The following is a 115,343-nucleotide window of genomic DNA, read 5'->3' as shown; positions in this document are numbered from 1 at the left end:
TTAGATCGTGCGAGGCGACATAAGCAAATTGATCTAGTTCTTGGTTGCGCTTTTCTAAAGCAGCATTAGTAGTTGCCAACATTTTTGTTAAATAAGTCAATTCCTCAGCGCGCTGTTTTAATGCTTCTTCAGTTGCCTTGCGCTCGGTGACATCAACACAAGAGCCAATATACCCTGCAAACTCACCGTTTGGTGTAAAGCGCGGTACACCTGTATCAACTAACCAGCGGTACTCGCCATCAGCACGTTGGAGCCGATATACCATCTCAAAGCGCTGACGCGCCGCAAAGGCTTCTAAGTAAGTTTGCCAACACAGTTCTTTATCGTCGGGATGAACTCTCTGCGCCCAACCGTCACCTACTTCCATATCCATACTACGTCCTGTAAAGTCGAGCCACGGTTGATTAAACCAATTGCACTGCTTATCGGTTCCAGATACCCAAATCATGACAGGCGCATTGTCTGCCATACTACGGAAGCGAGCTTCGCTTTCTTTAAGGGCTTCCTCAAAGCGTTTGCGATCGTCGATATCTGTCGCAGTTCCCACCCAGGATATAATCTGTCCGTCATTGTCGCGTACAGGTACGGCTCTACCGATGTGCCAGCGATAGACACCATCTTGACGCCGGAAACGATATTCAATTTCGTAGAAAGTCCCCGTACTGACTGCATAGTTCCAGCGGTTAAGACACTCGGCTAAATCATCAGGATGAATAATCGCTTGCCATCCCAACCCAGCGCTTTGCTCAGGTGTCAATCCGGTATAGTCAAACCACCATTGATTGTAGTAATCCATCGTGCCATCGGGTTGTGCTGTCCAGACAATCAAAGGCATTGCATTCGCTAAGTTACGATAGCGCTTTTCACTAATTCTCAGTTCTTCTTCCGCACGCTTGCGCTCGTGAATATCAGCACAAATACCTACCCATTCGCGAATTGAACCATCTTCGGCAATGACGGGTACGCCCCGCGCCCAAAAGTAACGATAGTTGCCATCGGCACCGCGAATCCGATATTCGGTATCGTAAAGCGTTTTTTGCTGTACTGCGCGATTCCACGTCAAAGCAGTGCGATCGCGGTCTTCGGGATGTACGGCGCTTAACCAACTCCAGCCTTTGACTTCGGCGACGGTTTGACCTGTGTACGCGCGCCAAGCTGGTATATCGTCTACTCTACCTTCGGCATCGGTTGTCCACACAATTTGTGATGTCGCAATCACAAGCGAACGATAGCGCTGTTCGCTTTCTTGTAGAGCTTTTAAAGGTTCTTCGGATGGCTGTACGGTAGAATTGGCTAGTTCTTCGTGGTAGGGAGTGCAACTCACGATCCAATCTTGAATTTGACCTGCTGCAATCACTGGTGTCCCTTGTTCGCTGTACCAGTGATAGTGACCATCCGCAGCGAGTAAGCGATACTTGATTTCGTAAGGTTGCCCTTTGGCGATCGCTAAACATTGTTGCATCGTATAACGATTGCGGTCTTCTGGATGTAGTGCTTTGGTAAATCCCCATCCTTGCTCTACTGCCATCGACTGGCGATCGTCTCCATGTATAGTATCCATATGTAAAGTTTTTATTAATTTATGCAACGATATAATGCTGTCGTCATCTTTAGCTGCAATTTGAGCAGTTTGGTAACTTGACCATCAACTTTGACAACCTGATATACTTGGCACGCTGCGCAGAATGAGTCGATCGCCTTGCGTACTGTTGTTAATACTAGAAAAGTAGCTACAATTCAACATAAATGACTGAACTGCTAATACACAGACAATTATTAAGGAATGCTTTGTTTTAGCCGCTGCTAGCTGCTATTAGTTCTACTTGGTCTGTTCTCTTCTCAAATTGATACAATAATCTCCACAAGACTTAGTAGCAAACGCCAGCGCTTGCATAGAAACTAATGATGGCAATTGGAGTTTCTCCCACAAGTTCAGCTTACTCAATGATGGTGTAAGACAAGTTTACTTCTTAGCATTGTTGATGTGCTTCGACAATCGCGAAAAAAAGTAATTAATAATACATTTTTTATACTTTGGTCAGCGCAAACCTTGGACTACAGCTTGTTGAGACGGCATTTTGGGAAAACTCTACAAATTCGCCATTAAATTGCTCTAGATTAGAGAAATCTCTACTTCTGTTGATGGGTGATTTTAACTACACTAGTCCTGTCAGATTAGTAACTTCGGTTTTAAATTTAAAAATGGTAGAAGCGGTTGTTGACAATGAATAAAATTCGTGTTGCTCTAATTGAAGACCATGACCTCACCCGCGTGGGTATTCGTACAGCCCTGCAACAGCGACAGGAAATTGAAGTGATTGGAGAAGCAGCTAACGCCAGTGAAGGGCTAAAACTGTTACAAACAAGTCATCCTGATATTGCGATCATTGATATTGGTTTACCTGACAAAGATGGTATTGAACTCACGCGGCAAATTAAAGCCAGTCAAGATAGTGAAGATGATAGTCATACTAAGGTATTGATTTTAACTTTACGCGACAACAAAGAAGCTGTTCTAGCAGCTTTTGCTGCGGGTGCGGACTCCTATTGCATGAAGGATATTAGCTTTGACAACTTGCTAGAAGCGTTACGCGTGACGCATGGTGGTAACTCGTGGATTGATCCAGCGATCGCGCGGATTGTTCTACAACAAGCAAGAGAAACGCCGGAAATTGCTGAACCAGTTACGGCGGAGAGTAAGACAGTTGCGATCAATGCGGCTGATGCAGAATATGACCAAATGATCGCTGCGTACCCACTTACCGAACGCGAACTTGAAGTCTTGCAACTGATCGTCGAAGGTTGCAGTAATGCGGTGATTGCCGAGAAGTTGTATATTACAGTCGGCACAGTAAAAACACACGTGCGTAACATCCTCAATAAGCTGTGCGCTGATGACCGTACTCAAGCTGCGGTTCGGGCATTGCGTTCTGGCTTGGTAGGATAAAGATCCGCAAGAAGATAAGCAGACGAGTCACAATTATGCATTGAAGCTGTGCTGCTCCTATCTCCCTTTTCAGCATTTCTATAATTTATAACTCTCGGCGCTTGTGCTAGCGGTCAAAACGGCGATCACATGGTCGAGTTTTTCTGTTTTTACTAGCAAATACTTATAGGTAAAGTATTAAATCATACCTAAGGAGGTAAAAAAGATCTGCCTATAGGTGTATTAAAAGATGTTTTTGATTTCTGCCAACGCTTCATTAATTATTATTATAACTTTTATTAAAAAGAGTTTATAAATACAAGTTTTTATTGAAAACTTGATATTACTGGACACAGTATGGTAAGCAACATTCTACTCGACGCAGAGTAAGTGCTTACTGGCAGTTGGTTGTAAATCAAGTTATTCAAGCTGTTGTTATGACACCATCACTTTCTTTAGCACCACGATATCGCCTAGACGATGAATCGCCCTGGTTATTAGGAATTGACCCAGCACGGCACTACTGGATTACGGTCAATGGTGATGCCGATACAAGCGCGATCGCGATTCCAGGGCTAATCGTGTCATCAATGAGCGAATTCAAACAAACGATTCGTCAGTTCCGCGCGTTACAACCACAACAGCAAATGCAAATCACGCGGACTGCAAGTAGTTTTACAATTCACTGCATTAGCTCAAACTGCTACGCCGTAGAAGTTGATGGCGAAGCGATATCGGTATGGCATCTATTTGACCAAGAAAGTTTAGAAAGCTTGTTAATGACGGCACACCCCGACTGGCAATGTGCTGAACGTGACGTAGATTTAGGACGTCAAATGTTAATGCGATCACTCGCGCAATCCCTCGTCGCTTAATAGCATTTATGAATTAGGACGCTGCATTGCTAATAAATCTTGCGGCGAAGCAAGCAATTTGACAGTAGCAGCAACAATTTTGCGTTGCTGATCGAGTACGAATGTCCAAGAGACGTTAACACCGCACCAAGAAGTTTGCACTTTTCCGGCAACTTGTACCTTGATTGCATCTTCTTGCGGCTCAATGACTCCTTGAGTTGGTGAGAGAATCATGTCTTGTGCTTCTTTATGAAGGTAAGCAGCGATCGCCTCTCGTCCTATAATCAGAGATTCAAAAGGTGCCTTAAGTGTGCCATCGCCAGCAAAGAGTGTCGCAGTTGCATCAAAGTCACCTGCGTTGAGCGTTTCAAAGTAGCGCAATATCGTTGGTTCAGTAATACCCTCAATGCTAATCGAGCGTTCTGAAGAATCATTAGCTGAGGAAGTAGATTCAGGCTTCATAAGACAAGTTCTTATTTGGCAGGCAAAAGTTACAAAACAAAAAGAGCAGGGAATGATCCTGCCCTTATAAAGTCGATTGTATTAGAGAACAGTAACGGAAGGGAAAATTTTGTGGCGCTCAACCCGACTTGAGCTAGTCGGCTAAAGGATCGACGCCCATATCAACGACCGTGCTACGCAACACCGTGATTTGTTGACCAAAATCAAGCGACTTGATTGCTTCTAAGACTTCGGTAACGGCTGAAGAAGGTTGGTATCCAGGGGGCATCGGTACAACAATACCGCGATCCATTAATACAGAAAGCTCATACCAGAAAGCAAGCTTAGTATTTGTGCTCAACACTCCATAAGCACGGCTGATTGCGGTGTTTCTGTTTGCAGCTAAATCACGCATAACCTGTAATTGTTCAGCGTGAGACATTGCTTTAATTTGGCTGAGTAGCCCTTCGGCTAATTGTAAACGCGCAGCACCAGGGGCAGCGGGTGTAATCGAACGCCCCATTTCGGTGTAGGCGTACCAAAGTAACGCTAGCTGATCGTCCACACTGAGGCGCTTGAATAAAGCTATGGTTGCAGGCACGGCGTCAGCGAACTGGGTGCTAGAGTCGAAGCGGTTAGAAGAAAATATGGAAGCTGACTCGGTTGTGTATGTCATGTCTGCTCTAGAGATTCTTGACAAGGATTAGGTTGTATGCATGAATCTCTCCTCCTTGATTTCTAGTATGCAACGTTTCTTTACAGAACGCAAATAAAATTTACAAATGAAACAATTCAGCAATGTTAAACATATAAATCGAGCTTGAAATCTACTACACAAAGGCTTATCTACCGATGTCAGTCGCTTCAGAAGTGATAAAAAAAATGAATAAGTCGAGGAGTGTTAGCGTAGAAGCAAGTATCTAGTATCGAAGAGGATGAGTATCGATACAACTCAAATCAAGCAAAAAGCCTTAGAGTTGGGATTTCATCAAGTAGGAATTGCCGCTGTAGATCAAGGTGTTACAGAACCACAGTATCTGCAAGCATGGTTAGCACTCGGTTATCAAGCAGATATGGCATGGATGGCAAACCCCAAGCGACAGGATATCAAATTAGTTATGCCAGACGTGCGATCGCTCATTTGTGTTGCCATAAACTACTACACTCCCCACCAACGCCCTCAAGAAGCTAAATATGCAAAAATATCGCGCTATGGCTGGGGAAGGGATTATCATAAGGTTTTACACAAAAAATTAAAGTTGTTCAGTACTTGGTTAGAAGCACAAGCCGAAGGCATCAAAGCGCGTTACTATGCGGATACAGGTCCAGTGCAAGATAAAGTCTGGGCGCAACAAGCTGGAATCGGTTGGATCGCCAAGAATGGCAATGTGATTACCCGCAAATATGGTTCTTGGGTATTTTTAGGTGAGGTACTGACTAATTTAAGTTTAATTCCTGACCAGCCACACACCGAACACTGTGGTACGTGTACTCGTTGCCTTGATGCTTGTCCTACAGATGCAATCGCACAACCTTTTATTGTTGATGCAAATCGTTGCATTGCTTATCATACAATTGAGAATCGGAGTGAAGAACTACCCGATGCAGTAGCAGCGCAACTTCATGGTTGGGTTGCGGGTTGCGATATCTGCCAAGATGTTTGCCCCTGGAATCAGCGGTTTGCTAAAGAAACAGATGTAGTGGAATTTCAGCCCTATCCCTGGAATATTTCACCTACACTTGCAGAACTTGCTGAAATTTCTGACGCCGAGTGGGATAAGCGATTTCCAGCTTCAGCACTACGGCGAATTAAACCAGAGATGTTGCGGCGAAACGCCAAAGCAAATTTACAGGGCGCAGCGATTATGTCCACAAGCCAACAGTAAAACGCGCCCCATAATGACAGCGAAAGTGATTATTTTTGATTTTGATGGTACATTAGCCAACACGATTGATGTAATTGTTGATATTACAAATCGTTTAGCTTTAGAATTTGGCTATAAACAAACAACTCAAGGTGAACTTGACAAACTCAAAAACTTAAGTTCGCGAGAAATTGTTAAGCAATCAGGAATATCAATTTTAAAGCTGCCTTTTCTGATTAAGAAAGTTAGAGCCGAACTTAATAAAGAAATCAAGAACATCAAACCCATTAGTGAAATTAAGGATGTTTTGTACGAATTAAGTTCTAGAGGGCATCAGTTGGGAATTGTTACCTCTAATTCCAAAGAAAATATCGGAGAATTTCTTGAGAAAAATGAATGGCAACATTTGTTCGATTTTGTTTACTCAGGAACCACGCTTTTTGGTAAGAGTAAAATTATCAATAATTTAATCAAACAAAGAAAAATAAATCGCGAACAAATTATTTATGTAGGTGACGAAACACGAGATATTGAAGCTGCGAGAAAAAGTAACGTTAAGGCGATCGCTGTAACTTGGGGATTTAATTCCGCGGAAGTTTTAGCTGAGCAAAACCCAGATTTTTTAGTATCGCAGCCGCAGGAGTTGTTATCAGCGGTAATGGCACTACATACGACTGAAGAAATGATAAATTCCTATTCGTTGAGCAACGAAGTATTGCTTAACTGATACAATTAATACTCAACTAAAGAATAGTTGAGCAAATACAACTTAGAAACTAGTAATAGTTATTAGTTCTAAGTAAGTGGGTAAAAATAAACATAACTTAAGGGCAGGTATTTGGTAACTGGTCATTGGTCATTGGAAAGAGTCTCTACTAGCCATTACCCATTACCTATTACCTGACAAGTGTTACGTGTGATATTTAATTATGTCCACCTACTTAATAGAATATAGTTGACTAAGAGTTACCAGCTTTACCTAAATCAAGAGCTTTCTTGAGGAGATCGTCAGAAACTTCAGAAACTGGTTCAGCAGCCGCTGCACTTTCTTGTGCCATTTGTTTGTAATCGTCAGGATTGCCGGTTGCTGGTGCTTCAGTCTTACTTTCTTGCTGTTGCGATACTTCAAACTGTGGTGCGGTTGCTTCTTCAGCTGCTTGCGCTCCCGCTTCTGTACGATCGATATCACTCACACTCATTTGCTGTGCAGCGGCGTAATCAGCGTCAAAGTCTATATTCGGGGCTTCTTCTTTGCCTGCTGCCATATTTTCTGCGGCAAGTTGGGCTTCTTGAGTAACGGCTTCGCTAGGGTTAGGTTTTAATTCTTCGTCAGCCATAAGCGTCTCCTATGGAAATATTTTTAAGTATGCTGCGATCGTACCAGAGTGCTACTACACTTCCATAACCTCATTGAGATAGATTTTGTCTCTCTATTTCAAGAAATACGTGCGTATATAAAAAGTTAAACTCTCTCTCTTGGAGGGCGATTTGCAATCATAAACTCTGTTACTCCTGATGCTAGACCAATTTTAAATTCTGGAGATAAGCTATGACTTCTAGCCCAAACACGAATCAGCCCCAAGCATTAAGTGACGAAACACAAAAGGTAGTCCAAGCTTTTGATGGGTTAGAAACAGACGCAAAACTAGCTTGGTTTTATTTAGTTTATAAAAATATGGGTAGCTCAATTACCCCAGCTGCTCCCGCTGCAACTGATCCAGAATTAGCACCAATGCTATTAGGAGACTACTATAAGCTATCTAACGACGAGCAATTAGCGATTATGCGGCAGATTGTGAACCGCGAAGATACAGAATATTCACACGCTTACGGTGCTTTGAAAGAGAACAATCAGTTAATGGTTTGGTATGCGTGGGCGCAAGCAATGGGCGATACCGTAGTAGGTATGCCAGGTGATTATCAACCTACAGAAGCTATCAACGATCTGTTATCACAAATCGAAGCACTTGACTTTGACGATCAAATTTCCATTTTTCGGACGATCGCTAGCAACATGGGTTACACCAATATCAAACCAATTGAAACTCAAGCACAAACCGGTAAAACGTCAAGCCTCTAAACACCTTAGATTTACGAAGTTTTAATTAGTTGTGCTTTGTATAAGCCCGTATCAGCGGGCTTAGTTTATATACAACATAATTCTTAAAAGCTTCTTGTATTCTTTAATACATCCGAAGTTTATAATTCTCTATTATCAGAAAGAGCGCAAGTTGTGAGTAGAAATTATATAAAAAATAATTGGTAACGATACGACGAATGATTATGCATCAACATCTGGTAACAGTTGTTGCCTTTGAACAAACAACAGCCTCAAACTATAGTTCACCTACCTTTTCAGGTTCACAAGGTTTTTTAGTTTAAATCGCAGGAGTTTTACTAGCTTTTGCTTTCCAATTACTTTTAGGTAATTTCTTTATTGCTTTGGGAATTTCTTATCCAGAATCAGAACCAGCACCTGACGTTGAAGATTTGGATACCAAAATCGATAAGATTGGGATAGTAGTTGGGTTAAGAGCCTTAGGAACGCTCATTATTACGTTATTTGCAGCCTGTTTTTTGGCAGTTAAACTGAGTTTTATGCATGATCGCCTTCTGGGAGCAATTCTCGGTTTAATTATCTAGGCTGCCTACTTATCTTTACTCATTTGGGTAAGTTCGACTACGGTTAGTTCGGTAATTGGTACGCTGCTGAAAACAGCAACTTCGGGTTTGCAAGGCATTATTGGAACGGCAGTAGTGATTGCCGCAGAAGAGTTAAAGCCTAGTCAGTTAACACCTAAACTCGAACAATTGATTGAAACGACTCGTCAACAGCAAGCGCAACAACAAGCAGAAGCAGCATAGAAATCGGCGATCGCTGACTCGTTGGCGGTTGTAGATTAATGTCGCCTAGCGAATAAATTCGCGGCTTATGAACAAAGTCCACCTGCGTGGACTCAAGAAGGAACAAGACTGAGAAAACCTCTAACCTCCAATCGCTAAGAGGTGGCAACTCGGTTGATGTCGGCGGGAGTCAAGTGCGAATGGATAACTTCGCCGTCTTTAAACCAGACAATGCGTTGTGTTTTGCGGGCGACGTCGGGTTCGTGTGTCACCATGACGATTGTGATACCGCTGGCGTTGAGTGTACCGAAGATTTCTAACACTTCTTGCGTTGTTTTTGAGTCAAGCGCGCCTGTTGGTTCGTCAGCAAGCAGTAGTACAGGTTGATTAACAATGGCACGTGCGATCGCAACTCGTTGCTGTTGTCCGCCGGAAAGCTGATTCGGTCGGTTATTCAGTCGTTTCTCTAAGCCAACACGTCGTAACGCTTCAGCGGCGCGATCGCGTCTTTCTGCTGTCGAAATACCCGCGTATACCATCGGTAGCATGACGTTTTCTAGTGCAGTTGATTGCGGTAGCAGGTGAAATTGTTGAAAGACAAATCCAATTTTACGGTTGCGGATGTGTGCGAGTTCGGTATCGCTCAAATCGGCGACATCAACGCCATCTAAGTAATAGTGACCGTCTGTTGGGCGATCGAGACAACCGATAATGTTCATGGCAGTCGATTTTCCTGAACCGGAAGCGCCCATGATCGCGCAGTACTCGCCTTGTTCAACTGTTAAGTTAACGTCTGATAGCGCTCGAACTTCCGTTTCTCCTACACCATAGATTTTGGAGACGTTTTCTAGGCGGACTATTGTCTTTGCAGGAGTATTGCCTCGATCACGTTGGGCAATTGCTACGGTAGAGTGTGGTGAGTTGTGTTCCATGCAGGTAGTTGTCCTTAATAAAGGTCATAAAGTGACTAAGATTTCAGGAAGAGTTTACGTAGAGATAACTCTGACTCCCGACCTTTTATATCAAGATCGCCAACGTAAAATTTGGGTTTTTACTGGGTTGTTAAACGGGCGACCTTCGGCGGCAGCGCGGGTAAATTCGGCTTTCAGCTGATAGTACCAACGTGCTTGTGTGTCAGCATCGCGAATGAGGAGTAATGTCGGATCGTATTTCAAGCCTTCTTGCTGTTTAATGACGACTTGACGGTCTTGGTCGAGGAATGCTCGGACAAAAGGTTTAATTAGCGGTTTGATTGCAGTAATCCAGCGTGTTGTCCAGTAGACAAGCGTTGTGACTTCGGTTTCGGTTTCTGATAGGGGAGTGACAGCGGTGAGGTTACAGACATTATGGTGTTCGGTGCTGACATGTTCTATGCGGACGCCAGGGAGACGAAACGAAATCTCAGTTTCTGGTGCGCCACCGCCAATGAGTCGATAACCCAGTGCGACGTTAGGAATTTTGTGCCGCCGCATCGTAAAGCCATACGGTGAGGGGTCAAAGGCTTTGACTTCTTCAAACAGCGATCGCCCTGATTTCCACCACCAAGAACGATGAACAAATGATATATGTGCGGGGTCCATTAAACCAATAATTGCATGATCTAAATAACATGGAAAGTGCAATGTGACAACTAATTGATACGATTTGTCACCAAAAAAAGGCACTACGGGAACTTCCATATCTGTTGCTGGCAGTGCCTTGCGCTCGTTCGATGCCATGTAAATCCAAATGTTGCCTTGCACTTCGCGTACGGGATACTGCTTGACTTGAAAGCGCTTGAGATCGAGGGAATCGCCTTCGATTAATGCGGGAATTTCTTTACAGCGTCCAGTTTGGTCAAAACGCCAGCCATGATAGCAGCATTCGATTTCTTGTCCGTCGAATCGTCCATAGCTTAGTGGCACTGCGCGATGGGGACAGATGTTGCGGAGCGCAAACACTTTACCTTCACGGCTGCGTGCGAAAACGATTGGCTCACCAAGCAAAGTTTTTGCTACCATAGCTCCGCGTTTGAGTGAGCCTCCAGGTAAGGCGTAGTACCAAACATCGCGCAAGAAGTCGTTTTTTGCCATCAGTTGATAATACTTTACGAATTAGCTTCTTATCCAAAGTTTAGAATTGTAGAGTTAAGCACTTCTCAAAGCAACAATTGGATCGAGTTGGGCAGCGCGACGCGCAGGAACAACACCAAAAATAATGCCAATTCCACCAGAAACGCCAACCGCAAGCGCGATCGCCACGGGTGAAACGCCTGCTTGAAACGGAGTGAAAACTCCAATCAATAAAACTCCACCAACTCCTAACACTGTACCGAGTACACCACCAGCAGCAGAAAGAATCACCGCTTCAATCAAAAATTGAATTAAGATATCATCCTGCGTCGCACCGATCGCTTTACGCAATCCGATTTCTTGCGTTCTTTCGGTAACGGATACGAGCATAATATTCATGACGCCAATACCGCCGACTAACAAGGAAATTCCTGCAATCGCGGCTAGCATGAGCGTCAAAGCGCTTGTGACTGTACCTGCAATTTCTAAGACGTCTTTTTGGCTTTGAACGCTAAAATCATCCTCGCGGGTGATATTGTGTCGCAATCGTAACAAGTTGGTAATTTGAAACTGTGCTGCATCAACGCTGGCCTCGCTTTGGGCGGATACGGAAATAAACGTCAAGTTCACACCATAGGGAGAATTTTCGCCGATAATCCGGCTTGCCATTGTCGTCACAGGAATATAGGCGCTGTCGTCATAGTTTGTTCCTAAAACCGAGCCTTTTTCTTCCATCACACCGACAACTAAGAAGCTGATATTACGAATTCGCACCTGCTGACCAACAGGATCTTGATTGCCAAAGAGACGTTCGGCTAAATCGACGCCCAGCGTAACGACTTGGTTATTGCGCTTGACATCAAGGTCGGTGATAAATCTACCGCGCTGCGCATCAAAACTACGGACTACAGAAAAATCGGGGTTTGTACCGACGATCAAGCTATACGTATTACGGTTGCGGTAGGTGACAAGTTCGCGCGAGTGTAATTGTGGGGCAACTGCGCCGACTGTCGGGACTTGAGTAGCGATCGCTTCTGCGTCTTCTAGAACTAACGTTTTTGGTAAATCAACCGTCGTCCGTTGCGCGTCACGGTTGCCTGGGACGATAAATAGTACGTTGGTTCCTAACGATTCAAACTGTCCAGAAACGAAACGCTGCGCGCCTTCACCGATACCCACCATTGCAATCACTGACGCATTACCGATGATGATACCTAACATCGTCAGCGTGCTGCGTAGCTTATTCGCTAGCAACGTTTTTGATGCCATTTTAACGCTTTCAAGTATGTCCATTATTGGTAAATTGGTAATAAGTAATTGGTAATGGGTAGTAACTCATCTTCTTAGCTATAGTGCAACTACTCACCCACTCCTGATTCGTTCTGTCTTGGTCGTTGCCTTTCCGGAAGATCGACAAACACGCGATCGCCTTCGTTCAATCCAGATAAAATTTGCGTGCGGTCTTGCAAGCTAGGTCCAATTGTTACTGGACGAAAGATCGGTTGATTATTGTTTCCAGGCACAAGGACACCCGTTTCACCCTGTTCGGTTACAATTGCCACGGTAGGAACCATTAAGGCATTCGGTACTTGTTCCCCAAGAAAAGTCACATCGACATTCATTCCTGAGCGCAGTTCTTGCGTGCCAGTTTCTAAGGCAATACGCACTTGGAAAGAAGTAACGTTTTGCTCGACAACAGCTTCTGGGGCAATCAAGCGGACGCGACCTTTGAATACTTGGTCGGGATAAGCATCAGCAACAATTTCTACCGCTTGTCCTTGCTTAATTTGTCCGACGTCTACTTCGGGAACTTGTGCCAAGATTTCTAAACCACGGGCGATCGCGACAATTGATGTCGAAGTGGCTGATGCTGTACTCGAAGCTGAGGTTGTTGGTGTGACAAACGCACCTTCGGTTGCATATTTCTGCGTCACGATTCCATCGAAAGGAGCGCGGATAATTGTATCTTCTAATTGTACTTCGATTGCTTGAACTTGACTGGCCGCAGCAGCAACAGCAGCGCGACGTTGGGCTATTTCTTCAGGGCGCGAGCCACTTTGCGCTTGTCTCAAGGCTGCACGAGCTTCATTGACTGCGGCTTGGCGTTGAGTGATTTCTTCAGATCGGCTACCGCTTTGCAGTTGAGCTAAGCGTCGTTGGGCTTCTTGCAATGCTGCTTGCGCGCTGCGATCGTCTGCAATAACTTCATCAAGCCGATCTTGCGAAATTGCACCTTCTTGATATAGTGTACGATTTCGTTGCACGCGGCTACTTGTCAAACTGACTCGCGCTTGGGCAGCATCTACTTGTGCTTGGGCTTGTGCGATTTCTTCAGGACGATTTCCGGTACGCGCCTGGTTGAGTTGAGCTTCAGCTTGTGCAAGTCGTGCGCGAGCTTGCGCGATTTCCTCAGGGCGGCTTCCTGCTAAGGCTTGGTCGAGTTGAGCTTGAGATTGAGCTAAGTTAGCCCGTGCTTGTGCGAGTTGGGCTTGCAGTTCAGCATTATCCATCCGCGCAATGATTTGCCCTTGTTGAACTGTATCGCCTTGCTCGACACTCAATGCGGTTAATCGTCCAGAGGTTTTAGGGCTAAGGTTTACGCTTTGAAACGGTACGACTTTACCACTTGCCGTAATGCGTAACGTCACGTTTTGCGATTCTACAGGTACTGTCAGTTCCGCAACGTTAATTCTGGGTGTTGTTCGACTTACAACCGCATAAGTACCACCACTGACCACAACACCAGCTGCTACTAGCCCGATCAGCCAGCGACGTGGATGCTTCAGTTTGCCAATTAAGGGAATTTCCATGTAAGTGGTCATAAAAGTGGGCAGGATATGTTGCCAAGTTATCAGAAGAAAATTGCCGTTAAGTTGTTGCGCTGCGCGGAGCGCAATCGCACTGTTAACAAACTTCATCTTTCTTGATCTTAGCGACCGACTGTTAACTCTAGAAGGTTTCTCAAGTAGTGTTTCCCTACCAACCGATTGTGGTAGCTATCGAGAGTGAGAGCGGGTAGGCGGGTAGTAAAGAATAACAATCATTAAATCTCTCCCACTTTCCCACTAGCCACTATCTACTCACCGCTCGCTTTGTGTCATGAAAATCCTTGCGATCGCCAGCGTTGTGGGTAAACTTTCTTAAGATATGCAAATTGACGGTTACAGAATATGAACACACTGATACCGGTTATTTTAGCTGGGGGTAAAGGAGAGCGGTTTTGGCCTTTGAGTCGCAAACAGCGCCCCAAACAATTTTTAAGCTTGGATGGAAGCGGTAAAAGCTTATTACAAGCAACGGCTGACCGGCTTTTGCCGTTAGCAGGAAGTTGGGAGAATCTTTGGGTTGTGACTTCAACTCAACTAGGGCAGGGCGTACAAGAACAATTACCAGATTTACGCGCGCAAAACTTATTAGCCGAACCCGAAGGACGTGATACCGCCCCAGCAGTGGCGTGGAGTACGCTAGAAGTTGCCAAACGCTACGGCGAAGACGCGATTGTTGGCTTCTTTCCTGCCGATCCTTGGATTGATAACCAAGTTAGCTTTCAAAAAACACTTTGTGCGGCAACACTGGTAGCAGCGAGTGAAAATGCGATCGCCACTTTAGGCGTCAAACCAACTTATCCCGCCACAGGTTACGGCTACATCGAACAAGGAGACTTGGCAGGTTCGTTTGGTGGCTTACCTGTGTATCGCGTTAATCGCTTTACGGAAAAACCAGATCGTGAAACCGCTGAATCGTTTTTGGTGACAAATCGGTTTAGCTGGAATAGCGGTATGTTTGTATTTCGCGCTGGAGTTGTCTTAGATGAACTCCGTACTCATGCGCCAGAAATGATGCAAGTTTTGGAAACTCAGGGAGTAGCAGCTTACGCAAATTTGCCAAAAATTAGTATTGATTACGCTTTGATGGAAAAAACCCAAATCGCGTATGTCTTACCAGTCGATTTTGGTTGGGATGATTTGGGAGATTGGAACGCAATTGATCGCTTGCTTAAAAAAGATGCGACGAATGTCGAACTGGCAAATCACATCGGGTTAGATACTAAAGATACGTTGCTGTATTCTACAAGCGATGATGATGTGATTGTCACTATTGGATTAGAAGATGTTGTCGTGGTACGCGATCACAATGTGACGCTGATCGCCCGCAAAGATCGCACGCAAGAAATTAAACAAGTCCTCAAACTTTTGCAGGATAACCCTAAATTTACTGACCTATTGTGAAACTGTAAAACTCATGGCAGAGGAATTTTAGCCCTTTGATACGTTACAACTTAACTGTTGTCTGTTGCGGGTAAGATACCCATGCTGCTTTCAACATACTATAGCAATTAAAGGGATGTTTAGGACATGATGGAAGCTCAGAATCATCAGAGCTTCTAGCTTTTAGCCCTGACTCCTGCTATGTATCTCTAACCCCTGATCCCAAAAAATAGCTGTGTTTCTAACTCAAACGACATCTCGGCAAAGAGAAATTCTGGAAGTTTTCCTGCGTAATGGCTGGGACTATATGCGGCGGCTGTTAACTGGGGGAAAAACTGACGAACCCCAATTACCTACACCTGCTGTTCTACGCAACATCCTAGTCGATTTGGGACCTGTTTATGTCAAGTTTGGGCAATTGCTAAGTACTCGCCCTGATTTGCTTCCAGCAGCTTATATTGAGGAATTGTCAACGCTGCAAGATGAAGTACCACCTGTCAACTGGACAGACATTGAAGTTGTGATTCGCCAGCAACTTCCGCAGTCGCTTGAATCTACTTTTAGCACGATTGATCCGCGTCCTGTTGCCGCAGGTTCGATTGCGCAAACGCATAAAGCAATACTTATTGATGGACGCGAAGTAGCGATTAAAGTACAACGCCCAGGAATTGATGCGATCGTTGCGCAAGATATTTCGCTGATTCGGGGTGTCGCCGACTTGGTAGCAAGAACCGAGTTCGGGCAAATGTACGATATTGATTCGCTAGCTGAAGAATTTACCAAAGCATTAGAGGCGGAGTTAGACTTTATCCGAGAAGCGAGTTTTACTGACCAATTACGCCGCAATTTAACAAATAGCCGCTGGTTTGATTCTTCACAGTTAGTCGTAGCGGAAATTTACTGGGACTTGACAACAGCCAAGTTACTCGTTATGGAGTGGCTAGATGGCGTTCCAATTCTGGCCGCCGATTTTGGTAGCGAACAAAACGGTCAAGATCCTCAGGCGAAACGTGCCGCTGTCACAAGTTTATTGTTTCGCGCTTTCTTCCAGCAAGTTTACATCGATGGCTTCTTTCATGCTGACCCGCATCCAGGTAACTTATTCTACCTTCGCGATGGTCGCGTGGCGCTACTCGACTGTGGCATGGTAGGACGCTTAGACCCGCGATCGCAGCAAATTTTAACTGAAATGTTACTCGCGATTGTTGATTTAGATGCTCAAAGATGCGCCCAATTAACGCTACAACTTGCTGATTCGGCACAGCCAGTAATCTTATCACGACTGGAAAATGACTACGACCGAATGCTGCGAAAGTATTACAATCTGAGCTTATCACAGATTAATTTCAGCCAAGTATTTTATGAAGTATTGCAAGTAGCACGTAACAACAAAATTCATTTACCAAGTAATCTAGGTTTATACGCAAAAACTCTAGCAAATCTAGAAGGAGTTGCGCGATTAGTTAATCCTGAAATTAATCTTTTAGATGAAATTAAGCCACTCATTACTGATTTGTTCCGCCGTCAGTTACTTGGTGCAAATCCGCTACAATCACTCTTAAGAACTGCGCTCGATCTCAAAAGTCTTTCGCTACAATCACCCCGCCAAATCGAGTTACTTTTAGATAGAGTCACTTCAGAAACACTGCAATGGAACTTATCCGTACGTGGCTTGGATAACTTGCGTCGCACAATGGATGACGCCGCAAGCCGGCTTTCATTTAGTGTTTTGGTCGGTTCTTTAATTATCGGTGCAGCACTCATTTCTAATAATGCTCAAACAAGTGAGTTATCGTGGTTGAGTACGATTTTATTTGCTACAGCAAGTTTGTTAGGACTATGGCTAGTTTTTAGTACTATCCGTTCAGGACGTTTGCGATAATAATTCATTTCAATAAATTTATTTTTTCAGCCATATCTTTATGGCTTTTTTATTGAAAAAAATATATAGGATGCCCTTTAACTGAAGTCGGGGCTATAAAAACTAAGTGTGCCTACGCGCACTCAATTTAAAAGTTTTATCTGTGCTTGTAATCACGCAGGATTGAGATTTATAAAGCTATACGCATTTTAATCTAAAGATACCATCTTCTTAACTTTTTTGTGCGAGTTTAAAAGTCAAACAAAATACTAAATTTTTACAAAGCCAAAAGCTATGTATTCCTAACAAAGCAGACATCTCAAAATAACACGTGAAGTTTTTACTATCGCGTACATAGTTCAGTTATTGAAAACGCGATCGCCAACACCACAACTCTATAAATTTTCCGCTGCATCCAAAGTGGTTCATAAACTCTACAACACCTATGACAACACCTCAAGATATCCGCTTCGCCTCGTTCAATGCTTCTCTCAATCGCAACGAAGCAGGACAACTCATCAGCGATCTCTCCACAAAAACCAATACTCAAGCCCGAAACATTGCCGAAATTATTCAACGTACTAACCCAGATGTCATCTTAATTAACGAATTTGACTACGATCCAGACGCTAAGGCTGCACAACTTTTCCAGCAAAATTATCTTGCAGTCGGTCAAAATGGTGCGAATCCTATCGAATACCCCTACTATTACGTTGCACCCTCTAATACAGGTGTTTCCTCAGGATTTGATTTAGATAATGATGGCACAATAGGCGGACCTAATGATGCACTGGGGTTTGGTTTCTTCCCTGGTCAATATGGCATGGTACTCTACTCTAAACACCCTATTGATGAAGAAAACATTCGTACCTTTCAAAAGTTTCTTTGGAAGGATATGCCAAACGCCTTGTTACCAGACGATTGGTACTCGCCAGAAGAACTCGAAGTTTTTCGGCTTTCTTCTAAAAGTCATTGGGATATACCAATTCAAGTTAACGGCGAGACAATTCATGTCTTAGCAAGTCATCCTACTCCTCCTGTATTCGATGGCGAAGAAGACCGTAACGGAAGACGCAATCACGATGAAATTCGCTTTTGGTCGGACTACTTTACACCTGGTAAAGGAAACTATATTTACGATGACGCTGGGAAGTTTGGCGGTTTAACCGCAGGTTCACGCTTTGTTGTGATGGGCGATCAAAACGCCGATCCGTTTGATGGCGACAGCACAAATAATGCAATTTGGCAATTACTGGGTAATCCTTTAATCAACACGAGAATCACACCAAACAGTGAAGGTGGTGTCGATGCGGCTATACGTCAAGGTGGTGCAAATGACGATCATATCAGTGACCCTGCTTACGATACGGCTGATTTTGCGGATACAACACCTGGTAACTTGCGGGTAGATTACGTTTTACCTTCACAAAACTTAGAAATTACAGATGCTTCGGTATTTTGGAAAACAAGTGACGATCCGTTATTTCGTTTAGTAGGTGACTTCGATCCGAATCTTGCGAGTTTTCCAAGTTCCGATCATCGTTTGGTTGCGGCTGATGTGAGATTAATACCGGCGATCGCTATTCCTGATGTCAGTAAAAAATTTGTAGTCGATCTTGACTTTATTGGCGAAGTCACGTTCGATACAGGTTTGACGTTTCAAGAAACTGAAGTTGGCGGTTTGTCGGGAATTGTCTACGATCCTGCCAAAAACCTTTTCTATAGCATCTCAGATGATCGCAGTTCGATTAATCCTGCACGATTCTACACGCTGGAAATTGACTTAACAGATGGTAAGCTGCAACCAGGAGATATAAAGTTTCAAAACGTCATCACGTTACTTAATGAAAACGGTCAACTTTTTGCAGAAAATAGCCTCGATCCAGAAGGAATTACACTAACCCATCAAGGAACCTTATTTATTTCTTCTGAAGGTGATACAAATCAATTAATCCCGCCTTTTGTGAATCAATTTTCTATCCGAGGAAAACAGTTTCAAGCGCTACCTGTACCGTCGAAATATCTGCCAACGAGGAATCAAACAAGCGGGATAAGAAATAATCTTGCCTTTGAAAGCTTGACGATTACACCTAACAATAAATATCTATACACCGCGACTGAAAACGCATTAATTCAAGATGGTTCTACTGCCGATTTAGAAAACGGTAGTCCCTCAAGAATTTTACAATACAACTTATTCACAGGAAAACCGCAACGTGAATTCTTATACGTTACCGATCCGGTTGCAGCCGAGTCAGTACCCCCAGGCGAATTTCAAACAAATGGTTTAGTTGATCTGCTAGCAATTGATAATAATGGTACGTTGCTAGCTTTAGAGCGATCGTTTTCTACAGGAGTCGGAAATACGATCAAGCTTTATGAAGTCCAAACTCAAAACGCGCTTGATATTCGCAGTATTCCTAGTGTTGATGGCTTAGAAATTGCACCTGTACAAAAGCGGTTATTACTCGACTTTGCTGAATTGGAAACGCCATTAGATAACATTGAGGGCGTGAGTTTTGGTCCTCAATTACCTGATGGTAGGCAATCTTTAGTTGTTGTCAGCGACAATAACTTTAGTGATACTCAATTTACACAATTTTTAGCTTTTGCTGTCGATTTGGATACAACTCCTGGCGTTGTCCCCATTGTAGAAACGCCGCCAGTTGTGGATAGTGACGCACCTGTAAATTCTCCTCCTGGAGACGCTGACGATCCGGCAATCTACGTTCATCCAGTATCGGCGTTGAGTTTGGTGATTGGTAGCTTAAAAGATGGCGGTCTAGCAGTTTATGACTTGGAGGGTAAGCAATTACAGACGATTTTACCTGGCGAACCTGGTGATGTCCGCTACAATAACGTTGACTTGCTGTATGGTTTCAAGCTTGGCGATCGCTATGTTGATTTGGCGATCGCTTCTGACCGTAACAATGATACGCTAGCCATTTTCCAAATCGATCCAACCACGCGTCAGCTAAAAGATATCACCGCTGGCAATATTCCTGCGTCGATTTTTGGCATTGACGATGGTGAAAAAACCGCGTATGGACTTGCAACTTACACTGGTGTGTCAGGGAAGTCGTATGTATTTGTTAGCCAGCGCGAATCGAACCAAGTTGCGCAATTAGAGTTAATCGATAACGGTTTTGGCAAAGTTACGGCTAAAACAGTGCGGAATCTTACTTTACCGATACCCGATAGCGGTGAAGCCGATGCGCAGATTGAAGGTATGGTAGCAGACCGCGAACTTGGCTATCTTTATGTAGGTCAAGAAAAAGTTGGCATTTGGAAATTTGCGGCGGAAGTGACAGGAGGAGATAAAGCCGTATTAGTTGATGCGGTAAAACCTGAAGGAAGTCGTCTAACAGCAGATGTTGAGGGATTGACCATTTACTACGCTGGCGATGGTAAAGGTTATTTATTAGCGTCAAGTCAAGGTGATAATACGTTTGCAGTTTACTCGCGCGAAGGTAATAACGAGTATTTGGGTAACTTTGTGATTGGCGAGTTTCTAGGTATCGATGGTGTTCAAGAATCCGATGGTGCGGATGTGGTTAATGTCGCTTTAGGCGCAAACTTTCCGAAAGGAATGCTGGTTGTACAAGATGGTAACAACGACCCAGCAGTGATTGTTGAAGATGAAGGTGAGTTAGAAAACGCGAGTTCCAACTTTAAGTTTATCCCTTGGGAGAATGTCGCGAATGCTTTTGCCGATGCTCTCATCATCGATCCTAACAGCTACAACCCGCGCGAATCTTCGGTTAAGGAAATTACAGGAACACCTGCGAATGATAAATTAGTTGGAACTGACCAACGCGATTTTATCAACGGACTTGCAGGAAATGACACGATTACTGGCGCACTGAATAATGACTTACTAACGGGTGGTGGCGATCGCGATTTCTTTATTATCAATCAAGGTGACGGAATTGACACGATTACTGATTTTCAAGGTGTAGGTACTGGAAATCAACCTATTGCTACAGCAGAAGTTGATACGATTCAGTTTTTAGGAGCAGAATTAACTGCGAGAAATATGTTATTAACGCAGCAAAATGATGATTTATTGATTCATTTTGAGTCTGACGATAGTACGCAAGTGATTTTGCAAAATTTTGACCTAGAAAACCTAGAAAATCTCAAAATAGGAAATCTTCTATTTTATAGTCAAAGTGAAATTCAAGATAGCTTTGATGTTTTCGATGCTAACGCACAGCGCGATCGCATTTTTAATCCTAACAGTGTTACTTTTCTCAACGATTTAGATAATTGTGTCAAAGGTTATAATTACTCCCATGATGTTATTAATGGTCAAGGTGGTAATGATCGCATCTTTGGCTTGAGTGGCGACGATCTCCTACGCGGTGGTAGGGGTAACGATACTTTGATCGGTGGTTTAGGAGAAGATACGCTAATTGGTGACAGTGGTAGCGATGTCTTCGTTTTGAATGATGCTGGATTCGATATTATTCGTGATTTCAACCTCAATCATGGCGATCGTATTGGTTTAACTCACAACTTAACTTTCGAGCAGGTGACGATTTCCCAAGGTACTGATAGTAACGTAAACAATACTATTTTAAGCTTTTCTGGGCAAGAAATTGCGTTACTTGTAAACGTAACAGCGAGTAGTTTATCGCAGAATAACTTTATCTTTGTGTAGCAACTTGTAAATAACTTTCACGAAAATCAACTAGGCATCTCTACTTCAGAGATGCCTTTTTTTTGATAGATTTTAATAATCAAAAGTTAACCCTTATTTTTTAATAAAGATTTCATGAAGCAACGATTATCTTTCTTAAAGAAAACTTGAAGTTTAAACGAATTACTAGTAGTTGCGTTAGTGTTCTTGTTTTGGGGTTAGCATCGCTGGCAATGTAGGAAATTATAATGGCGAAATTTGCATTACTTATTGGAGTGAGCCACCATGGTACTGGCTTTAACATTTTACCTGGAGCAGTCAAAGATGTCGAGGAAATGCAACGCGTACTGCAATCTCCTGGCTTGGGGTTTGATGAAGTTGAAACTTTAAAAGATCCTGAACCGCTTGTTATGCAAGCAGCAATTGAGGCTTTATTTCGAGACAAAGCGCGTCAAAATAGTGATTTAGTATTACTTTATTTTTCAGGTTACTGTATTAAAGACTACAGTAACAAATTATTTTTTGCAACAAGTCGTACTAGTAAAAACACGCAAAGAGAACTCATTAAATCGACAGTCGTATCGGCGAGTTTCGTGCAAGACATCATGAATGATAGCCGCGCGACACAGCAGATCTTGATATTAGATTGTTGTTTTACTCAAGCTTCAGCAGCTAATGTCGCTGCTACGCAGGATAGTACTTCTGGAGATATCGCTAGTCAACTTGGCGGAAATCGCACAATTCTCTTATCGTCAGCTACTCAATCGTTTTTTCAGCAAAAAGGAAATGATATCTCTACCTACACGCGCTACCTGGTCGAAGGTCTAGAAGGTGCAGCTGATTTAGACGGCGATCGCTGGATTGCTGTTGACGAATTGCATGAATATATCAGCAGAAAAGCCGAAGCAACCGCTGCCAATATTGAGCCAGTTATCATAAATTCTCATAACAACAAAATTTTAATTGGTCCCGTAGCCGAGACGCAACCTCAACAAAGTGAACCGCTCGTATTACCAACCCGTAGGACAAGACTTTTTGCACCACTCGTCCAACATCGCAGTGTTCGTCTGCTTTTAGGAGTCAGCTTCACAACGCTCATCACTTTAGTGGGAGCGACATACATTATACAACGACAGCAGTTATTGCAATTACCGTTTGGTAATTCGCTGGTTGCTGCACCAAGAGATTACAATCAAACCGCCCAAACACGCCTCGACCACTCAAAAACAGTTTGGTCGCTGGCGACAACGCACGATGGTCAAACGCTTGTAAGTAGCAGTGGTGACACAACAATCAAAGTTTGGCATTTACCGAGTGGAAAACCAATTCGGACGCTATCAGGTCATACTGCTGCGGTTTGGTCAGTGGCGATTACTCCTGATGGGAGATCTTTAATTAGTGGCAGTGGAGATAAAACAATTAAAGTTTGGAATCTTCAGACTGGCGAACTAACCCGTACTTTGACAGGCTCGGAAGATACCGTTTGGGCAGTTGCCATCAGCCAGGATGGTAATACAATAGTCAGCGCTGATGGTAATAATACAATCAAAGTTTGGGATTTACCATCTGGAAAATTACTCAGAAGTTTTGCGGCAGATACATCGCGATTAAGAACGATCGCCCTCAGTCCTGATGGACAAACTTTGGCGAGTGGCGGTCAAGGTCAAGACATCAAGATTTGGGATATCAACACCGGTCAACTTATCCGCACGCTAGCAGCGCACAAAAGTAAAATTATCACTGTTGCGATTAGCCCTGATGGCGAAACATTAGCCAGTGGTAGTAACGACGAAACTGTTGAAATTTGGAATATCCGTACAGGTAGATTAGTACGAACTTTGCACGGACATACAGATCATGTAAACTCGGTAGCGATTAGTGCCGATGGTCAGTTTCTGGTGAGTGGTGCTGAAGATCGCGAAGTAAAACTGTGGAGTTTGCGTACTGGTAGGTTATTACACACTTTTCAAGGACACCCTGGCGATGTTTACGCTGTCGCGATTAGTCCTGACGATCAAACTGTAATTAGCGGCGATAAGGAAGGTCAAATTAAGTTTTGGCGATGAAATGCTTATCGGCGAGCAAACTACATCACGCGTTAAAATCTAGTCCTGAAACTTATGAACTCTAGGAAAAATGAGATTGCCTACATTAGGAGTCAACATCGACCATATTGCAACGATTAGACAAGCGCGACGAACTGTAGAACCCGATCCTGTAGCAGCAGCAGTCCTTGCTGAACTTGGCGGTGCTGATGGTATTACTGTACATCTACGCGAAGATCGACGCCATATTCAAGAAAGAGATGTCCGTTTGTTGCGCGAAACTGTACGCACGCACTTAAATTTAGAAATGGCAGCCACCGATCAAATGGTGGCGATCGCACTAGATATCAAACCGGATTACGTAACGCTTGTGCCCGAAAAACGCGAGGAAGTCACAACCGAAGGCGGTTTAGATATTGTCGGTCAACTCGACCGCATGAACGAGGTTGTCGATAAGTTACAATCTGCCGACATTCCTGTGAGTTTATTTATCGATGCTGACAATTCACAAATTGAAGCTTCTGTCAAGGTGAAGGCTAAATTTATCGAGTTGCATACTGGGCGCTATGCAGAAGCGCATAACGAAGCGAGTAGACAAAAGGAACTCGACATTCTGGCGCAAGGGGCAAAACAAGCGATCGCCTCTGGTTTACGTATCAATGCAGGACACGGATTGACGTATTGGAATGTCTACCCTGTGGCTTGCATTCCAGGAATGGAAGAACTCAACATTGGTCATACTATCGTTAGCCGTGCAGCTTTAGTCGGTTTAGAGCGTGCGGTACGTGAGATGAAACAAGCGATTCGTGGAGAAGTGTAAATTTCTCCTAAGATCAGAAGATAAAAAGTGAGACAATAACTACTCCCTAGTCGTTAACCTCTAGAGAGATGCAAACCTATTACTACGTATTGGCAAGTCAACGCTTTCTCGTTGAAGAAGAACCATTAGATGAAGTCCTTAGAGAACGCACGCGTAACTATCACGAACAAGCAAAAGAAATCGATTTCTGGTTAGTGACGCAGCCAGCCTTTTTAGAAGCGCCCGAAATGGCAACAATTAAAGCTCAATGTCCTCAACCAGCAGCGGCGGTGATTTCTACAAATTCGCAATTTATTACCTGGCTAAAATTACGCTTAGAGTACGTCATCACTGGCGAATTTCGAGCACCCTCAGCAACAATTCCCGATCCCTTAGCTTCGCTGGCGTCAATGTCGTCATAAGATGAAAAGCAACCGAAGTGAGGGGATTATGTACCAACGCGGAGCAATGCCACTATTCGGCTTAATTATACTTGCTGCTGTTCGTTGGATGATGAGCTTGAATGTGGCAGATGCCCAAACAACTCTGCCTAATTGCCAACCACCTAAAGCGGGTGAATATCTTGTACTCGTGCGATCGCCAACGTCTGAAGCGCAAGAAAAACTACGTCGCGCCCTACCATCTAATACGAATAGCATCGTTTGCCGCTATCTTAACGAAACAGTGACGCGCACTGGCACTTTTACACAATTAGACAATGCCAACTCACAAGCACAATCGATCCGAGCGCTAGGTTTAGCTGCGTTTGTCGTGCGTTCTCCTAAAGAAAAACCATCCGCGTCAACCGCAGCAGATCCCAAACCTTTAGGCGCAGGATATGCGGTGTTAGTTGAATATTTCAACCGCCCAGAAACCGCAGCACAAGTACAGCAATTTTTAAAAACTGACGTTGGTTTAACTTCCTACGCCCAGCGCAATTACTTACTCGCACTGCATACAACAGACCAAAACAAGGCGACTGAAACTTTAAAAAGGCTCAGCGATCGCGGCTTTTATGCTCTATTAGTAAACAGTCGTCAAGTCACCCTCATCCGCCCCAAAGCTTCACTGTAAATTACAATTACCCATTACCAATCACCAACTAATACGCTGGGCTTGCTAGCCAAGAAATGGTAACGCCAAGAACTGAACCCACAATAACTTGAAACGGTGTATGTCCAAGTAATTCTTTGAGTCGGTCTTCGTTAAATTCTTTGTTTTCGTGAAATAGTTCGTCAATCATTTGATTGAGAATACGTGCTTGTTTACCCGCAGCTTGACGGACTCCCGCCGCATCGTACATGACGATAATCGCAAAAATCGTTGCGATCGCAAACTCGGTGCTTGCCCACCCCGCAGTTTGTCCAATCCCAGTAGCTAAGGCGGTAACGAGTGCTGAATGGGCGCTCGGCATTCCCCCCGTTGTGACGAGAACGCGCATATCCAATTTACGATTTTTGATTAACTCTACTACAAGTTTTGATGCTTGAGCGATGAGACAAGCTATTACAGCAACCAGCAGTACGCTGTTGTCTAGAATGTCGCCAAAGTCCTGCATGGTGTTTTGATGTCAGTTATAAAGAAAGGCTGATAGCTTTTAGTGCGTGCGGCTAGTGATAAATTCAGCGATCGCTTGTAGCGGTAGGGCTTTTTCTCCAAAAGAATCAAGTTCCGCAATTGCCGCTTGAACCAGTTGGCGTGCTTGACGCTGCGATTCTTCCAAGCCCCAAATACTCGGATACGTTGCTTTTTGTGCTTGTAAATCTTTACCAGCAGTTTTGCCGAGTTCTTCTTGAGTCGCAGTAATATCCAGAATATCATCAACAATCTGGAATGCTAACCCAATATTTTGTGCATAACGAGTTAATCTTTGTAAGTCAGCTTCTGGCGCACCCGCTAAAATTGCCCCACAAGCAACACAAGCTTCTAACAACGCCGCAGTTTTGTGATTATGAATAAAGTTTAGCGTGTCGATTGAGACATCCGCTTTTCCTTCTGATTCTAGATCGACAACCTGACCGCCAACTAAACCCGCAGCACCCACCGCACGCCCTAAGCGACTAATCACCTGTAAAACTCGCTGTGCTGGCACATTTTTGGTCTTCGCTGCAACGTACTCAAACGCATACGCTAACAAGCCATCGCCTGCTAGAATCGCAATATCTTCGCCATAAACTTTGTGATTTGTCAACATCCCGCGTCGATAATCATCATTATCCATCGCAGGGAGGTCGTCGTGAATAAGCGACATCGTATGAATCATTTCTAAAGCACAAGCTGTCGGTATTGCCATTTCTGTCGTACCGCCAGCCAGTTCACAGGTTGCAAGACACAAAATCGGACGCAGCCGTTTACCGCCAGCTAACAACGAGTAGCGCATCGCTTCATAAATTTTCTCTGGATAAGCGATCGGAATAGCACGATCAAGCGCCGCTTCAATTTGCGATTGTCGCTGTTGTAAATAAGCTGGTAGGTCAAATGGTACTTTTTCTTGAGGCGTTTGTGGGTTATCCGTTACTACCATTCCCGAGTTCCTTCAGCTGCTGTGGTGTCCGTAACAATTTTACGGGGCTTTGGGAAGTTATGAATCACAAATTCAGTATTTGTCATATCCTCTCTTGAAATAACCAGAATATTAGTATCGTTACGCTGTTATGAGTGGTTAGTTGCTAGTCAATAACTGAATTTGATATTGTTTACTGGTGGCGCTGTAAGTAACTCGTAAAGGTATTTTGTAATAACATCGCGACTGTCATCGGACCAATCCCTCCAGGAACCGGAGTAATATATTCGGCGACATTTTGCACCGCGTCAAAGTCTACATCACCGACTAAGCGGCTAGTACCACTCGCATCCGTCACGCGAGTAATTCCGACATCGACAACAACCGCCCCAGATTTTACCATATCTGCTGTAATCAGTCCTGGACGACCGACAGCACCAACTAAAATATCAGCAGATTGTGTAATTGACCCTAAATCTGGCGATCGCGAATGCGCAATTGTTACTGTCGCATCGGCTTCGAGGAGCATCAAAGCCAAAGGCTTACCAACTAAAATACTGCGCCCCACAACAACCGCTTGTTTACCTTTAAGTGGAATTTGATATTCTTGCAACAATCGCATCACTCCGGCGGGAGTACAGCTACGCAACCCTTGTTCGCCGCGCACGAGTCTTCCTAAGTTCGTAGGATGCAATCCATCTGCATCTTTATCAGGATCAATTTGATGTAATAATGCAACTCCATCTAGATGTTCGGGTAAAGGTAACTGTACTAAAATGCCATCAACTCGCTCATCTTGATTAAGACGGTGAATAGTCTCTTCTAGTTGTGATTGCGTAACTTCTACCCCGAAATGTTGCCCAAACGAAGCAATCCCCACATTTGTGCAAGCACGTTCTTTATTGCGGACATACGCGGCGCTTGCGGGATTATCCCCTACCATTAATACTGCTAATCCTGGTGGGCGTCCAATTAAAGTTTGTTTTTGAATTTGTTCTTTGAGTTCGCTTTGCAGACGTTGCGCCAAAGCTTTACCATCGAGTAACTGTGTTTGCTTCATAACTATTTTTGGCACCTTCTTTTCGCCAGGCTACTTGATACGACCACGTTCTTGCATCAAAATCTTACTATTTAACTCTGATTTTTACGGGCAAGACAATACCTTGCCCCTAATTTTTTCTAACAATACTGGGCGATCGCCATTTCTTTGCATACGATTGAAATCTACTCTTTGTTAGTTGTGATGGTGCCAGTGACTATGCTATTTCTTCGTCAGGCGATCGCGCCACAACTCAAACCTCTCCACATTTTGCCTTCTCTCTTACTGACTGGTTTACTAGGCTGTAGCAGCGTACCATCTGCACTCAACAGCATCAATAATGTGGGTTTTGGAGTTGATATTTCCCAAATTGCTGATATCGAGCCTACACGCGATCAAGACAAAACAATTTATGTTCAGGGTAGAGTCGCGGCACTGGTTCCTCTAGTTGATTGGTTAGCTTACCAAGTCGAAGACACTAGTGGCACAATTTGGGTATTAACGAATCAACGCAATATTCAACTTGAGGATCGCGTCTTAATCGAAGGAAAGCTACGCTATCACAGTATTCCCGTTGCAGAACAAGATTTTGGTGAAGCTTATGTCGAAGAACACCGCCAAATCGAACGTATCCCTGCAAAGTGATCGATGAGCGAACAATTTAGTGTTGCGATCGCTATTCTCTATCGCCAAAATCAATTTCTCATGCAATTACGCGACGATATTCCTGGAATCCTCTATCCTGGTCATTGGGGTCTATTCGGTGGTCACATCGAATCTGGAGAATTTCCTGATGTTGCTGTTGTCCGAGAACTTCAAGAAGAAATTAGCTACACTCCACCTATAATATCTAAATTCGGCTGCTATTCTGATACAAGAGTTGTACGTCATGTTTATCACGCGCCTTTAACCGTAGAACTCGATCAACTGGTTCTTTATGAAGGGTGGGATTTGGGTTTATTAACACCTGAGCACATTTTACAAGGTGAATGCTACTCTGAAAAAGCTCAAGATACTAAACCCTTAGGTACACCTCACCAAAAAATTTTGCTGGACTTTATTAAACTTAAGCTTTATTTGTAAAAAATACGCCCATAATTACCAAAATCCCACCTACTAGAAGACTTAAAGTAATTTCTTCTTGTAATAAAACTGCTGCTAGCAAAATTGCTGATACTGGTACTAAATTAATAAAAATAGCTGCTTTTGCAGGACCTATTACTCTAACGCCTTCAGAATACCAAATAAAACCCAGCGCCGAACTTAAAAAACCTAAATACCAAATCACTAACCAAGTAACAAAATTAATTTGAAAAAATTGTTGTAAGATTCCTTCTGGTAACGCAGGAAAAAATAAGGCAATTGTGCCAATTAAACAAGCATAAGTAGTAGCAACTATAGGCGAAAGTTGTTGCATTGCTAGTTTACCAATTAGCGTATATGCAACCCAGCTAAAGACACAGCCAAATAGAAATAAATCTCCTATACTTAGATTATCATCTAAAATGTTGACTACGTTTCCTCTGCTAATTGCTAAAGCTGCTCCTGTTAAAGAAGTAATAATTCCTATTATTTTTAAAATTGTAAGTTTATCTTTAAAAAACAATGCAGAACCAAGCGCAATGAACGTTGGGTTTAAAGCGACAATCAACGCTGCGCGGCTAGCAGCAATGGTTTGTAAGCCAAGAAAAAAGAAAGCATTGTAGGTGAATACCCCTGTCATACCTAGTAAAATAACTTGTATGAGTTGCTTTCGATGAAGACGCGGTAACTGTCCTTCTTGCTTGAGCGTGAGAAAAAGTAAACAAATTGAAGAAACAGCAAAACGGCAGAATGCAGCAGAAAAAGGTTCTAAATCTTGAACAATGACTCTTCCTGCAATAAATGTACCGCCCCAAACTACTGCTGTTAATATTAATTTAAGATAAACTACCAATATTAAATCCTAATACCTATATTCTTTCTTATTTATTAATATTTATATTAATCATGATTGTTTTAAACGAAACACAAAGAGCATGTTTCCCCTAAGGTTTATCGTTAGCGCAGCGCTAGCTTAGCGAAGGCATTAGACTAGGACAAAAAGAAAAAATCTGTAAAGATATTCTCCAAAATATAAATATTATTTTAATATTCTATTGGGTGAAACTAAGATTCAGCAAAATTATTATAGTATAATTTATTAGTAAAATTTAGAGTCGCATAATTTTATAAAAAAGTGTAGTAGTAGATTAAGTTATCCGATAAAACTAACATATCTTGCCCTACGTTATGATGACTATCAGTAAAAAAAAATCATAGCTATAGATTATCTACAGTAAATTAAGTAAAGGCTACGGCGTATAACTGATTGTTGACTGCGATGAACAATTTCTCCTCTGCATCTACTTCCACAGAACTTGATGGCAAGCCGATGCTGCGTAATGCGGATTATCGGAAACTGGATATCACCAAACTTTCACCGATGTATCAGCACTTTGTGCAAGTGAAAGAGCAATATCCGAATACTATACTACTTTATCGATGCGGAGACTTTTTTGAAACCTTCTTTCTCGATGCGCTGACAGTGTCGCGAGAATTAGAACTGGTGCTGACGAGTAAAGAGGGAGGAAAGGAAATTGGGCGCGTACCTATGACAGGAGTGCCGCATCATGCATTAGAGCGGTATTGTGCGATGCTAGTTGAAAAGGGGTATGCGATCGCAATTTGCGACCAAGTTGAAGATGCAGAAATCGCCGCTGCCCAACATCGTCAAGTGCGTCGAGAAGTGACGCGGGTACTCACTCCAGGAACACTTCTAGATGACGGAATGCTGCAAGCACGACGCAATAACTTTTTAGCAGCAGTTGTCATTGCGGGTAATCACTGGGGGTTAGCGTATGCAGATATTTCTACTGGCGAATTTTTGACGACACAAGAAAGTAATTTAGAGCAACTAACGCAGGAATTGATGCGGTTGCAACCATCAGAGGTTTTAGTTCCGACGAATGCGCCAGATTTAGGCAGTTTACTACGTCCTGGAGAAACTTCCGAGCATTTACCAGCGTGTTTACCACCTGCATTTTGCTACGCCTTGCGATCGCATACGGCGTTTACGCAATCAGAAGCGCGACAACGCATAATTCAAAAATTTCGCGTGCGATCGTTGGAAGGATTAGGGTGCGAACATCTTCCGCTTGCAGTAAGGGCTGCGGGTGGGTTGTTGCAGTATCTAGAAGAAACGCAAAAAGAAAACCCGATCGCGTTACAAGCTTTACGCACATACACAATTAGCGATTACTTGATACTGGATCACCAAAGTCGGCGCAATTTAGAAATTACGCAAACAGTGCGCGATGGGACGTTTCATGGTTCGTTGCTGTGGGCATTAGATTGTACAAATACCGCAATGGGTGGACGCGCTTTGCGTCGTTGGTTTTTGCAACCACTGATTGATATCAAGGGTATTCATGCTCGACAAGACACAATTGAGGAATTAATCGAAGATAGTTCACTACGGCAAGATTTACGCAGTTGTTTGCGACAAATTTATGACTTAGAAAGACTAACAGGTCGTGCAGGTTCCGGCAGTGCAAATGCAAGAGACCTTGTTGCTCTAGCAGATTCGTTAGCTAGACTTCCCGAAATCGCGCGGATTGTGGAAACAGCAAGATCGCCTTACCTACGGGCGTTGCAAAAAGTCCCTGCTGTATTAGAAGAACTAGGTAGGAAACTCCGCAATTATCTTGTTGAGTCACCACCAATTCTCCTTTCGGAAGGTGGCTTGATTCGCCCTGGTGTTCACTCACAACTCGATGAAAGACGCACTACCGTAGAAGCGGATCAGCAGTGGATCGCGAATTTGGAAGTCGAGGAACGCTTTAAGACAGAAATTCCTACACTAAAAGTAGGTTACAACAAAACGTTTGGTTATTACATCAGTATTTCTCGCAGTAAAGCCGATCAAGTTCCTCAGCATTACATCCGCAAGCAAACTTTAACGAACGAAGAACGCTACATTACTCTTGAGTTGAAAGAACGCGAAAGTCGTATTCTCAGCGCTAGAGACGATTTAAATCGCTTAGAGTATGAAGTTTTTACTCAATTACGCAGTGAAGTTGCCGAACACGCAGAATTGATTCGCAACATATCGCGTGCGGTAGCGGCCGTAGATGTGCTATGTGGTTTAGCTGAAGTCGCAGTTCATCAAGGTTACTGCCGTCCAGAAATGGTGGAAGGGCGAGAAATTAATATTATCGATGGGCGTCACCCTGTCGTGGAAAAGTCTTTACCTGCGGGTTTTTTTGTCCCCAATTCTACGTTTTTGGGTAGTAGCGACGATCAATCCCCCGATCTCATTATTCTCACAGGACCAAACGCCAGTGGTAAAAGTTGTTATTTGCGTCAAGTAGGATTAATTCAGTTAATGGCGCAGGTGGGAAGTTTTGTTCCCGCAAGTTCCGCACGATTGGGAATTTGCGATCGCATCTTTACGCGCGTCGGTGCAGTAGACGACTTAGCAACAGGTCAATCAACGTTTATGGTTGAGATGAACGAAACTGCAAATATTCTCAATCATGCCACGCGGCGATCGCTTGTGCTGTTAGATGAAATTGGTAGAGGTACAGCAACGTTTGATGGTCTTTCGATTGCTTGGGCGGTAGCAGAATATTTAGCAACTGAAATTCAAGCGCGGACAATCTTTGCAACACACTACCACGAGTTAAACGAACTTGCTTCAATTTTGACGAACGTAGCCAACTACCAAGTCACTGTGAAGGAATTACCCGATCAAATTATCTTTTTACATCAGGTTCAGCCAGGGGGTGCGGATAAATCCTATGGTATTGAAGCCGGACGCTTAGCCGGACTGCCAGCTGTCGTAATTCAACGTGCCAAGCAAGTAATGGGACAAATTGAAAAGCACAGTAAAATTGCTGTGGGACTGCGTGAAGGAATTGCTGTAGAACGCCCTACCATAAAGGCAAACTAACTATTGACTTTTTGCTTACTATATGCATCTAATTGACCTGGGATGAGGACTTTTCCCTCTTGATCGCATATTCCAGCTTTAGCCACACCATGTACGGTAATCTTGCCGTTACCGATTGCTTTTGTGTAATGTTCGTGATGATGACCGTGAAAGACACATTTGACTCCTAGTGATACAGCTAGGTCATCAAGTTCTTTAAAACCGTAGCGATGGCACGAAGGTGCCTCATGCGTCACCAAAATATCTGCTTGCTGATGCCAAAGCGCTGCATAGTGTTGCCAAAAAATACTTGCATGGTGTTTGCGCGGAATGCCACCACGCCAACGTTCGCCTTTACCACAAATTGATAATAGGTCATTCGGACTAGAAAATCGTGGTGCAGCGGGAGGACGCCAGATTTTCGCGCGAAACACGCCGCCCAATCCAGCGATACGCACGCCAGCAATTTTGACAACGCGACCGTGTAAATTACGGTGCGCTAATCTTGATGAAAATAAATTGTCGTACCAACGGTCTTGATCCGCGTCGTGATTACCGTGGATGAACCAAATTTCGGTTTTATTTAGGATGGCAGATAATTCTTCTTCTAGCGATCGCTCTAAGTCAAAATCACCTAGCAACACGACTGCTTGCGGAGAATATGTTTTGACTGCCTGAATCACAGATCTAAAATCACCGTGCGGATCTCCACCGAATAAAATCATCAAGTTGAATAGTGCAACTCCCTATTGTAATAAGGATCGCATATTTGTAGCCGATGTTCCTTGACCAAAAGATGGATCAAAGCTTAAGCGCTAAGACGTATATTTCAGAAGTTCTTTAGGAGTTAGATTTTCTCTACCTTTCCTAATTTTGATTCTCTTACCCGTGATTCTGTAACATTTTTTAATAAAATGCCGGATTAAGCATTACACTTCATTGCAAAATGAGACAATGGTGAAGCCGCACGTGATAATTTCGGATGTGGATTAACCCGCACAGGACTAGTAAAGGAGAACACCGTGGCAATGCAATCAAAGGAGCTAAAACAGTATTCAGTGCGTGAGGATTTCAGTGAGTATGTAGCACATCTTCAGCTTCATATGACTTTACAAGCTCGGAATTTAGTTCCTAACCTCAACCCCAAGGTAATTGACAGCCGCGAACATCTACTCCATCAAACACAAGCAACGATTGAAAAGTTTATTTCTCGCCAGGCAATATCGTAAGTGTCGTGCCGCGGTTATATCATCAAGCGCAGCGAGCAATTGTGTAGATTCATTATCAAGATACTAGACCTTAACACCCCTACTAAGTGCTAAGGTCTTTTATATTTTGGTATGTTTTAGAGATATGTTGAGAAAATTTTGTCAAATATTTAAAGTTGAAAATCAATTTCCGTAAGGTCTTGCGGTGTTTAAATTCGTAAAAGCCAGAAATCCGTACTTAAGCAGAACAGCGATCACCGAGCTTTTGCCGTTAAGATAATTGCAGCGACACCTTTTAACTTCAGGCTGAACGGCGGCCCGATCTAATATGACTTCCATGCCTGCTCAAAATCAAAGCCTAGTCATAAGACCAGTTCAATACCGAGATCTGGAGGGTATTGAACGCCTAAGTGCTGAATCATTCGAGGCAGAACAATCAAGCACTGCCAAAAACGCTATGCGATCGCACTTCAGCCCATTGCGTCGTTGGTTTGGACTGCTTAAGTGTTTAAGCCTTTTTCCCAATCCGCTACAGTACCGCTTCTGTATCTATGTAGCTGAGCAATACCGCCAGGTGCAAGGTATGATCCAAGTTGCACCTTTTAACCGTACGCGTAGCACGTGGAAAGTTCAGCAAGTAGCTGTGGATGGGAAAGCCCGTACTCAAGGAATTGGTTCGCAGCTTTTGCGCTACTGTTTTGAAGCAATTGGTGAAGCTCGCACGTGGCTACTAGAAGTTAATGTCAACGACAAAGAAGCCTTGGCGCTTTATCGTCAAAATGGGTTTCAAACCTTGGCACAGATGACATACTGGGAAATCGAGCCAAGCTTATTACAAGGATTAGCTGCAAGAGAACCTGATTTACCAAACTTGCTCCCCGTTAGTAATGCAGACGCACAGTTGCTCTATCAATTAGATACCGCATCGATGCCACCTTTAGTCCGTCAAGTGTTTGACCGGGAGATTCAAGATTTTAAAACAAGTCTTCTCGGCGCACTGATTGAAGGACTAAGGCAGTGGCGGAGCAAAACTGAGGTTGTGAGCGGTTATGTATTTGAACCGCAGCGCAAAGCAGCAATTGGTTATTTTCAGTTACGGATGTGCCGCAAGAATGAAAAACCGCACGTTGCGACTTTAACAGTACACCCCGCGTATACTTGGCTGTATCCAGAGTTATTATCTCAACTAGCACGGATTGTTCAAGACTTGCCACCTCAGTCTTTACAACTCGCTTCGGCAGATTACCAACCAGAACGCGAAGAATATCTAGAGCAAATTGGAGCCAAGCGTGTAGAACATACATTAATGATGTCACGCTCTGTCTGGCACAAAATTCGTGAGTCTAAATTTGCATCTTTGGAAGGTCTACAATGGCCTGAAGTCCTCCAAGGTTTACAGCCAGCGCGGAAGCCTGTACCTGGTGGTATGTCTTGGCTACCAGACACTCCATTAAAGCTCAAAATGAATTCACAAGCACATGTTGCCAATCAGTTTAATGTGTCAGATGCACCCCACGCAACAAGTAGTCACGAAGAAGATTCGTTACAACATCAGCAAGACGACGAGGTAGACAAGTAAATGATGTCAGAAGCTAGTCATTTACATATTACTAGCAACCCTCAAACTGCGGATAGTGCGACGGAAAACATACGCAGACGACGCTTTATTTCCGCGCTAGGATTAGATATTGGTCGTAAACGAATTGGTGTCGCCGGATGCGATGGCACAGGTTTAATTGCTTCAGGACTAACAACCATCGAGCGCAAATCTTTTGATTTGGACTTGGCACAACTCAAGTCGCTTGTTCAAGAGCGTCGTGTTCAAGTACTAGTTGTTGGTTTACCTTATTCAATGGATGGCTCATTAGGTAAACAAGCACAAGAAATACAAAAATTAGCGAGTAGATATGCTGGGGCTTTGCAATTGCCGTTGGAATATAGTGACGAGCGATTGACTTCATTTCAAGCCGAACAATTACTACAAGCACAAAATATTTCGCCATCACGTAACAAAGGACTTATTGATCGCAAAGCAGCAGCTTTGATTTTGCAGCAATGGTTAGATGAACGCCGTGTGTAAGTAGGGGTTTAGCATTACCAAACTTGATACAAATCACATTTTTAAATTGATTTGGTGCTGATTAGCAAAAAGCCTGTAATATTAGGAGGTTAGTCACACCAGCGTGATATTCTGAAAGCTAACCAACACTGCCTAAAAGGGTTTATTCGTAGGTAGTTTTCTAGTATAGGTAAGTAAATTACCAACGTCCTTGTCAGATAAGTTGACGGTTCTTACATCGGCTATGTTTCCATCTGAATTTTCTGAAGATAATGAGCAATCCCATGCTAGCTCCGTCACGCTGACGGATGAAGCAGGACGCGAACTAACTTGTTATGTAGAGCGATCACTTTACGTAGACAATCAAGAGTATCTATTGCTACTTCCCGTAGACTCTGCGGTAGAAATTTTCGCTTGGCAAGGTGATGGCGAGGAAGAAGAAGCTGTTCCTGTCGAAGACGAAGAAACTATCGACAGAATTTTCGGCACAGCCGAAGCTGTCCTCGCTGAGCAGAATTTAGTTCTTAAGCACACCGCTTTTGCCTTGACTGTTGCAGGTGAATTACCACCTGTTGAGGAAACGGAACTATTTACGCTGGAAATTGAGGAAGATGGCACCGAGCTAGAACCTGAGCAATTACAGTTGTTAGCAAGTTTCTACCACGAAGATCAAGAATATGCGGTATACACTCCCCTAGACCCATTACTATTCTTTGCGAAAGCAAATGGTAGTGGAAAACCAGAGCTACTTTCTCCTGAGGAGTTTCGCAAAGTCCAACCACAGTTAGAAGAACAACTATTCGATGAAATGGAATAGTAGTAAAAAATTAAGCGTGGGCATCAACGGTATTGCATCTTCGGCTAGATCCCAGGCTATTGAAAGCTAAAGTTCAATTAGCAAGAAAAGTGGTGCAAAAAGTATTTAAGCGATCGCTCATTTTAGGTCTGCCGTTGGCGTTAGGATTAGGTATCTTGGCAGGCAGGAACTGGTGGAATTCTATAAGTTCCCCACCGCAGTTAATGGAAGCATCCGCTGTACCGGAAACTCCTGAAGCTAAAGTTGTCAAGTTTCAAATTCCTCAAGGTACAGCAACGCAGCAAATTGGGCGCGATTTAGAAGCCGCAGGGCTGATCCGCTCCGCAAGAGCATGGGACTTATGGGCGCGCTGGTTAAAGTGGCAAGATCCACAAGGTGGGTTTAAAGCAGGAACTTATGCGTTGTCATCAACGCAGTCACTCGAAGCGATCGCTAGGCAAATTTGGCAGGGCAAAGTGATCGAGTTGAGCTTTACAATTCCCGAAGGCTGGTCGATACAGCAAATGGCAACGTACTTTGAAGCGCAAGGATTCTTTCCTGCGACAGAGTTTATCGCCGCAGCGAGTACCGTTGACCGCAGTAAGTACCCTTGGCTACCTGCGGATTTACCCCACCTCGAAGGCTTTTTGTATCCAGATACCTATAAGTTAAACGGCGACCAAATTACAGCGCAAGCTGTGGTTAATCAAATGTTGCGGCGCTTTGAACAATTAGCACTACCTTTGTACGAACAACAACGCAATCAAACACAACTTGACCTTCGTGAATGGGTAACGCTTGCAAGTATTGTCGAAAAAGAAGCCGTCGTAGCAAACGAACGCCAAACAATCGCCGGAGTATTTGTACGTCGGTTAGAGGAAGGATTACCTTTAGGCGCTGATCCTACTGTGGAGTATGGCTTGGGTATTCGTCAAACTGCCGATCAGCCCTTGACGCTCGCTCAGGTTAATACACCTTCTCCTTACAATACATACATTAATCCTGGATTACCACCAACACCAATCGCTAGCCCTGGACTTGCAAGTCTTCAAGCAACACTCGACCCTGAAGATACTCCTTATCTTTACTTTGTTGCTCGGTACGATGGTACGCACGTCTTTAGTCGGACGTTATCCGAACACGAGGCAGCACAAGCCACAATTCGCAGACAACAACAGTTAAAAAGACAATAAGCTAAGTTAAAGATTACAGCACACCAGGAGTGGATCTAGCTAAAAAAGATACTTTACTTACTGTGGCTGATTATTTTATCGAGAAAGTATACTTGATTCCTCTAACGTCACTTTGAGCAGAACATGGATTGGAACGAACTATTGCAGCCAGATCTCATTCTCGAAGGTTCTATTCTCCAGCTAACACCGAATGTTCTGCGGCAGTATCAAATCAAAGGGCTAGTGTTAGACGTAGATGAAACGCTTGTACCGATCAAAGCTGCTGAAGCATCGCCAGAGTTGCAGCAGTGGGTAGCCCATACCCGAACAGTCGCGGAAATGTGGTTGGTGAGTAATAACCTCAGTGATACACGTATTGGTAGTATTGCTCGTTCCTTGAACTTACCTTACATTTGTGGCGCAGTTAAGCCTTCTCGCCGCAAATTAAGGCAGGCGCTGGCGGCAATGGAGCTACCCGTTGAACAAGTCGCGATGGTAGGCGATCGCCTGTTTACCGACGTATTGGCAGGAAATCGTTTGGGGATGTTTACGATTTTGGTAGAACCATTTGTGACTCCTGGCGAAGCGGTTCGTTCTTATCCCATCCGCAACTTTGAAGTCGTATTATCGCAGGTTATGGGAATATCACTGCCAGCAAAAAAACAAAAATTAGACAATTAGAATAGCTTAAAAAGCCGAAATCTTGAGAAAACTTGCTGGCATTATAGATCAAGAAAGCAGGAGGTAAGGGTCAAAAGGCAGAAAGAAGGCTTTTAGGTTCTAGAAAATAATTCCTTGCGCTACCCTCATGGTTTGAAGACCCTAAAATCATTGATAAACAACCTAAACGATAAATATCTTTGGCGCTCATCTGCTAAATTTGATATCTCTTAATAAAATTAACTTTCTCTGCTATCTGCCTGTTTCCTCATCACTTAATAGAGCCTTCGTTTTTACCAAGCGTGAAGCTGGCACTTTACAATTGAGATTTGGAACAATCGTGCTTCGCATCCATTTGTTTAACTCCTTTGCAGTCAATGCCTCAAACCCTTGTCGTCAAAATTGGTACCTCAAGTCTGACACAACCTGAAACTGGTCAATTAGCACTTTCTACTATTGCGATGTTGGCAGAAGTTTTAACCCAACTGCGACGCCAAGGTCACAAAGTCGTATTAGTGTCTTCTGGGGCTGTAGGAGTAGGTTGTGCGCGATTAGGTTTAGTCGAACGCCCAAAAGCGATCGCGCTTAAACAAGCCGTCGCCGCAGTCGGTCAAGGACGGTTGATGCGCGTGTATGATGATTTATTCACAACGCTACAACAACCAATCGCGCAAGTTTTGTTAACTCGTAGTGACTTGATGGAACGCAGCCGCTACCTCAATGCTTATAACACGTTTCAAGAGCTACTCGGTCTAGGCGTTATTCCGGTAGTCAACGAAAACGACACGGTTGCAGTAGAAGAATTAAAGTTTGGTGACAACGATACACTGTCTGCTTTAGTCGCAAGCTTAATTGAAGCCGATTGGTTATTTTTACTGACAGATGTAGACCGCTTATATTCTGCCGATCCGCGTTTTGTGCCTGATGCTAAACCGATAACGCTTGTTGAGAATATCGCACAGTTAACTCATTTACAAGTCGGCGATCGCGGTTCGCAATGGGGAACTGGTGGTATGGTTACGAAAGTCACTGCCGCAAGAATTGCCACAGCAGCGGGTGTTCGTACGGCAATTACTGAAGGACGCTCTCCCTACAATATTACTCGCATCTTGCAAGGCGAACCACTAGGAACGCAGTTTGAACCACAACCGCAGCCCACAAATGCAAGAAAGCGCTGGATTGCTTATGGTTTAATTCCTGCTGGCAAGCTTTACCTCGATTCTGGTGCGATTACCGCAATTAGTCAAGGTGGTAAGTCTTTATTAGCCGCAGGAATTAGCACAGTTGAGGGAGAATTTGACAGCCAGGAAGCGGTGCAGTTATGTGATCAGCATGGCAATGAAATCGCTAGAGGAATTGTCAACTATAGTAGCAACGAACTCAAGCGTATCCGTGGGCGACATTCTAAAGAAATCTCGGTAATTTTGGGCTACGAAGGTGCAGAAACTGTCATTCATCGTGATAATCTTGTTTTGATTTAGACTCTAGGATGAATGAACTGTGTTTGGTGGGCGGTGCGCAACAATTTCAAACCGCACACTTAAGCCTTTCATTGCATCATCTATATGTGATAGAAGTGCATAGATAAAAATAATGACACCTAGCATCTCGAAAAATTCTTCAATACCTGCTATCAACGCATAACCCATGTTTTGTTCGCCGTAAACTTGTGCATAGTATCCACCAATCGCTTCGATACCAATTGCACCACTTACAAAAATTACACCAGCTAACAGAATAAGTTGACGAGTCTTGCTTGGGAGATTTTTAAGAAACTTTGCAAATACCAGTAAACACACTAAAACAAATACAATACCAGGAATTATCCAAGCATAATGCAGCCAACCATTAGTATTGAGCATGGAACGTAAAGGATCAGTCATGCGCTCATGAAGACTTGTAATCTCATCTATAGCAAGACAAAGAAAAATAATCGATAGTGCAACCCAGTGACGCACTTGGCGATCGCCTCTTACGTGCTTTGCGTAAGCAACAATTGCAAGTAATATTGAACTTATGAGTAACAAACCCATTGCGTAAAGCGTTGGAATATTAAGCTCTCGATCTAAGTTAAGCTGTTCTGCAATAAAATTTCTGAAAAAGTAATTAGGTAAAAAGTGTTCAGTAAATTGCCCCACTAAGTGAGCACCTAGCAGGGCAACTGCTATATAAAATAGTAACCGAGTAGTTTTGTAAGGAGAAACAGGAATTTCTAATTTTTGACGTGGTATGTTTACCAGTTGATTGGTATTTACAGATTCCAAATGATGTTGATAATCTTTTTGAACTAGGCGCAGATTTTTTTGCGAACTACGCTCGGGTAAAACAACTTTTTCGATTAAGTAATCAAGCGTTTGATGTCTAATCCAACCCTTTTTAACTAAAATTTCCCCTAGACGTTTTTTTCCTGACCGTTGAGCCGCAAGTGCTGCTTTTAGTTGCTCAGAACTAATAAAACCAGCTTCAATTAGATATCTTCCTAGTGGCTTCTGCTGCTCGACATCTTTCTTAACCTTAGTCATTATTAGCAATTCCTCATCCTGATGCTCGCGTTGCCAATCATCATGACAACGCATTGTCTTTACTATGAATCTTTATAGTGTCATCATTGCAGACCAGGTTAAGATGAGTTTAAGGAATCTTTGACTAGCTTGAGACTAAATTAATGATTAGTTAAAGATTAATGCATTGAGTGTCTAATGTGTTAGTTTAAATCTACAAATACTATTACTTAAGCGGAAACACTTTAATAGAGGTGAGTTCTCTACTTAAAGCGATCTTGTGAGTAGCATTCTTGTTTCCAGCAGTTTTCAAGAATTTGTACTCTGTATATATATTGAAACCGTCGTGGAGCTAATATAAATTCTGCTTTACGATCAAACAAAGGTTGGTTCAAGTATTGCAACAATGGGAAATTTATGATGCTATGTTTTAAACTCATAATATTTGGATATTTATGACAATAGGCAGTTTTTGTTCAGAATAAAAACTTAGAGACAACTTACTACTACGTCAACTCTGCCATAAAACCCAATTATTTTCCCTGGTGAAGAATACTGAATATTCAAGTCATCTTGAGTCTGAATCTGTAATTTTGCGGTTGTGATGGAATAGTATTTATGGCATTAGCATTTTGGAATATTGCTGAATGAATTTGAATCTCACAAACTAACTCAACTACATCATTAAACTTGTAGTATTAGCTGAAAAAATATCTATAGCAATCCCAATTCAATTATGAGAATCTAGAAAGATCCAAACCTCGTTTGTGACTTTCTTTATGCTAGAAGTTCTTAATGATTTTCTTAGCTATTTTTTATAGCCGTTTTTTACAATTGATTAAGATTGCTATATTAACAATTATGCAGTGAAACGGTGCGCCTGAGCGAGTGATGCTTTCAAAAGTGCCCGAATCATATTAAAACCGCGCTGCAATCGCGCAGGTTGCTTATATAAACGTTCCATCAACAACACCCCCTCAATCATTGTCAGCAGTTGTTCGGCTAGTTCTTCAGGAGTGACGTGCGCTTGCAGTTGAGATTGACCGGCTTGCAGTAATTGAGCGATCGTACTTTGCCACTCGTCAAAAACTTGAACTAAATGCTCTTGAAACGAAGTATCATGTTCAACTAAATCGACAATCAAATTACCTAACAGACATCCCGCGCAGTTAGGGTCAGAAAGATGTTTTTCCTCTAAGCGATCAATCATCCAAAAGAGATTGGCAATTGGATCTCCAGATGCATTTCTTGCGGGTATCAGGATAGCAGCTTTAAGTTCGCTCCATTTAAAGTCAATAATTGCGTGCGCCAGTTCGTCTTTTGACTCAAAATAGTTGTAAAAACTACCAGAAGACACCTGGCTAGCCGCAAACAGTTCCTTTAGCCCTGTTGATTGAACGCCTTGACGATGAATCAGTTCTCCAACCGAGGACAAGATATCCTCACGAGTGCGCTTGAGATTGACCATAAATGTAAGTTGCTGCTACCCAACAGTTTTTATTTTATTTCTGTTACTTGTGTTACAGCAAATTACCTTACCACTTCTTGTAAGGTAGAAACTTACCATTCATGATTACTTTGACGCGATCGCCTTTCGGGTCTTCTTCTTTTTCCACCTCTAGCGTGAAATCAATTGCGCTCATAATGCCATCGCCAAACTTTTCATGAATGACTTCCTTAATTGGCATGCCGTAAACTTGCATGATTTCGTAGAAGCGATAGATAAGAGGATCTGTTGGTACGACAGGACCTAATCCTTTGGCAGGATAAGCAGTCAATTCAGAAACTAAATCTTGACTAAGATTCAATGCATGAAGAATTTTACTGGCTTCATCTTCTGAGGCACTTGCTTGACGATAAATGACTGTAGCAATCCATACTTCGTCACGTCCGACAGCTTTTTCGAGATCGGCAAAGCTTAATTTTTTTGCTTGCTTGGCAGCTAGCAGTTTCTTTGTAATTTCAGGAATCTCGATTGACATCACCTACTCCTTTCAATTCTTACTAAGCGTTAACTTTGATTCGTGCTTCTTCTACAGCCCGCGTTTCCCTCGATAAATGCATTTCTAATTCAGCTTTTAACTCATGATACGCTGGGTACTGGTCTAAACACTCGCGCTTACGCGGTCGGGGAAAAGGAATATCTAACACCTCAGCGATTCGAGCCGCAGGACCTCGTGTCATCATGACAATCTTGTCCGAGAGTAACAGCGCTTCTTCAATACTATGAGTGATGAGGATAACAGTTTGCCGTTGTTGTTCCCAAATCCGCGCCACTTCGTCTTGCAAAAAACCACGCGTCAGCGCATCCAAAGCCCCAAATGGTTCGTCCATCAGCAAAATTTTGGGGTTGATTGCTAGTGCACGGGCAATGCCTACTCTTTGTTTCATCCCACCTGAGAGTTCGTGAGGATGCTTACGTTCCGCGCCGTGTAGCCCTACTAAGTCGATGTAATCGCGAGCAATGTTTTTCTGTTGGGCAAGCGGCATCTGGGGATACACTGTCTCAATCGCAAAGCGAATATTCTCGATAACTGTCATCCACGGCATCAAGGCATAGTTTTGAAATACCACGCCGCGGTCAGGACCTGGTTTGTGAATTTCGACGTGGTTGAGCTTGACTGAACCGCGTGTTGGTGGGGTGAGTCCCGCAATAATATTGAGTAAAGTTGATTTACCACAACCGGATGGACCAATAATTGAGACAAAGGTATTTGCTTCGACTTCTAGGTTAATATCTGCTAGCGCTACAAAATCTGAGGAAGTACGTCGTAGTAATTTATCTTGCCAACTTTGCCGCCCTGGATAAACTTTGAAAACATGGTTCAAAGCAAGTTGGGCAGAAGCAGCGCTAATTGTATTAACAGGATCAATGTGTGAAGAAATCATAATAGTGTCAAGACTTACTGAAAGTTACCAACGACCCAGCTTACTCCTCGGTTTGTTGCACTATGTTGCTATCTTTGCTGTCCAAACGAAACCCAGGTTTGCAGCAATCCAAATATGCGGTCTAGCAGTAACCCAACGAATCCAATCACAATAATTGCGGTGAGGATACTTGTAATTTCTAGGTTGTTCCACTCGTTCCAAATAAAGTAGCCGACTCCGGTTCCACCAACTAGGATTTCTGCTGCAACAATGACTAACCAAGCAATACCAATACTGATGCGCAGTCCAGCAACAATACTAGGCGCAGCAGCAGGAAGAATAACCTTCCAAATTGCGCGCCAGCGCGAAGCCCCTAAGGTACGTGCAACATTAAGTACGGCAGGATCGACGTTACTCACGCCAAATTTAGTATTGATAAGTGTAGGCCAAAGGCTCGTAATCGCGATAACAAATAAGGCGGTGTTTTCTGAATCTTTGAGTAAACCAAGTCCTAGCGGCAGCCATGCAAGCGGTGAGACGGGTTTGAGAACTTGAATATAAGGGTCAATAGCTTTAGAAACGACGTCAGATAGTCCGATTAAGATACCTAGAGGAATTGCGATCGCCGAACCAATCAAAAAGCCTGTAACGACTCTTCTTAAACTTGAAAGTACGTGCCAGCCAATGCCTTTATCATTAGGACCATAGTCAAAAAATGGGTCAGAAACCCAGCCCCAAAAGGCTTGCAATGTTTGACTTGCCGATGGCACGAGTTGCGAGAAGATATTTAGCTGTGCTCCGAGTTCCCAAACTCCCAGAAATAACAGTAGTAAAATCAGAAATAGCACAAATGCTCGTACGTTATTATTAAGCCAGATGGGTGCGGATTTACGGCGTTGCGATAGTGTATTAGCCATAGCTCCTCAAACGTTAAATTTTTGGCTTTGTTGTTCTAAATAAGCTGCCGGATTTGCTGGGTCAAAGGTGTCAAACTTGAGGTTTTCGACTCTTGTTTCTTCAGCAGGTGGATTTTGCCCTAATTCGATCGCGAGTTCTCTTGCTAAGTCGGTCATGTAAATCTGTTCCGCAATCTGGGGATAGTCTGCTTTCTCGGCTGGCATCAAATCCCATCGCACCAACTGCGAGGAAATCCATTTGGCAAAGCTTTTCCAAGGATATGGGTCGAATCCAATGCGATCGGGTACGTTGAGAGTATTTCCTAATCCATCTTCAAAGTTGCCTGTCATGACGGCTTGCAATACAGGTTCAGGCTGATTAAGGTACCGACGTTCTGAAAGTACCTTCGCAATCTCGGTGCGATTTTCAGCGGCATTGGCGTGTGCGGCGCTATCAATAATTGCTTTATTGACTGCACGGAAGGTGTTAGGATGTGCATCGATCCACTGTTGACTAGCGGCAAAAGCACAGCAAGGATGACCATCCCATAAATCTTTTGTCAACATATGAATAAAACCAATGCCTTCAAATACCGCACGTTGACCAAAATTGTCAGGCATTAAGAAAGCGTCAATCTGTCCTGCGGACATCTGCGCTACAGAGTCGGGCGGTGGCACAATTTGAATCGCAACATCGGTATCTGGATTCAACCCTCCAGATGCTAAGTAATAACGTAATAACAGATTGTGCATTGAATAAGGAAAAGGAACAGCAATCGTCATTCCCTTAAAGTCCGCAGGACCTTGAATGCGATCGCGATGCTTCAGTGCAACTGCGATTGATTGTCCGTTAATATTCTCGATACTCGCAAGTTGAATTGGGAAAGTGGTAGAACCTAAACCTAAAGTCACTGCAATTGGCATCGGCGAAAGCATATGGTAGGCATCTAGTTCACCTGCGATCGCCGATTCTCGAACTGCTGCCCAATTCGGCATTTTCCGTAATGTGACATTTAAGCCGTGTTTTTGATAAAAGCCTAATGGTTCTGAAATGACAATGGGCGTTGCACACGCAATTGGAATAAAGCCAATTGTTAAATCGGTTTTTTCAAGGTTTCCAGGGGTGCTAGCTTCTCCTGATGATTGTGTGGTATTTGTGTTGTTTCCTCCTGCACAACTAGCCAAGGTCACAATTGCGGCTGTTGCTGCTACTTTTATTAAAAAGTCTCTTCGTCGAAATCTACTCGCCCGCAAAGTATCATCAAAAAACTCTGTTGCATGAGGTCCAAATGCTGCCGCAAACGCTTCTTCTAATCCTCCTGCTTGTCTGATTAAGTCGTTACATATTCGCTGCTGTTCTGGTTCAGCTTTAGCAAGCATCTGTAGAACTAAAGTTTTTCTCAATTCCGCATGAGTAAATTTTTCAGCTAGCTTCAGTGCCTCAGGTTTATATTGCCCCATTGCAATTAAATCGGCAACCAAATCTGCTGGATCTTGGGGCATTCCTTCAATGAATCTCCAATGATCTTCTGAGGCATGAAATCTACCACAAGAACATCTCAATTTATCTAAAGTAGAAATTTTTCCACTTTTTGCTTCCAATAAAGTTGCCATATGTCTTATATTGAATTGAGTAAATTTTTCTTTTTTATGAGTTTGAATTCATAACTTTCTTGTTATTTGAAAACAAGAAATTTCCATTTTTCTCGTACAGCCATTTTACGTAATTTTTGAAAATTACTTTTTAACGAACCACTTCAGATGCAGAAAACACAGAGAGAAGAAAAGTGAGTTTTTTCTCTTTAGAGGTGATGATTCTAGTTATGAGTATTCAATCAATAGAAATATCCTTCATATGAGATAGTATTTTTCTTAAATGCTTGAGTGCTGGAGTTACAATTGCTACAAAGTAGGCTTCACGCAGTTTTCTAGAAACAGTACTACCTTCCAAATATGCTTTGGCTCCTAGATGTAACATTGCAGATTGTGCAGCACGTAGGGCAAGTTCTGAAGCTGTAGCACGCGCTTGAACAACTGCTTTGAAGAACTTATTGTCTCGAATACGTTGATGGTTGGATATTTCTGTTGCCAATATGTATGTGTGTAAACGCAAAGTTTCTAGTTCATTCTCTAGAGCTTCTACACAGTCGTCGAGAAAGCAATTGACATGTTCTAGTCGTTTGTTGGCTTCTTTCATCAACTCGATACAACTCGCGACTAATCCTAAACCCATGCCCACTTGAGTCAGAACAAAACCTGCTTTAATTCGCTCTACATACTCGCTACAAGGTGCTGCTAATATAAGTTCATTAGGTATGAAAACATCTTTGAAAATACAAGAGTAAGTATTGCTGCCTTCGAGGGCAATAAAATGAGTATTGCAGCGTAAAGTTAACCCAGGTAAATCATCGTTGGCGATCGCCATTAAGTAGTCGTCTGAATCAGCTAGTTGAGCCGCGATCGCAAAGTAATGTCCTGAACCAATATTTGACACCCATGGTAAAGTACCATTGAGTAAACACCCGCCTGCTTGTCGCTGTGCTACTAAGGCAATTTTCTCAATTCCAGCAAAATGCTTCATGGGATTCGATAAGCCTGTGCCTGCTAAAATCTCTGCATTGGCAACTTTGGGTAAAACGTTATTTAGTAAGTATTCGTTCTCACTATTTTGTAAGTACCAAGTACAAGCAAATTGACACCATGTAATAAATCCTGTGTTCAAGCATTCTTGAGAAATTGCCTCAATCATCTGTACTGGAAACTTTAGCCCTTGATATCCAGTACCGCCAAACTGCATGGGAACAGTTTGCTTAAATCCACCAATTTCACCTAGTTTTTGGAGAAAGGTTCGAGGGTATTCGCCTTTTTCATCGATGTCTTTGACTTTAGGCTGCAATTCTAACCTAATGAGCTTTTGTAGTTCCTGCGCGATCACGTCCGTATTTGTGCGATCGCGTAATAGCGTCTGCTCAATGGAAACATCTTCAACGATATAACTATCAGAATGCATCGTGAGTTCTCTTTCGTAGTAAATACAAAAACACAGGCTCAATCTATGCACTGCTATTGCTAGATTGCTCTTGAAGATTGAGCCGAATCACTGAGATAGATAAGCAAACCGAAAGTCTAAACGAGAGAAACTTCCATGTTTACAGGTAGCCGTAGTGTATTAGCAACAGGCGACCAATAGTTAGAGTGCGCAACGAGTTCCTCTAGTTCTTCACGCGTTGCATCACCTTCTAAATCAACTTTGACGCGAATATCTGTAAATCCCAACCTCTTTTCAGACAAGTCCCCAATTCCCCATACACCTGTAATATTAATATCGCCTTCGAGTTCCAATTCGAGTTTGGAGAGGGTAATACCACGCATCACGGCATTCGCGTGGATACCAACCGAGAGACACGAACCCAAGCAGGCTAATACGGCTTCAGAGGGGTTTGGTGCTGTATCTTGCCCTAAGAGACTTGGTGGTTCATCGATAACGTGAGCAGGTAGATCGCGTACATAAGTTAGGTTACGAAACTGTCCTTCACACACTGTCTTAACTTTTAGCGACTTAACTACATCTGGATTGGCTTGAGCATTAGTTGCTAGCTTCTCCAAACCCTCCTTACTAACTGGGCGCAGTGGAGATTTAACTTGTGTCGTCATCGTCATTTCAGCCATTGCTATCTAAAATAGAACATTCTATCTAATTGGAGCAGAAGAAACTGTAGAAAACAGTAAATTGTGCTACTTAACAAAGTTTCTTTTGTGCATAAACCACGGTTAATCAAGTAGATTATTGTGTACTAGTAAAAAATTCAAATTATTTTTCTGAACTTTGCTCTTGCCGCACTACTGTTTCCCACATTTTTCAGGTATTAAACTTGTACGGGCATCTTGGTCTGGCTTGGATCTCCTGTTTCAATAGGTAATGATGGATCGCGCGACCACTCATTCCAAGAAGCAAAGTAGTTGCGTACGTCTTTGATTCCGGCTTCTTTCAATGCGATCAGTGTGTTTGATGCTCGCGATCCTTTAAAGCAGTATACGTATACTGTTGAATCTGGAGTAATACCAACTTCTTGACAAATTTCCATAATCTCATTGCTAGGACGGAACATCGGAGTTTTTGAATCAGGTTCCATCATCCGATACCATTCAATCCACACTGCACCAGGGATTCTACCTTTACGTGGACAAAAGTCTACGCCATACGGTGAAGAACTTTCTCCTCTCCATTCATCTGCATCTCTAACATCAAGCTTGATAATTGCTGGATTATTTAATGCTTGCAGCATTTCTGCTGTCGTGACCATAATTGAGGAATCGACATTGAGAGTGAAAGCTTTGTTTTCAGTTGTGGGTATTTCTGTCGTAGTTGGTAAGCCTGCTGCTAGCCATGCTTGATAGCCACCGTGTAATACGGAGATTTGAGGGCAGCCGAAGTATTTTAATAAAAAGTATCCTCGACACGATTGTCCGTAGCCAGTGTTGAGCGCATCTTCGTAGATAATGATATGTTCTGTGCCAGCGATTCCCGCTGCTCCTAAAAGTTCGGTAAACTGCGATCGCAAACTTGCTAATCCCTCCGGAGTGGAAGTTGCTAAGTAAGTAAAAATTTCACGTAGATTTACCGCTTGCGGAATGTGCGAAATAGCATACTCTTCAGGTGCGCGAGTATCTATAACAACAACAGATTGTTGCTCTAAAAGATTTGCTAGTTCTTGTGGCGAGATTAGAGGTTTGACTTCCATCATATTTATTTAGCTTGTGTGAATCAGCTTTTGCCAAGTTACTTTGTCAAAATGGCTATACAAGTAAACCCATTTCTTAGCTATGGCTTAAATAAAATTGCTCGCACCTCTAAAGAGATGAACTACCGTGTATACACATCTAGGGATTTAGGGATTGAGGAGGTGTCTGTAGACCTCCTAATTAAATTAAAGTTGCACACACTATGAAAAGAGATGATTGAAGTTCACAGCTTTGGGTTTACGTTTCAGCTTTTTCTTCAGATTTGGTAACTTTTATCCCAATACTAAGTAAAACGTTCTATACAATTAGTAAAGCAATCAAGTCTTAAATACAGTGTCTTTTACTACTAATTGCCATTAAAGCGTTAATATTAAACTTAATAAAAAAAGCCTGCTCTATAAAGAAGGCAGACTTCAAAATTGTTATTAATGGAGCTGGGCAGGATCGAACTGCCGTCCGTAATGGGTATTAGCCCTCCGATCATTCACAGGTTTAGCCTTTCTAGTCCTCAAGGCAGGAACCACTCATTATCCCGAGTGGTAGGATGCACTGGTTAAGCCTTAGCTAGCGAATAACCAGAGAAACTTCGCTAGAGCATCCGTTGGGGGTTGGTCTATAGTCCTTAACGGAGTCAAACTACAGACGCTCGAATCTTTGAGAGATTGTTATGCAGCTACTGGAGCTTGCTTACGAGCAAAAGGAACGATGTTGTTCGCAGTTACTTTTTTTTGAGTCCGGTATTAACGAGAGAAGACTCGCTCTCGACCTGTATCACAGAGCAGCGTTCGCCACCACGTCGAAACCATTACAGCCCCATGCAGTTATATTCTTATTATAATCAGCTAGATGGGAATTGACAAGTTACAACAGAGGTCGGGGTCAAAGAAGCAGTCTAGAGAGTTTTTTTTCTAACCAAGTGCTTGTGCACCGCCAACAACTTCAAGAATTTCTTGAGTAATCGCAGCTTGCCGTGCTTTGTTGTATGACAGCGTGAGATTATCAATTAATTCGCTAGCGTTGTCGCTGGCGTTGTTCATTGCAGTCATTCTGGCTGCGAGTTCACTAGCTGCTGATTCTTGCAGCGCACGCAACAGTTGGTTGTTGAGATATAAAGGCAAAAGAGCATCTAGAATTTGGACAGGATCTTGCTCAAAGAGCATATCGCGCGGGAAGCTACGAACAGTTGTGCTAACTTTTTGGCGTTCTACCTCAAATTCGCCACCACGCGTCGTTAAACGGAAAATTTCGTCATCTGCGGTTTCTAAGCCTTGAGCATCAAGCGGTAGTAATGTTTGTACGACTGGTCTCGAACTTACTAAGGAAACAAACTTAGTATAGACTAGCTCAATACGGTCTACGGTTTCCGATAAGAAAAGGGAAAGGAGTTCGTCAGCAATGCTCGAAGCCTCTGCTGCGGTGGGGATTTGTTCCAAGCCTGTGTAGGTTGCGTCGATTGGTTGGTCGCGGCGTTGAAAATATTGAATCGCTTTGCGTCCTACTAAAACGTATTTATAGTCCAAACCTTCGGCTTTAAGCTCTTTGGCACGATTTTCTGCACGGCGGATGACGTTTGTATTGTAAGAACCACACAAGCCGCGATCGCCTGAGATCACTAATAGTCCTACCGATTGAACTTCGCGTTTTTTTAATAGTGGTAAATCGACGTCTTCAAAGCGCAATCGATCTTGTAGGTTATAAAGTACTTGCGCTAAGCGGTCTGCAAACGGACGAGTTGCTATTACTTGTTCTTGAGCGCGACGTACCCGCGCCGCCGCCACGAGACGCATAGCTTCTGTAATTTTTTGAGTATTCTTGACCGACTGGATGCGATCGCGAATTGCTTTTAAGTTAGCCATAGTTTTTTCAATTCTCAGTTGTCGGTGGTAGGGGCTAGGAATTCAGTTGTCAAGCATAAGAGTTTAGCAAAAACACGCGCGATAACGCTTTGGACTTCAACTATTTCCTTACATTCAAGAATAGATTAGGAACTGACGTCTGACCTCTGATCCCTGACCCCCTACAAATTAGGCAGCTGCCAAGAATGTTTGTTTATACTCTGTTAGTGCTTCTTTAAGCAGTTTTTCTGCATCATCGGTCAATTGCTTCTCTTTCTGGACGATATCGCCAAACTGCGGTTTACTTGTTTTTATGTATTCGCGCAGACCTTTGGTGAAGCTAGTAACCTTGTCTGCTGCAATATCATCGAGATAGCCGTTGATTCCGGCATACAGTAGGGCAACTTGCTCGTACACGGCGAGTGGCGAGTATTGCGGCTGTTTCAACAGTTCGCGCAAGCGTTCACCACGAGCTAGTTGGTCTTGTGTTGCCTTATCTAAGTCAGAGGCAAATTGGGCAAAAGCTTGCAGGTCGTCAAACTGCGCAAGTTCAAGCTTCAGCTTACCTGCAACTTTCTTCATTGCTTTAGTTTGAGCAGCAGAGCCTACGCGCGATACTGAGATTCCAGGGTTAATCGCTGGACGAATACCAGAGTTAAACAAGTCAGCAGATAGGAAGATTTGTCCGTCTGTGATCGAAATAACGTTTGTTGGAATGTATGCGGATACGTCACCAGCTTGCGTTTCAATAATTGGTAGTGCAGTCATACTACCGCCGCCAAGTTCGTCACTGAGTTTCGCGGCTCTTTCAAGTAAGCGTGAGTGGAGGTAGAATACATCACCTGGATAAGCTTCCCGACCTGGTGGGCGGCGCAGTAGCAAGGACATTTGACGATAAGCTTGAGCTTGCTTGGAAAGGTCGTCGTAGATTACTAGTGTTGCCCTGCCTTTGTACATAAAGTACTCTGCCATGCTGGCACCGGCATAGGGCGCTAACCACTGTAAGGGCGCGGGGTCATTAGCATTCGCCGCAACAACGATGGTGTAATCGAGCGCACCTCTTTCTTGTAGCACGTTAACCACGTTTGCTACTGTCGAGGCTTTTTGACCGATCGCAACATAGACACAGATAACGTCGCCGCCTTTTTGGTTAAGAATTGTATCTATAGCGATCGCGGTTTTTCCGGTTTGGCGATCGCCGATGATCAGTTCGCGCTGACCGCGACCAATTGGAATCATCGCATCGATCGCGGTAATTCCTGTTTGCAATGGTTCGTAGACCGAACGACGAGCAACGATTCCAGGTGCAGGAGATTCAATCAAGCGACTTTCAGAGGTTTGAATATCTCCTTTTCCGTCAATGGGGCGACCTAAAGCATCAATAACGCGCCCAATCATCGCTTCGCCTACTGGTACTTGAGCGATTTTTCCGGTTGCGGTTACGGAACTACCTTCTTGAATTTCGCGACCTTCGCCAATCAGCACTGCACCTACGTTGTCTTCTTCGAGGTTCAGCGCTACGCCAACGGTACCGTCTTCAAATTCTAAAAGTTCTCCCGCCATAGCTTTTTCCAAGCCATAGATTCTGGCAATACCGTCTCCTACTTGCAGTACGGTACCAACGTTAGCAACTTTGACTTCTTGGTCGTATTGCTCAATTTGCTGTTGAATAATGCTGCTAATTTCGTCAGGTCTAATGCTGATCATTTTAGGTGTTAGGTGTTGAGGAATGAGAAGTTTTGAGTTGTTAGTTCAGAGTTAGGATTTAGCACGCTGTCATTACGATTTTCAAGCTACTCACACACTAATTCCTTAGGCACTACCGCTAAGACGTAGCGAAAGGCGGCGTAGTTGACCACGGATACTCGCATCAAATACTTGAGAGCCTACTTTAATGATGACACCACCAATTAAATCAGGGTCGATTTTAGTGTCTAGTTCGACTTCTCGCGCATTTGTCATAGCGATGACTTTCTCGCGGACAGCTTGTTGCTGTTCCTCTGTCAAATCTACTGCGGAAACAACTTCGGCTAAAACTGTTTGATTTAACTGACGGAGAATCGCTAAGAACTGCTTGCAAATCTCTTCTAGTAAAAGAATTCTTCTCCGGTCTACCAGTAGCATGAGGAAATTCCGTAGATACGGGTTGATTCCTTCACCAACTACACGCTGTAATACGGCTTTTTTGTCCTCAACGCTAACAAATGGATTTGCCAAGAAATCACGCAGTTGCTCAGAATTCTCTAAAATGTTGAGTAAAGCGCGTATATCCTCGCCGAATCGCTCAGTAAGATTATGATTACGGGCAACGGACATTAAAGCCTGAGCATATGGCTCGACAATTTGGGTTGCGGCACCGCCTTTCATGAAGGACCTCCCAACAGCGCGATACTGCGGTCAATTAATTTTTGCTGCGTTTCGTTGTCTACACCAGTTTGTAGCTGGGATTCGACCTTTTCCAATGCCATTGAGACTACTCGTTGACGCAGTTGCGCGATCGCCCGATCGCGTTCCGCATTTAAGTCTTGACTTGCGGTTTCCTTCATGCGTTCAATGTCAGTTGCTGCTGTTGCTAAGATTTTTTCCCTAGCGACTTTGGCGTTTTCTTGGGCATTATTGCGGATTTTTTCGGCTTCCGCTTGCGCCTGAGCCAGCTTCTGTTGTTGTTCTTCGAGTGCTGCTTTAGCATCAGTTGCACGTTTTTGCGCGCTGACAATTGCGGCTTCGATGCGTTCGCGGCGATCGCTTAATGTTTTCCCGACGACTTTTCGCCCGAAGAAAAACAACACACCAATAATAATCACAAGGTTAATTAGGTTTGTTTCTAAAATGTCGAAATTTAACCCAAAACCGTGATTCCCTTCTGCCAATTCAGCATTCACAGCGCTGGCTTCTGCCATCAACAATAAAAAAGTTTCCATTGTACCCGTCCACATCTGCGCTGCTTGAGTTCGTCTTGTGAATAATTGCCTATCCCAATCGGGGCATCAAGCTTCTACTCTAAATTTTTATCTGACCTACAACTAGCGCTGACCTACAAGCTGTTTTCCTAGCAGTTTTTCCATGATTTGCTGACTGAGAGAATCAACTTGCTGCTCTAGCGATGCTAGGGCTTCTTGTTTTTGCTGTTCGATCTCTTGAGCCGCTTGTTCTCTCTGTGCTTGTGCTTCTCGTTGTGCTGCTGCTATTTTTTCGGCGGCAACTTTCTCAGCTTCTGCTTGAGCATCGGCGATAATTTGTTGCGACTGTCGGCGTGCTGTTGCGAGTTCTTGCTCGTACTGCGCAGCTAATTGCTCAGCTTTTGACAAGCGCTCGCGCGCGTCCAATTGATTTTTACGGATATACTCATCTCGTTCATCAATTGCTTTGCTTAGTGGCTTGTAAAAAGTCGCGTTCAGAATCAAAACCAAAAATAGAAACTGGATAGCCATTAAAGGCAGGGTAGCGTCAAGATCAAATAGCCCGCCTTCTTTACCTGCTGTTTCTGCTGCGAGTAAGATTATTGAATGTGTCATAGTTTCGTACCCCTTTGATGTCATTCTAAGGGGCTATAGTTCGTTGAGCAGGAGTTATTTTTAATGATCGAAATAATGTAGAGACGCTTATTAAAAACGCCTCTACACGTTAAAAAACGATCAATTACGAGAATGGGTTGGCGAATAATAATACGAGGGCAACAACCAGACCGTAAATTGTTAGCGCTTCCATGAATGCCAAGCTCAACAGCAGCGTACCGCGAATTTTACCTTCTGCTTCTGGCTGACGGGCAATTCCTTCTACAGCCTGACCTGCTGCATTTCCTTGACCAATTCCAGGACCGATAGCAGCTAACCCTACAGCAAGAGCAGCGGCTAGAACTGAAGCAGCAGAAATTAATGGATCCATGATATTTTCCTTACCTTGACAAAACTGAATTTACAAAATTGTTTGGACTTGTTCTCAATTGCTGAGTTTGGAAATTAGGAACACCTAATTTCCGTTCCTTAGTCCTTGCATTTACGAGTGTTCCCCGTGTTCTTCACCATGTCCGTGATCTTCTATCGCTTCTCCGATGTAAGCTGCGGCAAGTGTAGCAAAGATCAACGCCTGAATCGCACTAGTAAATAAACCTAATGCCATTACTGGTAAGGGAACAAACAAGGGTACAAGTAAAACCAGCACTCCCACAACTAATTCATCCGCGAGGATGTTACCGAATAATCGGAAGCTCAGGGAAAGGGGCTTAGTAAAATCTTCGATAATTTTAAACGGCAGCATAAAAGGTACAGGCTGCACGTAGTTACCAAAGTATCCTAAGCCTTTTTTACTGAAGCCCGCATAAAAATATGCTAAGGATGTCAGCAGAGCTAGTGCCACTGTGGTATTGATGTCACTGGTGGGGGCTGCAAGTTCGCCTTCGGGTAATTGAATAAGCCGGAAAGGAACAAGCGCACCTGACCAATTTGACACAAATATGAACAAGAATAAAGTGCCCACAAAAGGCACCCACGGGCGATACTCTTTTTCCCCGATTTGATTTTTTGCCAAATCCCGAATGAATTCTAGGGCATACTCCATGAAGTTCTGTAGCCCACGGGGGATTCGGTTGATATTTCTTGTAGCGGCAAATGACACAATTACTAACAAAGCAATCACAAACCATGAGGTCAAAAAGACCTGACCGTGCACTTTGAGGTTGCCAATTTGCCAGTAGAGGTGTTTACCTACTTCTAATTCGGCGAGGTGAGCGAAGTTGACGACGTGCAAAATATTCAGCATTTTCCCTTCAACTGGATTCCCCAAGCTTTGAGAATAAGACTCTTCTAGGATTGCCCGACTTTGTGAGAGCCAGAGACAAATGTCGTCCGTAGTACGTAGATGATCAGCGAAGCTTTATAGGTGAGAAAACCTAGAAATATAGGCAAAATTTGCAGTTGATTCCACCGGCTTGCTAGTAGAATTAACCCAATTAGTAAAGCTAACCGAGTTTTACTCAGCTGCTTTTTTTCTCCCCCTAGCCGCTCTACATCTCTTGCTAACATCCTCAAGTAAACCACACCTGTACATGCCCCGATGAGATAGTTTAAGGAAATATTGAGGGAATAAAATATCCAGACAAAGACAAAGATAATCGCTGTCAATGCCATGGTCCAAAACAGTAACTCTTGAGAGAGGTGATAGAACTCTTGCATCGAGTCACTTGGTTTTGACGAAGCAAAACCAGTAGGGTTCTCTCCTTGGGAAGGTGCGGGTTCTGAGGAGTTGTTTGCCAAGTTCACGGGAAACGCAAACCATTACGGTTGATTAACTTGACTCTAATGAGCCAGTTGAAATCATAACACGTTGCGGTAACAATACTTAAAAAACAATTAAATCGGATTTAGGATAATTAGTCCAGATGTGAGGAGCAATCGCACTCTGGCTAACTCTAACTCTACTTGAGACAAAATCTCGCCTATGGTTTTTTGTTGGATGTTCGCATCACAAGCTTGGAGAAATTCAAATTCTGCCTCGGATAAGTTCACGATTTGGTAGTCGTAGTTAAACAAGCAACGACTTGCCCATCCCTCGATACACGGGTGACGTTCGGGAATTGCACCGAGTAGTGCTTCATCGCTTGACCAGTCAGCTTTAGGTACAGGGGAGCGACCGAGGAAGAATTCGTAATGTGTTGCGCCTTCGGGGTCTAATAATTCAATCAATCGATACACAGCGCGATCATTCAAATCTTGCGCGCGTTGCATCAGCGTTGGGTCTTTTCCTAAAAGTCGCTCTAGTTGCCAATAACTCGGATTCGAGAAGCCCAAAAACTCTAAACCTGAAGCATCAATCAGTTCAAAAAGCGTCTCGATGTTGTAGTCAATTTCTTGGGGATGAACGTACATATCCGCAAAGTTCGCGTCGCGCTGATTTTCTAGCGACCAGCGTTCTTTTTCGCGTTTGACGATGCGGTTATTGTCTGGTAAAGCTGCAAAAATTTTGCGCCCGATTTGGACGCCATCTTGATAATCGCCTTGTTGTTGGAGAAGTGCGATTGCTTTTTGCATCAATTGAATTTCCCAGCGCCCTAATTCTCCATAAACAAAGATGTGCATGAGACCGCCAGGGGCAAGTTTAGCGGCTAAAGCTTGAATGCCTCTAATCGGGTCTTCTAGATGGTGTAATACGCCTACGCAGTTGATTAGATCAAATTCTCCTGGTAGCTGGGCGACATCATATAAACTGAGATGATGAAATTCGACGCGCTCAGCACCAGATCGGGCGCAGCGATCACGCGCGACTGCTAATGCGCCTGCACTTAAATCAATCCCAACGACTGAAGCTTTTGGGTTGAGATGTACCAGATACTCGGTGCCTACTCCTGTGCCACATCCTGCATCCAGAATACGGATATCTTGCTTGTTAGGTTTTTGACCCGTACAAAAATTGTAAGCAGCAATCCAATTCCAGCGCCAGTTATACCCAGGAGGTGGGCTATCCAAAAGCGGTTCTGGAGGAAAGGGATACGTGTCATATAGCCGCTGCACGGCAGAACTGATGTCTCGATCCATATTTTAAAAGTAACAAAACTTATCTTTTTTCTCAGGCGCTCTGCCTATATCCACTATGATCTCCTACGTAACCTCCATAAAGTTACGTATACGAAAAAGCCATAGTCAACTCTCACACTGTCTAAACAGATGTGAGACTGATAAACAGCAAAGTTTGTTAAGTAAATAGTTGACTGTCAAAACCTTCTCTCTATACGACATACGACTGACTCTAGTTGAAAGTTGTAGAGCAAGGAGAAGTAGTCCAAGTTTCAGCTTCGTTCTTGGTGCGGCAATCAAAAACGAACATCATGAAGTTTTGTGGGAAAGTAGTACCACACTCACTTGACTTTCTTGACCAAAAATATTTTGGGTGGGAGATTCTAGTGGGAAAATAGTAAGCAACAGAAACTAGTACTCTGGTCAGATTGATCGCTGTTGTGATCTCAAGGGAGTTTTAGGAATAATAATGAGTGTTAAAGCAAGTGGTGGAAGCTCGGTTGCACGCCCGCAACTATATCAAACACTAGCCGTCGCCACAATTTCCCAAGCGGAACAACAAGACCGCTTTTTGGAACGCGGCGAACTAAACGAATTAGCAAGTTATTTTGCCTCTGGTACAAAACGATTACAAATTGCCGAGACTCTGACCCAAAATTCAGCATTAATTGTGTCTCGCGCTGCTAACCGCATCTTTGTGGGAGGTTCGCCAATGGCGTATCTCGAAAAACCACGCGAGCCAGAAATGGCGATGGCTGGTGCCAAAGAAGCGGTACAAGATGCTTCTCGATTAGGAAACATCACGTATGTAGAAAGTCGTGGTGGATTTTTAGAAGGACTGCGATCGCTCTTTAGTGCATCACCTGGAGGCGGTGGCGCAATTCCACCAGGATTTCGTCCGATTAACGTAGCGCGATATGGTCCGACCAACATGCAGAAATCACTACGCGACTTGTCGTGGTTTTTGCGCTATGTGACTTATGCGATCGTTGCTGGCGATCCGAATATTATCGCGGTTAATACACGTGGATTACGCGAGATTATTGAAAATGCGTGTTCTGGAGAAGCGACAATTGTTGCTTTGCAAGAAATGCGGCAAGCTGCAGTTTCTTACTTCCGTAGAGACGAAGAAGCAACAGACATTGTGTCGCAGTACATGGATGTCTTGATTACAGAGTTCAAAGCTCCAACACCATCAAATAAGCTACGTCAAACTGATTCGCCGGATAAGCAAGGCTTACAACTACCACAAATTTACTTCAATGCAGCAGAAAGACGGCAAAAATTTGTCATGAAGCCTGGTCTTTCTGCAACTGAGAAGCAAGAAGTTGTGAAAGCAGCTTACAGGCAAGTTTTTGAACGCGATATTACCCGTGCTTACAGCCAGTCAATTTCCTATCTAGAGTCTCAAGTTAAAAACGGCGACATCTCAATGAAAGAGTTTATTCGCCGCTTGGGTAAATCACCACTCTATCGCAAACAGTTCTACGAGCCGTTTATCAATAGCCGAGTTGTTGAATTAGCTTTTCGTCACTTCTTAGGTCGCGGTCCATCAAGTCGCGAAGAACTGCAAGAATACTTCTCGATTATTTCGCAAGGCGGCTTACCAGCGTTAGTTGATGCTTTAGTAGACTCGAAAGAATATTCGGACTACTTCGGTGAAGAAACCGTTCCATATATTCGTGGTCTCGGTCAAGAAGCGCAAGAATGTCGCAACTGGGGAGCACAGCAAGACCTCTTAAACTACAGTGCGCCGTTCCGCAAGGTACCACAGTTCATCACGCTGTTTGCTGATTACAATCAACCGTTACCCGACCAACATCCCTATGGCTCAGGTAACGATCCGTTGGAAATTCAGTTCGGTGCAATTTTTCCAAAAGAAACTCGCAACCCTAGCACGCGACCGGCTCCTTTTGGTAAGGATACTAAGCGGATCTTGATTCACCAAGGACCCGCAATCAATAACCAGAATAGCAATCCGAAAGCACGCGGTGAGTTTCCTGGAAGCCTTGGACCAAAGGTCTTTCGTCTCGATCAGTTACCAGGTGTTGGTAGCAGAAGAGCACCTACAAGTTCGAGTGTTAAATTCTCGGAAAGCTCGACACAAGCAGTCATTCGTGCTGCGTATCTTCAGGTGTTTGGTCGCGATGTCTACGAAGGACAACGGCTGAAGGTCGCAGAAATTAAACTAGAAAACGGTGAAATTAGTGTCCGCGAATTTATTCGCCAGCTAGCTAAATCGGATTTGTTCCGCAGTTTGTACTGGACTCGTTTGTATGTAACCAAAGCGATTGAGTACATTCATCGGCGTTTACTCGGTCGTCCTACTTATGGTAGACAAGAAACAAATAAATACTTTGATATTTGTTCCAAGAAAGGTTTCTATGCCCTGATTGATGCCATTCTGGACAGTCCAGAGTATAGCGAAACGTTTGGTGAAGATACAGTTCCTTACGAGCGTTATTTGACGCCTGCGGGTGTCGCGTTGCGATCGCTACGCGTGAGCAGTATCGCCGAAGATATTGTTAGTGCCAAAGTCGAAACAGAAGAAACACCGCGCTTTGTCGAATTGGGTGCAGTCACCGAAACTCGCTCGGAACCAAATATTCAATTCCGAGTTAATCAAGGTGTTTCGCGCCAACGCGAACAAACTAAGATTTTCAAACTGGGAAGCAGTACGGATAAAACTGATGTTCAAATCATTATTCGGGCTGCTTACCGTCAAATCTTTGAGCGTGATATAGAACCATACATCGCTGAGAACGAATTCACATCACTAGAAAGTCGCCTCGGTAACGCTGAGATTACGGTTAAAGAGTTTATTGAAGGGTTAGGTAATTCTAAGCTCTACATTAAGGAGTTTTATACGCCATACCCGAACACAAAAGTGATTGAGCTAGGAACGAAGCACTTCCTAGGTCGTGCGCCGAAAGACCAGGTAGAAATCCGCAAGTATAATCAAATTCTAGCTTCGCAAGGTCTTCGTGGCTTTGTGAGCGCGATGGTCAATAGCATGGAGTATCTCCAAGTGTTTGGGGAAGACACTGTGCCATACCGCCGCTTCCCAACCTTACCAGCAGCAAACTTCCCAAATACAGAGAAGCTTTACAATCAACTAACGAAACAAAACGATGACTTGGTTGTCCCCAGCTTTGAGCCAGTCAAACCAAGAATGGATGCGGCGAAGATGCCATTAACAGCGAAGGCGATCGCTGATACCGCGGCGAAAGCTCGGCAAATGGATCGCACTCGTCCGCTATTTATCGAGCTTGGTCGTTCGTTTAACGACGGTCGTGGACAATCAGTCGAAGTTGGTGTAGGAACGACGCGTCGTAAACCCGCGCGTATTTACCGTGCTACCCAAGGCGCAAGCGCTGCGGAAATAGCATTAGTCGTTGATGCAATCTACGCTCAAGTTATGGACTTGTTTAGCGGTCAAGTTCCTACAGGTCTACGGCGTTCTGATTTAGATAGTAAACTCAAAAACGGTGAAATCTCGGTACGCGAATTTGTCCGCACGTTGGCAAGTTCAGACATCTATGTACGGCGCTTTTATACACCATACCCAAATACCAAGGTAATTGAATTTTTATTTCGTCATATCTTGGGTCGGGCACCCGCGACACAGCAAGAAATTCGCCAATATAACAAGCTGTTAGCTGATGGTGGATTGAAAGCAGCCGTTGACGCGATGGTAGACAGTCCTGAGTACGCTCAATACTTTGGCGAAGATGTCGTCCCTTATCGCCGCTATCCATCTTTACCCGCAGGTAACTACCTGGGTAGCGTGAAGGCCGCAGCAGACCTTGTTAAGCAATCTTGGTCGGATTTGTCTCCTTCAGTTTTAAACCGCCTCTAAAGTCTCAGCAAAGTTCATTCTGAGTCAATAACTAGACTTACCCTCTGACCAGTCAAGACAAAATGACGGGTTGGAGGCTTTTGTCCGCAAGAAAACTGAAAAGTAATGTTAAAAACTGTTAACAGGTGACTCAGAAGATGAACTAAATGCCGCAAAATATTTGCGGAAGGTAACTGTGTCTGCAAGCTGATGTATTTCTAGTTACGTAGGTAACTGGTAGATGTCTAGACGAAAGCAGTGAACTCACTAGCACGTCAGAACGTATAAAGCAGCAGATGTTATAAAAAACACCTTGAAAAAACTGGGAACTCTCCCCAATTGGAACACAAACGTAACGGAATTCCGTGTAGTAGCATCCAAAAAGTTGAGTAAATTGCTACTAGCAGTGGGTAAGTTGTGATATCCCGCACTTACTCTTAAGATGTCAGCTAGCGGCCTCGACTTACTGCCAGCGTAAGTACGAGAAACAAAACAAATCTGGTTTCATTAGTTTTTGGAGGAATCGGTTAATGAGTATCGTCACGAAGTCGATCGTGAATGCAGATGCCGAAGCTCGCTATCTTAGCCCTGGTGAGCTAGATCGGATCAAGAGCTTTGTTACAAGTGGTGAGCGTCGTTTACGCATTGCTCAAACGCTAACAGACAACCGCGAACGTATCGTTAAGCAAGCCGGCGATCAGTTATTCCAAAAGCGCCCTGATGTCGTTTCTCCTGGTGGAAACGCTTATGGTCAGGAAATGACCGCAACTTGCTTGCGCGATATGGATTATTACCTACGCTTGATCACCTATGGTGTTGTTGCTGGTGATGTTACCCCAATTGAAGAAATTGGTGTTGTTGGAGTCCGCGAAATGTACAAATCGCTCGGTACTCCGATCGAAGCTGTTGCTGAAAGCGTTCGCGCAATGAAGAACGTTGCTACTTCTATGATGTCTTCTGAAGATGCTTCTGAAGCTGGCTCTTACTTTGACTACTTAGTAGGTGCTATGCAGTAGGGCAGAAAAACCTACTTTTAAATTAATCATTGCAACACGGTGGGAAATAAGGAATTAAAACCATGCAAGACGCAATTACAGCAGTAATTAATGCTTCAGACGTACAAGGTAAGTACCTCGACAATTCGGCAATGGAAAAGCTAAAAGGCTACTTCCAAACCGGTGAACTCCGCGTACGTGCTGCGACAACTATTAGCGCTAATGCGGCGGCAATTGTTAAAGAAGCAGTAGCAAAATCGCTGCTATACTCGGACATCACTCGCCCAGGCGGTAACATGTACACAACTCGTCGCTATGCTGCTTGCATCCGCGACCTCGACTATTACCTGCGCTACTCTACCTACGCAATGCTTGCTGGCGATCCTTCGATTCTAGATGAGCGCGTACTCAATGGTCTCAAAGAAACCTACAACTCGTTGGGTGTTCCCATTGGAGCAACAGTACAAGCTATTCAAGCAATGAAAGAAGTCACTGCTAGCTTAGTTGGTCCTGATGCTGGTAAAGAAATGGGTGTTTATTTCGACTACATCTGTTCTGGCTTAAGCTAATTGCTCGTCTACACAAGCAAGGTAGCAGCTAAAGCTTTAAGGTAACTCTCCTTAAATTGAGGTCTGGAAGTTGATCGTGAGTGCTAAGACGTTTTAATCGCTTATTCAAAGCTTCAGAGAGAGGCAATAAGTGTTAAAGGTTTGGTATTGACGCTTGACTTCCAGCCTTTGAGCAATTAACCAAAATTGTTCAGTTATTAAAAAATTGCGTAAACACATGGGAAAATAGGGTAACTGTGGTAGTTTGTTGCCCTTAAGCCACTTGAAATCAGAAATTTTCAAATTCAATAGTCAAGGAGAAACTCAGTCAATGCGGATGTTTAAAGTCACTGCATGTGTTCCTAGTCAAACTCGAATTAGAACACAGCGGGAATTGCAAAATACATATTTCACCAAGCTCGTTCCTTATGACAACTGGTTTCGGGAACAGCAAAGAATTATGAAAATGGGTGGCAAGATTGTAAAGGTGGAACTAGCAACAGGAAAGCCAGGAGTCAATACAGGATTGCTGTAATTGTTCTAATATTTTCGATTTAGGCGAGAGGTCTTTAAGGTCTCTCGTTATTTGATTTGAGTTCGCTTGATAATTCTTAAAAACAGGGCGATCGCATTATTGAAATAGCAGCTATACTCCTAATGTCATAATCTCAAATTAACTGCCGTGCAGATCCGTCAACTAATTCCTTTCTTTGACAAATCTGTGGTTGGATGGGCTAACGAAGCCCGCCTGTTGCGCTGGCTAACATTGCTGTGGTTGTGCATCGGACTAATTATTTTATTTTCTGCATCCTATCCCGTTGCTGCTGTAGAACAAAATGATGGGCTTTATTTCGTCAAGCGCCAACTGGTAGGAATGGCTATTGGTTTAGTAGCATTTAACGTTCTTGTTCATACACCGTTACGCCTTGTACTTGGCATTGCGCATTGGAGTGTATTACTTCTTTTAGGATTAATTTTTTTAACACTGTTTAGAGGAGAAGAAATTTTAAATGTTAAGCGCTGGCTGTCAATTGGGGGAATTCTGATTCAACCGTCTGAGTTAATTAAGCCGTTCTTAATTTTACAAAGCGCTCGTCTTTTCGGGCAATGGGAGAGAGTTCGCTGGCAAGCGCGTTTGTTTTGGTTAGCAGTGTTTGCGCTGATTTTAGCAGGAATTCTTCTTCAACCTAATTTAAGTACAACCGCGCTCTGTGGCATGGCGTTATGGTTAATAGCACTAGCCGCAGGTTTACCTTATCTTCACTTGGCAGGAACAGCTTTACTAGGTATCTTAGCAGCAGTTATCAGTGTTAGTTATAATCCATACCAACTTAAGCGAATTACGTCTTTCCAGAATCCTTGGAGCGATCCAGCAGACACTGGTTATCAGTTAATTCAAAGTTTGCTTGCTGTAGGTTCAGGCGGAACGTGGGGAGCGGGGTTTGGACTATCGCAACAAAAATTACATTATTTGCCAATTCAAGATACTGACTTTATTTTTGCCGTTTTTGCCGAAGAATTTGGGTTTGTTGGTGGTGTATTAATGCTGGTGTTATTACTTATGTATGCGACACTGGCGTTAATCGTAGCACTCAAGGCCTGGCATCCAGTCCACAGATTAGTTGCAGTTGGGGCAATGATTTTTTTGGTAGGACAGTCAATGCTAAACATTGGGGTTGCGACTGGAGTTTTACCCACAACAGGTTTACCACTTCCCTTTATTAGCTATGGAAGTAATTCAGTGATTGCAAGCTTGGCGATCGCCGGATTACTGATCCGTGTTGCTAGAGAAAACGCGGATGCCAACGTTGTCATCTTACCAGGAAGTACCAACCGTAAAGGGCGCTGAAGCTCGGTCAGGCATTACTAAGTTAAAATTGAAGCAGAATCAGCCTTTCAATACATCTGCTCCATGCTCGAACTTTGGCAAACTCGGTTGTATGAACTTGAACAATTTGCGAATACGCTCGTCTCTGACCAACTGACACATCTTGGCTGGTTGAGTGTTGGTGTAATTTTTACGGCTGGTTTGTTAACTAGCTTGACACCGTGTATGCTTTCCATGCTACCGATTACAGTGGGTTATATTGGTGGCTATGAAGCCGAAAACCGCTGGCACGCAATGCGGATGTCTACTTGGTTTGCATTAGGTTTAGCAACAACCTTAGCAACTTTAGGCATCACCGCCGCATTCTTAGGACAAGTTTACGGACAAGTAGGCATCGGGCTACCCCTTATCGTTAGTATCGTGGCGATTTTAATGGGGCTGAATCTACTTGAGGCGTTACCCTTACAGTTACCATCGGTTGGTGGGTTAGAATGGATTTCGCAAGATTTACCCCAAGGAATTCGTTCTTACCTCATTGGTTTGACGTTTGGTGTTGTTGCATCGCCTTGTAGCACACCTGTTCTAGCAACATTACTTGCTTGGGTTGCGACAACGCAAGATTTAATTCTTGGTGCAACGTTACTTCTTGCTTATACCGTTGGCTATGTCGTGCCTTTAATCTTGGCAGGAACTTTTACGGCTACAATCAAAAAATTGTTAGAATTGCGCCGCTGGTCAGGTTGGATTACACCAGTGAGTGGAGCGTTACTTGTTGGTTTTGGTGTCTTCTCACTATTGTCGCGCATTCCCTTAGGAAGTATTTAAATATTTAAATTTAAGTCAATGTCATTAGATTCTGCCAAGTTAAATTTGTGGTTATCGCTGCGGCGCTTTTTTCGGCGTGAGTTTTTACCAGTATTAACAGACTTGCGCTTGGCAATTATTTTGCTGTTGGCGATCGCAGTTTTTAGTATCTCTGGTACTGTTATCGAGCAAGGACAATCAGTCGCATTCTACCAAGCAAACTATCCCGAAGAGCCTGCGTTATTTGGCTTTCTTAGCTGGAAAGTCCTGCTAAGCTTAGGGCTAGATCATGTCTACCGTACTTGGTGGTTTTTAGCACTGCTGATTTTGTTCGGTTCAAGCTTAACGGCTTGTACATTTAGACGTCAATTACCTGCGCTGAAATGGTTTTCGCGAACTTGGAAATTTTATAAACAGCCGCACCAGTTTCGTAAGTTTGCGTTGAGTGCAGAGTTCAGCCACGCTACAGTCGATAACTTAGTGCCTTTAATAGAAAAACGCTATCAAGTTTTTCGCGAAGGAGATGCGCTTTACGCTAGCCGAGGTCTTGTGGGACGTGTTGGACCTATCGTCGTTCATGCCAGCATGATATTGATTCTTGTAGGCGCAATTTGGGGTGCGATGACAGGCTTTATGGCGCAAGAAATGGTTGCGAGTGGGGATAGTTTCAAAGTCCAAAATATAGTTGATGCAGGACCCTGGGCAGCACCACAAATTCCTCAAGATTGGTCGGTACGGGTCAATCGATTTTGGATTGACTACACACCTACGGGCGGTATCGATCAGTTTTATTCAGATTTGTCTGTCATTGACGATCAAGGGCAAGAAGTTAAGCATAAAAAGATCTTTGTCAATGAACCGCTACGCTATCGCGGTGTAACGTTTTATCAAACTGATTGGGGAATTGCGGCGATTCGCATTCGGCTGAATAAAAGTCCAATCTTACAACTACCAATGGCACGGTTGAATACGAATGGTCAAGGACGCCTTTGGGCGACTTGGATTCCTACTAAACCCGATTTGAGTGCTGGAGTCTCGCTTGTTGCTAGAGACTTACAAGGAATGCTACTTCTGTATGACACAACTGGGCAGTTAATTAATACTGTGCGCCCTGGGATGGGAGTTGAGGTCAATGGTGTAACGTTAAAGATTGAGGAAGTTGTCGGTAGTACAGGGTTGCAAATTAAAGCCGATCCAGGAATTCCCTTTGTTTATTCGGGTTTTGCTCTACTCATGCTGGGCGTACTCATGAGTTATATTTCGCATTCGCAAATTTGGGCGTTACAAAAAGACGGTAAGCTTTATGTTGGTGGGAAGACAAACCGCGCTCATGTGGCTTTTGAGCGAGAGTTTTTAGGTATGTTAGAGCAATTAGGAAAGCCAACTGTTGTTCCAGATGCGGTGAATGCGATCGCCAGTCAAGAGGCTTAAGGTTATCAAAAATTCCCCTACTTCAGGTCTGACTCTTTACGAGTTAGGGTGTTGCTTTGTGTTGGCGTTTGCTCGCGTTTGTGAGTCACTTCGATAACGGTGTGGACATTACCGCGAGGATTGAAATCGCCCTTGATTTGAACTTCTAAAGGGTCGCACGCCGCAACGAAATCATCTAAAATTTGGTTGATTGATTCTTCATGCGAGATGTAGCGATCGCGGTAACTGTTAATATAAAGTTTGATTGCCTTAAGCTCGACGACGCGCTCGTTAGGAACGTAATTAATATAAATCGTGGCAAAGTCAGGATAACCCGAAAAAGGACACTTACACGTAAATTCTGGCAAAGTAATGTAGATGTTGTACCAGCGTCCAATACGCGGGTTAGGAAAGGTAATCAGTTTTCCTTCATTAATATGACGTTCACCATACTTCTGTTGCTCAACAGTTTCATTATCAGCAGCTAAGCTTGCTTCAGTTCCACTTTGCACTAAACTTGATTCGTTACTCATAAACCACAATTCTTGCCAATTTCTAGTATTGCTCCCAATCTGGACAATTGTTGTCATCCCAACCATAAGGATGCATTGCACAAACTAACAAGTTTCCGCTGTACACTTGACCGTGGTAGTAACGACAACCGATACACGCAGCATTCTTTTCTAGACTTGGTTCAACTTCATACGGAAAAGAATGTTCAGCGTCTCCGACAAATTCTTCTAAATCCCAGTAAACTTCAAGTAGCGGATCGGCTAGGTCGTTCAAATACTGGTCAATTTCCGTAGCAATTGTATATTGGACTTGCTCAGTTATTTCTTCAGAAATCTCAAATACTGAATCAACAACTTCTGAAACTCCTTGGAAGAATCGTTCTACTTCGTCTGCGACTGTTTCTAGGATTTCAAAAAAATCTTTTTGCCACTTTTCCATAAACGGCTATGTCCTCATTAACTCGTGAAGGAACAGGATAGGCTACTCAATTTAATTGATTTAGCTTGCCCTATTCGATCTATAGTCTAAAAACAGTAGTGACAGACAAAAGTCTCCGTCAATCGCAACTTAATGCAACAAATGAAGAATTTTAACTGAGAATAATGTTATTGTTGTCGCTTAAGTCTTTGTAATTCTTCTTGTAGTCCCAATACTTGCTGGCGCAGCTTCTCCACGTCTTGATCGTCTTGCTGTACCGTCGTTGTTTCGTCATCAGTCAAAATTTCGATGCGACGTGGTTCTCTGTTTTGATTGCTAGCGCTTGGCTCATTCACAGACGATTGTTGTGCTTGCTGCATCAAGTCTTCGACGAAGTGCTTAGCTTCTTCTGTCGTCATTTCACCACGAGCGACCATTTCTTCTGCTAGCTTCTGGGCTTGCGATCGCAATTCTGATAATTTCCCGCCTGCTTTCTCGCCTGCATAAGAAGCTAGCCCAACGCCGAGATAAAAAGCTCTTTGTACTACATCTCCAAATCCAGGCATAGTAATTATTTGCTCCCTAAACTAAGGCGACCCGGATTCCACGCCTATCACAAGCATCCCGTATTGCTGCTACCTTCCGGTCCTGACAAGATTTGGGCGTTGTGATTGCATGGGTCCAGGTCTGAATCTAGGATAACACTTTAGAAGCGCAATTGCTAAGTTGTACTTTTCTTGGTTGGGTAATAGGTAATTGAAAGTTGGTTAATCTTTCTACCAATTACCAGTTACCGATGACCAGCTTTTTTTCATCCATTAACTTTATTATTCAACGACGACTTGCCACTCGTAAAGCTTGTAGCTTACACAACCGTTTTGAATTAATGGATCTTTGGCAATGATCGCTTTGGCTTCTTCAAGTGATGCGGCTTGAAACACCATCATCCCACCACCGTGTTGAGTCCAATAGCCGCTGCGGGCTTGATGTCCGTTGGCAATCAATTCTTTGACGTAAGCTTTATGCGCAGGTACGTGCAGGTCAAACTTTGGCTTTTCCACGATGCCTTCTTCAATCTTGACAAACCAAGGCATTTATGTTAATCCTCAGCAATAACATACAGAGAAAGTTTTCGTAGGTTATCAGATCCTTGGCTCAAATAACCAATCGCTATTTTATTGCTTTATTGCCGCCGTTGGAAATTCAAACTCGCGTTCGAGAAATTCAGCAGCATTTTGCTGAGCGCTATAGTAGTCGGGGTGCGTTGCGATCGCCGCCGCATATTACGTTACAGCCACCGTTTCTTTGGAGTGTCGAGCGTGTTAACCAACTAGAAATGCTGCTTGGCAATTTTGCCCAGCAGCGATCGCCACTACCAATTGTTCTTGATGGATTTGGTGCTTTCTCGCCGCGCGTGATTTACGTTAATGTCCGCAAATCTTCAGAATTATTAGCTATACAAGCTGATTTAATGGCACAATGCGAATCGATAGGAATTGTCGATCCTGTTTCTAAAACACGTCCTTTTGCTCCGCACATGACCGTTGCATTTCGCGATTTAACACGGCAGAGCTTTAAAGCAGCGTGGATACAATTTCAACACCAAAAGTTGTATTTTGAGTTTACGACAACTGATTTAACGTTACTACTTCATAACGGTAAACAGTGGACAATCGACGCTAATTTTCCCTTTACTTTCAACAACTAGCTGCACAGCTTAATTGTTATCTGGTCTTTGGACAATTGTCTCCATAATTCGCCGCTTATTTTTGGGATCTACACCAAAAATTCGTACATAGTCACCCGTATGCTCATCCAAGCACGTTTCCAAGGCGATGACCGCTTCTGATTCGCCATGAATTGCTGGGCTACAACTTTGCCAAGAACCAGTACTGAAACGTCGTTTATCTACATATTCAATACCAATATGATACCCTTGAGCAATCAGATTTTTGACTTGCTCTAATGTTTCTAAGCCCACTCTACGCGTGAGAACCTCGTTATGGCGGTTTGTTGAAGTATTAAATCCATTGTAGCGTGGAGGAGTTAATGAGCTAGGTTCGTAGCGTGTTGATTGAAAGCCAACGGGTTTCTTTGTTTCAACTGTATGATGTTCAGAATTGGATTCTGGAGTAGATTGCTGTGTGGGAGTAGGTGTTGGATTTGCTGCTGGTGCGATCGCGTGTCCGCGATTAGCACTAATCGGGTTGCGGTTGGCGTAGTACAAAGCTTGGTTGTACTCACGAACTAATCGCGAACTTTCAACACGTTGCTGTTCTTGAACCATGAAATTTCCTGATTCAAGTAAATGCGATAACCTGAAATCTGGTTTTTGAAAGACGGGTGGTTCTTCAGTACTATTTACGACACGTAATGATACGCGCTCGATACCAGTTTCATGGATAAAGCGGCGAATTTGTTCGTCGTATACGCGCGATCGCAAGGCGCTGAAAAAGTCAATCGCTTGATCGGGAAATGCATCAACAAGTTGAGTCACTTCTTGCGCCGATAGTCCATCTTCTGCAAAAATTCCACCAACGATACCGATTTTATCGTCGCGATCCGGTTCCCAATAAAACTTTTCCATTCGCCCTTCGCGAATCAGCGGGGCGTACAACGTGGAAAAATCGTTACCTGTGACGATAATCGGGACGCGGTGTAACGGTGTTGAGTCGTAACTTCCTGGAAGTTGAACATCGGTAGGATTATCAGCAATATTCATCAACGTAGCATTGACCAACTGCGTATTTACGGTATACTGCGTTCCTTCGTCGAATCTTCCTGCACCAGCATCAAGGTCGTTGATCATTAACGCGACCATTTTACCGCGCACTTTGATTAATTCCGCAGCTTCCCGATAGCGCAAACGAATGAGTCGTGCTGGATCGCCTGCGTCTGGGCTTTCGAGTTCTCCACCAGAAATGTGAATAACTTCAATTCCCATGCGTTCAAAAACTAACTCGCATTGAAAGGTCTTTCCTTCACCTTTGCGACCATGAATACCTAAAATCAGCGGTACGCGGATTCCTGGAAGGTCGAGAAAGTTTTTCGTGATATGAACAGCAAGTTTATCGAGAAAGCGGGGGGAGATATAGTAACTCATGAATTTACAATAGTACGCAATTTAGGATTTAAGACAATCTTAATTTTTTCTGGCAGTTGCAAGCACACTTGTACCAAGTTTTTAGCTCGCTTAATTTCTTGGTAATAATTGAAATAAATTATTATGATTTTTTTATAAATTAGTGATAGCAATGACTAATCATTGTAAATAATTTTTTATACAGATATCTTGGATGAATTACAGATACATCCCGACTGAAGCCGGGGCTACCTAAGCAAAGTGTACCTTCGTACACTAAAACAAGACTTTTACTTTTATGCTACTTTTAGCAGTAAGACCAGGGCAGTGAGTTTTGTTTATATAGTAGCGAATTTATTCATATTCAGTTAATACCTTTTCACTTTAAAGTATTTTCGGTAAATTCAAACCTTTTACTAAATACTCAATTTCTAAAGGGCAATAAACTTTAATTCAGTAAAAAAAAGAGGCAGGTTTTCTACCTCTTATTTCAAGGGAAAGATAACTTAATTACAGCTTTCCCCTGCGCTCAAACGAAGATAATTTAGTATCTGCCGCCGTAGCTATTTTGATTTGGCTTATGTACGATAAAACTGAGGATTTGGCATTGCTTAACGTTGTCAAAACCAACTACACGTATATAGCAATTGCCATACTCTGAACGACAAGCTTGAACTTCGCTGAGTACTTCTTGGGTACTTCTAGCACCAAACAAAGGCAATTTCCATAATGTCCAGTAGTGTTGTTCCGGTTCCGAAGATTCGTTGAACTCAACTGCTGGGATGTAGCCTTGGTTCAGAATGTATTGGATCTGTTTTGTAATTTGAGCATCGCTTAAAGGTGGGAGATAAGACAGAGTTTCGTAGCGACGCTCTTTGGGTAAGGTTTGCATATCTTCAGAATTTACTTTTGTCGATGTGTGTCAGAGGAAGTGAATAGCCCTTAGCTAATTGCTTTGTCTTGCTAACTGGATGGATTATCCAAATTAGACTCAGTAGTTGCTTGTTGCTCGTGGCTGGGGTTAGATTCTAGCTGCGTAATTCGCTCTAAATGCTGACGGCGATGCTCCATGTTTGCTTGTTGAATGTCACTAAGAACTATTTCGGGTAGAAAGTCTACAACTTCTTGCGCAATGTGTTCTCTGACAACCATAATCCGCAAAGCTAAATCAGGCTTCTCTTGAAACAACTTGTGGATGTATGCTTCTCCGTCTTGAATAACTTCTTTCGCAGAAAAGCGATGCAACCAAAGTGCCAGTGGCGGATTAGTTTCGCTGATCTGAGCTAGTACCGTTCTCATCGCCTGATAAGTCAGGTAGCTAGAGAGCGTCTTCGCTGTGTCTTTCGCAATTCGTTTTAAATCCATGCTTGACCCCAGCCGGAGGAATTTAAGAATTTAGATTTGGAATTTAGATTTTAGATTAATCTAAAATTCAAAATCCGCCATCTCAAATTATTAGAGTGTATCCATTGCCTCGAACTCGAACTTGATTTCCTTCCACAGTTCGCAAGCAACTGCAAGTTCAGGACTCCACTTCGCAGCTTCGCGGATAACGTCATTACCTTCACGTGCCAAACTACGACCTTCGTTACGCGCTTGAATACAAGCTTCTAATGCAACACGGTTAGCCGTTGCACCAGGTGCGTTACCCCAAGGATGTCCTAAGGTTCCCCCACCGAATTGTAAGCAGGAATCGTCGCCGAAGATTTCTACAAGCGCTGGCATATGCCAAATGTGGATACCACCAGATGCTACAGGCATAACACCAGGCATCGAAGCCCAGTCTTGAGTGAAGAAAATTCCGCGATCACGGTCTTGCTCAACGTAATTCTCGCGCATCAGGTCAACGAAGCCCATTGTAATGCCGCGTTCGCCCTCAAGCTTACCAACGACTGTTCCTGAGTGTAAGTGGTCGCCACCAGACATCCGCAAGCATTTTGCTAGTACGCGGAAGTGCATACCGTGATTCTTTTGACGGTCAATTACCGCGTGCATTGCGCGGTGAATGTGCAGCAGAACACCATTATCACGACACCAACGCGCCAGTGTTGTATTTGCAGTGAAACCACCTGTTAGATAGTCGTGCATGATGATTGGCATTTCAAGTTCTTTTGCGAACTCAGCCCGCTTCATCATTTCTTCGCAAGTGGGGGCGGTGACGTTGAGGTAGTGTCCTTTAATTTCACCTGTTTCCGCTTGGGCTTTATGAATTGCTTCTGCTACGAACAAGAAGCGATCGCGCCAGCGCATGAATGGCTGCGAGTTGATGTTTTCGTCGTCTTTGGTGAAGTCTAGACCACCGCGCAAGCACTCATAAACTGCACGACCGTAGTTTTTAGCCGATAGACCCAGCTTCGGTTTGATTGTGCAACCAAGCAAAGGACGACCGTACTTGTTCAGTTTGTCGCGTTCTACTTGAATACCGTGTGGAGGTCCTTGGAAGGTCTTTAAGTAAGCGACAGGAATCCGCAAATCTTCCAAACGTAATGCACGTAGTGCTTTGAAACCAAATACGTTACCTACAATCGAGGTCAACATATTGGTGACGGAGCCTTCCTCAAACAGATCTAACGGGTAAGCAACGTAACAGATATACTGGTTGTCTTCACCTGGAACGGGTTCAATATCGTAGCAACGACCTTTGTAGCGATCAAGGTCGGTTAACAAGTCCGTCCATACTGTTGTCCATGTACCTGTGGAGGACTCAGCAGCTACAGCGGCTCCTGCTTCCTCTGGAGGAACTCCAGGCTGAGGAGTGACGCGGAATGCCGCTAAAACATCCGTATCTTTAGGTGTGTAATCTGGGGTGTAGTACGTTAAGCGATAATCTTTAACCCCTGCCTGATACCCAGTCTTTGTCTGAGTCTTTGTTTGAGCGTAAGACATATTTTCTTCCCAAGAAGTCACTCACTTCCACTTGCCAAGCGGCAAGCTTCTTAGAAAAACTATACCAAGGATTCGATAAGTTAAGATTTAAATCTGCTGTATTGTTTGATAATTAAACTTTATAAATCTTACGAATTATTAATTTTTGTGATATAATTTAAAAACTGTAGTAAAAACTACAGTTCGGGTAATCTTGAAAAAACATTAAATTTAAGAAAAACTGACATTAATAAATCTGTACAGTAGGATAAAGCGCTGTTGTAGTCGAGTCGAGCAGTAAATAAAAAGAAAGAAACCTTAACAAAACTAGACATTGTGTTAGGTTGTTGCTAACGCTACGCTATTCGTTGATTTTAGTGGCGTTAAGCAGGAAAAAACGGATATGGCAGTAACTATCCAACAATTAATTGAATGGAAAAAACAGGGAAGAGCGATTGTAGCGCTGACAGCATGGGATTATGCGATCGCACACCTATTAGATAGTGTAGGAATAGACATTATTTTAGTAGGCGATTCGTTATCAGTTATCCTCGGATACGAAACAACACTGCCACTAACGATTGAAGAAATGTTGCACCATGCTAAAGCTGTGCGCCGTGGTGTCAAGCAAGCGCTTATAGTAGTTGATCTCCCGTTTTTGACGTATCAAGAAAGCCCGCAGCAAGCATTACGGAACGCTGGACGAGTTTTAAAAGAGACAGGTGCTCATGCGGTAAAGTTAGAAGGCGGATATCCGGCAATGACAGCAACGGTTGCTTACTTGGTACAAGCCGGAATTCCGGTGATGGGTCATGTGGGGTTAACACCACAGTCGATACGCCAACTTGGTTTACGGCAACAAGGTAAGACACCCGAAGCCGGAGAAAGAATTTTACAAGAAGCGATCGCCCTCGAACAAGCGGGAGCCTTTAGTATTGTCTTAGAACATATTCCCCACGATTTGGCCGCACAAATTAGCCAAAAATTAACAATTCCCACAATTGGAATTGGTGCAGGGTCAAAATGTGATGGACAAGTGTTAGTAACGGTTGATGTTCTGGGGCTTTCTGAAAGACAACCGCCGTTTGCAAAGTCATATACAAACTTAAGCGAAGCAATCGTGCAAGCTGTTCAAAGTTTCGCAACCGAAGTACGTGATCGCAAATTTCCCGAATAGCCCTACGACTGAAGTCGGGGCTACACAAACAAAGTGCGCCTGCCTACGCACACTAAAAACAGTCAGCCCACGCAGATAGGTTTTGTTTTGCTAGCTACGAGTTTATTCGCTTAGTACTCCCGCAGGTGCGATCGCAGAATTTTTACGCCGACCAAGAAAATACAAAATGAACATTCCATACATCGTACTGAAGGAAATCACTAACCAGGAATAATGCGCTACATTTTGCGGCTGATCCATTGCCCAACCACCGAGAATAGGACCAACAAAATAACCAATAGACCAACATTGGTAGCTAATCGCAAGGTAAACTCCGCGTAGCGATGGAGGTGCTAACTCGGCGACAATTGCAGGAGCAAAGGGCTTATAAACGACAGAAGCAATCGACAAGATACTCAATGCAGCAATCATTACAGCAAATTGTATTGATGAATCAATTCCAGTCGCCCAAACAAAGAAAAACCCAGTTCCCCATAGCAGCATAGAAATCATCAAAACTTTAACTTTTGACAACGAGCCGAGAATTTGGACAATTGGCAACTGTAATACTGCACCCAAACCGATGTAACACCACGTAAATAGATTAGCAATACTAGCGAGTGAAGCTTGTGTAAATTCAGTTGTACTTGATAAATGCGAACTTGTGTTCGTGAAGTATAAAGGTAAGGTACTACTTACCAAAGCAACATAAGTCGTAAATAAGACGTTAACAACAACAAATAATCTCAAGGCTTGGTCTTTGAAAGCAACAGCAAATCCTTGCAGCGTGTTGGTATGCGCTGGACTATCGTGCCGTGTTTCAACGATCGCAACTTGGATTAAAACTAAAAAACCCAGAAACAGTGATCCACTTAACACAAAAAGTGCTTCAATGCGATGAATAAGACTAAGCAGTAATCCGCCGCTGAAAACACCTAATCCGCTACCAAGACTATCTGCTAAAACTAAAATTGCAAAGGCGTAATGACGCTGTTCTGACGTTGTAACATCAATCACTGCTGCATCAGCCGCGGTCCAATAACACCCCGCACTCAAACCCATAATCAAGTTCGCAACAATCAGCAGCGGCAAATTATGCGTGAATACTAAAACAAGCGCAGCAAGGATTGATAGGATCGCAGAAACTAAAAGTGTCTTTTTGCGACCATATTCTGAATCTGCTAAGTAGCCTCCCAAGAAATGTCCTAAAACACCTGCAAGCGAACCGCTACCAATCCCGATTCCTACTGCGGTTGCAGATAAGCCCACTTGCTTAACAAATATCAGCGGGATGTAAAACTGAATTAATCCATAACCTGTTTGGTAGAGTAATCGACCGATCGCCTGAAACCAGAGTTGGTGATTTGATGGCTGAAGGAATGATGGTAGATAAGTCATGTTGCAATGACAGCTTTACCTATCTACCCTAGCTTCTTGTAGCTATCGCGATTGAATTTGAGCATTGAGCGTTTTTTCGATGCGATCGCGTGTTTCTTCTAAATGGGCTTTTGTATATTCATCAAACTTATTCGAGCGCGATAATGTGCGACTGAGGTGAGTGCGAAGTTGCCGTAGTTTATACCATGCAAGCGTCCGCGCGTCTTCGGGTACAGAAGAATTGCGTAACACCATCGCGGTTAAAATCTTGAGATGTTCGCGTTGTAAAGCCCGACGTAAACTGTTAATCTCAGTGCGTTTGTTTGGTTGGATAACTTCCGTCCAGATGTCATTTTGCAGCGTATCAAATAATTCCGGTAGTGTTAATGCGGTTCCAGGTTGACTTTTCAGTTCAATATCGCGCAAGCGTATCAAGCGATCGCCCGAAAGTAACTCCTTGAGTACCATGCTTTGCATCATGTTAATGCTGTCATGAATCGGGTAATCAAGACGACCTAGCATTACATCACTACCCCAGTGTCGCCAGCGCGACGGTGCTAATTTATTCAGCAAATCAGGTGGAAAATTAAACGCATCTGCTGCAAAGATATATTTTTCTAAAGTTGCTAATGCTTGTCGCTGTTTTTCAACTGGTACAGGTTCAAACGGTAGCCTTCCATTAGGATCTCCCGCATGATTGCGCGAAAACGATTGTCCTCCAATATACTTTGTGGTATAATACGTATGGCGAAGATAGTGTAAGAACACGGCATCAAATAATTCGCTTAATTTGGCGTAACTTTCTCCTGTTTTTGGATAACGCTTGTGTAAGCGATCCCACATTACCCGCGAGTTTTCTAATTGCCACTGCGAATAACGCAGTACATCATTACTGTTATCCCAAGCGTTGACTTCAGGATCGAGGTCGAATAAATCCTCATCGGTAGCGTAGGCGAGTTCTGGTTGTGCGGAACGCCGCGCGATTTCGTCTAAAAATGGCTTTTCGGCGATCGGGTGTGCAGCATTTGTTGGTGTATATCCATATTGAATCGCCCAAATATCGTAAGGACCAACCACCGCAGGAAAATAATCACCTTGTTGCATACCTTGCGGCGCTAAATTCGGTGGAATATAATCCATGACTGAGGTTGTCAAACCCCTAATTTGGGTAACAGTTGTATTGTTCAACTCTTCTGGTTGCAATAATGTGCTACCCCGAAAATTGTGTCTTAAACCTAAAGTGTGTCCTACTTCGTGTGCAATCACCAAACGTAGATACTGATGAATATACTCTTTCATCTGGTCGCTATTAGGCGACGTATTTTGAAATAACGATAGCGCTAGCGAACCGATCGCAAACTGATTCACCGCTTCAATTCCATAACACAAATCGTACTCGATTGCCATTTGCGATAACGGCGACAAGCGCGAAGGAACTGGACTCGCAATACCAACAACACTTGCTAAATTCGGTTGTGATTCAGGTTGACGTAGCTCATTCGTACAGAGATTACCTCCAGTCCCCATCATGTGTGATAGTAATGATGTTGGTTGTGTTTGGTGCTGTTGAATTAAGTTACGGTATTCGTGCTTCAGTCGGCGGACAAAGCTCGCATCGACTAAAATATCAGCATCTAAGATTTCTCCGGTTAAAGGGTTAACACGGGATGGACCTAACGCAAAAAAACCATCGACGGTATTAATCCAGCGAATTGTGTTATAGCGGACATCCGCAGGGTCCCACTTAGCATCATTAGGCATTTGCTTGACTTGAATTGCGTCTTTAAATCCTGCTTTTTCAAATGCTTGATTCCACATCAAAACGCCTTCTTTAATCGCCTCGCGATACTCTAATGGAACCGCATTTTCAATCCAGAAAACAATTGGCTTTTTGGGTGGTGACAACGGTGCATTAGGATCTTGCTTTTCAAGATCCCAGCGATTGATATAACGCACAAAAGGATCGCTACGGTCGTCGCTGGAAAAATCTTGGTAAGCTGTGATGAAATAACCGACACGTTCGTCAGCTAAACGCGGACGGTAATTGCTATTTTTTGGTAATTCAGAAAGACTGTAGCGGACGCGCAAAGTTAAAGCGCGGCTATCAGGGATTGTCGATAAGTTAGCAGGATTTGTGCTGTTGCTAGACGAAAAACCATAAACAGACTCGATTTCAACGTTTAAGGGAAAGGCTTTCGCACCACCAAAGTGTGATTTTTTGCTATCGAGTTGATAAGGAACTGACAGCATTGCTGACAAATGTGATGATAATCCTGGAACATCGCTTAAGAGGAGATCGCCTAAATCGACAAGAATTGTTTGGCGTTGGGGATGAATGCTTTTGATAGGTAAAGCGTAAAGTACAGAATCACTAAACGAACGTGCTAGCGATCGCGCTTGCGGATCTCCAGGGCGCGTGCGAAAGTTGACATTACGTACCACAAAATGCAAATTATTATTGACGCGACGGAAGTAAAACAGAAAGTCTTGTAACGGCATTCCGCTATAAATTCCACGTTCGCCGATACCCGATTCCATTGTAATCGTGCCTAAGAAATTTTTATTTAACTGCTGCGGCTTGATTTCTAGATAGATCTTACCTGTATCTTTTTGTGTATAAAGCGTATATAACCCTTCGACTTTTGTCGTATCTTTGACGACTTCGTGAAATGGTTGTAAGTCAGCTTGCTTGGTTGTATTTTTTGTTGCTATGTGTTCAGGAATATTCGGTTTCTTTTCGTCTTTAACAGGTTGTAAAAATGGCTGTCGTGCTGCTTTGACATCCTCTACTACCCAAACAAACGGTTGACGCTGCGGTTTGTCGTCTTGAAGTACCCATACTCCTGGTGGTTTTTGTAAGGGGTTATCTTCTGTTTGGATTTCGGTTGACTGTGATAGTGGAGGTATAGACGTGATCCCTGCGATCGCTGGTTTAATTCCAACAAATAATAAACTTTGTAATAAAACAATGTATAATGGTAGCCTCTTCATTCCACCAATCCCTTCACTGGTTTCTGAGCGTTTAATTTATATAACGGCGCAATTGATTCCTAAATCTCCCCACTAGCCCAAGCACTTCGGCTATCCTGGGTTAGCATCGGCTTTAGCCTTTAAGCCAAGCTTACTATTGTGTATCATTCCCAGAAATAGCTTTTTTGTTAACGTCATATCTTACTTTTGCACTTAACTCAGCAGGATATTGGCAAGTTATGCACAAAATTAATTGTTTTTAGCACAATGTTGAACTTTGCGACTCAAGATCTTTACGATACGTGCAAACAGTTTCTCCAAGAAAGCCGTTGTCAACGTTTACTACAACTTCAGCAGCTTGGTTTAGCACGTTATGCTGATTTCTTAACACAAATGCGCTTAGATGAGGTAAATATACTTTGTGTTATGCGCTTTTTACACAATCCTAGTCGTGTAAAATTTCCTCAGCTTCAAGGCGCAGACTTATCAAATTTGATTTTGGATGGTAGTAATTTGATTCGTGGCGATCTGTCAAAAGCGAATTTACAGGGGACTAGTCTTATTAATGCTGATTTAATATTTGCTAATTTGACAAACGCAGATTTGAGAAATGCTAATTTAACAGGCGCAACATTAAATGAAACGATTTGGCAGGGTGCTAAAGTCGAAAATTGTGTTTTTGATGAGGGTATTGGATTGACGAAGATTCAGCGAGAAAATTTAATATTACGCGCTGCTCGATTTAATTAAAATAACGAACCACGTAGGCGTAGCCTTCCCGGAGGGTAGGACACAAAGATATCTTTAAAAAGACAATAAAAAGTTTAAGATAGAAGCTTTAATATGAATTTAACACTTCCACGAAAGTTTTTATTACTTGGTTCAGGGGAATTAGGTAAAGAATTTGTCATTGCAGCGCAACGTTTGGGTAATTATATTGTTGCGGTCGATCGTTATACAAATGCGCCAGCGATGCAGGTAGCGGATGAATGTGAAGTGATTTCAATGTTGAATGGTGATGACTTAGAAGCTGTTGTTCAAAAACATCAGCCAGATTTTATTGTTCCTGAGATTGAAGCAATTAGAACTGAAAAGTTACTTGAATTTGAACAGCGGGGAATAACTGTAATCCCAACAGCGAAGGCGACAAACTTTACAATGAACCGCGATCGCATTCGCGAATTAGCGCATAACCAATTGGGGATTCGTACTGCTAAATATGCTTATGCAGCTAGGTTAGACGAGTTAGTTGAAACTTCTCAAGCTATTGGCTTTCCCAATGTTGTTAAACCTATCATGTCTTCGTCAGGAAAAGGTCAGTCGATTGTTTATCAAGCTGATGAAGTCAAAACAGCTTGGGATTATGCTCTAAAAAACTCTAGAGGTGATAGTCAAAAAGTTATTGTCGAAGAATTTATTTCCTTTGAAACTGAGATTACCCTGTTAACAATTAAGCAGTGGAATGCACCAACAATTTTTTGTCCTGCGATTGGACATCGGCAAGAAAGTGGAGATTATCAAGAGTCTTGGCAACCTGCTGAAATAACTGATAAATTGTTAGCTGAAGCCCAAGCGATCGCGCAAAAAGTAACTGATGCTTTGGGTGGTGTAGGAATTTTTGGAGTTGAGTTTTTTGTGACAAAAGATGAGGTGATTTTCTCAGAACTTTCACCTAGACCGCATGATACAGGCATGGTGACACTAATTTCGCAAAATCTCAATGAGTTTGAGTTACATCTTCGGGCTGTTTTAGGATTACCCATACCACAAATTGACTTATTAGCACCTTCAGCAAGTGCTGTCATTTTAGCCCATGAATCTGTTGATAAAATTTATTATGCTGGTGTTGCTGATGCTTTAGCAGAAAAAGACGTTGATTTGCGTTTATTTGGCAAGCCAGATGCACGTCCAGGGCGACGTATGGGAGTTGCGTTGGCTAAAGGTGATACGGTAAAAGTAGCCAGAGCAAAAGCAATAAAAGCTGCTAGCCAAGTTAAAGTTGTTTAAAGGTATGTTTCTCGCCTTTCTACCACCTCAAGTACAGCTGCTTAAGGAAGATGCAGCAATTGTTTTAGCGCAAAGTATCAAACGTGAGTTGATTGTCACTCCGTTGAGTCAACAGGCGATTGGGCGTAGCGCAGCGCCCGAAGCGATCGCAACAGCTTATGTACGTCAAGGTACAGGTAAGCCTATTTTACTTCTGCATGGATTTGATAGTTCAGTACTAGAATTTCGCTATCTTCTACCATTGCTGGCTAAGAAATATGAAACTTGGGGAGTCGATTTATTGGGATTTGGTTTTACTGAAAGGATTAGGGGAATTGATTATAATCCAGCGTCAATTAAAGCCCATCTTTATAGCTTTTGGAAGTTAATTAATCGACCATTAATACTGATTGGAACTTCGATGGGAGGTGCTACAGCTATTGATTTCGTGCTTGATTATCCGCAAGCAGTAGAGAAATTAATATTAATTAATAGCGTAGGCTTTAGCGGTGATTTCCCAGTCGGTAAATTCTTGTTTCCACCCTTTGATTATTTAGCAGTAGAATATTGGCGACAGCGTAAACTTCAAGCTCTCTTTTGGGATAACTTTAATCCCTGTCAATTAATTGATGCTATCCGGTGTGCATCGTTACATTTAGATATGCCTTACTGGTATGAGGCAATGCTGAGTTTTATGAAAAGTGGTGGATACGGTCATTTAGCAGATAAGATTCCTAAAATTAATAAACCAACACTCATTTTATGGGGTGATCGCGATGATACGTTGAGTGTGAATGATGCAACGAAGTTTCAACGGGCGATCGCAGATTCTCAATTGATTTGGTTGAAAAATTGCGGTCATGTTCCACAATTAGAACAGCCGGAGGTTTTAGCTGGTTATATTCAAGATTTGAATTAGTACGAACGACAGAGGAGGACACTACCGTAAGGGGTGATTCCGACTTGAGCAAAGTGTCTGTGCATAGACGCAGAGAATTAAGAAAGAGGATTTATTTTTTTACTTGCTGGAAGGGAGGTGAGTTTGGATATGATAGCTAATCCTAAAAGTAAGGGTGTGAGCCAGTCTCCCCAGCGGACGTATAAAGTTTGTGTAGTGCGCCGATAGATTGTTTCGGCGTGTAGTTCGTAAGTGTTTAAACCAGATATCCACACTGTTCTACCGTGGGGATCGACGATACCTGAGTAGCCTGTGTTTGTCGCGCGTACTGCCCACCGATCAGTTTCGATGGCGCGCATTGTATCTTGGGCATGATGTTGTGCTGGCATTGAAGGGCTGTAGTGAGCGTTGTTTGCTGCACTGAGGATAAATTGTCCGCCTGCTGCGGCTTGGTAGCGTACTTCTTCAGGGAATGCAGAACTGTAACAGATAACCGCGATCGCACGTCCAAAGGGTGTATCAAATACTTGATCGGGCGCACCTGCTACCTGCTTAGCTTCTAGTGGAGACAAGCGCCGAACGAGTCCGCCTAAAACCTGTTCAAACGGAATATATTCGCCAATTGGTACTAATTTAACTTTGTCGTAACGACTGAAGACTGTGCCATCTCTACTCAGAGTAAATAAGCTGTTCGTGTAATTTTGTCCTTGTTCGCCAAATGCACCAATCCACGCGGTAACGCCTTTTTCTTGTACAGCAGTGTAGAGAGAAGTACGCAGCACTTCACTCCACATAAAGGGTAAAGCTCCTTCGGGTGTGAGTACTGCTTCAACGCCTTGTTCGGCTAGCGTGATGTAGCCTTCAGTGTAACCCGTGATCGCCCGCCGCAAGCCTTCAGAATAAAGTTTAATTGTATTGGGGATATTACCTTGAATAATTCCTACTTTTAAAGCAGTTTCTGGGGGCTGTACCAACGGACGGCTAGATAAACCAAAGCCAACGAGATGCAACGCCACAAAAAGTAGGCAGCTACTAGCAAAAAGTCGTAGTGTAATTGTATTCTTGCCCGATCCCCGACCTCCGACCTCTGACCTCTCATATCTCATCCATGCTTCTGCAAGTAAACCATTTACGGCAACAATTGTAGCTGTGACGGTGAGGGAACCAGAAATTTGACCGAGATGGAGAATAATTAAGTTATGTGGGCTTTGAGTATAAGAAAGTGAAGTCCAGTATAAAGGTCCTAAGCTCCATAAACTCTCTAAACCACACCACAACGCAACACCAATAAGAACGCGGGTGAATGTTCCCACACCTCGACTAAAAACAGTTATGCAGACAGCCCAAGCCGTTACTAAGGCTGCGCCCCACAGCGTAATTGCAGCCCAGCAAAACAGCGCGATCGCAATACTAGCAAGCCAAGGTACTCCCATCCACATCATCGGGTGAACGCCAGTAATCCAAGCTAAAGCGACACCGTGATACCCGCTTCCCCACAGCAAAGCAGAGAGTAATTTGGTTTTTCGTGGTGTGGAAGATGCAACGATTACCCACAAGGGAACTAACGCAATCCACGCTAGAAACCATGCTTCGACAGGGGCGACGGTTAACCCCATTAAAATACCGCTAGATAAAGCAAGAAAACCAAAGGCGGGTAATGTCCACCTCTGGTGTTGTTTACTCAATTTTGTTTTCACAATCGGCATTTTGCTGATTTGTTAGCTCTTAATTTTCTGTTTCAGTTGCGTCGCTAACATCAGGTGGAACCAAAGCAACAGCGGCGATCGCATCATCTTCATCTAAACGCTGAACGCGCACGCCAGTAGCCGAACGCGATTGCGGTGATATAGCTTTCACTGCTTGACGGATAATAATCCCGCGACTTGTTACTATCATCAGTTCATCATCTTCGTTGACAATATGTAATGCCGCGAGTTGATCTTTAAAGCCTTTACGGGATTTAAATTTGGTCGCAATCTTACCTTTAGTTGCCCGATTGTACAGTTTAAACTGCGTGACAGGTACGCGCTTACCGTAGCCGCCCATCGTTACAATCAACACCCACGGTCCTTGAGTATTGTTTTCGAGCAATTCTGAATTTTCTTCGGTTTCATCCTCGATTTCAACGTCTTCCGCTTCAGTATCTGCGGTAACACTACTGTTGAGGTTTGCCAATACCGAACTCGGTAGAATATCCATCCCAATCAGTTCATCGCCGTCACGCAGTTTCATCGCTCTTACGCCGCGTGTTGCGCGACCAAGCGGACGTAATTGTTCGTGGTCGGTTCTAAAATGAATCGCCATGCCGTAGCGCGAACCGATAATGATGCTATCTTCGACACGTGCCCGTCGTACCCAACGCAATTGGTCGCCTTCTTCTAAGGAGATGGCAATTAAGCCGTTTGCTCGAATGTTACTAAAGGCGCTGAGTTCAGTTTTTTTGATGTAGCCCCCTCGTGTCAGCATGACGAGGTACTCGTCACTACTAAATTCGCTGACTGGGACAACAGAGGTAATTTTTTCATCTTTGGGAATTGGTAGCATTTGTACCATCGGAGTACCGCGACTTGTCCGCGAACCAAGCGGAATTTGGTAAGCTTTGAGGCAATAAACAACTCCACGATCGCTAAAGAATAAAACACTATCGTGGTCGCAGCACGTCAAGAAATGCTCAATTCCGTCGTCTTCTTTCATCCGTGTTGCAGCTTTCCCGCGAGTTGCTCGACTTTGCGCCTCGAAAGCATCAATGGGCATTCGCTTGATGTAACCTTGTTCTGTCACCAGAATTAAAGCTTTCTCGTTCGCAATTAAGTCAGTATCGCCGATTTCACCTTCATCCGGTTCAATGACTGTCCGGCGCGGTGTCGCGTGCGTTGTTTTAATTTGAGTAACTTCAGTTTCAATAATTTCTAAGACACGTTCGCGTCGTGCTAAAATGTCGCGCAGATCGGCAATCTGAAGTTGTAATTCTTCGTGTTCTTGACGAATTTTCTCGGCTTCTAGCGCTGTCAGTCGCCGCAGTTGCATTTGCAAAATAGCATCTGCTTGAGCATCGGATAAACCGTATCTTTCTATAAGTTCGTGACGCGCTGTTGGTGCATCAGCAGCATGACGAATTAATTCAATAATTCCGTCTAAGTTGGCTAAGGCAATTAATAATCCTTGCAACAGGTGATCGCGTTCCTCGGCTTTGCGCAGTTCGTGGCGCGTTCTCCGACTTATTGCATCGATGCGAAAGTCTAAGAAGACATTGAGGAACTGTTTGAGCGTTAGTAATTGCGGTTCCCCATTGACAAGAGCCAGCATATTGGCTCCAAAGTTTGCTTGTAAAGGCGTTTGCTTGTATAAGTTATTGAGAACAACGCGAGGATAAGCATTGTTTTTAAGTTCAATGACTATCCGCATACCGTCGCGATCGCTTTCATCGCGAATATCCGCAATACCTTCTAGTCGCTTTTCATTCACCATTTCCGCGATCCGTTCGATCAACGCGGCTTTGTTCGTTTGATACGGCAGTTCAGTAATAATAATTGCTTCGCGTTCGGGGCGTCCGCGTTGTTCGATTGTTTCAATATTCGCTACCCCACGCATGGTAATAGAACCACGCCCAGTTGTATAAGCTTCGCGAATGCCACTTGTTCCTAATACCTGTCCTCCTGTGGGAAAATCAGGACCAGGAATGTATTGCATTAATTGGTTATCTGTAATTTCAGGATTGCGAATCAGCGCTACTAATCCATCAATCAACTCACCTAGATTGTGCGGTGGAATATTCGTCGCCATTCCAACAGCGATTCCAGAGGCACCATTGAGGAGAAGTTGCGGAACGCGTGCGGGTAATACAATCGGTTCTTGTTGCGAACCGTCAAAGTTATCGGTAAAGTCTACTGTTTCTGATTCAATATCTCGTAGTAGAGCATCACCTGTAAATGCTTGCAAGCGACACTCGGTGTATCGCATTGCTGCTGGTGGATCGTTGTCTACAGAACCAAAATTTCCATGCCCATTAATGAGAGGTAATCGCATGGAAAAATCCTGTGCCATGCGCACAAGTGCGTCATATACCGAACCATCACCATGTGGGTGATACTTACCTAAAACTTCCCCCACGACACGGGCGCATTTCCGAAAAGGGCGGTCTGCGGTTAAGCCCAATTCGTGCATTGCATAGAGAATGCGACGATGCACAGGTTTCAGACCATCCCTGGCATCTGGCAGCGCTCGACCTACAATAACGCTCATCGCATATTCTAGGTAAGACCGCGACATCTCATTACGCAGATCAGTCGGGATAATCCTATCCTGAGAGCTTGCCATACGGTGAAAAACTCCAAAAATCTGAGATTATCAGTCGTTAAAATGGAAAAACGCCAAATTATTCCAATTTACTGCTGAATATTTGTTAAATAATGATACAATTCTAGCATATTTTCCCTATTGCTGGGGGAGTAACTCATTCCTAATGCCTTACGACTAAAGTCGGGGCTATACAAACATTGACGATCGCACACTAAAAGTACCACGTTTGCTTAGGCGCAAGTTCGTTCGAGATTGCATAAGTGCAATCTCATTCATTCACCAACTAAAAATTTAAGTCTGAAGATAGTGTGTGCTTTCCAGCCGAGCAATCTAAACTGAGGCGTGTGTAAATTCAGAGAATTCTCATGGCAGAAAACGAACGACCAGAAGACGTTTTATCACCCGAAGTGCTAGACAAAATTAAGCATCCGCCAGCAATAGATGATGCTATGCAACAGTTATCTACAGAAGAAGTAATGAATAATCCGGCGATGACTCCACCTACAATTGATGACTCGATGGAAGACAGAAGCGATTGGAAGCGCGATGAGTAAGGATACAATTTGATTGAAGATCCCACTGCCGCTTGCTGTATGCTGCCAGTTATTTATTCTGACGAGTTCCTTGACCATAAAACTGGACGATTCCACCCAGAAACACCAGGACGCTTAAGCGCGATCACTACCGCACTCAAACAATCAAAGTTTGCCCACCAAATAGAATGGCGATCGCCAACTCCGGTAACACAATCACCAGCATTAGCACTTGTTGAACAAATTCACGCAGCAGAATATATTAACCTCGTTCGTTACATCGCTAATACGGGTGGCGGCTATCTAGAACCAGACACACCAGTTTCACCGCGCAGCTACGATATAGCATTATTAGCAGTCAGTGCATGGCTAGACGGCGTCAATAGTGTCTCAGCGACTCAAAATCCTGCTTTTGTTCTTACGCGTCCTCCAGGTCATCATGCTGAAAGCGATCGCGGTATGGGATTTTGTTTATTTTCAAACGCGGCGATCGCCGCACACTATGCGTTAGCACAACCTGATATCAACCGTGTCGCTATTCTCGACTGGGACGTGCATCATGGTAATGGTACTCAAGCGATCGTCGAAAATCATCCTCAGATTGCTTTTTGCTCGCTGCATCAATCTCCCTGTTATCCTGGTACAGGACACGCCTCCGAGCAAGGTAAATTCAACAACGTTTTAAATTTACCTGTGTCGCCTGGCAGTACTATGGAAACGTATCAGCCTTTGTTTGAAGCAAAAGTCATACCATTTTTATCTAATTTTCAACCTGATTTACTGATTGTTAGTGCAGGATACGATGCAAACGCAGCTGATCCTCTAGCAGAAATTGCATTACAGCCTCAAGATTACGGCAAATTTACAGAGTATTGTTTACAGCTAACTCGTAGAATTGTATTTGGTTTAGAGGGAGGTTATGATTTTTCTGCACTCTCGCAATCAGTTGTTGCCACGTTAGAAAAATGCCTCGTTCACGTTTAACTTACAATCTACGTAAAATCTAAGAAGCATTTGCGGTAGACATACCACAAGGAGTCCATGCAGGTGGACTTCGTTTGTTTAGTGGTGAATTTATTCACCACCACATCTAGCTGTAATAAACAGTGTATTTAAATACATCCTCCGCAATCTTGTCAGAAAAAACAATTTTTTTGAAAAGAAAAGCTTTTAGCCGTATAATTACAGGTGTAACGAATTGTTAAGAAACCGGATTTAGTAATTTTTCTGTGGAATCTAACAGCAATAGTGTGGAGAAATAAGTAAGCACTATTTATCCCCTGAAGTTGAGTGAAAAGTAATGACGACATATATTTTGTTTGAAACCGCTTTAGAGATACTCAAAAACGCCTACCTTGCGTCTGCATTGGTGCTGATTGCTGCTTCTGGAATAGGTTTAGCCGTAATCGCACTTATTGAAAGAGACGTTCCAACTTCCGATACACATCAGCAGCATCATATTTTAAGGTTTTGGTAACAGTTACAGCACACAGCCTGTCGAGTTAAGCCAGCGAGTCAGCGTTTGTAACTTGGTCATATTTCCATAACAGTCACAAAATAATTCATCCACCCTAAGGTACATTTTTATCCTTCTTTAGATATACTTGTCTGAACCGTTATTTGCGCCACAGAAGGAACCTAGGGTATGACTTGTACAGAGTTGGAAAGGCAAATTGCCAAATTAGCAATGGCAATGATGACTCGAAATTCACAGATAGGAAAGGATTTAATCAGTCATCTCAAAGCCCAACTCACCACCGAAGCAGTCGCCGGGATAATCATCATTAGCATTGAGCGTGTACTTTGGTTTGATCCCAAGTCGGTACTGTGGACTGTAAACCAGCTTCTCCCTACTGATATCTACCAAGAAATCCAAAACACATTCCTCGTACATTTTTACAAGCAGTTAATTAGCAAAGGTTTCGTTCCCGGGAAAGACTTTAGTATTGATGCGAAAAGTCAACTACTGTTGAATCCACAAGCTAAGTCCGCAATGTTCAGTAACCTGATTAAAAACAACCTGATAACTGCGTAGCAACAGATCGCTGTAAAGTGAAGAATAGGGGAATTTCCCTAACTTTTAATCTCCTCCTAACTCGTACCTATGCCTTGTTGTGGCACTTTAAATCAACTTGCTCAAGTTTTAGCCGCTAAACCAGTGTTATCAAAGACTGAGATAACGGCACAGTTTACGGGTATTAATACAGATAGCCGTACTATAAAACCAAGCGAAGTTTTCGTTGCCTTACGTGGAGAAAAATTTGATGGTCATAAATTTGTATCCGCAGCAATAGAAAAAGGTGCGATCGCCGCAATCGTTGACTCTGGCTTTCAATCGCCAAATGAATCGATTCCATTTCTGCAAGTAGAAAATACTTTAAAGGCTTATCAACAAATTGCGCACTGGTGGCGTCAGCAATTTTCTATTCCAGTGATTGCAATTACGGGTTCGGTTGGGAAAACGACAACTAAAGAACTCATCGCCGCAGTTTTAGCCACACAAGGTCATGTTCTCAAAACCCAAGCGAATTACAATAATGAAATTGGTGTGCCAAAAACCTTGTTGGAACTTGGTTCCGAACATGATTACGCAGTTGTTGAAATGGCAATGCGGGCAAAGGGAGAAATTGCTTTACTCACGCAAATAGCTTGTCCGACAATCGGCGTGATTACAAATGTCGGAACTGCGCATATCGAAAGATTAGGGTCAGAACAAGCGATCGCAGAGGCTAAGTGCGAATTATTAGCCCAAATGCCAAATTCGGCGGTAGCAATTCTCAATCACGATAATTCACGTCTCATGAAAACTGCGGCAACAGTTTGGCAAGGTCAAACTGTTACTTATGGCTTAGAAGGCGGAGATGTACGTGGTGAAATTGCCAGCGATCGCATCGTAGTTGATGGAACAGAAGTAACTTTGCCGCTACCAGGGCGACACAATGCGACTAATTTTCTAGCGGCTTTGGCTGTTGCCAAAGTTTTACAAATCGATTGGTCATGCTTAAATAACGGTTTAGTCGTTGATATGCCAAGTGGGCGATCGCAGCGTTATGAATTACCGAATGATGTGGTAATCTTAGATGAAAGTTATAATGCTGCACCAGAAGCAATGAAAGCAGCATTGCACTTACTCGCAGAAACGCCAGGAAAGCGACGAATTGCAGTGTTGGGTGCAATGAAAGAATTGGGAGAGCGATCGCTGCAATTGCACCAAGAAATAGGAAAGTTAGTCGGTCAACTCAAGATTGATTTATTGATAGTGTTAGTTGACGGTGAAGACGCACAAGCGATCGCACAAAGCACCGAAAGTACTTCGGTAGAGTGCTTTGCTAGTCATAAAGATATTCTAGAGTACTTGCGAGGGATTGTTAGTGAAGGTGATCGAATTCTTTTTAAAGCTGCACACTCAGTAGGTTTAGACCAAGTTGTCAATCAATTTCGTGCTAACTTTGGTCAGTTCAGAAACTAGAATAGCCATTCTTTTATAGCTGATGCAAATTATTAACTTAGATGGTGCTGATAAAGATATATTACAGCAATTAGCAGACTTATTAGTTGATTCTTTTAAAGAACATTGGGCAACTGCGTGGGTAAATTTGGATAGTGCTTTACAAGAAGTACAAGAATCATTAGCACCTGATAGAATTAGCCGCATTGCAGTGGATGAAGACAATACGGTTTTAGGATGGATTGGTGGAATAAGTCAATACAGTGGCAATGTTTGGGAACTTCATCCTTTAGTTGTCCATAGTGAGTTTCGACGTCAAGGAATTGGCAGCGCGCTTGTTTTAGACTTAGAAAACAAAGTAAGAGAACGTGGTGGAATTACACTTTGGTTAGGTACAGATGACGAAGATAATATGACGTCACTATCAGGTGTTGATTTGTATCCTAATGTATGGAAACATATTGCTAATATCAAAAATTTACGCGGTCATCCTTACGAATTTTATCAAAAGCTAGGTTTTGTCATTGTGGGAGTCATGCCCGATGCCAATGGTGTAGGAAAACCTGATATTTATATGGCGAAAAGTTTGAGAAATTAAATACCGTGGCTTTTACCAATTACCCAGTGACGGCGGAAGAAACGAGATAAAGCTGATTCTTCTAAAGATAAATAAATAGGACGTCCATGCGGACAAGTTCGCGGGTTACGCGTACGTTGCCATTGATTTAATAGTGTCTGCATTTCTTCTAAACTTAACTCTGTACCATTACGAATTGCGCTACGACAAGCGACAGCTACTTGTGCAGTTTGCAAGTCTCCTCCCAAACTAAGTTCTAACAGTGCGTCTGCACAATCCTCACGTGTTTGCAGCATTGCTGGAATATTACGGATTGCCCACATTTGTTCGCCAAAAAACTCAATTTCTATACCAATATGTTCGAGTTGCGATCGCTGTGCGGGTGAAAGATTACTTAAAATAATTGCCGGTTCTAACGCGACGAGTTGCCAATTATCGACTAGTTGTTCGTATAAAACACGTTCGTGCGCAATATGCTGTTCAACTAACCATAATCCTCCTGGATGTTCGGTCACAATGTAGGTATTGTTGACTTGAGCAACAGCTTTGAGGATATAAGGTGGCGGTTTACTGTTTTGAGTACCTTCTTCTACATCGGCACCAGGTTGAATTTGACGGCTAAAATTGTAACCACTTGTCGCTTCAGCAGCTTTGATGAGTTTACTAACTCTTGAATTGTGTAAGGATTCAGGAATCGTTTCAGAATTAAGACGTAATGCTTGTTCGATAGCTTGCGCAACTTTTTCTTGCCAATAATCTAAATGATGTAGATAAATTTCGGCTTTTGCAGGGTGGCGGTTCCAATTAATATGATTAGGTGCAACTTGAAGATGTAAAAAACATATTGGATAGCGATCGTGCGGTAATGTTCGCGCTGTTGCAGTTAGTATCGTTTGTTCGATTTCTGGTAATTTTACCCGACGTCCATTTACCGCAACTCTAACCCAATCGGGACGATGGCGATGACAGCGATCAGGTAAGCCTAAAACTAATTTGATAAAAGCGCGTGTTGCAGTATCGTTGCTATATGGTTGAGTAGATAAAGTATCTGGATGGGGAACCTCAACAGTCAATTCTTGTAAGTCACTTACACGCACTTGACGAATAAATTGCGGTAAGAGGTGCTGCGAGGTTTTTCCAGCGCTGATCGTAAACCACTCGCGATCGTCTTGCCATACTTGCCAAGTTACATGCGGGTGACATAAAGCAATCTGCTGAATCGTGCTTTGCACAGCTTTCATTTGCTGTGCGATCGCGGGTAGTCCTTCACGGTAGTTTGGTACATTGCCAAATAGGTCTGATACCGTGACAACTGTACCAGGCGCGATCGCTACTGTTGTTGCTTCAGACACTTGCCCTCCAGCATCGTAGCGAACGTGCCATCCTTCGGCGGTTAGGGCTAGGCGACTCATAATTTCTAGGCGTGCTAATTGCGTTAGGCTATGTAACGCTTCACCGCGAAACCCCAAGCTAGTAATTTTCCACAAATCGTCGCGATTGCGAATTTTACTCGTGCTGTGTGCTATTGCTGCTTGCTGTAAATCTGTGAGTTTCATCCCACAGCCATTATCCGCAACTCGTATGCGCCAATGCTGTGTCCACACAGCTACAACAATTCGTGTTGCACCTGCATCAAGCGAATTTTCTACTAATTCTCGTACAACTGCTGCCACTGAGTCTATCACTTCTCCAGCAGCAATTAAATTAACAACTTCTTCCGGTAAAGTGTAAATACTGGATAACATACAATCCAGTTTTTGATTAACTAACAACTTAACTAAATTAAAAAATATTTGCTTATACGAATAATCAACTAAAATACTTAAATAAATTGCTTTTGATTATTTATTATATCACTCAAAATAAAGTAATTAACCATATCTAATTCAGCAAGCTCATCGCTGTGATTTTGTTTCTCGTAACGTGTACAAAAAGTCAATAATAAATAAACTACAAATTAATAAAAATTAACACGCATTTGTTTGAGAATTCGAACTATTCCTAAAGAAAGATATTACAAACGTTCATTCTAAAGAAAGATCGTCTAGCTTGTATTACTTGGTAAATTGCGAATGAGCAGATAAGAGAGGAACCTTATATGAACAATCCTTTAGGCGGTATAATTCCAGAACAACCACCTATTGAACCTCAGTCTAATGTACATGAACTTAAGTCGCGTTTAGAATGGGGCGAACCAGCATTCACTATTTTAGACATACGTGATCGTAACACTTACAACGATGGTCACATCATGGGCGCAATGTCAATGCCTGTAGATGAATTGGTAGACCGCGCTGAAAGTTCACTAGCTAAAAGTCGCGATTTATACATCTATGGTGAAACTGACGAACAAACAGCGCAAGCAGCACAACAACTCCGCGCTGCTGGATTTGAACATGTATCAGAACTCAAAGGTGGACTTCCTGCATGGAAAGCTGTAGGCGGTCCTACAGAAGGTATTCTAGAGTCTAGAACCCCAGCAGGTGCAGATGACTATAACGTTGTTTCGCGTATGCAAAATCAAGCGGAAACTCAACAAAAGTAACTTATAGTCTAATACTATACCATAGTAGAATTTACACTCATCACAACAGCTATCAAACAATTCCTTGTATTTAAGATTCTCCTATCTCAATGCATCATTTTGAGGTAGGAGATTTAATTTTTATTAATATGAAAATCCTTCTCGACAGGAAAGCATAAGTCTGGAGCACATAGTTTTGGAAAATACATAGTTGTGATTTCTAGCGTACTAACGTTTATACGTCGAATCGCATGGTTGTTCGTATCAGCAACAAAGATGTAAGAACCTATCCCGCTTAGCCCAGAAGGTTCAGAGAATTGAGTACTTTCTTTGTCATCGCGGCCTGCTGCATCTCCTAGTACAGTTTGACAAATACCCGTATGAGGATCTACTCGCTTAATTTTGTGGTTATAGGTGTCTGCAATCCATAATTGTTCTTGGAAAGATTCTACGCCTAAACAGTGTTGTAAGCGTACTTCTGCCCCAACGCCATCAACATCACCAAAGCCAAATAACTCACCACTACCACATAAGATTGTCACTTGTGAATTTTCCAAACTGATGCGACGAATCGAACTGACTTCACTATCTGCAATATACAAGTCTTTACTATCAGTCGTGATTCCACTAGGTTGAGCAAAAGCTGATTCTGCTAAAGCGCCATCAATACAAGCTTCTGCACCTCTACCAGCATAAGTTGCGATCGCCAACGTTTCTAATTGTAACTCCCAAATTTGGTGCGAACCTGCCATCGCGATAAATAAAGAATTGCCTACTTGTTGGATATCCCAAGGAGAATTAAGCGGGGTTGCTACTCCAGCACCGTGATACGGTTGGATATTGCGGCTTTTGTCGCCTGTACCTGCGATGACTTCCACAACTTGACGCTGGAAATCAATTCGGCGTATTGCATGATTATCTGTGTCAGCTACATACAAAAGTTGCTCTTCGGTATCAAAAGACATTCCTTGAGGACTAAAAAATTGCGCTTCACTAAACGAACCGTCGCGCAATCCAGGTTTACCCGTGCCAATGACATACTGCAACTCTCCCTCTAAAGTACTTACAACGATGCGATGATGACCAGAATCAGCAATGAATAAATTGCTTGTTGTGGCTAAAACTTTACCTGGGAAAGCTAACGGGTTTACTAGTGGTTGACGTTGTTTCTCTGAAGTTACATCGAGTGCTTGCGCCGCAAATGTCCCTTTTTTTTGATGTTTTTGAATTAACTGCGCTACTAATTGGTCTATGGTATCGCGATGACCTTCACCAGATACATGACTAACTACGTAGCCTTCAGGATCAATTATCATTAAAGTCGGCCAAGCACGCACTGCATATTGCTGCCAAACTTTAAAACCACTGTCAACGAGGACTGGATGTTCAATATCGTAGCGCAAGATGGCTTGGCGGATATTCTCGACCTGTTTCTCGTTATCAAACTTAGCCGAATGAATCCCAATTACTGTAAGGTTATCCTTGTATTTGCGTTCGAGACATTTTAAATCTGGCAGGACGTGCAAGCAGTTGATACAGCAGTACGTCCAAAAGTCTAAAATAATAACTTGACCTCGCAGTCGCTGTAGTGATAGAGGAGATTTAACATTCAGCCAAGCTTGGTTTTGTGGTAATTCTGGCGCTCTTACTCGCATCGTATGCTTTCTTTTCATTTATCGTAAATTTGGCAAAACGGCAGCGCAACTAAATTAAATAACCTGGAACCGATTGCACGATAGTGAACTACAGTGTCAATTCCAGGTTACAGATTCAGTTATAAAAGGTCTAAGAAGTTCAAAAGTACTAGACTTTGATCTACATGTTTTATTTGTTCTCAACTTTGCTTTGAGCTTCTTCCATAGCAGCTTTCTTGTCTGCCTTATTTGGATTAAAGGTTACACCTGTCTGACGTGCCTTCAGTTCTAAAGTTTCAGGAATATTTTCTCCAAGCTTTTTAATATTCTTTAAACCTGTGTCACCTATGGGGCGATCAGCGCTATCACCAAAATCTTCAGCTTTTTCTTTGATGCGCTTCATCGTTTCACTCGTGACAGGATTTTCGTCTAATTCTGGATTAGCAGGAGCAGCCTGGGCTTGTAGAAGTACACTTTGATTGAAAACTGGAGCTACCAAAAATGTTATAGCTACCAGGAAAACTGTAATAATGTGACGCAATCCTACATTTTTTAACCAATTTATCATTGATTTCATTTTCCTCTCCATCCGTTGATCTTGGATTGTAACTTTCTAACTTTTTACTTTTTTAGGAATAACATCTTCTCCCTGGGGTTAGAAAGTTTGCAATTGTGCAGCGTGATCGCCCAGTCTAAAAAGTAAATTTAGATTAACCTCTTTTTACATATGCGGTTTTAGTTGTACTTTATCGTCTGTAACAGCTGGTTTTAATTCTTCCTCTATTGCATTTGGAGGGATAACATCTTCTGATGGTGATGGTGATAAGTCAATTTCTGGCGTTAATGGTGGTTGAGGCGATACTTGAGTTTCTGAACGACGCCGGAAGCGATTGAAAAATCCACCTGGTTTCTGTAAGGGTTGTGTACGTTTTAGCACTGGTGTAGGTTCTGATGCTTCTGGAGAAGTTTGTTCTGATGGTGCGATCGCTGGTTCGGCTTCAGGTGAACTTGGTGGTTCTAAAGTTTCTATCTCCGGTATAGCTTGCGTTGACGCAGGAATCTCTAGCTTTTCGGGGATTGTTTCCTTGTATTCATCAGGTAGTTCCGGTTCTACAGGTTTCACGCTGGGAGTAGGCTCGATTTCACGACGCCGAAAGCAATTTTGGCGTTCTAAATTGGAATCACCTTTGATTGCTGGTTCGGTTGATTCTGTTTCAGTTTCCTGCTGCGGTTGTTGAACTTCTGTTTCGTCTGATGGTGCTTGTTGTGGAAGTTCTCGTTCTACTTCTGAGGAGGGTATAACTTCGGGTACTGGTAAGGGTGATGGTGTAGAAGTAGGTTCAACGCTAGGAGACTCATTAATGTAATTTGGATCGACAATACCACGTGCTTCGACGACTGATATTTGTCCTTTAACTAACTTTCCTAGTGTATCCGTTGCTGTAGGATCATACGTGACGAGTCGAACTGTATTGTTAAAAACATTCGGCAAAGAGTTACCTTGCTCGTCAATAAACTCTAGCTGAACCCAGTTTCTACCAGGTTGCAAACCTTGAAGATAAAGCGGTTGCCAGCGATCAATAATAAAGCTTTCTCCGTTAATTGTGCAGCGAATACGCCAATCAGCAATATTTCCTTGTTGTTTTGCTTGAGCAACAAGATGTAACGGCGCATTAGTTAGGTAAAAATCGAGGAGAACTGGTTCCGCGCTCACTGTTCCTTGAGGCGTGTTGTATGTTAGCAGTGGTTTTTCAAAATTAGGGCTATTATTGTGATCCTTCGTGAAGATATGGAAAGTCGTTTGGGCGTAAGCTCCTTCATTCTTGAAGCTTTCATTCCAAGGATAAGTAGCAAAAACACGTAGAGTATGCGTTCCTGGAGCTAAATCTGACAAAACAAGTGGCTCGTTGAGATTGTAAACATTTATGTAGGGCTGGTTATCTAAGATGACTTTGAGGTGAGGACCTAAATTTAGTTTTTTGTTTTTAAAGATTTGTAAATCTTGAACCTGCAAGCGGACGTTAATTGTATCGTCTTGCAAAATTTCGTCGGGCTGCGGACTCAAGATAGATACTTGTGGGCGGCGAGCTTCTAAGGTTTGACGTAGCTGCTGAATCACTTCAGGTGGAGAGACTTCGGCGATCTTCGTGGAATGTGGTGCAATACTAGAAGCTAAGCGCGTGTCGTTAGGGTTGCGTGCTTCCTCGGTGAAGCGATCGCCACAACTAATTAAACTCAAGACAATTAGCCCTATCAGTAAAAATGACACAACTGTTTTGATAACTTTTTGCCACCAATTTATATCCAACACGTCGCTGAATCCTCGCAACTGACGTCAAACTTTCCTAATGTATTACTGCTATCTCGATTTGATTCTCAGTAATAGTTACTAGTATGACAGTGGTAAAAATAGCAGGAGCAAATAGGTAGCAAATATAAATCAAAAAATGAGCAGAAGTACGCGGCAAAATCACTGAGTGGCAGAACTTTTAGTCTTTTTATTAACAATTCTTTACTTTATACGCACAGTATTTATTTTTGAAGTATAAGTTTTACGAATGTTTGAGCTTTGTAAATTATATGAAGATACTCTTGACTTTTTTTCCACTGGTTTGAACTCACATAGCAGAATTGACTTGCTCTCCAGGGTTTTTGAATTATTGTTAAAAAACTTTCAACACTCAGGTAATCATGACCCTATAATTCATCAGAAAGCACTTTCCACGAGTGACCTTCATTGCTGGGTCAACCGGACTCCTAATTTGAGGAAGATAGGATGATTCAGCCCGAAGACAGCTGGTGGTGTCCACAAGTTCTGTTTCCTTGTCTAGAGAGGAGAGTCTAAATGACGATGAGTCCTCCGGAGCGAGAGGAAAAAAAGGCAAGGGTTATCGTCGATAACGACCCTGTACCTACTTCATTTGAAAGATGGGGACAGCCTGGTCACTTTGACCGCACCTTAGCTAAAGGTCCAAAAACAACAACCTGGATTTGGAACCTACACGCTCTCGCCCATGATTTTGATACTCATACCAGCGACCTAGAAGATATCTCGCGCAAAATCTTTGCGGCACATTTTGGTCAGCTGGCTGTGATCTTCCTCTGGTTGAGCGGCATGGAGTTTCATGGCGCTCGCTTTTCAAACTACGAAGCTTGGCTAAGTGATCCAATTGGGATTAAGCCAAGTGCGCAAGTTGTTTGGTCAATTGTTGGTCAAGATATTCTTAACGCCGACGTTGGTGGTGGTTTCCACGGCATCCAAATCACCTCTGGATTATTCCAAGTTTGGCGTGGTGCTGGTTTTACCAATTCCTTCCAGCTATACGTAACTGCGATTGGTGGTTTAGTGGCAGCAGCTTTGATGCTATTTGCTGGCTGGTTTCACTACCATAAGCGCGCTCCTAAGTTGGAATGGTTCCAGAATGCGGAGTCGATGCTGAACCACCATTTGGCAGGTCTACTGGGCTTAGGCTGTTTATCTTGGGCAGGTCACCAAATTCACGTAGCTTTACCAGTCAATAAGCTATTGGATGCTGGAGTAGCACCAAAGGATATTCCCTTACCCCACGAATTCATCCTGAATAATAGTTTGATGGCAGAGTTGTATCCTAGTTTTGCCCAAGGGTTAACGCCCTTCTGGACATTGAACTGGGGACAATATGCTGACTTTCTCACCTTTAAGGGTGGATTGAATCCTGTAACAGGTGGTTTATGGTTGACCGATACAGCGCACCATCACTTAGCTTTGGCTGTGCTATTCATCGTTGCAGGTCATATGTACCGCACAAACTGGGGTATTGGTCATAGTATTAAAGAAATTTTAGAGAACCACAAAGGTCCTTTCACAGGTGATGGACACAAAGGTCTCTATGAGAATATGACCACGTCGTGGCACGCCCAGCTAGGTACAAACCTCGCGATGCTTGGTTCGCTAACAATTATCGTGGCGCATCACATGTACGCGATGCCTCCTTATCCGTACTTGGCAACTGACTACGCCACAGCCTTATCGATCTTCACTCACCACATGTGGATTGGCGGCTTCTTGATTGTTGGTGGAGCAGCCCACGCGACGATTTTTATGGTGCGTGATTACGATCCAGCAGTGAACCAAAACAACGTGCTAGATCGGGTAATTCGTCACCGCGATGCGATTATTTCGCACCTGAACTGGGTGTGCATGTTCCTTGGTTTCCACAGCTTTGGTTTATACATCCACAACGATACAATGCAAGCGCTGGGTCGTCCGCAAGATATGTTCTCGGACACTGCAATTCAATTGCAGCCTGTGTTTGCGCAGTTCGTTCAAAACATCCACACCCTAGCACCTGGTTCTACCGCACCTAACGCGCTGGAACCTGTAAGCTACGCTTTCGGTGGTGGTGTGGTTGCTGTAGGTGGCAAAATAGCCATGATGCCGATCGCCTTGGGTACGGCGGATTTCATGATCCACCACATCCATGCTTTCCAAATTCACGTTACAGTATTGATTCTACTGAAGGGCTTCTTATTTGCTCGCAACTCGCGTTTGATTCCAGATAAAGCGAATCTTGGTTTCCGCTTCCCCTGCGATGGTCCAGGTCGCGGTGGTACCTGTCAAGTATCAGGTTGGGATCACGTGTTCTTAGGTTTATTCTGGATGTTTAACACCATTGCGATCGCAGTCTACCACTTTAGCTGGAAGATGCAGTCGGATGTGTGGGGAACGATTGACCCAGACGGAACCATAGCACATATCACGGGTGGTAACTTTGCGATGAGTGCAAATACCATCAACGGTTGGTTACGTGACTATCAATGGGCGCAAGCAGCGCAAGTGATTCAGTCCTACGGTTCAGCACTCTCTGCATACGGTCTGCTGTTCTTAGGCGCTCACTTTGTTTGGGCTTTTAGCCTTATGTTCCTCTTCAGCGGACGTGGCTATTGGCAAGAACTCATCGAGTCGATCGTTTGGGCACATAATAAACTAAAGGTCGCCCCAACAATTCAACCCCGCGCACTTAGTATTATCCAAGGTCGTGCGGTAGGAGTAGCTCACTACTTGTTAGGAGCGATCGTGACAATCTGGGCGTTCTTCGAGGCGCGCATAATTTCAGTAGGTTAGCATTTAGCCATCAGCACAGCGTTTCAGTGCGATGTCAGCTGATGGCTTAAGGTCAGAGGATTCACTAAACCTATGGCAACAAAATTTCCAAAATTTAGCCAGGATCTCGCACAGGACCCGACAACACGTCGTCTGTGGTACGGGATTGCCACAGCCCACGATTTTGAAACCCACGACGGGATGACCGAAGAGAATCTGTATCAGAAACTCTTCGCAACTCACTTTGGTCACGTGGCGATCATTTTCTTGTGGACCTCCAGCCTCCTGTTCCACGTAGCCTGGCAAGGTAACTTTGAACAGTGGATTAAAGATCCACTCAATATTCGTCCGATTGCCCACGCAATTTGGGACCCTCATTTCGGTAAAGCCGCAGTCGATGCGTTTACGCAAGCCGGCGCAACATACCCTGTTAATATTGCTTACTCTGGTGTCTACCACTGGTGGTACACCATTGGGATGCGGACAAACAACGACTTATACAGCGGTGCAGTATTTCTATTAATACTTGCTGGTGTATTCTTGTTCGCTGGCTGGTTGCACCTGCAACCTAAGTTCCGTCCTAGCTTGTCTTGGTTCAAGAGCGCAGAACCACGCCTCAATCACCACTTGGCAGGTTTGTTTGGTGTTAGCTCACTTGCTTGGACGGGTCACTTGGTTCACGTCGCGATTCCTGAATCGCGCGGACAACACGTTGGTTGGGATAACTTCTTAACAACACTTCCTCATCCAGAGGGCTTAAGACCATTCTTTACAGGGAATTGGGGCGTTTACGCTGCTAACCCTGACACCGCAAATCATGTTTTCGGTACGTCACAAGGATCAGGAACTGCGATTCTTACCTTCTTAGGTGGCTTCCATCCGCAAACGCAGTCACTATGGCTGACGGATATGGCACATCACCACTTAGCGATCGCAGTGCTGTTCATCATCGCCGGTCATATGTACCGGACAAACTTTGGAATTGGTCACAGCATCAAAGAGATGCTCAATGCCAAGAATTTCTTTGGCACCAAAACTGAAGGTCAGTTCAACCTGCCACACCAAGGGTTGTACGACACAATTAACAACTCACTACACTTCCAGTTGTCCTTGGCACTTGCTGCACTGGGAACTATCACTTCCTTGGTAGCCCAGCATATGTATGCACTGCCTCCGTATGCATTCATGGGTCAAGATTTCACTACCCAAGCTGCGCTGTACACTCATCACCAATACATTGCTGTATTTCTGATGGTAGGTGCGTTTGCGCACGCAGGTATCTTCTGGGTACGTGACTATGATGCAGAACAAAACAAAGGCAACGTTCTTGACCGCGTACTACAGCACAAAGAAGCGATCATCTCGCACTTAAGCTGGGTATCACTATTCCTAGGTTTCCACACCTTGGGTTTGTACGTCCACAACGACGTAGTAGTTGCCTTCGGTACACCTGAGAAGCAAATTTTGATTGAGCCAGTATTTGCTCAATTCATTCAAGCTTCGCACGGTAAAGTACTGTACGGCTTGAACACCTTGCTATCTAACCCAGATAGCGTTGCTTCTACTGCTGGTGCTGCATGGTTACCAGGCTGGTTAGACGCAATTAATGACGGTACTAACTCGTTATTCTTGACAATTGGGCCTGGTGACTTCTTAGTTCACCATGCCTTTGCACTAGGCATTCACACCACAGTTCTCGTTCTGGTTAAAGGTGCTTTGGACGCTCGTGGTTCCAAGCTCATGCCAGACAAGAAAGACTTTGGTTATGCGTTTCCTTGTGATGGTCCAGGTCGTGGCGGTACTTGCGATATCTCAGCTTGGGATGCCTTCTACCTCGCTTTATTCTGGGCGTTAAACACAGTGGGATGGGTAACTTTCTACTGGCACTGGAAACATCTAGGTATTTGGCAAGGCAACGTCGCACAGTTTAATGAGTCTTCTACGTATCTCATGGGCTGGCTGCGAGATTATCTATGGTTGTACTCAGCACAGTTAATCAATGGGTACAACCCATATGGTATGAATAACTTGTCAGTCTGGGCTTGGATGTTCTTATTCGGACACCTTGTTTGGGCAACCGGCTTCATGTTCTTGATCTCTTGGAGAGGCTACTGGCAAGAGTTAATTGAAACTCTTGTTTGGGCACACGAACGGACTCCACTTGCAAGCTTGGTTCGTTGGAAAGACAAGCCAGTTGCTATGTCCATCGTTCAAGGTCGTTTAGTTGGTTTAGCACACTTCACCGTTGGCTATGTTCTGACGTACGCAGCGTTTGTGATTGCTTCAACGGCTGGTAAGTTTGGTTAACTAGCTGTTTAGAAGATTAATCTAATTCCCTCACAACCACTGTGGGGGATTTTTTTTGCTAAAGCAAGATTAAATACTCTGATCCCCGACCTCCAATCTCTTGTTTATGCTAGTTCTAGGATGAGAAAGTTATTTTTTATAGGCTTTAATGGCAAACTCTAGGCTCGCTAAACTTGGTACCTATCTGCGTCCTCACTGGCGAACGTGTACAGTAGGAATTTTGGCTTTATTAATCGTTAATGCGTTAGGAGTTTATATCCCTTTACTGATTCGTAACATTATTGACACGCTGCAAGTTACGTTTAGCTTTGGTCAAGTTATTCAGTATGTCGTACTCATTTTTGTGCTGAGTTCCGTCATGTGGGTCATCCGCATGATTTCGCGGGTAGCGCTATTTGGTGTAGGACGCCAAGTTGAGTTTGACCTCAAACAAAAAATTTTTGAACATTTATTAAGGCTTGAGCCATCCTATTTTGCTGCGAATACCGCAGGTGATTTAATTAACCGTGCAACGAGCGATGTCGATAATATCCGACGGTTATTAGGATTTGCCGTTTTGAGCATCGCGAATACGATATTTGCTTATGCCTTAACACTTCCCGTCATGCTGGCAATTAGCGTGCAACTCACGCTAGCCGCGATCGCCGTTTACCCAGTTATGATGTTTCTCGTGCAGCTATTTAGCGATCGCCTCCGTAAAGAACAGCAACAGGTGCAAGAAGAACTCTCAACTGTCAGTGAATTGATTCAAGAAGACATGAGTGGCATTGCCCTGATCAAAATTTACGCTCAGGAGCAAAACGAACGCCGTGCGTTTCGCCACAAAAATCAGCAGTTACTTGATGCGAATCTAAAGTTAGCAAAAACACGCAATACCTTGTTTCCGCTTGTCAGTGGACTTGCCTACGTCAGCTTACTCATCCTCTTGTGGCTAGGTTCGGGACAGCTGATAGCTGGTACTCTTTCTGTAGGTGATTTTATTGCTCTAATACTATACGTCGAGCGACTTGTTTTTCCAACTGCCCTATTGGGATTTACAATTACAGCTTATCAACGTGGCGAAGTCAGCATTGATCGCATTGAATCAATTTTAACTGTATCGCCAAAAATTCAAGACACAAATGAGTCGATCACGCTAGCGCAACATGTCCGAGGTGAACTAATCGCCAGGAACTTGAGTTTTACCTATCCTGGTTCGACAATACCAGCGTTAAAAGAAATTAGCTTTAAGATTACACCAGGAGAAACTGTAGCAGTTGTTGGTCCTATTGGTGCCGGAAAATCAACACTCGCAAATGCTATCCCACGCCTGCTTGATATTGAACCAGGAAAACTCTTTTTGGACGGTAATGATATCACTCAAATCAAACTACAAGATTTGCGTAGTGCGATCGCTTACGTTCCCCAAGATAGTTTTTTATTCAGCACCACAATCAAAAATAATATTCGCTACGGCGATCCTTTAAGCGAACAAACTGAAGTCGAATATAGTGCCAAACAAGCTCAAATTCACCCAGAAATTCTCAATTTTCCGCAACAATATAAAACCATAGTGGGCGAACGCGGTATTACACTTTCTGGCGGACAACGACAACGTACTGCTTTAGCAAGAGCTTTATTAGTCGATGCACCCGTATTAATTCTCGACGACGCTTTATCCAGCGTAGACAATCAAACTGCAACTAAAATTCTCAACAACCTTTCACGCGGAACACAACGAAAAACCGTTGTCTTCATCTCGCACCAAATGTCTGCCGCCGCAACTGCCGATCGTATTTTTGTGATGAATCAAGGTCAAATTGTACAAACAGGAACTCACGCTGAACTTTTGCAGCAGCCAGGACTATATCGTACATTGTGGAATCAGCATCAGATGAAAGAATTACTGCAATAAAACTTCTCGAAACTAAATCGGTTGTAACTGCTCTACAGTGATAAAATGATTTTCCCATCGGTTCGGTGAAAAACCAGAGGTAACGGCAAAAGTCCGGTGTAAATCCGGTGCTGTCCCGCAACTGTGAAAGAAGTTCTGAGTGAGTCAATCTAATTTCATAACTTGAGAGTTCAAAACTCAAAATCTAAAGTCAGAATACCCGCTGAAGAGATTCTACGCCAAGCGGCGATCGCCTATAAAGCAAAACATTGTGTTTTGAATCATTTTTGCATAAAGTAGCTAGGTATCAATCACCGATTTATCTGCGAGGTATAAAGTATGTCCAGTAAGCATTTTGCACCATTTTGGCGACTGAATCTTTTTGTTTTGAGTGCTAGTCTAGGATTTCTATTTTTGATCACAGCACAACCAGCTTTAGCACATCACGCCACAGGAGGAAAAACCCCAACAAATTTCTTTGAGGGATTTATCTCAGGGTTAGCGCATCCCGTGATTGGTTTGGATCATTTGGCGTTTGTTGTTGCCATTGGATTAATCGCCGCAGGTCAAGTAAACGGTACTATCATTCCAGCAGGATTTGTTTTAGCCGCACTTGTCGGAACTGGAATTCATTTACTCAACTTCGATTTACCAGCAGCAGAAATTGCGATCGCATTATCGGTAGTCATCCTTGGCGCAATGCTAGCGATTCCGCGAAAACCCAATTGGATTGTGTTACTCATTTTAGGTGCGATCGCTGGTTTATTTCATGGTTATGCTTACGGAGAAGCCATCATCGGTGCAGGAATGATGCCATTAGTTGCTTACTTACTTGGATTTAGCTTAATTCAGTATTGTGTAGCAATGTTAGCGCGTGCGATAGGTAATTTGATTATTCACAAAACACCAAATCGACAAATCATGCGACTTTGTGGTTTAGCAATTGGTGCAATTGGCATTGTTTTTATGACCAATTTATTATTTGGATAGTTATCAAAAGAGTCTATAGTTGTAGCGAGGTGTATTAAAACAATTTTTGCACCTCAGTTTTATCAAGCAATTTTAGTGTCTTTTATCCTTTCCTTGAGAGAATCAAGAAACGAATTTCGAGAAGCATTTATGCAGCTATTTTTGACTTTTTGAGATGAATAAAATTTTTCATTCTGATCAGCAAAGCACGAGGATGTCGAGCAATTGGTTGTGCAAATTGTTCCAGCATTTCATGAATATTATCAACTTTGGTGTCAACCAGTCCAACATTCATTGCTTGAGTGGTAGAAAGATAATTACCAGTAAGTAAAAAGTAATTTGCAACATTTAAATTACCTTCCCGCCACTGCGACAACTTCCATCCACAAAAGCAATTGTACGAATTGGGCACTCAATGAGATGTCTATAAATATCTACCACCTGATCATAGATATATGTTTCTCCTTTTTTCAATTTGCTACGAGCATTGTCTCCCAACATTTCTTTCTATGAAAATCCATCTGAAAAATAACCTGGGGTGGTGCTATTAGAAATCATACATCGAACACTTTTGATAGTCAGTACTTTATCAAGTGCTTCTTTTAAGAATTGAGTATTTTCTAAGCTGAAAGCATTACGTTTGTTAAAATCGAAATTAATGCACGCTATGCGACCTAAATAAAATTCTTTTATGTCAACAATGGTACTATTTTTCATTCAATTACCTCAACCAAGTTTTTGATAAGTCAAAAATCTGCGCGGTAGTTTATATACGGGTTATTTTAGAGAAAATTGATTAGTGCTGTCTTGTCAATTCTTGCTAAAAAATAGTGAAATCTTGCGAAAGTGGAAACTTGTTACTAATTTAGAATTGAATTTTGCTACTATAAAATGTATGTTAGTAATTCACATCATCAAAAATAAACGGAATTATTGATTATACATCTGATGCTATTTGATCACCGATAGCGTAACAATCTCAAATGCAAGTAATTTAACTTCTAGCTTTTTGATAGGTTTTAGGCGTCAATCCTGTATATTAGTGGAAGACTTTAGTAAATTGGCTTTGATTTTAAAAACCTACCTGCTGAGAAATGTCAGCAATGGCTATTTGCTTACTTAACAATAACTTTGCTTCTGCAATCCTGCGTTGATTGACATATTGATGAGTTGTTAATTCAGTTGATTGCTTAAATAACCTAGCAAAGTGATAAAGACTCATTTGTGCTACTGAAGCGATCGCCTTAAGTGATAAATCCTCAGCAAGATTATCATTAATATAATATACTCAACTACTTGCTGTAGTTGTTTTCTAGAAAAACGATTATTATATTCTAAATCTAGCTTCCGAACCGAGTAACGCCTCAGCAAAGTAATTGCAAGATTAGTTTTGAGAGAATCGCTATAAAGATGACTGCATACTCCCTTCGATGCGATTTCTGACTTTAACAACAGTCCAATTTGATAAATTAGAGGATCGGCAGTTGGGAAGTGTGGCTTAATCTCAATAGAATCGGGAGAGATAGATTCATAAGCAATCCTAGCTACAAAATTTGGCTCTAAAAAAAGTAAAGTGAACTCTGTTTCTTTAGCACAAATCGCTTGACATTGCACATTTGCTGGTAAAATTTCAATATCTCCAATGGTATACTGTGCTTTCTTCCTTTGCTTATCAAACAGCCGTTCTGATTGCATGACTTGCTGATTGTGATGTACAACAACTACGTGATGAAGTCCACAAATTTTGGGTGTTTCTCCTGGAGGTTGTTGGTGATGTTGCACATAAATTTCTTCCCAACCCAACTGGTAACTAGAAAGCAAAGGCTTGTTAGGTAGGATTTGTGAAATTTAAGATTTAATATATCTGACATTTGAAACATTGCCGCACTTAAGCGATTGTGCAAATTTCCTTGAATCAAAGGATGCAGAAACGGTAGACGCGGCAAAAATTGAGGTTTAACTTGAACAATACCAAACCAAATCAGCATCAACCAGGTCAAAATTGCAATTCCCTGGCATAACCAACTACCATCCCCACCATTTGTCCGCCAGCAATTAAGACAGAACCTAAAGCCCCAATTTCGGCACCTACTAAGGTGTAGCTTAGCAATCTACCCAAATTGAGTAAAAGATGGAAGGTAAACTGTTGCTGCCAAAGGGGAGAAGTTTGCTGCTGCGTCAATGATAATGAAAACGCTGTCGTCAAGGGAACACACATTCCCACACAGTGTCCAAAACTCCCTAGAAAACCTATGGTTATCATTAACAATAGGTCAACCATTAATCATTTTTGTGATTGAGTCACTCCAGGAACATTAACAACTTCAGTATCAAAAATTCGCTTGCCGTTATGAGCTAGAGCCATATGATTATTAGCATTTAAACTTACTGTAATCTCGTTTCTTCCTGGTTGTAAGTTTTCTAAATAGTACCAAGAGCCGTACAAGCGTGTAAGCTTTTTGTTATTAATATAAATGTGACCGTGACCTTCTCCAGGAGTTGCATCTGTGTTAACTCTTTCTGGCGCAAATTGAAAATTAGTCACTTTAACTTCTAGGTTATAGCCCTTCATTGCATCTTTGTGTACAACCAAGTCAACTGTTGGTACAGCTTGACCTGACGGAATTTCCATGATTTTATCGTGGTTATCCGCATGATTATGGCTGCTAGGGCTATGAGATATAAGACTTTGATATTCTTTATTTTCTACCCTATTATTAATACTGGCAAAACTAAATAAAGCAGCTAATGTAATTATAAATTTGGAGACCATTGTTGAAAATAAAACTTAAATATTTATTCATTAATAAGAGTTATAAGTTAATACCAAATATTTATTTTTTCCAATAATTTCAATCAATTAACCTAGACAGAAATTAATGCGTACTCACAAAAATTTGATATTAATTTAATATTTACAACGATTTATCAACTTTGTCAAAAGACAAGCTGTCATACTTGATGGCATTACAATAAAGCAAGGCAAAGTTCGCGAAAGAGATCGCCTCTTTGTTCAAAATTTTGAAATTGGTCAAAACTGGCACATGCAGGCGACAATAACACGACACGCGCATTCATTTGTGGGGCTAATTCAGCAGCTCTTGAAACAGCCTTTTCCATTGTTTCAACAATTTCGTAGTTAGAGTATCCCACCTCTTTCAATCGCTGCACGAAACGAGGTACAGCATTGCCAATGAGTAAAACAACCGCAGCTTTTTCTTGAATTGTTTGCAGCCAACTTGTATCATCACCAGCTTTCGCTTCACCCCCAGCAATCAAAATCACAGGACTAGCTACCGCCGATAAACCAACTTGCGCCGCGTCATAATTTGTTGCTTTACTGTCATTAATAAAATCAACTCCGGCAATTGTGCAAATGTGTTCCAAACGATGCGGAACACCAGGAAAATTAGCAACAGCATGCGTAATCGCTTCTTTATCAATTCCTGCTAACCGCGCCGCTGCTACCGCCATTAAGAGGTTTTGGTGATTGTGTTCTCCCACCATGCGTAACGCCGAAACTGGCACAATGCGATCGCCTTGAAATACAACCCAACCATCTTCTATATAGGTTCCTGGGGTATTTCCAATTAAATGCGCTTTTCCCTTAACACTTGTCCAATATGCATCTTGCCAATCTGCACCAACTTCCCTCAAATAAGCATCATCACCATTGAATACTTGCAACGCACTTTGACGCAAAAGACGAGCTTTAATGTTGTAATAATTCTCTAAAGTGTAATGACGACTGAGGTGATCGGGTGTAAACGTTGTCCAAACACCAATGCGAGGCGCGATTGAAGACGAAGACTCAATTTGATAGCTACTAATTTCTGCAATTACCCAATCTAAGGGTTTAGCTGATTCTAAAGCTAATTCGCACGCTGCATAACCGATATTGCCACACGCGGGAGCGCTCCAGCCTGCGGTTTGAAAGATAGCTGCAATTAATGCCGTCGTCGTTGTTTTGCCATTGGTTCCTGTAATTGCTACCCAAGGATGCGATCGCAAATTACGCCAAGCCAATTCCATTTCACCAATTGTTTCAATACCACGCTCGCGTGCGGCAATTAATGCTGGAATATCCCAAGGAACCCCAGGACTGACAATCACAAGTTCAGTCGATTCATCAGCATCAGGGTGCCAAGAATAACCGATTTTAACCGTAATTCCTTCACTTTCGAGCTTTTGGTCAAAAGTAGTAGCAAAGTTGCGATCGCTCAATGTTACATCCCAACCTTGCCGTTTTAACAATCGTGCAGCGGCAACACCGGATTTTCCTAATCCGATCACATGAGCATTCGGCATAAATGAAATGACAATTGTAACTTGAGCAACCCTATCTTACAGTTTCTCTGACGCTGAATTTTCCCATGCAGCCTGAAAAAAATCGCGTTCGCACAACATTGCGTAACGGTAAGTCGAATGTGCTAAAGGTGTATCACTGGTATAGCGATCGCATAAACTTTCTAATTGCACCGCTAGTTGCTCAAACTCAGAACCGCTATAAGTCCGAATCCATTCACTATAAGCATGTTCACCGATACCATTTTGCGCTAGCTGCTGACCTAAAAAACCGTACAAACGCATACAAGGCAACATCGCTACTGCAATCAACCCGACATCGCTACCCCAAGCCGTTGCCAATAAAAAATCTGTATAACGCCGCGTAGCAGGCTGAGGTTTCACACCGCGCAAGTCAACATCCCAAGCCGCTGCATAACTTGCGTGCAACCGCAGTTCTTCTAATACGCCATTCGCCAAATTATGAAACACACCAAATCCTTCCCAATCGGGTGCTTTCGCTGCTGCAATACTATAAGCACGGGCAAAAGCTTCTAAGAAAAAAGCATCTTGTCCGAGATAAAACGCAAACTTATGTCGCGCCAGCGTACCGTTACCGATACCTTGCACAAACGGATGTTTCAAACAAGCTTGAGCTAAATCTTGGTTTGCTTGCCACAATTGAGCCGATACCATAAAAAATATGCAGTGATAAATTATTGAGTAAGTATCTACAAATAAAAGCTTATGTCGATCAGCATTGTAAGTGAATTGCCTCAAGATCAGATTATGCTTGCGATCATGATTTCGACATAATTTATCGCTATAAATCAAGTGGACTTCGCACACTCTTTCCACCACGATTGAGAACGTGAGTGTAAATCATTGTTGTCTTAACGTCCTTATGCCCAAGCAGTTCTTGAATCGTGCGGATGTCATACCCGCTCTCTAACAAATGAGTGGCAAAGCTATGACGGAAGGTGTGACAGCCAATCCGCTTAGTGAGCTTTACAGCCCTTGCAGCTTGTTTAACCGCCTTTTGTACTCCACTTTCATGTAAGTGATGTCGGCACACTAACCCACTGCGTGGATCTTTGGTCATTGAACTGGATGGAAATACGTACTGCCAGATCCATTCTCGGTTGGCATTTGGATATTTACGCTCAAGTGCAAAGGGCAGATTCACGGTCCCAAACCCTCGACTCAAGTCTCGTTGGTGCTGTCGTTGAACACCCACTAGATGATCTCGCAATTCTGCTGCGACACTCGATGGCAGCATTGTCACGCGGCTTTTGCTACCTTTACCATCTCTGACCACGATTTGCTGTTGGGCAAAGTCAACATCCTTCACTCGCAAGCGCAACCCTTCGATTAAACGAAGACCACTTCCGTAGAGTAGCTTCACAACCAGTTGATAAATACCGTCACACTGCTGAATCACGGCGATCGCCTCCTGTTTGGTCAACACGGTAGGCACGTACTGAGGTCGTTTCGCTCGAACGGCATCAATGCCCGACATTTCCAGCTTGAGCACTTCGCGATAGAGAAACAGCAGCGCACTAAGCGCTTGATTTTGAGTCGAAGCGGAAACCTGCCCCTCGACAGCTAAATAGGTGAGGAATGCTTCAATTTCAGCTTTGCCCATCTCTTTTGGATGGCGCTTATTGTGAAACAGGATGTAGCGGCGAATCCACTGCACGTATGTTTCTTCAGTACGGTAGGCGTAGTGCTTGAGACGAATCGCATCCCGTACCTGATCCAGCAATTTTTTAGGAGGTGGCTGCATAGAAATAAGTAAGTGTATTGTGTATTTAATAGTACACTTACTTATCTCCGTAAGGGATCTGAAAATATGCGGAAAGATTCTTGCTATTCATCCTAAACGGCTTAATATAAGGGAAATATCGGCATAAGTACTAAATTGGGGGTATATACCGAATCATTCTGTCTATCCACCCAGTATGGGATCTTAGGTAGAAAAATTCCGTCTATTAATAGTTAGGTGGCTTTCACATATCTGTTAGATCTGTTAGAGCAATCTTGAGAGGTCATTCGATGTAACCTTGATTCGGCAGACTCCTAGAAGCACTGGTATAATGAGCAGATCTGTGTTTCATGGGGACTAATACTTGTGGTAAGTCTGTCAAGCATCTCCGATATTGCTCCTGAAGTGCAAAATATTGCTCTTAGGGAAATTGACAACCTTGACCAGCAATTGCAGCACCATTTCCAATCTAAGTTTTTAGTTCAGCCTGCACTTACTAGGCTTTTAGTAAGTTTTCAAGCTAACAAAACAAGACCTATATATCGATGGTACAAGTACAAAGAAGCCTTCTCCGCTTCTCTTGTTGAGTTTTTATTTCAAAGATACGGGTTTAATCAGGGCAAGATTCTAGATCCCTTCGCAGGTAGCGGAACGGCTTTGTTTGCCGCTAGTGATTTGGGACTTAATGCTGATGGCATTGAATTGTTACCAATTGGTCAACAAATTATTGAGACGAAGAAAGCCCTTGATACAGGATTTACATTCGATGATCTTGTACGTCTTAAAACTTGGTTGAGTTCGCAAATATGGAAACAGGCTGATAAAGAGTTCTGTTTACCAGAATTTAGGATTACAAAAGGAGCTTATTCTACAGAAAATAAAAGAGCAATTGAGCAGTACCTCGGAGCTTGTTATCAGGAGAGCGAAAGAGTTCGAGAGGTTTTGCTCTTTGCTCTACTATGTGTTTTAGAGTCTATAAGCTACACTCGCAAAGATGGACAATATCTTCGTTGGGATTATCGCTCCGGTCGTGGACAGGGGAAAAAGCCTTTCAATAAAGGTGAAATCCTAAATTTTGATTATGCTATTACCAATAAAATCCAAGAAATTATTGATGATCTGGAACCCCCTACACATCAGGTAGAACTTTTTTCAGTTAGGAGACCACAAGGTGAAATCAAACTTCTTAAAGGATCTTGCCTAAAATTGCTGCCGACTTTACCTGATGCAATTTATGACGCTGTTATCACGTCTCCACCCTATTGCAATCGATATGACTACACTCGTACTTATGCCTTAGAGCTTGCATTGTTAGATGTTTCTGAAAAGGGACTAATCAATCTCCGACAGGAGATGTTAAGTTGCACAGTTGAAAATCGCTTGAAAGATCTATTGGCTATCAATCCAAATTGGAACCTGGCTATAGAGACTGCGAATTCACAACCTTTATTGCAAGCCATCCTAAAATATTTAGATAATCAGAAACTCCAGGGTGTATTAAATAATAACGGAATACCCAGGATGGTGAGAGGTTACTTTTATGAAATGGCTTGTGTCATACAAGAATGTTTTCGCGTACTCAAACCTGGGGCACTGTTATTTATGGTCAATGACAATGTGCGTTACTCCGGCGTAAGTATTTCAGTGGATATGATCCTCTCTGACTTTGCAGAGAAACTAGGTTTTATCGTTGAAAATATTCTCGTTTTGCCTGGTGATAAGGGTAACAGTAGTCAGCAAATGGGAAATCATGGGCGTGATCCCTTGAGAAAATGTGTTTATGTATGGAGAAAACAGTAACCTGATCCTATGACTGCTTATCTTAACCATCTTCAGTCTAGTGATGATCTTGTAACAACCTATGAAGCGACTCGTGCGGGCTTTGTGGCACTTGCACTTGAGAAGAATCGACGGGCTACCCCTTATGTTGCAGAGGCAAGGGCACTTCAAGCAGCAGCAAATCAAGTTAGAAATCCTGCTGATTTGCTAAACGTTCAGGGTATCGAGATGGGACTGTTGACTGCGGCAGGATTATCGGACAAATCTCTTGCTCATTTGACCGCAGAGGATAAAATTGATGCGATTAACGGTCTAATTAAGAACTTTCTTGAACCAGCAGGTGCAAATTTTGTAGAGGAATTAGTCTTTAGATTTCTATTGACTCGTGGCGATACGCTCGGTGGTTCAATGCGTAATATCGGTGGAGCGCTCGCCCAAAGGAAACTGACTCGTGCTATTCTTTCAACCCTGACCATTGCAGGTCAAAGTTACCATTGGCAGCATTCAAAGACAAAAAAGTGGATAGCGATGACAAATGACGATGCAGAAATTGAGTTATCTTTACGCGGACTCAGTTGGGAGAGTGATCTTGGTAGGCGTACACTTATCTATAACCTAAATATTCCGTTGGTTAAAAGTAATGTAGATCTCTGTTTGTTCAATCTTGCGCCAGAAGCACTGCCCGCGAATAAATCCAGCAAGATAGAACCTGTTGAAGTTGAGCCTTACACAATTGCCTTGGGAGAGTTGAAGGGCGGAATTGATCCAGCCGGTGCTGACGAGCATTGGAAAACGGCACAAGCGGCGCTGAATCGTATACGACAAGCCTTTGCAGATGCTGGTCATTCACCACTTACCTTTTTTGTAGGGGCAGCGATCGAGAGAAGGATGGCTGGCGAAATTTGGGAGCAACTACAAAGTGGGATGCTCAGTAATGCTGCAAACCTAAATGAGGAGGACCAAGTTGCATCTATTTCTCGTTGGCTGTGCAGTTTGTAGAAGCAACAGCCACCTAACAATGCGTTGGTGCGGACGGAACAGAGGTTGTCGGTGAGAGTTTAAGGTTATCTGCCGCCGCACAACTTCACCGTTACCCAACAAACATTCAAAATAAAAATCTTAATAAAACTGAACCTACTGCACCTAGAAAGTTCATAAAATTTGGTTTACTTTTTGGTACAGATTCACTCGGAGGATTTTCTAGTTCTGCAATAAAAACTTGCGTGGTTTGTAACCCATCGTTATTAGCTTGCGCTGAAAAAAGTTTTTCGGCTTGTTTAGCATCTTGCAGCGCACCAAGGCGAT

General features: G+C 43.1%; 105 protein-coding genes, 2 other RNA genes, 1 pseudogene and 1 riboswitch (2 of these 109 cut by a window edge). Of the genes and pseudogenes, 50 read left to right on the top strand and 58 right to left on the bottom strand.

Going from position 1 to position 115,343, the window contains the following annotated elements; all coding sequences use genetic code 11:
* On the bottom strand, window positions 1-1,561 hold the 5' portion of the coding sequence (locus NIES1031_RS08910; protein WP_084544285.1) for a PAS domain-containing sensor histidine kinase. It extends 614 nt beyond the left edge of the window; 1,561 of the gene's 2,175 nt are visible here — the first part of the coding sequence; it begins with the start codon at window positions 1,559-1,561; the stop codon falls past the left edge of the window.
* Between the two features lie 663 nt (window positions 1,562-2,224).
* Between NIES1031_RS08910 and NIES1031_RS08900 the strand changes: the two genes are divergently transcribed.
* Entirely contained in the window at window positions 2,225-2,947 is a 723-nt protein-coding gene (locus NIES1031_RS08900; protein ID WP_073549071.1) for a response regulator, read from the top strand.
* Between the two features lie 416 nt (window positions 2,948-3,363).
* A complete protein-coding gene (locus NIES1031_RS08895) occupies window positions 3,364-3,801 on the top strand; it encodes a hypothetical protein (protein WP_073549168.1) in 438 nt (145 codons plus the stop codon).
* A 6-nt stretch (window positions 3,802-3,807) separates the two neighbouring features.
* On the opposite strand, the gene NIES1031_RS08890 is transcribed toward NIES1031_RS08895, so the two are convergent.
* Together NIES1031_RS08890 and NIES1031_RS08885 are read right to left on the bottom strand one after the other, a co-directional pair.
* Window positions 3,808-4,242 carry a nuclear transport factor 2 family protein gene (locus tag NIES1031_RS08890; RefSeq protein ID WP_073549070.1) on the bottom strand — a complete coding sequence of 145 codons (435 nt, stop codon included), beginning with the start codon at window positions 4,240-4,242 and terminating at the stop codon, window positions 3,808-3,810.
* A gap of 133 nt (window positions 4,243-4,375) precedes the next feature.
* Window positions 4,376-4,897 (bottom strand): orange carotenoid protein N-terminal domain-containing protein, encoded by a 522-nt coding sequence (locus NIES1031_RS08885; RefSeq protein ID WP_073549069.1) that lies wholly within the window; start codon window positions 4,895-4,897, stop codon window positions 4,376-4,378.
* 259 nt (window positions 4,898-5,156) lie between these two features.
* Here NIES1031_RS08885 and queG point away from each other — a divergent pair, with 259 nt between their 5' ends.
* Both queG and NIES1031_RS08875 read left to right on the top strand, forming a co-directional pair.
* On the top strand, window positions 5,157-6,107 hold the full coding sequence (gene queG, locus NIES1031_RS08880) for a tRNA epoxyqueuosine(34) reductase QueG (protein ID WP_073549068.1): 951 nt from the start codon (window positions 5,157-5,159) through the stop codon (window positions 6,105-6,107).
* A 13-nt stretch (window positions 6,108-6,120) separates the two neighbouring features.
* On the top strand, window positions 6,121-6,813 hold the full coding sequence (locus NIES1031_RS08875; protein ID WP_073549067.1) for an HAD-IA family hydrolase: 693 nt from the start codon (window positions 6,121-6,123) through the stop codon (window positions 6,811-6,813).
* Between the two features lie 232 nt (window positions 6,814-7,045).
* Here NIES1031_RS08875 and NIES1031_RS08870 read toward each other — a convergent pair whose 3' ends face one another.
* Window positions 7,046-7,423 (bottom strand): hypothetical protein, encoded by a 378-nt coding sequence (locus NIES1031_RS08870; protein WP_073549066.1) that lies wholly within the window; start codon window positions 7,421-7,423, stop codon window positions 7,046-7,048.
* Window positions 7,424-7,635: 212 nt separating this feature from the next.
* Here NIES1031_RS08870 and NIES1031_RS08865 point away from each other — a divergent pair, with 212 nt between their 5' ends.
* From NIES1031_RS08865 to NIES1031_RS25970, 3 genes are all read left to right on the top strand, one after another.
* Window positions 7,636-8,166 (top strand): orange carotenoid protein N-terminal domain-containing protein, encoded by a 531-nt coding sequence (locus tag NIES1031_RS08865; RefSeq protein ID WP_073549065.1) that lies wholly within the window; start codon window positions 7,636-7,638, stop codon window positions 8,164-8,166.
* A 362-nt stretch (window positions 8,167-8,528) separates the two neighbouring features.
* Window positions 8,529-8,729, top strand: a complete 201-nt coding sequence (locus NIES1031_RS24265) for a hypothetical protein (RefSeq protein ID WP_073549064.1) — start codon at window positions 8,529-8,531, stop codon at window positions 8,727-8,729.
* Between the two features lie 87 nt (window positions 8,730-8,816).
* Window positions 8,817-8,951, top strand: coding sequence for a hypothetical protein (locus tag NIES1031_RS25970; RefSeq protein WP_269085996.1), 135 nt, complete (start codon window positions 8,817-8,819; stop codon window positions 8,949-8,951).
* Window positions 8,952-9,085: 134 nt separating this feature from the next.
* Here the strand turns inward: NIES1031_RS25970 and NIES1031_RS08855 are convergent, their stop codons facing one another.
* The 4 genes from NIES1031_RS08855 to NIES1031_RS08840 form a co-directional block, all read right to left on the bottom strand.
* Window positions 9,086-9,862 carry an ABC transporter ATP-binding protein gene (locus NIES1031_RS08855; protein WP_330219956.1) on the bottom strand — a complete coding sequence of 259 codons (777 nt, stop codon included), beginning with the start codon at window positions 9,860-9,862 and terminating at the stop codon, window positions 9,086-9,088.
* A 90-nt stretch (window positions 9,863-9,952) separates the two neighbouring features.
* Complete coding sequence (locus NIES1031_RS08850) at window positions 9,953-11,002, bottom strand: aromatic ring-hydroxylating oxygenase subunit alpha (protein ID WP_073549063.1); 1,050 nt, start codon at window positions 11,000-11,002, stop codon at window positions 9,953-9,955.
* A 54-nt stretch (window positions 11,003-11,056) separates the two neighbouring features.
* A complete protein-coding gene (locus tag NIES1031_RS08845; protein WP_073549062.1) occupies window positions 11,057-12,274 on the bottom strand; it encodes an ABC transporter permease in 1,218 nt (405 codons plus the stop codon).
* 65 nt (window positions 12,275-12,339) lie between these two features.
* A complete protein-coding gene (locus NIES1031_RS08840; protein ID WP_407919488.1) occupies window positions 12,340-13,899 on the bottom strand; it encodes an efflux RND transporter periplasmic adaptor subunit in 1,560 nt (519 codons plus the stop codon).
* A gap of 252 nt (window positions 13,900-14,151) precedes the next feature.
* Here NIES1031_RS08840 and NIES1031_RS08835 point away from each other — a divergent pair, with 252 nt between their 5' ends.
* The 7 genes from NIES1031_RS08835 (at window position 14,152) to NIES1031_RS08800 (ending at window position 25,610) form a co-directional block, all read left to right on the top strand.
* On the top strand, window positions 14,152-15,210 hold the full coding sequence (locus tag NIES1031_RS08835) for a mannose-1-phosphate guanylyltransferase (RefSeq protein WP_073549061.1): 1,059 nt from the start codon (window positions 14,152-14,154) through the stop codon (window positions 15,208-15,210).
* A gap of 214 nt (window positions 15,211-15,424) precedes the next feature.
* On the top strand, window positions 15,425-17,071 hold the full coding sequence (locus tag NIES1031_RS08830; protein ID WP_073549060.1) for an ABC1 kinase family protein: 1,647 nt from the start codon (window positions 15,425-15,427) through the stop codon (window positions 17,069-17,071).
* 424 nt (window positions 17,072-17,495) lie between these two features.
* Window positions 17,496-21,713: a phytase gene (locus tag NIES1031_RS08825; protein ID WP_073549059.1), complete on the top strand. Its 4,218-nt coding sequence runs from the start codon at window positions 17,496-17,498 to the stop codon at window positions 21,711-21,713.
* A 227-nt stretch (window positions 21,714-21,940) separates the two neighbouring features.
* Window positions 21,941-23,758 (top strand): caspase family protein, encoded by a 1,818-nt coding sequence (locus tag NIES1031_RS23240; protein WP_084544284.1) that lies wholly within the window; start codon window positions 21,941-21,943, stop codon window positions 23,756-23,758.
* 76 nt (window positions 23,759-23,834) lie between these two features.
* Window positions 23,835-24,557, top strand: coding sequence for a pyridoxine 5'-phosphate synthase (locus NIES1031_RS08810; protein WP_073549164.1), 723 nt, complete (start codon window positions 23,835-23,837; stop codon window positions 24,555-24,557).
* A gap of 68 nt (window positions 24,558-24,625) precedes the next feature.
* Window positions 24,626-24,958 (top strand): MgPME-cyclase complex family protein, encoded by a 333-nt coding sequence (locus tag NIES1031_RS08805; protein ID WP_073549058.1) that lies wholly within the window; start codon window positions 24,626-24,628, stop codon window positions 24,956-24,958.
* 28 nt (window positions 24,959-24,986) lie between these two features.
* Window positions 24,987-25,610: a hypothetical protein gene (locus NIES1031_RS08800; RefSeq protein WP_236738766.1), complete on the top strand. Its 624-nt coding sequence runs from the start codon at window positions 24,987-24,989 to the stop codon at window positions 25,608-25,610.
* Between the two features lie 28 nt (window positions 25,611-25,638).
* Here NIES1031_RS08800 and NIES1031_RS08795 read toward each other — a convergent pair whose 3' ends face one another.
* From NIES1031_RS08795 to folD, 3 genes are all read right to left on the bottom strand, one after another.
* A complete protein-coding gene (locus tag NIES1031_RS08795; RefSeq protein ID WP_015187540.1) occupies window positions 25,639-26,094 on the bottom strand; it encodes a divergent PAP2 family protein in 456 nt (151 codons plus the stop codon).
* A gap of 39 nt (window positions 26,095-26,133) precedes the next feature.
* Window positions 26,134-27,060: a geranylgeranyl diphosphate synthase CrtE gene (gene crtE / locus NIES1031_RS08790; protein WP_073549057.1), complete on the bottom strand. Its 927-nt coding sequence runs from the start codon at window positions 27,058-27,060 to the stop codon at window positions 26,134-26,136.
* 172 nt (window positions 27,061-27,232) lie between these two features.
* Window positions 27,233-28,099 carry a bifunctional methylenetetrahydrofolate dehydrogenase/methenyltetrahydrofolate cyclohydrolase FolD gene (gene folD, locus NIES1031_RS08785; RefSeq protein WP_073549056.1) on the bottom strand — a complete coding sequence of 289 codons (867 nt, stop codon included), beginning with the start codon at window positions 28,097-28,099 and terminating at the stop codon, window positions 27,233-27,235.
* A gap of 183 nt (window positions 28,100-28,282) precedes the next feature.
* Here folD and NIES1031_RS08780 point away from each other — a divergent pair, with 183 nt between their 5' ends.
* Window positions 28,283-28,723: a hypothetical protein gene (locus NIES1031_RS08780; RefSeq protein ID WP_073549055.1), complete on the top strand. Its 441-nt coding sequence runs from the start codon at window positions 28,283-28,285 to the stop codon at window positions 28,721-28,723.
* Between the two features lie 3 nt (window positions 28,724-28,726).
* Window positions 28,727-29,161 carry an NUDIX hydrolase gene (locus tag NIES1031_RS08775; protein WP_073549054.1) on the top strand — a complete coding sequence of 145 codons (435 nt, stop codon included), beginning with the start codon at window positions 28,727-28,729 and terminating at the stop codon, window positions 29,159-29,161.
* On the opposite strand, the gene NIES1031_RS08770 is transcribed toward NIES1031_RS08775, so the two are convergent.
* On the bottom strand, window positions 29,145-30,014 hold the full coding sequence (locus tag NIES1031_RS08770; protein WP_073549053.1) for a DMT family transporter: 870 nt from the start codon (window positions 30,012-30,014) through the stop codon (window positions 29,145-29,147). The two genes, NIES1031_RS08775 and NIES1031_RS08770, sit on opposite strands and share 17 nt — an antisense overlap.
* 477 nt (window positions 30,015-30,491) lie before the next feature.
* Between NIES1031_RS08770 and mutS the strand changes: the two genes are divergently transcribed.
* Complete coding sequence (gene mutS / locus NIES1031_RS08765) at window positions 30,492-33,050, top strand: DNA mismatch repair protein MutS (RefSeq protein WP_073549052.1); 2,559 nt, start codon at window positions 30,492-30,494, stop codon at window positions 33,048-33,050.
* Here the strand turns inward: mutS and NIES1031_RS08760 are convergent.
* Window positions 33,047-33,754, bottom strand: a complete 708-nt coding sequence (locus tag NIES1031_RS08760) for a metallophosphoesterase family protein (protein WP_073549051.1) — start codon at window positions 33,752-33,754, stop codon at window positions 33,047-33,049. The two genes, mutS and NIES1031_RS08760, sit on opposite strands and share 4 nt — an antisense overlap.
* A gap of 303 nt (window positions 33,755-34,057) precedes the next feature.
* Between NIES1031_RS08760 and NIES1031_RS08755 the strand changes: the two genes are divergently transcribed.
* The 7 genes from NIES1031_RS08755 to proB all read left to right on the top strand — a co-directional run bounded on the left by NIES1031_RS08755 (window position 34,058) and on the right by proB (window position 40,405).
* Complete coding sequence (locus tag NIES1031_RS08755; RefSeq protein ID WP_015187532.1) at window positions 34,058-34,258, top strand: hypothetical protein; 201 nt, start codon at window positions 34,058-34,060, stop codon at window positions 34,256-34,258.
* A gap of 307 nt (window positions 34,259-34,565) precedes the next feature.
* Window positions 34,566-35,816 carry a GNAT family N-acetyltransferase gene (locus tag NIES1031_RS08750; RefSeq protein WP_073549050.1) on the top strand — a complete coding sequence of 417 codons (1,251 nt, stop codon included), beginning with the start codon at window positions 34,566-34,568 and terminating at the stop codon, window positions 35,814-35,816.
* A gap of 3 nt (window positions 35,817-35,819) precedes the next feature.
* Complete coding sequence (gene ruvX / locus NIES1031_RS08745; RefSeq protein ID WP_236738778.1) at window positions 35,820-36,317, top strand: Holliday junction resolvase RuvX; 498 nt, start codon at window positions 35,820-35,822, stop codon at window positions 36,315-36,317.
* 223 nt (window positions 36,318-36,540) lie between these two features.
* Entirely contained in the window at window positions 36,541-37,113 is a 573-nt protein-coding gene (locus NIES1031_RS08740; RefSeq protein WP_073549049.1) for a DUF3727 domain-containing protein, read from the top strand.
* Window positions 37,114-37,202: 89 nt separating this feature from the next.
* Window positions 37,203-38,285 carry an endolytic transglycosylase MltG gene (gene mltG, locus NIES1031_RS08735; protein WP_236738765.1) on the top strand — a complete coding sequence of 361 codons (1,083 nt, stop codon included), beginning with the start codon at window positions 37,203-37,205 and terminating at the stop codon, window positions 38,283-38,285.
* Between the two features lie 123 nt (window positions 38,286-38,408).
* Window positions 38,409-38,945, top strand: coding sequence for a YqeG family HAD IIIA-type phosphatase (locus NIES1031_RS08730; RefSeq protein WP_073549048.1), 537 nt, complete (start codon window positions 38,409-38,411; stop codon window positions 38,943-38,945).
* 356 nt (window positions 38,946-39,301) lie between these two features.
* Window positions 39,302-40,405: a glutamate 5-kinase gene (gene proB, locus NIES1031_RS08725; RefSeq protein ID WP_073549047.1), complete on the top strand. Its 1,104-nt coding sequence runs from the start codon at window positions 39,302-39,304 to the stop codon at window positions 40,403-40,405.
* Between the two features lie 3 nt (window positions 40,406-40,408).
* Here proB and NIES1031_RS08720 read toward each other — a convergent pair whose 3' ends face one another.
* From NIES1031_RS08720 to NIES1031_RS08630, 19 genes are all read right to left on the bottom strand, one after another.
* Window positions 40,409-41,446 (bottom strand): cyclic di-GMP-binding domain-containing protein, MshE-related, encoded by a 1,038-nt coding sequence (locus NIES1031_RS08720; RefSeq protein ID WP_073549160.1) that lies wholly within the window; start codon window positions 41,444-41,446, stop codon window positions 40,409-40,411.
* Window positions 41,447-42,284: 838 nt separating this feature from the next.
* Window positions 42,285-42,893 (bottom strand): TetR/AcrR family transcriptional regulator, encoded by a 609-nt coding sequence (locus NIES1031_RS08715; protein WP_073549046.1) that lies wholly within the window; start codon window positions 42,891-42,893, stop codon window positions 42,285-42,287.
* A 67-nt stretch (window positions 42,894-42,960) separates the two neighbouring features.
* A complete protein-coding gene (cynS, locus tag NIES1031_RS08710; protein WP_218596710.1) occupies window positions 42,961-43,407 on the bottom strand; it encodes a cyanase in 447 nt (148 codons plus the stop codon).
* Window positions 43,408-43,429: 22 nt separating this feature from the next.
* A complete protein-coding gene (locus NIES1031_RS08705; RefSeq protein WP_073549045.1) occupies window positions 43,430-44,314 on the bottom strand; it encodes an ABC transporter ATP-binding protein in 885 nt (294 codons plus the stop codon).
* A 68-nt stretch (window positions 44,315-44,382) separates the two neighbouring features.
* A complete protein-coding gene (ntrB, locus tag NIES1031_RS08700; RefSeq protein ID WP_073549044.1) occupies window positions 44,383-45,210 on the bottom strand; it encodes a nitrate ABC transporter permease in 828 nt (275 codons plus the stop codon).
* 6 nt (window positions 45,211-45,216) lie between these two features.
* On the bottom strand, window positions 45,217-46,803 hold the full coding sequence (locus NIES1031_RS08695) for an ABC transporter substrate-binding protein (protein ID WP_073549043.1): 1,587 nt from the start codon (window positions 46,801-46,803) through the stop codon (window positions 45,217-45,219).
* Window positions 46,804-47,020: 217 nt separating this feature from the next.
* Entirely contained in the window at window positions 47,021-48,199 is a 1,179-nt protein-coding gene (locus tag NIES1031_RS08690) for an acyl-CoA dehydrogenase family protein (RefSeq protein WP_084544282.1), read from the bottom strand.
* A gap of 116 nt (window positions 48,200-48,315) precedes the next feature.
* Window positions 48,316-48,858 (bottom strand): OsmC family protein, encoded by a 543-nt coding sequence (locus NIES1031_RS08685; RefSeq protein ID WP_218596709.1) that lies wholly within the window; start codon window positions 48,856-48,858, stop codon window positions 48,316-48,318.
* Window positions 48,859-49,055: 197 nt separating this feature from the next.
* The gene (locus tag NIES1031_RS08680; RefSeq protein ID WP_236738764.1) at window positions 49,056-49,934 is read right to left on the bottom strand and encodes a sulfurtransferase; all 879 of its coding nucleotides are present in this window, start codon (window positions 49,932-49,934) and stop codon (window positions 49,056-49,058) included.
* A 424-nt stretch (window positions 49,935-50,358) separates the two neighbouring features.
* Window positions 50,359-50,747, bottom strand: a transfer-messenger RNA (tmRNA) gene (ssrA, locus tag NIES1031_RS08675).
* 93 nt (window positions 50,748-50,840) lie between these two features.
* Window positions 50,841-51,788, bottom strand: a complete 948-nt coding sequence (locus NIES1031_RS08670) for a F0F1 ATP synthase subunit gamma (protein ID WP_073549040.1) — start codon at window positions 51,786-51,788, stop codon at window positions 50,841-50,843.
* A gap of 168 nt (window positions 51,789-51,956) precedes the next feature.
* Window positions 51,957-53,474: a F0F1 ATP synthase subunit alpha gene (gene atpA / locus NIES1031_RS08665; RefSeq protein ID WP_073549039.1), complete on the bottom strand. Its 1,518-nt coding sequence runs from the start codon at window positions 53,472-53,474 to the stop codon at window positions 51,957-51,959.
* A gap of 105 nt (window positions 53,475-53,579) precedes the next feature.
* Window positions 53,580-54,134 (bottom strand): ATP synthase F1 subunit delta, encoded by a 555-nt coding sequence (gene atpH, locus NIES1031_RS08660; protein WP_073549038.1) that lies wholly within the window; start codon window positions 54,132-54,134, stop codon window positions 53,580-53,582.
* Complete coding sequence (locus tag NIES1031_RS08655; protein ID WP_073549037.1) at window positions 54,131-54,688, bottom strand: F0F1 ATP synthase subunit B; 558 nt, start codon at window positions 54,686-54,688, stop codon at window positions 54,131-54,133. Before NIES1031_RS08655 ends, atpH begins: the two co-directional genes overlap by 4 nt.
* A gap of 102 nt (window positions 54,689-54,790) precedes the next feature.
* Complete coding sequence (locus tag NIES1031_RS08650) at window positions 54,791-55,282, bottom strand: F0F1 ATP synthase subunit B' (protein WP_073549036.1); 492 nt, start codon at window positions 55,280-55,282, stop codon at window positions 54,791-54,793.
* A 124-nt stretch (window positions 55,283-55,406) separates the two neighbouring features.
* A complete protein-coding gene (gene atpE, locus NIES1031_RS08645) occupies window positions 55,407-55,652 on the bottom strand; it encodes an ATP synthase F0 subunit C (RefSeq protein WP_015187511.1) in 246 nt (81 codons plus the stop codon).
* Between the two features lie 111 nt (window positions 55,653-55,763).
* Window positions 55,764-56,525 carry a F0F1 ATP synthase subunit A gene (gene atpB / locus NIES1031_RS08640; RefSeq protein WP_073549035.1) on the bottom strand — a complete coding sequence of 254 codons (762 nt, stop codon included), beginning with the start codon at window positions 56,523-56,525 and terminating at the stop codon, window positions 55,764-55,766.
* 44 nt (window positions 56,526-56,569) lie between these two features.
* Window positions 56,570-56,938, bottom strand: a complete 369-nt coding sequence (locus NIES1031_RS08635) for an ATP synthase subunit I (protein ID WP_218596721.1) — start codon at window positions 56,936-56,938, stop codon at window positions 56,570-56,572.
* 177 nt (window positions 56,939-57,115) lie between these two features.
* Complete coding sequence (locus NIES1031_RS08630) at window positions 57,116-58,297, bottom strand: class I SAM-dependent methyltransferase (protein ID WP_073549033.1); 1,182 nt, start codon at window positions 58,295-58,297, stop codon at window positions 57,116-57,118.
* Window positions 58,298-58,745: 448 nt separating this feature from the next.
* Between NIES1031_RS08630 and NIES1031_RS08625 the strand changes: the two are divergent.
* The 8 genes and pseudogenes from NIES1031_RS08625 to NIES1031_RS08595 form a co-directional block, all read left to right on the top strand.
* Window positions 58,746-61,439: pseudogene (locus NIES1031_RS08625) on the top strand (phycobilisome rod-core linker polypeptide); the annotation flags it as partial.
* Window positions 61,440-61,448: 9 nt separating this feature from the next.
* Window positions 61,449-62,135, top strand: a complete 687-nt coding sequence (locus tag NIES1031_RS25530; protein ID WP_330219959.1) for a phycobilisome rod-core linker polypeptide — start codon at window positions 61,449-61,451, stop codon at window positions 62,133-62,135.
* A 509-nt stretch (window positions 62,136-62,644) separates the two neighbouring features.
* Window positions 62,645-63,130: an allophycocyanin subunit alpha gene (gene apcA / locus NIES1031_RS08620; RefSeq protein WP_015187506.1), complete on the top strand. Its 486-nt coding sequence runs from the start codon at window positions 62,645-62,647 to the stop codon at window positions 63,128-63,130.
* A gap of 62 nt (window positions 63,131-63,192) precedes the next feature.
* Window positions 63,193-63,678: an allophycocyanin subunit beta gene (gene apcB, locus NIES1031_RS08615; RefSeq protein ID WP_015187505.1), complete on the top strand. Its 486-nt coding sequence runs from the start codon at window positions 63,193-63,195 to the stop codon at window positions 63,676-63,678.
* Between the two features lie 310 nt (window positions 63,679-63,988).
* Complete coding sequence (locus NIES1031_RS08610) at window positions 63,989-64,192, top strand: phycobilisome linker polypeptide (RefSeq protein WP_015187504.1); 204 nt, start codon at window positions 63,989-63,991, stop codon at window positions 64,190-64,192.
* 147 nt (window positions 64,193-64,339) lie between these two features.
* Window positions 64,340-65,506: an FtsW/RodA/SpoVE family cell cycle protein gene (locus NIES1031_RS08605; protein WP_073549031.1), complete on the top strand. Its 1,167-nt coding sequence runs from the start codon at window positions 64,340-64,342 to the stop codon at window positions 65,504-65,506.
* A gap of 63 nt (window positions 65,507-65,569) precedes the next feature.
* Window positions 65,570-66,310 carry a cytochrome c biogenesis protein CcdA gene (locus NIES1031_RS08600; RefSeq protein ID WP_073549030.1) on the top strand — a complete coding sequence of 247 codons (741 nt, stop codon included), beginning with the start codon at window positions 65,570-65,572 and terminating at the stop codon, window positions 66,308-66,310.
* Between the two features lie 18 nt (window positions 66,311-66,328).
* The gene (locus tag NIES1031_RS08595) at window positions 66,329-67,720 is read left to right on the top strand and encodes a cytochrome c biogenesis protein (protein ID WP_073549029.1); all 1,392 of its coding nucleotides are present in this window, start codon (window positions 66,329-66,331) and stop codon (window positions 67,718-67,720) included.
* A gap of 17 nt (window positions 67,721-67,737) precedes the next feature.
* Here the strand turns inward: NIES1031_RS08595 and queF are convergent, their stop codons facing one another.
* From queF to NIES1031_RS08570, 5 genes are all read right to left on the bottom strand, one after another.
* Window positions 67,738-68,232, bottom strand: a complete 495-nt coding sequence (gene queF, locus NIES1031_RS08590; protein WP_084544294.1) for a preQ(1) synthase — start codon at window positions 68,230-68,232, stop codon at window positions 67,738-67,740.
* Between the two features lie 22 nt (window positions 68,233-68,254).
* The gene (locus NIES1031_RS08585) at window positions 68,255-68,650 is read right to left on the bottom strand and encodes a hypothetical protein (protein ID WP_073549028.1); all 396 of its coding nucleotides are present in this window, start codon (window positions 68,648-68,650) and stop codon (window positions 68,255-68,257) included.
* 167 nt (window positions 68,651-68,817) lie between these two features.
* A complete protein-coding gene (locus NIES1031_RS08580; protein WP_015187498.1) occupies window positions 68,818-69,195 on the bottom strand; it encodes a phasin family protein in 378 nt (125 codons plus the stop codon).
* Window positions 69,196-69,220: 25 nt separating this feature from the next.
* Window positions 69,221-69,317, bottom strand: an RNA gene (gene ffs / locus NIES1031_RS08575) — signal recognition particle sRNA small type.
* A gap of 139 nt (window positions 69,318-69,456) precedes the next feature.
* The gene (locus NIES1031_RS08570; RefSeq protein ID WP_073549027.1) at window positions 69,457-69,723 is read right to left on the bottom strand and encodes a YciI family protein; all 267 of its coding nucleotides are present in this window, start codon (window positions 69,721-69,723) and stop codon (window positions 69,457-69,459) included.
* Between the two features lie 56 nt (window positions 69,724-69,779).
* On the opposite strand from NIES1031_RS08570, the gene NIES1031_RS08565 reads away from it, so the two are divergent.
* Window positions 69,780-70,337, top strand: coding sequence for a 2'-5' RNA ligase family protein (locus NIES1031_RS08565; protein ID WP_073549026.1), 558 nt, complete (start codon window positions 69,780-69,782; stop codon window positions 70,335-70,337).
* 9 nt (window positions 70,338-70,346) lie between these two features.
* Here the strand turns inward: NIES1031_RS08565 and NIES1031_RS08560 are convergent, their stop codons facing one another.
* The 4 genes from NIES1031_RS08560 to NIES1031_RS08545 form a co-directional block, all read right to left on the bottom strand.
* Window positions 70,347-71,732 carry a RuBisCO small subunit-like domain-containing protein gene (locus tag NIES1031_RS08560; RefSeq protein WP_073549025.1) on the bottom strand — a complete coding sequence of 462 codons (1,386 nt, stop codon included), beginning with the start codon at window positions 71,730-71,732 and terminating at the stop codon, window positions 70,347-70,349.
* 523 nt (window positions 71,733-72,255) lie between these two features.
* Window positions 72,256-72,603, bottom strand: coding sequence for a ribulose bisphosphate carboxylase small subunit (locus NIES1031_RS08555; RefSeq protein ID WP_015187494.1), 348 nt, complete (start codon window positions 72,601-72,603; stop codon window positions 72,256-72,258).
* A gap of 71 nt (window positions 72,604-72,674) precedes the next feature.
* On the bottom strand, window positions 72,675-73,076 hold the full coding sequence (gene rcbX, locus NIES1031_RS08550; RefSeq protein WP_015187493.1) for a RuBisCO chaperone RbcX: 402 nt from the start codon (window positions 73,074-73,076) through the stop codon (window positions 72,675-72,677).
* Window positions 73,077-73,166: 90 nt separating this feature from the next.
* A complete protein-coding gene (locus NIES1031_RS08545; protein ID WP_015187492.1) occupies window positions 73,167-74,597 on the bottom strand; it encodes a form I ribulose bisphosphate carboxylase large subunit in 1,431 nt (476 codons plus the stop codon).
* 382 nt (window positions 74,598-74,979) lie between these two features.
* Here NIES1031_RS08545 and panB point away from each other — a divergent pair, with 382 nt between their 5' ends.
* Window positions 74,980-75,753 carry a 3-methyl-2-oxobutanoate hydroxymethyltransferase gene (panB, locus tag NIES1031_RS08540; RefSeq protein ID WP_073549024.1) on the top strand — a complete coding sequence of 258 codons (774 nt, stop codon included), beginning with the start codon at window positions 74,980-74,982 and terminating at the stop codon, window positions 75,751-75,753.
* Between the two features lie 102 nt (window positions 75,754-75,855).
* Here the strand turns inward: panB and NIES1031_RS08535 are convergent, their stop codons facing one another.
* Both NIES1031_RS08535 and NIES1031_RS08530 read right to left on the bottom strand, forming a co-directional pair.
* The gene (locus NIES1031_RS08535) at window positions 75,856-77,130 is read right to left on the bottom strand and encodes an MFS transporter (RefSeq protein WP_073549023.1); all 1,275 of its coding nucleotides are present in this window, start codon (window positions 77,128-77,130) and stop codon (window positions 75,856-75,858) included.
* 42 nt (window positions 77,131-77,172) lie between these two features.
* Entirely contained in the window at window positions 77,173-80,100 is a 2,928-nt protein-coding gene (locus NIES1031_RS08530; protein ID WP_073549022.1) for a zinc-dependent metalloprotease, read from the bottom strand.
* A gap of 246 nt (window positions 80,101-80,346) precedes the next feature.
* Between NIES1031_RS08530 and NIES1031_RS08525 the strand changes: the two genes are divergently transcribed.
* The 3 genes from NIES1031_RS08525 (at window position 80,347) to NIES1031_RS08515 (ending at window position 82,984) form a co-directional block, all read left to right on the top strand.
* A complete protein-coding gene (locus NIES1031_RS08525; RefSeq protein ID WP_073549021.1) occupies window positions 80,347-80,829 on the top strand; it encodes a pentapeptide repeat-containing protein in 483 nt (160 codons plus the stop codon).
* Window positions 80,830-80,922: 93 nt separating this feature from the next.
* Entirely contained in the window at window positions 80,923-82,086 is a 1,164-nt protein-coding gene (gene purT / locus NIES1031_RS08520; protein ID WP_073549020.1) for a formate-dependent phosphoribosylglycinamide formyltransferase, read from the top strand.
* Window positions 82,087-82,090: 4 nt separating this feature from the next.
* Complete coding sequence (locus NIES1031_RS08515; RefSeq protein ID WP_073549019.1) at window positions 82,091-82,984, top strand: alpha/beta fold hydrolase; 894 nt, start codon at window positions 82,091-82,093, stop codon at window positions 82,982-82,984.
* A gap of 77 nt (window positions 82,985-83,061) precedes the next feature.
* On the opposite strand, the gene lnt is transcribed toward NIES1031_RS08515, so the two are convergent.
* Window positions 83,062-84,579 carry an apolipoprotein N-acyltransferase gene (gene lnt / locus NIES1031_RS08510; RefSeq protein ID WP_143167738.1) on the bottom strand — a complete coding sequence of 506 codons (1,518 nt, stop codon included), beginning with the start codon at window positions 84,577-84,579 and terminating at the stop codon, window positions 83,062-83,064.
* A gap of 109 nt (window positions 84,580-84,688) precedes the next feature.
* Window positions 84,689-87,280 carry a DNA topoisomerase (ATP-hydrolyzing) subunit A gene (gene gyrA, locus NIES1031_RS08505; RefSeq protein ID WP_073549017.1) on the bottom strand — a complete coding sequence of 864 codons (2,592 nt, stop codon included), beginning with the start codon at window positions 87,278-87,280 and terminating at the stop codon, window positions 84,689-84,691.
* Between the two features lie 347 nt (window positions 87,281-87,627).
* Here gyrA and NIES1031_RS08500 point away from each other — a divergent pair, with 347 nt between their 5' ends.
* The 6 genes from NIES1031_RS08500 to NIES1031_RS08480 all read left to right on the top strand — a co-directional run bounded on the left by NIES1031_RS08500 (window position 87,628) and on the right by NIES1031_RS08480 (window position 91,841).
* Window positions 87,628-87,816 (top strand): hypothetical protein, encoded by a 189-nt coding sequence (locus NIES1031_RS08500; RefSeq protein WP_015187483.1) that lies wholly within the window; start codon window positions 87,628-87,630, stop codon window positions 87,814-87,816.
* 39 nt (window positions 87,817-87,855) lie between these two features.
* Window positions 87,856-88,779: a histone deacetylase family protein gene (locus NIES1031_RS08495; RefSeq protein WP_073549016.1), complete on the top strand. Its 924-nt coding sequence runs from the start codon at window positions 87,856-87,858 to the stop codon at window positions 88,777-88,779.
* 316 nt (window positions 88,780-89,095) lie between these two features.
* A complete protein-coding gene (locus tag NIES1031_RS24260) occupies window positions 89,096-89,272 on the top strand; it encodes a hypothetical protein (protein ID WP_178378087.1) in 177 nt (58 codons plus the stop codon).
* A 168-nt stretch (window positions 89,273-89,440) separates the two neighbouring features.
* Window positions 89,441-89,830, top strand: a complete 390-nt coding sequence (locus NIES1031_RS08490) for a hypothetical protein (protein ID WP_073549015.1) — start codon at window positions 89,441-89,443, stop codon at window positions 89,828-89,830.
* Window positions 89,831-89,899: 69 nt separating this feature from the next.
* A complete protein-coding gene (locus NIES1031_RS08485; protein WP_073549014.1) occupies window positions 89,900-91,264 on the top strand; it encodes a UDP-N-acetylmuramoyl-tripeptide--D-alanyl-D-alanine ligase in 1,365 nt (454 codons plus the stop codon).
* Between the two features lie 22 nt (window positions 91,265-91,286).
* Window positions 91,287-91,841 (top strand): GNAT family N-acetyltransferase, encoded by a 555-nt coding sequence (locus tag NIES1031_RS08480; RefSeq protein ID WP_073549013.1) that lies wholly within the window; start codon window positions 91,287-91,289, stop codon window positions 91,839-91,841.
* On the opposite strand, the gene mutL is transcribed toward NIES1031_RS08480, so the two are convergent.
* Complete coding sequence (mutL, locus tag NIES1031_RS08475) at window positions 91,838-93,565, bottom strand: DNA mismatch repair endonuclease MutL (RefSeq protein WP_073549012.1); 1,728 nt, start codon at window positions 93,563-93,565, stop codon at window positions 91,838-91,840. The two genes, NIES1031_RS08480 and mutL, sit on opposite strands and share 4 nt — an antisense overlap.
* A gap of 353 nt (window positions 93,566-93,918) precedes the next feature.
* Here mutL and NIES1031_RS08470 point away from each other — a divergent pair, with 353 nt between their 5' ends.
* The gene (locus NIES1031_RS08470; protein ID WP_073549011.1) at window positions 93,919-94,365 is read left to right on the top strand and encodes a rhodanese-like domain-containing protein; all 447 of its coding nucleotides are present in this window, start codon (window positions 93,919-93,921) and stop codon (window positions 94,363-94,365) included.
* Window positions 94,366-94,478: 113 nt separating this feature from the next.
* On the opposite strand, the gene NIES1031_RS08465 is transcribed toward NIES1031_RS08470, so the two are convergent.
* From NIES1031_RS08465 to NIES1031_RS08455, 3 genes are all read right to left on the bottom strand, one after another.
* Complete coding sequence (locus tag NIES1031_RS08465; RefSeq protein WP_143167736.1) at window positions 94,479-95,999, bottom strand: thioredoxin-like domain-containing protein; 1,521 nt, start codon at window positions 95,997-95,999, stop codon at window positions 94,479-94,481.
* Between the two features lie 169 nt (window positions 96,000-96,168).
* A complete protein-coding gene (locus NIES1031_RS08460; RefSeq protein ID WP_073549156.1) occupies window positions 96,169-96,555 on the bottom strand; it encodes a hypothetical protein in 387 nt (128 codons plus the stop codon).
* A 144-nt stretch (window positions 96,556-96,699) separates the two neighbouring features.
* On the bottom strand, window positions 96,700-98,289 hold the full coding sequence (locus tag NIES1031_RS08455) for a hypothetical protein (protein WP_073549009.1): 1,590 nt from the start codon (window positions 98,287-98,289) through the stop codon (window positions 96,700-96,702).
* A 534-nt stretch (window positions 98,290-98,823) separates the two neighbouring features.
* Here NIES1031_RS08455 and psaA point away from each other — a divergent pair.
* The 4 genes from psaA to NIES1031_RS08435 all read left to right on the top strand — a co-directional run bounded on the left by psaA (window position 98,824) and on the right by NIES1031_RS08435 (window position 106,231).
* A complete protein-coding gene (psaA, locus tag NIES1031_RS08450) occupies window positions 98,824-101,082 on the top strand; it encodes a photosystem I core protein PsaA (RefSeq protein WP_073549008.1) in 2,259 nt (752 codons plus the stop codon).
* 72 nt (window positions 101,083-101,154) lie between these two features.
* Window positions 101,155-103,368: a photosystem I core protein PsaB gene (gene psaB, locus NIES1031_RS08445; RefSeq protein WP_073549007.1), complete on the top strand. Its 2,214-nt coding sequence runs from the start codon at window positions 101,155-101,157 to the stop codon at window positions 103,366-103,368.
* A 148-nt stretch (window positions 103,369-103,516) separates the two neighbouring features.
* Window positions 103,517-105,262 (top strand): ABC transporter ATP-binding protein, encoded by a 1,746-nt coding sequence (locus NIES1031_RS08440; RefSeq protein ID WP_073549006.1) that lies wholly within the window; start codon window positions 103,517-103,519, stop codon window positions 105,260-105,262.
* A gap of 41 nt (window positions 105,263-105,303) precedes the next feature.
* A riboswitch (cobalamin riboswitch) is annotated at window positions 105,304-105,483 on the top strand.
* 97 nt (window positions 105,484-105,580) lie between these two features.
* Window positions 105,581-106,231, top strand: coding sequence for a HupE/UreJ family protein (locus tag NIES1031_RS08435; protein WP_073549005.1), 651 nt, complete (start codon window positions 105,581-105,583; stop codon window positions 106,229-106,231).
* A gap of 127 nt (window positions 106,232-106,358) precedes the next feature.
* Here the strand turns inward: NIES1031_RS08435 and NIES1031_RS24255 are convergent, their stop codons facing one another.
* The 8 genes from NIES1031_RS24255 to NIES1031_RS08395 all read right to left on the bottom strand — a co-directional run bounded on the left by NIES1031_RS24255 (window position 106,359) and on the right by NIES1031_RS08395 (window position 112,280).
* Window positions 106,359-106,505 carry a hypothetical protein gene (locus NIES1031_RS24255; RefSeq protein ID WP_178378086.1) on the bottom strand — a complete coding sequence of 49 codons (147 nt, stop codon included), beginning with the start codon at window positions 106,503-106,505 and terminating at the stop codon, window positions 106,359-106,361.
* A gap of 777 nt (window positions 106,506-107,282) precedes the next feature.
* Window positions 107,283-107,432 (bottom strand): helix-turn-helix domain-containing protein, encoded by a 150-nt coding sequence (locus NIES1031_RS26340; protein ID WP_178378085.1) that lies wholly within the window; start codon window positions 107,430-107,432, stop codon window positions 107,283-107,285.
* A 5-nt stretch (window positions 107,433-107,437) separates the two neighbouring features.
* Window positions 107,438-107,905, bottom strand: a complete 468-nt coding sequence (locus tag NIES1031_RS23230; protein ID WP_084544280.1) for a hypothetical protein — start codon at window positions 107,903-107,905, stop codon at window positions 107,438-107,440.
* Window positions 107,906-108,206: 301 nt separating this feature from the next.
* Entirely contained in the window at window positions 108,207-108,473 is a 267-nt protein-coding gene (locus NIES1031_RS24815) for an urease accessory protein UreH domain-containing protein (RefSeq protein ID WP_218596708.1), read from the bottom strand.
* A 21-nt stretch (window positions 108,474-108,494) separates the two neighbouring features.
* Window positions 108,495-108,983 carry a hypothetical protein gene (locus NIES1031_RS08410; protein WP_073549001.1) on the bottom strand — a complete coding sequence of 163 codons (489 nt, stop codon included), beginning with the start codon at window positions 108,981-108,983 and terminating at the stop codon, window positions 108,495-108,497.
* A 194-nt stretch (window positions 108,984-109,177) separates the two neighbouring features.
* Window positions 109,178-110,518: a UDP-N-acetylmuramoyl-L-alanine--D-glutamate ligase gene (murD, locus tag NIES1031_RS08405; protein WP_073549000.1), complete on the bottom strand. Its 1,341-nt coding sequence runs from the start codon at window positions 110,516-110,518 to the stop codon at window positions 109,178-109,180.
* A gap of 36 nt (window positions 110,519-110,554) precedes the next feature.
* Window positions 110,555-111,190: a TenA family protein gene (locus NIES1031_RS08400; RefSeq protein ID WP_073548999.1), complete on the bottom strand. Its 636-nt coding sequence runs from the start codon at window positions 111,188-111,190 to the stop codon at window positions 110,555-110,557.
* A 127-nt stretch (window positions 111,191-111,317) separates the two neighbouring features.
* The gene (locus NIES1031_RS08395; protein WP_073548998.1) at window positions 111,318-112,280 is read right to left on the bottom strand and encodes an integron integrase; all 963 of its coding nucleotides are present in this window, start codon (window positions 112,278-112,280) and stop codon (window positions 111,318-111,320) included.
* A 345-nt stretch (window positions 112,281-112,625) separates the two neighbouring features.
* On the opposite strand from NIES1031_RS08395, the gene NIES1031_RS08390 reads away from it, so the two are divergent.
* Both NIES1031_RS08390 and NIES1031_RS08385 read left to right on the top strand, forming a co-directional pair.
* Window positions 112,626-114,059, top strand: coding sequence for a DNA modification methylase (locus NIES1031_RS08390; protein ID WP_073548997.1), 1,434 nt, complete (start codon window positions 112,626-112,628; stop codon window positions 114,057-114,059).
* 9 nt (window positions 114,060-114,068) lie between these two features.
* Window positions 114,069-115,037 carry a type II restriction endonuclease gene (locus NIES1031_RS08385; protein WP_073548996.1) on the top strand — a complete coding sequence of 323 codons (969 nt, stop codon included), beginning with the start codon at window positions 114,069-114,071 and terminating at the stop codon, window positions 115,035-115,037.
* A 106-nt stretch (window positions 115,038-115,143) separates the two neighbouring features.
* On the opposite strand, the gene NIES1031_RS08380 is transcribed toward NIES1031_RS08385, so the two are convergent.
* Window positions 115,144-115,343: the end of a pentapeptide repeat-containing protein gene (locus tag NIES1031_RS08380; protein ID WP_073548995.1), read on the bottom strand. 562 nt of this gene lie beyond the right edge of the window; only the last 200 of its 762 coding nucleotides appear in the window; its start codon lies off the right edge, out of view; the stop codon is at window positions 115,144-115,146.

Origin of the sequence: Chroogloeocystis siderophila 5.2 s.c.1 (assembly GCF_001904655.1) — a bacterium.
Lineage (GTDB): Bacteria > Cyanobacteriota > Cyanobacteriia > Cyanobacteriales > Chroococcidiopsidaceae > Chroogloeocystis > Chroogloeocystis siderophila.
Note: the sequence above shows the minus strand (reverse complement) of the source record. Positions and strands in the feature narration are given on the sequence as shown.

Excerpts from the sequence above, each read along its gene's own strand:
- NIES1031_RS08900 (WP_073549071.1), top strand. The coding sequence starts at position 2,225 with ATGAATAAAATTCGTGTTGCTCTAATTGAAGACCATGACCTCACCCGC.
- NIES1031_RS08895 (WP_073549168.1), top strand. The coding sequence starts at position 3,364 with ATGACACCATCACTTTCTTTAGCACCACGATATCGCCTAGACGATGAA.
- NIES1031_RS08890 (WP_073549070.1), bottom strand. The coding sequence starts at position 4,242 with ATGAAGCCTGAATCTACTTCCTCAGCTAATGATTCTTCAGAACGCTCG.
- NIES1031_RS08885 (WP_073549069.1), bottom strand. The coding sequence starts at position 4,897 with ATGACATACACAACCGAGTCAGCTTCCATATTTTCTTCTAACCGCTTC.
- queG (WP_073549068.1), top strand. The coding sequence starts at position 5,157 with ATGAGTATCGATACAACTCAAATCAAGCAAAAAGCCTTAGAGTTGGGA.
- NIES1031_RS08875 (WP_073549067.1), top strand. The coding sequence starts at position 6,121 with ATGACAGCGAAAGTGATTATTTTTGATTTTGATGGTACATTAGCCAAC.
- NIES1031_RS08870 (WP_073549066.1), bottom strand. The coding sequence starts at position 7,423 with ATGGCTGACGAAGAATTAAAACCTAACCCTAGCGAAGCCGTTACTCAA.
- NIES1031_RS08865 (WP_073549065.1), top strand. The coding sequence starts at position 7,636 with ATGACTTCTAGCCCAAACACGAATCAGCCCCAAGCATTAAGTGACGAA.
- NIES1031_RS08855 (WP_330219956.1), bottom strand. The coding sequence starts at position 9,862 with ATGGAACACAACTCACCACACTCTACCGTAGCAATTGCCCAACGTGAT.
- NIES1031_RS08850 (WP_073549063.1), bottom strand. The coding sequence starts at position 11,002 with ATGGCAAAAAACGACTTCTTGCGCGATGTTTGGTACTACGCCTTACCT.
- NIES1031_RS08845 (WP_073549062.1), bottom strand. The coding sequence starts at position 12,274 with ATGGACATACTTGAAAGCGTTAAAATGGCATCAAAAACGTTGCTAGCG.
- NIES1031_RS08840 (WP_407919488.1), bottom strand. The coding sequence starts at position 13,899 with ATGAAGTTTGTTAACAGTGCGATTGCGCTCCGCGCAGCGCAACAACTT.
- NIES1031_RS08835 (WP_073549061.1), top strand. The coding sequence starts at position 14,152 with ATGAACACACTGATACCGGTTATTTTAGCTGGGGGTAAAGGAGAGCGG.
- NIES1031_RS08825 (WP_073549059.1), top strand. The coding sequence starts at position 17,496 with ATGACAACACCTCAAGATATCCGCTTCGCCTCGTTCAATGCTTCTCTC.
- NIES1031_RS23240 (WP_084544284.1), top strand. The coding sequence starts at position 21,941 with ATGGCGAAATTTGCATTACTTATTGGAGTGAGCCACCATGGTACTGGC.
- NIES1031_RS08805 (WP_073549058.1), top strand. The coding sequence starts at position 24,626 with ATGCAAACCTATTACTACGTATTGGCAAGTCAACGCTTTCTCGTTGAA.
- NIES1031_RS08800 (WP_236738766.1), top strand. The coding sequence starts at position 24,987 with ATGTACCAACGCGGAGCAATGCCACTATTCGGCTTAATTATACTTGCT.
- NIES1031_RS08795 (WP_015187540.1), bottom strand. The coding sequence starts at position 26,094 with ATGCAGGACTTTGGCGACATTCTAGACAACAGCGTACTGCTGGTTGCT.
- crtE (WP_073549057.1), bottom strand. The coding sequence starts at position 27,060 with ATGGTAGTAACGGATAACCCACAAACGCCTCAAGAAAAAGTACCATTT.
- folD (WP_073549056.1), bottom strand. The coding sequence starts at position 28,099 with ATGAAGCAAACACAGTTACTCGATGGTAAAGCTTTGGCGCAACGTCTG.
- NIES1031_RS08780 (WP_073549055.1), top strand. The coding sequence starts at position 28,283 with ATGGTGCCAGTGACTATGCTATTTCTTCGTCAGGCGATCGCGCCACAA.
- NIES1031_RS08775 (WP_073549054.1), top strand. The coding sequence starts at position 28,727 with ATGAGCGAACAATTTAGTGTTGCGATCGCTATTCTCTATCGCCAAAAT.
- mutS (WP_073549052.1), top strand. The coding sequence starts at position 30,492 with ATGCTGCGTAATGCGGATTATCGGAAACTGGATATCACCAAACTTTCA.
- NIES1031_RS08760 (WP_073549051.1), bottom strand. The coding sequence starts at position 33,754 with ATGATTTTATTCGGTGGAGATCCGCACGGTGATTTTAGATCTGTGATT.
- NIES1031_RS08755 (WP_015187532.1), top strand. The coding sequence starts at position 34,058 with ATGCAATCAAAGGAGCTAAAACAGTATTCAGTGCGTGAGGATTTCAGT.
- NIES1031_RS08750 (WP_073549050.1), top strand. The coding sequence starts at position 34,566 with ATGACTTCCATGCCTGCTCAAAATCAAAGCCTAGTCATAAGACCAGTT.
- ruvX (WP_236738778.1), top strand. The coding sequence starts at position 35,820 with ATGTCAGAAGCTAGTCATTTACATATTACTAGCAACCCTCAAACTGCG.
- NIES1031_RS08740 (WP_073549049.1), top strand. The coding sequence starts at position 36,541 with ATGTTTCCATCTGAATTTTCTGAAGATAATGAGCAATCCCATGCTAGC.
- NIES1031_RS08730 (WP_073549048.1), top strand. The coding sequence starts at position 38,409 with ATGGATTGGAACGAACTATTGCAGCCAGATCTCATTCTCGAAGGTTCT.
- proB (WP_073549047.1), top strand. The coding sequence starts at position 39,302 with ATGCCTCAAACCCTTGTCGTCAAAATTGGTACCTCAAGTCTGACACAA.
- NIES1031_RS08720 (WP_073549160.1), bottom strand. The coding sequence starts at position 41,446 with ATGACTAAGGTTAAGAAAGATGTCGAGCAGCAGAAGCCACTAGGAAGA.
- NIES1031_RS08715 (WP_073549046.1), bottom strand. The coding sequence starts at position 42,893 with ATGGTCAATCTCAAGCGCACTCGTGAGGATATCTTGTCCTCGGTTGGA.
- cynS (WP_218596710.1), bottom strand. The coding sequence starts at position 43,407 with ATGTCAATCGAGATTCCTGAAATTACAAAGAAACTGCTAGCTGCCAAG.
- NIES1031_RS08705 (WP_073549045.1), bottom strand. The coding sequence starts at position 44,314 with ATGATTTCTTCACACATTGATCCTGTTAATACAATTAGCGCTGCTTCT.
- ntrB (WP_073549044.1), bottom strand. The coding sequence starts at position 45,210 with ATGGCTAATACACTATCGCAACGCCGTAAATCCGCACCCATCTGGCTT.
- NIES1031_RS08695 (WP_073549043.1), bottom strand. The coding sequence starts at position 46,803 with ATGGCAACTTTATTGGAAGCAAAAAGTGGAAAAATTTCTACTTTAGAT.
- NIES1031_RS08690 (WP_084544282.1), bottom strand. The coding sequence starts at position 48,199 with ATGCATTCTGATAGTTATATCGTTGAAGATGTTTCCATTGAGCAGACG.
- NIES1031_RS08685 (WP_218596709.1), bottom strand. The coding sequence starts at position 48,858 with ATGGCTGAAATGACGATGACGACACAAGTTAAATCTCCACTGCGCCCA.
- NIES1031_RS08680 (WP_236738764.1), bottom strand. The coding sequence starts at position 49,934 with ATGATGGAAGTCAAACCTCTAATCTCGCCACAAGAACTAGCAAATCTT.
- NIES1031_RS08670 (WP_073549040.1), bottom strand. The coding sequence starts at position 51,788 with ATGGCTAACTTAAAAGCAATTCGCGATCGCATCCAGTCGGTCAAGAAT.
- atpA (WP_073549039.1), bottom strand. The coding sequence starts at position 53,474 with ATGATCAGCATTAGACCTGACGAAATTAGCAGCATTATTCAACAGCAA.
- atpH (WP_073549038.1), bottom strand. The coding sequence starts at position 54,134 with ATGAAAGGCGGTGCCGCAACCCAAATTGTCGAGCCATATGCTCAGGCT.
- NIES1031_RS08655 (WP_073549037.1), bottom strand. The coding sequence starts at position 54,688 with ATGGAAACTTTTTTATTGTTGATGGCAGAAGCCAGCGCTGTGAATGCT.
- NIES1031_RS08650 (WP_073549036.1), bottom strand. The coding sequence starts at position 55,282 with ATGACACATTCAATAATCTTACTCGCAGCAGAAACAGCAGGTAAAGAA.
- atpE (WP_015187511.1), bottom strand. The coding sequence starts at position 55,652 with ATGGATCCATTAATTTCTGCTGCTTCAGTTCTAGCCGCTGCTCTTGCT.
- atpB (WP_073549035.1), bottom strand. The coding sequence starts at position 56,525 with ATGCTGAATATTTTGCACGTCGTCAACTTCGCTCACCTCGCCGAATTA.
- NIES1031_RS08635 (WP_218596721.1), bottom strand. The coding sequence starts at position 56,938 with ATGCAAGAGTTCTATCACCTCTCTCAAGAGTTACTGTTTTGGACCATG.
- NIES1031_RS08630 (WP_073549033.1), bottom strand. The coding sequence starts at position 58,297 with ATGGATCGAGACATCAGTTCTGCCGTGCAGCGGCTATATGACACGTAT.
- NIES1031_RS25530 (WP_330219959.1), top strand. The coding sequence starts at position 61,449 with ATGGATGCGGCGAAGATGCCATTAACAGCGAAGGCGATCGCTGATACC.
- apcA (WP_015187506.1), top strand. The coding sequence starts at position 62,645 with ATGAGTATCGTCACGAAGTCGATCGTGAATGCAGATGCCGAAGCTCGC.
- apcB (WP_015187505.1), top strand. The coding sequence starts at position 63,193 with ATGCAAGACGCAATTACAGCAGTAATTAATGCTTCAGACGTACAAGGT.
- NIES1031_RS08610 (WP_015187504.1), top strand. The coding sequence starts at position 63,989 with ATGCGGATGTTTAAAGTCACTGCATGTGTTCCTAGTCAAACTCGAATT.
- NIES1031_RS08600 (WP_073549030.1), top strand. The coding sequence starts at position 65,570 with ATGCTCGAACTTTGGCAAACTCGGTTGTATGAACTTGAACAATTTGCG.
- NIES1031_RS08595 (WP_073549029.1), top strand. The coding sequence starts at position 66,329 with ATGTCATTAGATTCTGCCAAGTTAAATTTGTGGTTATCGCTGCGGCGC.
- queF (WP_084544294.1), bottom strand. The coding sequence starts at position 68,232 with ATGAGTAACGAATCAAGTTTAGTGCAAAGTGGAACTGAAGCAAGCTTA.
- NIES1031_RS08585 (WP_073549028.1), bottom strand. The coding sequence starts at position 68,650 with ATGGAAAAGTGGCAAAAAGATTTTTTTGAAATCCTAGAAACAGTCGCA.
- NIES1031_RS08580 (WP_015187498.1), bottom strand. The coding sequence starts at position 69,195 with ATGCCTGGATTTGGAGATGTAGTACAAAGAGCTTTTTATCTCGGCGTT.
- NIES1031_RS08570 (WP_073549027.1), bottom strand. The coding sequence starts at position 69,723 with ATGCCTTGGTTTGTCAAGATTGAAGAAGGCATCGTGGAAAAGCCAAAG.
- NIES1031_RS08560 (WP_073549025.1), bottom strand. The coding sequence starts at position 71,732 with ATGAGTTACTATATCTCCCCCCGCTTTCTCGATAAACTTGCTGTTCAT.
- NIES1031_RS08555 (WP_015187494.1), bottom strand. The coding sequence starts at position 72,603 with ATGCAAACCTTACCCAAAGAGCGTCGCTACGAAACTCTGTCTTATCTC.
- rcbX (WP_015187493.1), bottom strand. The coding sequence starts at position 73,076 with ATGGATTTAAAACGAATTGCGAAAGACACAGCGAAGACGCTCTCTAGC.
- NIES1031_RS08545 (WP_015187492.1), bottom strand. The coding sequence starts at position 74,597 with ATGTCTTACGCTCAAACAAAGACTCAGACAAAGACTGGGTATCAGGCA.
- panB (WP_073549024.1), top strand. The coding sequence starts at position 74,980 with ATGGCAGTAACTATCCAACAATTAATTGAATGGAAAAAACAGGGAAGA.
- NIES1031_RS08535 (WP_073549023.1), bottom strand. The coding sequence starts at position 77,130 with ATGACTTATCTACCATCATTCCTTCAGCCATCAAATCACCAACTCTGG.
- NIES1031_RS08530 (WP_073549022.1), bottom strand. The coding sequence starts at position 80,100 with ATGAAGAGGCTACCATTATACATTGTTTTATTACAAAGTTTATTATTT.
- NIES1031_RS08525 (WP_073549021.1), top strand. The coding sequence starts at position 80,347 with ATGTTGAACTTTGCGACTCAAGATCTTTACGATACGTGCAAACAGTTT.
- purT (WP_073549020.1), top strand. The coding sequence starts at position 80,923 with ATGAATTTAACACTTCCACGAAAGTTTTTATTACTTGGTTCAGGGGAA.
- NIES1031_RS08515 (WP_073549019.1), top strand. The coding sequence starts at position 82,091 with ATGTTTCTCGCCTTTCTACCACCTCAAGTACAGCTGCTTAAGGAAGAT.
- lnt (WP_143167738.1), bottom strand. The coding sequence starts at position 84,579 with ATGGGGTTAACCGTCGCCCCTGTCGAAGCATGGTTTCTAGCGTGGATT.
- gyrA (WP_073549017.1), bottom strand. The coding sequence starts at position 87,280 with ATGGCAAGCTCTCAGGATAGGATTATCCCGACTGATCTGCGTAATGAG.
- NIES1031_RS08500 (WP_015187483.1), top strand. The coding sequence starts at position 87,628 with ATGGCAGAAAACGAACGACCAGAAGACGTTTTATCACCCGAAGTGCTA.
- NIES1031_RS08495 (WP_073549016.1), top strand. The coding sequence starts at position 87,856 with ATGCTGCCAGTTATTTATTCTGACGAGTTCCTTGACCATAAAACTGGA.
- NIES1031_RS24260 (WP_178378087.1), top strand. The coding sequence starts at position 89,096 with ATGACGACATATATTTTGTTTGAAACCGCTTTAGAGATACTCAAAAAC.
- NIES1031_RS08490 (WP_073549015.1), top strand. The coding sequence starts at position 89,441 with ATGACTTGTACAGAGTTGGAAAGGCAAATTGCCAAATTAGCAATGGCA.
- NIES1031_RS08485 (WP_073549014.1), top strand. The coding sequence starts at position 89,900 with ATGCCTTGTTGTGGCACTTTAAATCAACTTGCTCAAGTTTTAGCCGCT.
- NIES1031_RS08480 (WP_073549013.1), top strand. The coding sequence starts at position 91,287 with ATGCAAATTATTAACTTAGATGGTGCTGATAAAGATATATTACAGCAA.
- mutL (WP_073549012.1), bottom strand. The coding sequence starts at position 93,565 with ATGTTATCCAGTATTTACACTTTACCGGAAGAAGTTGTTAATTTAATT.
- NIES1031_RS08470 (WP_073549011.1), top strand. The coding sequence starts at position 93,919 with ATGAACAATCCTTTAGGCGGTATAATTCCAGAACAACCACCTATTGAA.
- NIES1031_RS08465 (WP_143167736.1), bottom strand. The coding sequence starts at position 95,999 with ATGCGAGTAAGAGCGCCAGAATTACCACAAAACCAAGCTTGGCTGAAT.
- NIES1031_RS08460 (WP_073549156.1), bottom strand. The coding sequence starts at position 96,555 with ATGAAATCAATGATAAATTGGTTAAAAAATGTAGGATTGCGTCACATT.
- psaA (WP_073549008.1), top strand. The coding sequence starts at position 98,824 with ATGACGATGAGTCCTCCGGAGCGAGAGGAAAAAAAGGCAAGGGTTATC.
- psaB (WP_073549007.1), top strand. The coding sequence starts at position 101,155 with ATGGCAACAAAATTTCCAAAATTTAGCCAGGATCTCGCACAGGACCCG.
- NIES1031_RS08440 (WP_073549006.1), top strand. The coding sequence starts at position 103,517 with ATGGCAAACTCTAGGCTCGCTAAACTTGGTACCTATCTGCGTCCTCAC.
- NIES1031_RS08435 (WP_073549005.1), top strand. The coding sequence starts at position 105,581 with ATGTCCAGTAAGCATTTTGCACCATTTTGGCGACTGAATCTTTTTGTT.
- NIES1031_RS24255 (WP_178378086.1), bottom strand. The coding sequence starts at position 106,505 with ATGAATGTTGGACTGGTTGACACCAAAGTTGATAATATTCATGAAATG.
- NIES1031_RS26340 (WP_178378085.1), bottom strand. The coding sequence starts at position 107,432 with ATGAGTCTTTATCACTTTGCTAGGTTATTTAAGCAATCAACTGAATTA.
- NIES1031_RS23230 (WP_084544280.1), bottom strand. The coding sequence starts at position 107,905 with ATGCAATCAGAACGGCTGTTTGATAAGCAAAGGAAGAAAGCACAGTAT.
- NIES1031_RS24815 (WP_218596708.1), bottom strand. The coding sequence starts at position 108,473 with ATGATAACCATAGGTTTTCTAGGGAGTTTTGGACACTGTGTGGGAATG.
- NIES1031_RS08410 (WP_073549001.1), bottom strand. The coding sequence starts at position 108,983 with ATGGTCTCCAAATTTATAATTACATTAGCTGCTTTATTTAGTTTTGCC.
- murD (WP_073549000.1), bottom strand. The coding sequence starts at position 110,518 with ATGCCGAATGCTCATGTGATCGGATTAGGAAAATCCGGTGTTGCCGCT.
- NIES1031_RS08400 (WP_073548999.1), bottom strand. The coding sequence starts at position 111,190 with ATGGTATCGGCTCAATTGTGGCAAGCAAACCAAGATTTAGCTCAAGCT.
- NIES1031_RS08395 (WP_073548998.1), bottom strand. The coding sequence starts at position 112,280 with ATGCAGCCACCTCCTAAAAAATTGCTGGATCAGGTACGGGATGCGATT.
- NIES1031_RS08385 (WP_073548996.1), top strand. The coding sequence starts at position 114,069 with ATGACTGCTTATCTTAACCATCTTCAGTCTAGTGATGATCTTGTAACA.